Below are 115,343 nucleotides of genomic sequence, written 5' to 3' on the forward strand. Positions count from 1 at the left end.
CCGGGGCACGTCAACTCGCCCCGCTGCGCGAGGAGTACGACCGGGTGGCCCGCCTCGCCGCCCTCACCGCGGGCACCTCGGCCGACAACGAACGCCGGATGCGCCTGGAGTCGTACGTCCTCGCCGCCCGCCTGGAACAGGTGGCCGCGGCGGCGACCGTACGGTTGCAGCGCATGTCGTCCGGGCGTTACACCCTCGTGCACTCGGACGACCGGGCCGGGCGCGGCCGTAGCGGACTCGGGTTGCATGTCGTCGACGCGTGGACCGGGCGGGAACGGGACACGGCGACGCTGTCCGGCGGCGAGACGTTCTTCGCGTCCCTCGCCCTCGCGCTCGGACTCGCGGACGTGGTCACCGACGAGGCCGGCGGGGTCCGGCTCGACACCCTCTTCATCGACGAGGGCTTCGGCAGCCTCGACGAGCAGACCCTCGACGAGGTTCTCGACGTCCTCGACTCCCTGCGCGAGCGGGACCGCAGCGTCGGGATCGTCAGCCATGTCGCGGATCTGCGGCGGCGGATCCACGCGCAGCTGGAGGTCGTGAAGGGGCGGGACGGGTCGGCTGTACGGCAGCGGGGGCAGTGACGTCCTTGAGGTCGGCGGGGTCAGTGGCCCAGGGGGCGGCGGGGGAGCGGTGAGGAGTAGACGACGCTGGTGGTGACCGAGCCCAGGGCGCCGATCTTGCCCGACACCTCCTCCAGGTGGCGCATCGAACGGGCCGCGACCTTGATCATGAAGCAGTCGTCGCCCGTGATGTGATGGGCCTCCAGGATCTCCGGCGTCACCGCGACCAGGTCGTGGAAGGGTTTGTAGTTGCCGTTCGGGTAGCGCAGCCGCACGAACGCCAGGATGGGCAGCCCGAGCCGCTCGGGGTCCACGACCGCCGCGTATCCCTGGATCACCCCCGCCTCCTCCAGCCGCCGCACCCGCTCGGTCACCGCGCTCGCGGACATGGAGACGGCCCGGGCCAACTCGGCGAAACTGGCGCGCCCCTCCCGCTGGAGGACGTCGAGGATGCGCCAGTCGGTGGCGTCGGGGGCGTAAGTGGATTCCGCGGTCATGTTTGAGAAATAGCAGGGGAATCCCCGGCCGATCAAGGGGTACGGCGAGGATCGTCCCTTCAGCGGACCGGTCGGCGACCATAGATTTCTCGACGTAGAGATGTAGAGACGTTGAGACATAGAGGTGCCTGGGTGCCTCGGTGAAAGGTCGGATCATGAGCAGTACCATCGCCGTCAATCCCGTTCTGCGGGTCGCCCCCGCCGCACCTTCGGCCGCGGTCGCCCACTTCCGCGCGAGCCTCGCCTTCCACGCCGACGTCTCCGACGTGGCCGCAGCGCTCGCGGCCGACGGCAACTCCGGTTCTCCCGGGTTCGTCGTCGTCGACTCACGCTCCACCGAGTCGTGGGACCAGGGCCACGTTCCCGGAGCGGTCCACCTCCCCACAGCGCTCATCCCGGCTCAGGCCGAGGGGCTCCTCGACAAGTCCGTGCCGGTCGTGACGTATTGCTGGGGTCCGGGTTGCAACGGCGCCACCCGGGCCGCCCTCGCGCTCGCCGAACTCGGGTACCAGGTCAAGGAGATGCTCGGCGGGTTCGAGTACTGGGTGCGTGAGGGCTTCGGGTTCGAGACGTGGGAGGGAAGTGAAAGGCGTGCGGTCGATTCGTTGACGGCGCCGGTGGGGGCGGGTGACTGCGGCTGCTGATTCCTGGCAGGCGTTTCTTCAACTCGGCCGCTGGGGAGGCGAGTTCGCGCCCCTACCATCGACGCGCCGAGTCTTTTGAACCCTCAACATGTGGGATCGCTGTGCGTGTAGGTTCTGCCCATGGCGCGATACGCGGAGCCGGGAACGGCGGTGCAGTGGGTGGAGTCGGGCGGCGGACCGCTCATAGCGGTGCCGGAGACGGTGTTGCCGTTCTGGACGGGAGCCGACAGCCACGAACTGGCCTCGGACTACGACCGGGCCTGCGAGGTCGACGGATACGCGGGCCTGTTGCCGGTAGGAGACAGTGCGGCGCTGGTCCTGGGCGACGACCCCGCGTCGACCTCCTTCCTCCCGGAACACGGCACGTTCGTACGCTGGTGCGCCGCGAACTCCGAGGACGAGATCCTGTCCGTCATCCCCGCCGCACTCGCCGGCGCGACCTGGGAGAACGAGGTGCAGTGGGACGTACCCAGCCCTGTCGTCCTGTTCGACTCGGCGTGGCCTGGACGGGAGTCGGAGGGCACGGAACACCTGAAGGTCGACCTGGAGCCGGGACGGTACGCCGTCCGCGCGGGTCAGGCGCGGCCGGGTCCTGAGACGTGGCTTGGGCTTGTTCAGCTGCGGAGGCTTTCCGGCTGAGGAGTGGGGGCGGGGTTTCCGCGCCGGTGTTGGGTGTGGGCGGTGCCTGGGGCCCGAACTGACGGGTGTTCGAGGGGACTTCGGCCCGGGCGTCGGTCGTGCGGGGCGGCCGTGTCCCGAAGTCGACGGGCGGCTGAGGAATGCCAGTGCCCGGCGTCAGATGCAGACGGTGTGACCTCGTTGCGAACTCGCGGGCAGGCAAGGGGACTTCAGCCCCCGCCACCAGACACACACGGCGGCCGCGTCCCGAACTCTCGGACCCGGCCGCCGACATGTCACGCCGTGCGTCCCCGCGTCAGAGCTGGGACAGCTCGTCCACCAGGTCGTCCAGGCCCAGGGAACCCTGGGACAGCGCGGCCATGTGCCAGGCCTTCAGGTCGAAGGTCTCGCCGTGCCGCTGCTTCGCGTTCTCGCGGCCCAACAGCCAGGCCCGCTCGCCGAGTTTGTAGCCGATGGCCTGGCCCGGGATCGTGAGGTAGCGGGTCAGTTCGCTCTCCACGAAGTCCGCCGGGCGGCTGCTGTGCGCGCCGAAGAACTCCTGGGCCAGTTCCGGCGTCCACCGCTCACCGGGGTGGAACGGCGAGTCCGCCGGGATCTCCATCTCCAGGTGCATGCCGATGTCGACGATGACGCGGGTGGCCCGCATCATCTGCGCGTCGAGATAACCGATCCGCTGCTCCGCGTCCTCCAGGAAGCCCAGCTCGTCCATGAGCCGCTCCGCGTACAGCGCCCAGCCCTCGGCGTTGGCGCTGACCCCGCCGATGGTGGCCTGGTAGCGGGAGAGGTTCCCGGCGACGTGCGCCCACTGCGCGAGCTGGAGGTGATGGCCGGGGACGCCCTCGTGGTACCAGGTCGAGACGAGATCGTAGACCGGGAACCGGGTCTGGCCCATCGTCGGCAGCCAGGTCTGGCCCGGACGCGAGAAGTCCTCCGACGGCGGTGTGTAGTACGGCGCCGCCGCGCTGCCCGGAGGCGCGATGCAGGACTCCACCTTCCGTACCCGCTCGGCGAGTTCGAAGTGCGTGCCGTCCAGTTCCTCGATCGCCTTGTCCATCAGGCCCTGCAGCCAGACACGGACCTCCTCGACACCTTCGATGTGCCGGCCGTGCTCGTCGAGGTGCGCGAGCGCCACCCACGGAGTCCCGGCGCCGGGCAGGATCTTCTCGGCCTCCCGCTTCATCTCGGTGAGCAGCCGGTGGTACTCGGACCAGCCGTACGCGTACGCCTCGTCGAGATCCAGGTCCGTACCGTTGAAGAAGCGCGACAGACGTGCGTACCGCTCCCGGCCCACCGTGTTCGGCGCGCCCTCGATGGCCGGCGCGTACACGTCGCGCAGCCAGTCCCGCAGCTCCACCACGGCCGCGGTCGCCGCACCGGCGGCCTCGTCCAACTCGGCGCGCAGGGAGTCGGGGCCCGCCGAGGCGAACTCCTCGAACCAGCCGCGCCCCTGGCCGTCCGTGTCCGACCACTCGGTGAGCTGGCCGATGAAGGTGTCGGTCGGCCGCGGGCCCGCGAACAGCTTGCGGTCCAGGCCCAGTTGGAGGGACTCGCGGTAGCCGGCCAGCGCGGTCGGCACCGCGCGCAGCCGCTCGGCGATCGCCGCCCAGTCCTCGTCGGTCTGGGCCGGTGTCACCGTGAACACCTCGCGCACCGAGTGCGCGGGCGTGGCCATGTTGCCGACCGCGCGCAGGCTCTCCTCGGCGTCGTGCACGGCGAGTTCGGCGCTGAGCCGCTCGCGCAGCAGGCGCGCGCACCGGCGCTCGCTGTCACTGTCCGCGCCGGGTCGGCGCTCTGCCTCGTCGAGCTTAGCGAGGGTCGCCCGCTGAAGCGCCGCGAGTCGTTCCTGACCTGCGGGGGAGAGATCGGGCAGGCGGCTCGAACTCTCCTTCACGCCGAGATACGTACCGGTGACCGGGTCGAGGGTGATGAGGTCGTCGACATAGGCGTCGGCGACCTGCCGGGGCAGCGGAGTGTTGGTCTGCGACATGAGGACCATCCTCATACGCGGAACTCGGACCCGTCACCCCGATTCAGCTGTGGGCGTGGCAAGCGGCAGCAAAGGCCCGCAGTCCCACTGCTGGAAGATCAACCGGGTCTCCACCCGCGCCACCTCGCGCTGTGACGTGAACTCGTCCAGAACCAGCCGCTGCAGATCAGCCATGTCCGCCACGGCCACATGGACGACATAGTCGTCGGGACCGGTCAGATGGAACACGGTCCGCGACTCCGGCAACGCCCGGATCCGCTCCACGAACGGCCCCACCAACTCCCGCCGATGCGGTCGCACCTGCACCGACAGCAACGCCTCCAGCCCGCGTCCCAACTTGGCCGCGTCGACCCGCAGTTGATGCCCGAGGATCACCCCCGCCCGGCGCAGCCGCGCCACCCGGTCCAGACACGTCGACGGCGCGACCCCCACCTGCGCCGCGAGATCGCGATAGGTCGCCCGGGCATCGTTCTGCAGCAACCGCAACAGATGGAGATCCACCGGATCGAGTACGACGGATTCGGTCATTCATCGAACGTAACACGGACACTCAGCCATGGATTCCGCTCAATGTTCACCCTTGCATCCATGGACGCAACGAACCCGCACCCCTCCCCGGCTCCCCGAGCCCTGGCCACCGAAGCCGTGCACGCCGGCCGTGACGACCTCGCCCGGCAGGGCCTGCACGCCCCGCCGATCGACCTGTCGACCACCTACCCGTCGTACGACAGCCGTGGCGAGGCCGCGCGCGTCGACGCCTTCGCCGCCACCGGCGCCGAACCGGACGGCCCGCCCGTCTACGGCCGCGTCGGCAACCCGACCGTCTCCCGCTTCGAGACCGCCCTCGCCCGCCTCGAAGGCACCGAGAGCGCCGTGGCGTTCGCCAGCGGCATGGCGGCCCTGACCGCCGTGCTCCTGGCGCGGGCCGCGTCGGGGCTGCGACACGTGGTGGCGGTACGACCCCTCTACGGCAGCAGCGACCACCTGCTCACCGCCGGGCTGCTCGGCTCCGAGGTCACCTGGACCGATCCGGCCGGGATCGCCGACGCGCTGCGCTCCGACACGGGTGTGGTCGTCGTCGAGTCCCCGGCCAATCCGACCCTGGCCGAACTCGACCTGAGTGCCGTAGCCCGGTCCTGCGGCTCGGTCCCGCTCCTCGTGGACAACACCTTCGCCACCCCGGTCCTGCAACGCCCCGCCGAGCACGGCGCGCGCATCGTCCTGCACAGCGCGACCAAGTACCTCGGCGGGCACGGCGATGTGATGGCGGGCGTGGTGGCCTGCGACGAGGAGTTCGCCGGGACGCTGCGCCAGATCCGCTTCGCGACGGGCGGTGTACTGCATCCGCTCGCCGGCTACCTCCTGCTGCGCGGCCTGTCGACCCTGCCGGTACGGGTGCGGGCCGCGTCCGCCAACGCCGCCGAACTCGCCCGCCGCCTCACCGCCGACCCGCGCGTCGCCCGCGTCCACTACCCGCGCATCGGCGGCGCGATGATCGCCTTCGAGGTCCACGGAGACCCGCACGAGGTCACCGCCGCAGTCCGCCTCATCACCCCCGCCGTCAGCCTCGGCAGCGTGGACACCCTCATCCAGATCCCGGCCTCCCTCTCCCACCGCGTGGTGGGAGAGGAGGACAGGAAGGGGTCGGGCGTGAGCGACGGCTTGCTGCGGCTGTCGGTGGGACTGGAGGACGTCGAGGACCTGTGGTCGGATTTGGACAGGGCTCTTGCGCCCGTCCCGAGGGGCGCGGGGCTGTGCTCATATGCGGCTCCGCCGCGGGGCGCGACCAGCCACGACGCACCCGCGCCCGTCAACTGATCCGCAACCGCTACGGCGCTTCGGCCCTCCCGAACTCCGTGGCCTCCGCAACCCCCACAGCCGCACCCAGCCGAGCCGTGACGACCAGCGTCCCCTCCTCGATCTGATAGTCGAGCGGCAGCTCAAGCCCCCGCATCGCCGCAACCATCCCCGTGTTGGACGCCTGCGTCACCGCGTACACGCTCTCGCACCCCGCCTCGACAGCCATCCCCACCAGCCGCCCCAACAACTCACTGCCGATACCCCGCCGCTGCCAGTCGTCCTCGACCAGCAGCGCGACCTCCGTCTCGTCCCCGTCCCACATCAGATGCCCGAGCCCGACGATCCGCCCCGACGCCGTCTGCACCGCGAGCGTCCGCCCGAAGCGCGGAGAGAGCAGGTGGTTGAGATAGCGGTCGGCGTCACCGACCGGCCCGTGGTACCGCATACCGAGCGTCCGCGCCGAGCACCGCTCGTGCATCTCCCGCGCCGCGTCCAGATCACCGGTGTCCGCGCGCCGCACGGTGATCGCGTTGCCCTCGGGCAGCGTCAGTACGTCCTGGCTGCGCGGGATGCGCGGACCGAGCCGGGCGTCCAGCTCGACCAGCGCACGCGCCCGGGCGAACTCGGTGGGCGTGAACGGCAGATACGGCCGCTCCACTGTGATCACTCCGCCTTCCGGCGCCCGCAGTCGCATGACCGTGTCCTCCAACGCCCCCTCCACCGGCACCGATTCCGGCTCGCGCCCCTTGCCCGCGATGGTCGCGGGCAGCGAACGGATGGTGCACCGGCCCAACAACTGCCGTAGCGCCAGGGGAAGTTCGGCCGCGTCCAGGGCCGTCCGGGTGGCCAGGCCCAGGACGCGGGTCGGTGCGTCCACCAGGTCGTGGGCATCGGCCCGCTCGATCCAGGTGCCCGAACCGCCGGCCGATGCCACCGCCCGGGTGATCTCGGACGCCGCGACCTCGGCCGGCGCCCGCAGCAGGAACTCGTCCACCGTGCCCTCGGCCAGCGGATGCGTCTGCAGGCTCAGGATGTCGACCCGCCGGCCGGCCAGCGCCGTGCACAACACCGCCAGCGACCCCGGCGCGTCCTGCACCGTCGTCCGCATCCGCCACAGCGACGCCGCCTCGACGACCGGACCGGCCGTCGCGGACGACTGCGCGGACCCGGACACGGACGTGGACGCGACCTCTGCTCCGGTCCGCTCGGTCGGCCCGGTCTGCCGCGGTTCCGCGGTCGGCCGGGCGCCGGTATCGCCCGTCGGCGGCGCGTGACCGTGGCGGCGTGACCACCACGTGTGGAACCCCGCCGTGGCGATCAGCGCCAGCGCGGAGATCGCCAGCAGCACCGGACCGTCGGGCCCGTGCCCCACCAGATCCGCCACGACGTCCGCCACCGCGACCGCCGTGAACAGCGCGGCCAGCTCCACCAGGTCCCGCCGCCAGTGGTGCACCGGACGCCCGTGCTTCGCGCGCGTCACGTCAAACATGTCTCGACTCATGCACCCACTGTGAAGGAAGGGTGTTGCGTGATCACGAACGCTCTGTGACCTACTGGTAAAAGCGTGGTTCTGTACCTTTTGCCGTTCTTTTGGCGAGTGCGGTGCACCGGAGGTCAGCCCTGTCGCCCTACGTCATGCGGCCACCTCCGCCACCAGCGCGCTGCGCAGCCGACGTGCCTGCGTGACCAGCCGGGACGAGCCGCTCCGGGCCGCCGTCTGCGCCAGATACGGCAGTTCACCCCGCGCCCCCGACCGCTCCGCGCACTCGGCGGCCACGGCCAGGAGGTCCCCGAGCCCCCGCGCGTGGGCGGGCTTGGCATCACCGTCGAGGTCGGCGAGCAACGCGGCCAGGGTGTGCCGGAGAATCCCCCAGATGGTCGCGTTCGCCCCGGTCGCCGCCCCCGTCCGCACCGACTCGGCGAGCCGCGACGGCTTCACGGCCCCGCTCCGCACCAACTCCCCGAGATCCGCACCCAACCGGTCCACGTCCAACTGCCCCCGCGCCGCGAGCACCAGCAACGCGTCTACGGCGGCGAGCCGATCCTCGGGGTGCCGCGCGCCGAGCCCGTACGCCAGACACAGGTGCGTGGCCTGACCCGCCACCCCCTCGGACTCGGCCAGCAGCGGGAGTACGGAGGCCGCGCCGCGGGTGTCGTCCAGGGCGGCGGCCGACACGTCCCGCACCAGCCGCGCCGCCACCAGTTCACGACGCTCGGGGAGTATCGCGAGCCAGTGCCGCTGCATCTCCTGGGTCCAGTGGTAGCAGTACCAGCGGTCGCCGTAGGCGGTCACCGGCTTGCCCAGCGCGCGGAACTCCGCCGGGAAGTCCTCCTGAAGATCGAGGAGTTCACCCAACTCGACCACGACGCGCATCCCGGCCGTCCGGCGCCTGCTCAGGGGCAGGGTGGGGTTCTCGGACGTCAGCCAGCGCGCGAGCCGGGTACCCTCCGCCGTGCCGAGAGCCTCCGCCCGCTCGGCGGCAACCGTTGCCGCCCCCCGGTCCTCGCGGCGCACCCGCAGCAGCGCCTGCGCGAAGTCGGCCTCCGAGACCCGCGCGCCCAGGCGCCGGTACGCGTCCAGCCGGGCCACCAACTCGTCCGGCTCCAGCAGCCCCGTACTCCAACTCGGCGTCGACAACAGGAACGGCAGCGGCTCAGCGCGGAGCCGGTACGCCACCTCCCACAGTCGGGCGTCGAAGGCCCGCGTCAGCGCGCTGTGCCCGCACTCCTGGCCCCGCCGGCCGCGTTGCACCCCTTCGTGGAGGGTGACGGTGCGTACTTTGTCCAGCAGGGTGGCCAGCAGGAGGTCGAGCCCGTACGAACCGCTGCCGAAGCTGTGGTGCGACCTGCTGAAGTGGTCGTCCGGACGCTGGACGTGACCGGGGGCGTCACCGGCCCACCAGCGGCGCGCGACCACCGGACCCAGCGCCTCCAGGAGGACGTCCCGGTCGCGGTGGGCATGGCGGACGAGTCCGTCCAGCGCGCGCTCGAACACCGTCACATCGCCCTCGGTCGCCAGCAACACCCCCAGTTCCTCGGCGAGTTCGACCGCCGACTCGGGCGCCGGCGCGAGGCGCACCGGCGCCGGGGCGGGCGGGAGCATCTCCTCGTACACCATCGACGCCGCCGTCGCCGGCGCCGCGCCCAGCGTCTCGACCGCGCGTGTGCGCAGAGCGGGGATCAACTGGTCGGCTGCCGCGGCGAGTTCACCCCGTACCTCGGGGGAGCCGACCTTCTTGAGGTGCCGCTCGACCAACTTCAGCGCCCGCTCCTGTACGTCCGCGTCCTCGTGCCCGAAGGCCTGTGCGAGGGCGGGCAGCACCTCGTCTGCGGCGGACGCGTCCCGCGCCAACACCTTCCCCAGCAGCACGAGTTGGGCCCGGACGAGCTTCTTCTCGGGCCGGAACAGCACCGCGTCCGACATCTCCGCCAGCCGGCGCGGCGTCAACTCCCCGTCCAGAACCAGAGAACCGAGCACCGACTGGGCATGCGACGCCACCACGGACACCGCGTCCGAGGCCAGCGCCAGCCAGTCGGCGATCCGCTCCCGCTCCTCCTCACGGGTCAGGGCGAGGGCCTTCAACACGCGCAGGAACACCCGGTTGTCGAGGGTCGTACCGCCCCGCAGCAGCCGGGCCACGCACGCGTCCACCGTGCGCCTCCGGTCCAGGACACCTTCGGCGGTGAGCTGGGCGAGCGCGTCGACCCAGCTGTTCGGCCCCTCGGTCGACGACCACTCCAGCGGGCTGCCGATGTCCTCCGTCTCGAAGACCGCGTGCACCAGCTCCGCGAGATGTGGGTCCATGCGCAGGCGGTCGAGGAGGGTGTTCCCGAGCTGCCGCAGGTGGCTGATGTGCTCCACCCAGCCCCGCACATAGGCGTCCGTCGTCGGCACCGGGCAGCCGGAGAGCCGCACCAGACCGGCCATCAGCTCGTACGGCACGTCGGCGGAGGCCGGGCGTCCGGCGAGGCGGTGCGTCACGTCGGCGAGCCAGGCGGTGTCGCGGTCGCCCAGGATGTGGATCAGCAGCGCCGGGGACGACCGAGACCAACGCATGTCGGCGGCGGCGATCCAGGTCGCCACGGCTGCCGCCCCCGTCTCGCAGGCGGCCCCGGCCGCGTGCAGGGCAGGATAGGCGCGACGGGACGGCTCCTCCCACGGCGCCTTGCGCAGCTCCTTGCGGAGTTCCTTCAACTCCGGCAGGAACGAGCGCCGTTCGGCGTCCGTCAACCCGTCGAGCAGCCCCACCGCCTCGGCCGTCCGGCCTGCCCGCACCGCTTCCATCAGCGAACTCATCGCACACCCCCGTCGACCCGCACCATGTTCTGATCCGCATTCCGGTCCGCGTCCCGGACCGTGCTCTGCTCCGTCGCTTCGCCCCGCCGCACCATCCGTACCGCCAGCGCGTGCTTGCACGGTCCGCGCCCGCCCCGGTACTTCGCCCACCACACGCAGCTGCAACTCAGCACCCCTGCCTCGTCCCGCACCCTGTGCACATGACCGTCCTCGGCGGTCACCGTCCCGATCGCGCCCTCCAGGGTCACCGCCCCCGCCGCCACGAGCGCGTGGGCGGAGCGCAACCGCGGATTGTGACGCTCCACGCGCCGCGCGTCGTACGGCAGTTCACGGTGGAAGTAGGCCGCCTCCGCCGTGTCGTATCCGACGCGTCCCGAGGTGCCCAGCCGGGTCAGCGCGGCGCGGACCCGCTCGGGCGCGAGTCCCGAGGAGGCGGCCATGTCGGCGACGTCGATGCGGGGCTCCCAGGCCAGCAGTACGGAGATCAACTCCGCGTCCTCGCCCGCCTCGTCGGCCGCGAGTGCGTCCAGGACCCCGCCCTCGCCGGAGAATCCGCGCGACGCGTCCGGCGACAGTGTGAGGGTGAGCCGCATGCCCGGCAGGACGGCCTCCCACGCACCGGCCGAAGCCGAGGTGCCGACGGCGGAGGGGCCGTAGATTCGCAGGGCCGTCGCGTGGCGCAGGACGCGCTGGAGGGCGATCAGACGCTCCGGGCCCGGGAGGCACACCGCGCCCGGTACGGGGCGGGTGGTCGGGCGCAGGCCGCGTCCCGCCGGTACGACCCAGCGCGGGCCGCTCGTGGTGCCGCGCGCGCCGCTCTTCGGGAGTGAGCGCAGGAACCGGACCGCCTCCGCCGCGGGCAGCTCGGCCCGCAGGTCGAAGCCGGCCGCTATCACCTGGGCCTCCGCGAAGCCGCGCAGCCACCGGTCCGGCAGCGGCACCTTCTTCTCCACGACCGGGCCGTCCAGCGTGGTGACCGCCAACTCCTCCGGGCCGACCCGGAGATGGAGCGGATCGTCCGTGCCGATCCGGGACAGGGCCTCGCGCAGCGGGTTGTTGACGTCGACGTTCGTCGTGCCGTGTCCCACCTCGTCGCCGTCGAGGCCGGGGGCGAGGACGTCCAGCCGCGCGTACACCCCGCCGCAGCCCGAGAAGGACTCGAAGCGCAGCCGGTCGCCGCCCGCCGTCACCACCGGGTCGAGCGAGGAGGGCAGTTGGCGCTGGTAGTACCGCGTGGCCGCCACGTCGGCCACCGCGAGCAGCGCCGCCGAGGCCACCTGAGGAGCGGTCAGGAAGCCCGCGAAGAAGCGCGGATGGTCGGTGACACCCGAAGGAGTCGCACCCTGTGAGGTCTCAAGGCCGAGGCGCCGCTCACCCGCCGACGACTCCAGCACGGAGGGTCGGCGATAGGTCACGGCCTGCAAAGATCGCGTCATGCAAAAACCGTAGAGGCCACCACTGACAATCGCTCTGACCTGCGAAAACGTCCATCCCGACGGAGAGTTGGCAGGCGTCGGCGCACGCCGCGCACCGGGGGATGACGCCGGTGCGCGGCTCAGGTACGAGGGTAGTGGAGTTACTGGCCGACCCGTCCCGGCTGAAGGGTCTTGGTGAACAGCAGGGTGCCGTCCTGCTCGCGCAGACGCACCGTCAACTCCCCGCTGTGGCCGTCGATGTCGACCTCGCCGAAGAACTGGTAGCCCTCGGCGGGCGACACGTTCTGCGCGGTCGGCGCCTTCACGAACACCCGCTCCGGACCGAAGGTGTTGTCGAGGTCGCTGGCCGGGAAGGCGCCCGCGTTCAGCGGACCGGAGACGAACTCCCAGAACGGCTCGAAGTCGGTGAACGCGGCCCGCGAGGGCTGGTAGTGCTGGGCGGAGGTGTGGTGCACGTCGGCCGTCAGCCACACGGTGCCGGTGATCCGTCGGTGCTTGATGTACCGCAGCAGCTCGGCGATCTGCAGTTCACGCCCGAGCGGCGCGCCCGGGTCGCCCTGCGCGACCGCCTCGATGTTCGGCTTGCCCTCGGTCGCGTCGGGTACGACCAGACCCAGCGGCATGTCGGCGGCGATCACCTTCCACACCGCACGCGAGCGCGACAACTCCCGCTTGAGCCACTCCAGTTGCTCCCGGCCGAGGATGCCCTGCGGGTCCACGGTCTGTCTGTCGGGCGAGTTGGCGTTGCGGTAGGTCCGCATGTCCAGGACGAACACGTCGAGCAGCGGGCCGTGCCGCATCACGCGCTGGACCCGACCCTCCTTGGCACCCGGCCGCAGCGTCGAGATCGGGAAGTACTCGCTGAACGCCCGCCGGGCGCGCACCGCCATGACGTCGACGTTCTTCTCCGTGTAGCGGGTGTCGGAGGCGGCGATCACCTCACCCGGGTACCAGTTGTTGCGCACCTCGTGGTCGTCCCACTGGATGATCGACGGCACCTGTGCGTTGAACCGTTTGAGGTTCTCGTCGAGCAGGTTGTAGCGGAAGTTCCCGCGGAACTCGGCCAGGGTCTCGGCGACCTTGGACTTCTCCTCCGTGGTGACGTTCCTGTAGAGGCTGCCGTCGGGCAGCGCCTGGGTCGCCGTGATCGGACCGTCGGCATAGATGTTGTCGCCGCTGCAGAGGAAGAAGTCCGGGTCGAGCTTGCCCATGGCGTCGTAGATGCGGTAGCCGCCGAGATCGGGGTTGATGCCCCAGCCCTGCCCCGCCAGGTCGCCGGACCACAGGAAACGCACGCCGCGCCGTCCGGTCGGCACCGTGCGGAACGTGCCGGCGACCGGCTCGCCCGTACGGCGCGGGTCGTCGGGGTCGGCGAGCAGGACCCGGTAGTGGATCTGCTCCCCCGAGGGCAGCCCGCGCAGCCGGGTCGTGCCGGTGAAGTCCGTGCCGGCGCCGAGCAGCGGACCGTGCCACCGGTGCGGATTGCGGAACGACTCGGTGGCCGAGGTCTCCACGATCATCCGGGCCGGGCGGTCCGAACGCACCCACACCAGACCGGAGTCCGAGGTCACATCGCCCGCCTGCACGCCCCAGCCCGCCTTGGGACGCCCGGACAGGGCGAAGGCCGGGGCGGCGCCGAGGGCGGCGGGCACGGTCAGGGCCGCCGACGCGGCCAGGGAGCCGCGCAGAACGCTGCGGCGGGCGGGGAACGGACGAGGTGACATGGGGTTGCGCCTCCACGGACGGGATGCGGTCAGGGTGCACCGCAACAACTACTGGTGCGCCACAGCGCACACGGAAACCACAGGTGAACAACGGAACGCGGTCACATGGGGGCCCGCGCGCGACATCGGAGACTCTCTACGGGCGTACGGCGTCGGCCATCAGACCCACCCCTGCACGAATCCGCCCGGGAGACAGCTGCGCGTACCCCAGGACGAGCCGTACGACCGCGTCGTCCACGCGCGCGTGGGCGTAGGCGTAGGCGCTGAGCGGGCGCACCGCGACACCGGCGGAGTCCACGCGTTCCAGGAAGTCCTCCGGAGGGCCGTACTTCTCCGGCAGTTCGGCGATGACATGCAGCCCCGCCGCGATCCCGGTCACCCGCGCTCCGGGGAAGTGCTCCTCCAGGGCGTCGACGAGGGCGTCACGTCGCTGCCGGTAGGCGCGCTGGCAGCGCCGCAACTGCCGGTCGTAGTCGCCGCGTTCCAGGAAGCGGGCGAACAGTGCCTGGTCGAGGGTCGGGTGGCCGAGGTCCATGGTGCGCTTGCGTTCGACGACCTCGTCGGTCAGCGACTCGGGCACCAGCAACCAGCCGAGCCGCAGCCCCGGAGCAAGGGATTTGCTGACCGAGCCCGCGTAGGCCACATGCTCCGGGTCGAGTCCCTGGAGCGCGCCTACGGGAGCTCGGTCGTAGCGGAAGTCGCCGTCGTAGTCGTCCTCGAAAACCAGACCGTCCACCGACCGTGCCCAGTCGAGGAGTTGGGCCCGTCGGCGCGCGGAGTAGGCGATGCCCGTGGGGAACTGATGGGCGGGTGTGGTCACTACGGCCCGTACACCCGACGCCCGTAGCGGCCCGATCGCGATGCCCTCCTCGTCCAGGGGCAGCGGCACGGTGCCGACGCCCGCCGAGGCGTACAGGGCGCCGTGCTGGGGACTGCCCGGGTCCTCTACGCCGACGGTGCGTGTCCCGCGCGCGTGGAGCACGAATCCGAGCAGCGCCGTCGCCTGCGCCACTCCGGAGACCACGACGAGCCGCTCCGGGTCGGCGACCACACCCCGGCGGCGCGCGAGGAGTTCCGCGAGAGCCGTGCGCAACCGGGGCAGCCCGCGCGGATCGGGATAGCCGAGCATCTCGTGCGGCGACTCCGTCAGCACACCGCGCTGCGCCGCGGCCCAGGCGGCGCGCGGGAACAGCGACAGGTCCGGCGTGCCGGGCACGAAGTCGGCGCGGGCGCCGGGGGAGCGCGGCGCGCGGTCACGCGCGCGTGGCCGCGCCGCTCGTACCGCACCGCCCACCCAGGTGCCCGCGCCCCGGCCGCTGCGCAGATAGCCCTCCGCCGTCAACTGCTCGTACGCCTCTGTGACGAGCCCCCGCGACACTCCGAGGTCGGCCGCCAGATCCCGGCTCGACGGCAGCCGGGTGTCCGGTGCCAGCCGCCCCGAACGCACCGCCTCGCGCAGCGCCGCCTGAAGGGAGCGGCCACGCGCGCGTGCCGGTGCCGAGGCGGCGGGCAGCAGCAACTCCCAGGCGGCGGAACCCGTCAGCCCTTCCCGATCGGTCGGTCCCTCCGGATCGGTCAGCCCCTCCGGATTGGTCGGTCCCTCCGGATTGGTCCGCGATGACGTCATGGAAGTGGACCTTAAACCGGACCGCCGCTCTCCCTAGCGTCGCTGCCATGAACGCCACCACCGCCCGCGGCACCCCGCTCGCCGCCTTCGCCTGCGTCCTCGTGGGCGCGTCCTTCACCGCGAACAGCGTCCTGGGCCACTACCCGTACGCGGGCGGCCAGTTCCTGCGCTACGGCCTCGCCTGCCTGCTCCTCGTCCCGTTCACCGGCAAGGACGCGAGGGCACGACTTCGCGGGCTCACTCCACGCCAATGGGCCCGTCTCGCACTGCTCGCGGCCGTCGGCATGGTCGGCTTCAACCTGGCCGTCATCGCCGCCGAACGCAGCGCCGAACCGGCCGTCCCCGGCGTCTTCGTGGGCTGCGCTCCCGTAGCCGTCGCGGTCCTCGTCCCCCTCCTGGAGGGACGCCGTCCACGCCGGATCGTGCTCTACGGGGCGTCGCTCGTCGCCGTCGGCGCGTTCACGGTCCAGGGCTGGGGCCGTACCGACGGCGCCGGAATCGCCTTCTCCGGGTGCGCACTCGCGGGCGAGGTGGGCTTCGCGGTGCTCGCGGTTCCCGTACTGCGGCCCCTGGGACCGCGATTGCTGTCGGCCACCGTGTGCGGGCTCGCCGCGGTCGAGGCGGCGACGGCCGGTCTGGTCCTCGACGGGACCGCCTGGCTGCGGCGCCCCGACGGCACCGAGACCGCCGCGCTGCTGTGGCAGGCGGCGGTCGTCACGGTCGTCGGCTTCGTGTGCTGGTACATGGGCATGCAGCGGATCGGCGCGGAGCGCGCCACGCTCTTCTCCGGCCTCATCCCGGTCGCCGCCGCCGCTACCGCGCCACTCGTCGGAACGGGCTCCTACGGGGCCGCGCAGGCCGCCGGCAGCGCCCTCGTCGGCGCCGGAGTCGCCCTGGGATCGGGCGCGTTGGGGCTGCTCCCGCGCCGGTCAGCGGCTGCCGTCGAGGATGACGCGCGCGACCAGGGCCGGGTCGTCGTTCATCGGGCAGTGCCCGCAGCCGGGCAGCCGCACCAGCCGGGAGCGGGGGATCAACCGCTTGGCGCGGACGCCCTGGCGGCGCAGCAGCAGCCGGTCCTGCGTGCCCCAGGCCACGGTGACCGGGATGCCGGGGATGTCGTCGGTGAACAGGACGCTCGTACCGGCCCGGAGTGTGTCGTCGAACCCGGGGGCGTTGACCAGCGCGAGCGTCTCGGCGACCACGGCCTCGGGTGAACGGCGGCCCGGGCGGGCGTAGATGGTGCTGGTGAGCGCGGTGCGGCCGGCCGTCGTGCGCGCGAGCCTCTCGACCAGCGGGAGCGGCATGCGGCGCGCGATCTGCCGCATGGTGAGCAGCACACCGAAGGCGTAGCGACGCTCGGCCTGGGACCAGAACCCGGCGGGGGAGAGGGCGGTGACGGACCGTACGACCTTCTCGCGGCCCAGCTCCAGGGCCATCAGACCGCCGAGGGAGTTGCCCGCCGCATGCGGGCGGTCGAGCCCCAGTGCCTCGCAGAAGGCCCTGAACACGGCGGCCGTCGTGGTCAGGTCGTACGTCAGCCCCTCCGGGAGCGCGGGCGAGGCGCCGAACCCGGGCAGGTCCACGGCGATCACGTCGCGCTCGGTCGCGAGGATGTCCACCACCGGGTCCCAGGCCTGGCGGTGGTGGCCTATGCCGTGCAGCAGGAGCAGCGGTTCGCCGCGACCCACGCGCGCGTAGGACACGGTCACGGTCTTCGGGCCCCGCGGAGTGGGGACCGGGAAGGAGACGGTGGCGGACATGGGGATGCTCCTCGTCTGGGACGTACTGGCAGACGCCGTACAGGCCGTGTAGACAGCTTGTCAGCAACTGCTACTCACCGGTAGCCCCAGATGCGGGGGACCTTGGAGCCCACGGTTTTCTGCTGGACAGAGCAGCGCCCAACGCATGGGATGAGGCGGTGACCACCGACACCCCGACCGATGTCTTCGAAGCACACCGCCCCGTCCTCATGGGAGTCGCCTACCGCATGCTCGGGCGGGTGACCGACGCCGAGGACGTGGTCCAGGACGCCTGGCTGCGCTGGTCCGCCGCCGACCGCGCCGAGGTCCGCGAACCGCGCGCCTACCTGGTGCGCGTCACCACCCGCCTCGCCATCGACCGGCTCCGCCAGGTCAAGGCGCGCGGCGAGGCCTACGTGGGCCCATGGCTGCCGGAGCCGTACGTCACCGACTTCGGGGACGCCGTCCCCGACACCGCGGAACGCGCCGTGCTCGCCGACTCCGTCTCCCTCGCCGTACTCGTCGTCCTGGAGTCGCTGTCCCCGCTGGAACGCGCCGTGTTCGTCCTCAGGGAGGCGTTCGGCTACCCGTACGCAGACATCGCGGCCATGCTGGACCGCGGCGAGCCGGCCGTGCGCCAACTCGCCGGCCGGGCCCGCAAACACGTCGACGAACGGCGCCCGCGCTACGAGGTCGACCCCGCCCAACGCCGCGATCTCACCGAGCGGTTCCTCGCCGCGGCTGCCGAAGGCGACCTGGCGGGCCTCATGGAGATGCTCGCCCCGGACGTCCGCCTGATCGGCGACAGCGGCGGCAAGTCCAAGGCGCCGCTGCGGATCCTGGAGACCGCCGACAATGTGGGCCGCTTCCTGGTCGCCGTCGCCGGGAAGAGCGTCCCGGAGATGTCGTTCCGCTTCCTGGAGCTCAACGGCGGACCCGCGGTGCTGATCCTTTCGGGTGACACGCCCGACAGCGTCTTCCAGGTGGACGTATCCGCCGGACGCATCCGCTCCGTCTACATCGTCCGCAACCCCGACAAGCTTCGATCACTGGCTTCCGCTTAGCCCCAGCCCCGGCGGAGCCCCCGTTTCGAGACGGGGGCTTTGCCGTTACGTCACGAAGAACACCCTGTACGAACGCCCTGTGAACGCTCCGCGGCAGACGCTCTGTGCATCGCATATGACATGGAGGATTGGTCTTGACCAAGGGTGGGGGGCGTCCTATGGTCGCAGATAAGTGAAACAACCTTTAATAAACAAGGGCGCTAAAACGCCGCCGGAACACGGCGATTGCGGAGGACAGGGTGGGGACCACGCAGTTGGAATCGGTGCCGGAGCCGAAGTACTGGCATCTCAAGACAGTGCTGAGTGAGGCACTGGACTCCGAGTTCTCCGTGGGCGAGATCCTGCCCAACGAGCGCGACCTGGCGGCCCGCTTCGGCGTCGCCCGGGCCACGCTCCGGCAGGCTCTGGAACAACTCGAACTGGAAGGCCGGCTGCAGCGCCGTCGCGGAGTCGGTACGACCGTCGCGCCGCCACGCGTGGGTGTCGCCGTCGGCACCGAGCAGCACGCCTGGCCGGGCGCCGGGGAGGACGCCTGGCAGTCCGTCGACTGTGTGCTGGCGGCTCCGCCGGCGGCCGTAGCGGACGTCCTGGAGACCGGTTCCGAGGAACTGGTCCACACCGTGCGGCGCTCCCGGGTGAGCCACGGCCAGCCGGTCGCCGCCGAACTGCTCTACATCCCGGAGTCGTCGGTGCCCGACCTCTCCGCCATAGACACTCCCTCCGCGACGGCACGCGCGCGTGCCGTACTGCGCGAGCTGCAGCGCCTCGAACTGGAGGGCCAGGACCGCGCCGTGGAACTCGGCTCGGCCCGCGCGGACGACGCCAAGGAACTGGACCGCCTCCCCGGAGCCCCGGTCCTCGTCGTCACGACCCGCTTCTTCGCCGAGGGCCGCACCGCAGCGGTCTCCGTCGCGACCTACCGCGCAGACACCTGCCGCCTGACCTTCGCCGACTCCGGAGGCGTGGAAATCCACCACGGCCCAGAACGCCAGGCATCCTGACCGAGATCACGGTTCATCCGTCGCGCCCCGGGAACTCCACCCGGGGCGCGACGCGTTCTATGTGCCGGGCGTGGCAGCGCCTCAAAGGAGCGCGGGGAACTGCGCGCCCAGCCACAACGGACCCGCAGCCGACAATCGACCACCGCGCCCCGCCCCAACGCCGCCGCAGTCGAAAGACAACCATCAAGGCCGGCCACAACGAACCCACACCCGGCACACGACCAACGCCGCCAGCTAGCGCCGCGTCACCGTGCCCTCGACCGCGAACAGTTGCTCCTCGACATGGTCAAGAGCCAACCGCAACGCCCCAGTTGCCGCAGCGGCCTCCCCGAGCAACGACAACGCGACCTTCGGCGGCCGTAGGCAATACCGCGCCAACTCCCGCCGCAACGGCTCCAGTACACCGTCCAGCCCGGCCGCCCACCCACCCACGACGACCAACTCGGGATCGAGCGCCAGCACCAGCGCGGCGACATCGTGAACAAGGCGCTGGATGAACCGGTCGACAGCCGCCCGCGCCCGCTGGTCCCCGTCCCGCGCCAGCGCGAAGACCTGCGCCACAGCCTGCTCGTCCAACGGATGCAGCGGCTCGTCCGTGGTGGAGAGCAACGTCTCCGGAGTCACGTCCCGCCCCAGCAGATGCAGCGCGCCGATCTCACCGGCAGCCCCGCGATACCCCCGGTGCAGCCGCCCCCCGATCAGTGAACCGGCGCCCGGACTCAACCCGGCCAGCACCATCACCATGTCGTCGGACTCGGTCGCCGCACCCTTCCAGTGCTCGGCGACCGCCGCCGCGTTGGCATCGTTCTCGACCAGCACCGGGCACTTGAAGGACCGGCTCAACCGCTCGCCCAGATGCAGCCCCGTCCACTCGGGCAACGCCGTGCCCAGCCGTACGGTGCCGTCCGCCTCGACGATCCCCGGCGTGGCGACGCCCACCGCGCGCAGCGAGCCGCGTGCGACCCCGGCCCGGCGCAGCAGCTCGGCGACCGCGGTACGCAGCCGCTCCAGGCGCTCGTCCGCCGAGGCCGTCTCGTCGACGTCCTTGGCGATCGCGCCGAGCACCCGCCCGTCCAGGTCGGCGAGGAGCACGGCGACGCGATGTGCGCCGATCTCCAGGCCCAGCAGATGCCCGGCCTCGGCCCGGAACCTGAACCGCCGCGCGGGCCGCCCCTGCCGCCGTACAACGCTCTCGTCGGCCGCCTTCTCGACGACCAGCCCGGCGTCCATCAGTCCCTCGACGACGCCCTCGACGGTCGGCCGGGACAGACCGGTCACCCGGGTGATCTCCGTCAGCGTGGCGCAGTCCGTGGCACGCAACGCGTGCAACACCACCGCGGAGTTGATCCTCCGCAGCAGCGAGGGGTCCCCGCCGGTCAGCCCCGCCAAGGTCTGTCCTCCCAGCTCGTGCGCGTGTTGGGCGGATCGTACTCGGCGCGGCGGACCGCGGCGAGAGCTGGGCGCCCCCGACCCACTCGCCCCACTGATTCACCCCGGCGCCACGAACCCCGACTCGTATGCCGCGATCACCGCCTGCGTACGGTCCCGCGCCCCCAGCTTCGCCAGTACACCGCTCACATGCGACTTCACCGTCTCGGTCCCGACGACCAGCCGGGCGGCGATCTCCGCGTTCGACAGACCCCGCGCCATCAGCCGCAGCACCTCGGCCTCACGCTCGGTCAGTTGGGCCCGCTCCATGACCGCGCGAGCCGCGCGATTCCCGCCGTCGTCGCCGTACTCGGCGGCCAACTGCCGTACGGAGGCCGGGAACAGCAGCGAGTCCCCCTCGGCCACCAGCCGCACCGCGTGCACGATCTCGGCCGGCCGCGCCCGCTTCAGCAGGAACCCGTCGGCATCGGAGGCCACCCCTACGCCGCACTCAACGAGCCGCTGCGCCGCGTGGGCGCCCTGCTCGACGCGCAGGCCGCGCACGGCTCCCGTACCGCCCGCGACCATCTGCGCGCCCTGGCGGCGAGCAACCGCATCCCGGCCGCCCGGGTCGACGTGCTGCTGGAGGAGACGGGACTCGCGTCGGTCGCGCGGCACCGGGTCAAGACGTACTCCCTGGGCATGCGCCAGCGGCTGGGCATCGCCGGTGCCCTCCTTGGTGACCCCGAAGTGGTCCTTCTGGACGAGCCCTCGAACGGCCTCGACCCCGAAGGGATCGTCTGGATCCGGGAGTTGCTGCGCCGACTGGCGGGGGAGGGCCGTACGGTCCTGGTCTCCAGCCACCTGATGAACGAGACGGCGTCCTTCGCCGACCACCTCGTGGTCTTCGGTCGCGGCCGTCTCCTGGCCGACACCCCGATCAGGGACTTCATCGACGCGCGCGTGCAACCCCACGTACGCATCCGTACGACGGACGCCGGCGCCCTCAAGAGCGCGCTCGCCGGGCACGGTCTCGACGCCGTGGAGCAGGAGGACGGCCACTGGACCGTGGCGCACACACGCGTGGACGAGATCGGCACCCTGCTGTCCGCGGCCGGCGTACCGATCCTCGAACTGACCCCCACCGAGGGCACATTGGAGCAGGCCTATCTCGATCTGACCGCCACGGAGACCGAGTTCACCGCACCGTACCAGGAGGCCCGACCATGAGGTTCACGCCCGTGTTCCACTCCGAGTGGATCAAGATACGTACCCTGCGCTCACAGGTCGCGGCCCTCGCCATGATCCTCGCGGTGACGGCGATCTTCTCCGCGCTCGCCTCGTCCGACACCGGAGGCGACGACTTCGACCCGCTGTTCGCGGTCTTCTTCGGCGTGACCTTCGGCCAGATCGCGGCGATCGCCTTCGGCACGACCGCCGTGTCCTCCGAGTTCCAGGGCGGAGCGCTACGGCTGTCGCTGGCCGCGGTGCCGCACCGGGGGCGTTGGTTCGCGGCCAAGGCTACGGCGATCGCCCTGCCCGTGTTCGCCGTCGGCCTGGTCACCGGCGTGGTGACGCTGGTGGTCGGCAAGGCGGTGCTGGGCACTGAGGCCGACGGGCTCGGCCGGGCGGAACAGGTGCGCGGCGTGGTCGGCTGCGCCGTCTATCTCACGCTGATGGCACTGCTCGCGGCCGGTCTCACGGCGGTACTGCGCAGCGGAGTGGCGACGCTGAGCATCGTCATACCGTTCCTGCTCATCGTGTCCTTCGTGGTCGGCGACGCGTCGAGCGGCCTCGCGGACCTCCTGCCCGACCGGGCCGGCCAGGTGGCGCTCCACGAGACCTGGGCCGGGGCGATGGGACCGTGGACCGGGCTCGGGGTAACGGCGTCGTGGGCAGCGGCGGCGCTGGCGGCGGGGGTGTGGAGCGTGCGACGCCGGGACGCCTGACGTGCCGAAACGTTTGACCCCATGGGGGAACTGACGCCCCGCCAATTGTCAGTGGGAGCCGGTTTACTGGAGGCATGAACATCACGCACTGGCCGGCGACGATCGACCTGCTGTGCACCCGGGACTTCCCTCCGGAGCACGGCAGGACGGACGTGGGCACGGGGGGACCCGGCTATCACATCGCCGAATTACAGACGAGCGGCGACTTCTGGGAGGACGGCGGGACGGAGCGGCAGGAGACCGAGGCGCAGTACGAGATCGACCGGGACGGACTCGGCGAGCGGCTGGTCGAACGCTGGGGAGCGCCCCAAGTCATCAGCCTGGCCGGAGCGTTCGAGCGGTCGCAGGGCGGCGAGGACATACCGGAGCCCTGGGCCTCGCTCAGCGCGCACGTGCCGGACGTACACCTGTGGAAGTCGCTGGAGACCGGCCGGTGGATCGCCCTCGGCGTGTCCCAGTGGGACAAGGAACTCCCGTTCCAACTCCTGGCCGTCATAACGGAGATGGACCCCGCCGTAAGGATCTAGTCCTGCGCGGCGACCCGCAGCCGCCCGAACTCCTCGGCCATCGTCGCCGCCGTCCAGTGCGCGTTCAGCCCGCTCGGATTGGGCAGCACCCACACCCGCGTGTCCCCGAACGTGCGCTCCTGCGGGCCCACTTGGGCCTTCTTGTCGTCGAACGCGGCCCGGTATGCCGTGACCCCGAGCACGGCCAGCCACCGCGGCTTCCACCCCGTCAGCTTCGTCGCGAGGAGCTGTCCGCCCTCGCGGTACTCCTCCGGGCTCAGCTCGTCGGCCCGTGCCGTCGCGCGTGCCACCACATTCGTGATGCCGAGCCCGTAGGACAGCAACTCCCCCTGCTCCTCGGGCTTCATGAGCCTCGGGGTGAAGCCGGACAGATGCAGCACCGGCCAGAAGCGGTTGCCGGGACGGGCGAAGTGGTGGCCCGTGGCCGCCGTCATCAGACCGGGGTTGATACCGCAGAACAGCACGGCGAGGCCGTCCGCGACGACATCCGGTACGAGACGGTCGCGGGCGGCCTCCAACTCGGCCTGGGTGAAGCGGGTCAGAGGATCGCCCCCGGGGTGTAACCCGCGGCCTCCGGGTACTGCTTCGCGAGCTCTTCGACGCGGGCGACGACGACGGCGACCTGGGCCGCCGCGGCACCCGTGAAGGACAGCTTGTCGGCCATCAGCGCGTCCAACTGAGCGCGGTCGAGCGGGATGCGCTCGTCGGCGGCGAGCTTGTCCAGCAACTCGTTCCGCTCGGCGCCCTGCTCGCGCATCGCCAGCGCGGAGGCGACGGCGTTCTCCTTGATGGCCTCGTGCGCGACCTCACGGCCGACGCCCGCGCGGACCGCGGCCATCAGCACCTTGGTCGTCGCGAGAAACGGCAGATAGCGGTCCAGCTCACGCGCGACGACGGCCGGGAACGCGCCGAACTCGTCGAGCACGGTCAGGAACGTCTCCAGCAGCCCGTCGAGCGCGAAGAACGCGTCGGGGAGAGCCACCCGGCGCACCACGGAGCAGGACACGTCGCCCTCGTTCCACTGGTCGCCCGCCAGCTCACCCGTCATCGACGCGTAGCCGCGCAGGATGACCATCAGGCCGTTGACGCGCTCGCAGGAACGGGTGTTCATCTTGTGCGGCATCGCGGACGAACCGACCTGGCCCGGCTTGAAGCCCTCGGTGACCAGCTCGTGCCCGGCCATCAGCCGGATCGTCTTCGCGAGCGACGAGGGCGCCGCCGCGACCTGCACCAGCGCGGTCACGACCTCGTAGTCCAGCGAGCGCGGGTACACCTGGCCGACCGAGGTGAACGCCTGCGAGAAGCCCAGGTGGGAGGCGATCCGCTGCTCCAGCTCCGCGAGCTTCGCCGCGTCGCCGCCGAGCAGGTCCAGCATGTCCTGTGCCGTACCCACCGGCCCCTTGATGCCGCGCAATGGGTAACGACCGAGCAGCTCCTCGACCCGGCCGTAGGCCACGAGCAGCTCGTCGGCGGCGGTCGCGAAACGCTTGCCCAGGGTGGTCGCCTGCGCGGCCACGTTGTGCGAGCGACCGGCCATGACCAGCTCGCCGTACTCACCGGCCAGCTTGCCGAGACGCGCCAGAACGGCCACCGTACGGTCGCGCATCAGCTCCAGCGAGAGCCGGATCTGCAACTGCTCGACGTTCTCCGTCAGGTCCCGGGACGTCATGCCCTTGTGCACCTGCTCGTGCCCGGCGAGATCGTTGAACTCCTCGATCCGCGCCTTCACGTCATGCCGCGTGACCTTCTCACGCTCGGCGATCGAGGCCAGATCGACCTGGTCGAGCACCCGCTCGTAGTCCGCGATCGCCGCGTCCGGCACCTCGATCCCGAGGTCCTTCTGGGCCCGCAACACAGCGAGCCAGAGCTGCCGCTCCAGCTTCACTTTCTGCTCGGGAGACCAGAGCGTGGCGAGCTCGGCGGAGGCGTAACGTCCGGCGAGGACGTTCGGGATACGGGGCTTGGCGGGAGCGGGAGTCACGTGTAGGGAGTTTACCCGGCGTCCTTGAGGGGTCCGGACCGTCAGTTCGGTCCGCAGATCCCAGGTCAAGGACGCTCCGGGCAGGAGCCCCGAGACGGCGCGTCCGCCTCCGACCCGATTGGGTGATTACCCCCAGTAGGCGGCAACCGCACGCCGTCATTGCAAGTCCCACATCTCGCATTCGTCAGCGAGGACCTCAGGGGGACACATGAGCAACCAGCCGCCCTACCCGCCACAGCAGCCCGGTTGGGGTAACGGCCAACAGCCGTACGGGCAGCCCCCGTTCCAGCCGCACCCCCCGAAGAAGCGCTCCGTCGGGAAGGTCGTAGGCCTCGGCTGCCTCGGCATCGTCGGTCTGTTCGTCGTCGTCGTCATCGCCGTCGCCGCCATCGGAGGCGGCAGCAGCAACAACGACTCCAGCGGCAGCGGCAACTCGAAGGGCGCGGCGTCCGCCGGCAAGAGCTCCGACAAGGCCGCCGACACGAAGAAGAACGACACCGAGAAGGACGCCACCGACGGCAAGGTCGTCTTCAAGGTGTGGGGCACCGCACCAGCCGGTGCCCTCGGCGGTCTCGACATCGGCTACGGCTCCGACTCGGACACGAGAAAGGGCACGTTCAAGGACGGTCAGTTCGAGGCGACGCTCACCCTCGACAAGGACGCCATGTACTACAACGTGAACGCGCAGCTCCAGGGCTCCGGAGACATCAACTGCGCGGTCACCGTGGACGGAAAGACGAAGAAGGGCCACGCGTCCGGCGGCTACAACATCTGCAACGCGCAACTGAGCAGCAACTTCACCGGGGGCTGGTCGTAGCCGGTTCCGCAGGCGCGGGGGCGTTCGCGCCCGAACAGCACCGGAACGACTACGTCAGGGGGACCATGACCGAGACCAACCCGCCACCGATCCCACCGATCCCGCCCATGCCGCCGAACAATCCGCAGCCACCGGCGAAGAAGCCGCGCACCAACCTCGTCGTCATCGGCTCGGCCGTCGCCGTCATCGCGGCGATCGTGGTCACCGGAGCCGTGGTCGTGCGGTCCAGCACGGACGACGGCAAGCCGGCCGCCACCGCCGAGCCGACCGCTCACGACGAGGACGACGTTCCGGCAGATCGGCCGGACCCGGAGCCGACGTACAGCGACGTCGACGCCGACAGTTTCACGATCGGGCTGAAGACCACCGCGCGGCACTGCTTCGGGTCGGCGGGCTGCAACGTGACGGTCGAGCCGGACCTGACCTTTCTGGGCAACACGGCGGAAGTCGATCCGGACGCCGTGTACGAGATCACCTACGAGATCCACGGTGATGAGTCCGGTCCGGTCATCGAGACGGCCGAACTGTCGGATCAGACGAGCCTGAACTACAGGTCGTCGGTGATCAGTACGGCTTCCACGGGTACCGAGGTGTCCGCGGAGATCACGGACGTCTCCGTCCAAGGCGAATGAGGCGCCGCAGGTCGGGCGCGCGAGGCCCCGTTCCTGGGTGATCCCGGGGCGGGGCCGTCGTCACGACTCATGCCACGCGGGGTCTCCGGCCAGAGGGCGCACATCAAGCCCCACACTCCCCACCATCACCATCACCATCGGCAAGCTCGGCCAACACCCCCGCATGACAGGCCAATGGCGCACACCAACAAGCCAGCACCCGCCCCGCGATGCCGGCACCAGCTCCAGCAGATAAGGCCGCTCCAGCAGATACGCCCGGTACATCGCCATCACCTCCGCGCGCGTGCCGTCCCGGCGGCGTTGGGGGTGTCGTAGGCGAAGGGGTTGTAGAGCGGGTGGCGGGGGAGGTTCCAGCCGCCCAGGGTCCAGCGGCGGCCTACGTAGATGATGTCGTCCGGGGCGAGTTCCAGGCGGGGGCCGTACTCGTCGATGTGGCCCCTGATGTTGATCACCCGCGTGGTCATGGGGAGTTACGCCGCCGGGCCCTCGTAGGGGAGCAGGTCGGGGTGCTTGGGGGAGCGGCCGTCCCCCGAGGAGCGGCCCGTGAGGCGGCGGCCGATCCAGGGGAGGAGGTACTGGCGGGTGAAGCGGGCGTCGGCCACGCGGCGGGCGGTCCAGTTCGGGGGTGGGGTCGGCGGCATCGGCGTACGCCACTCCGGGTCCTCGGGCTCGTAGCCGAGGGTCTGCCAGACCGCCTCGGCGACGCGGCGGTGGCCCTCATCCGTGAGGTGGAGGCGGTCGACGTCCCAGGCGCGCTGGTCGGCGAGCGAGGGGGCGCCGTACAGGTCGACGACCAAGGCGCCGTGCCGGTCGGCGAGGTCGTCGACGCAGGCGAAGAGTTCCTCCATGCGCGGCCGGAATCGCTGCTGGACCGGGCCCTCGCGGCCGGGGCTGCGCATCAGCACCAGCTGCTTGCAGGCGGGAGTGAGCCGTTCGACGGCCTCCTCCAGCAGGGCACGCACCCGGCCCATGTCGCACTTGGGGCGCAGGGTGTCGTTCAGGCCGCCGACCAGCGTGATCACATCGGGCTGCATGGCGGCGGCCGGGCCGACCTGCTCCTCGACGATCTGCGCGATCAGCTTGCCCCGTACGGCGAGATTGGCATAGCGGAAGCCGGGCGTCCGGGCGGCCATCCGGCCGGCGAGGAGGTCGGCCCAGCCCCGGTAGGTGCCGTCCGGGAGCCGGTCCGACATGCCCTCGGTGAAGGAGTCGCCGATCGCGACCAGGCTGGTGTGTGTGGGATTCGTCTGCATGGCGACGAAGATGATATCCCGCGTCCATACCCACCGGTAGGTCGGCCTCCACCGTGACCGACGGTCGGCAGGGCCTGGGCCTCGGCGGCCCGGCGGGGCCCCGCCCCCTGTCGGACGCGGGCTCGCAAGGCCACTCGCCGAGCCAAGGATCCGCCACCGGCCACCGGCCACCAGCGACCGGCCACCGGCGACCGGCCACCGGCGACCGGCGACCGGCGACCGGCCACCAGCGACCGGCCACCAGCCACCAGCCGGGAACGACCCCGAGTCACCGGCCAGGTTTCGACCGTCTCGCGCGGGGCTCACGGTCTGCCGCCCACCCGTCGCACACCGCGCCGCCGCCTACCGCCCCGGACCAGCCACACGCTCGACCCCGGACCCCACAGCAGGCATCCGCCCCCCCGCACCGACCGCCCCTCACTCCCTCACGCCCGCTGCCCGAACAACTCCCGCAGCACGTCCTCCATGGTCACAAGACCCGTCAGTCGTCCCTCCTCGTCGAGCACCGCCGCGAGATGCGTACGGCTGCTGCGCATCGCGGTGAGGACGTCGTCCAGCGGGGTGCTCTCCTTCACGTTCGCGATGGAGCGCATGTCCTCCACCTCGAACGGCTCGTTGCGCGGCGAGGCGTCCAGCGCGTCCTTGACGTGCAGGTAGCCGATGATGCGGCGCTCGCCGTCCACCACCGGGAAGCGGGAGAAGCCGGACTCGGCCGACAGCACCTCCAACTCGGCCGGGGTGATGCCGGCGACCACGTAGTCGACGCGTTCGAGGGGGAGTACGACGTCCCGCACGGGCCGCCTGCCCAGCTCCAGCGCGTCGTTCAGACGCTCCAGCGCCCGTTCGTCGATGAGCCCCGCATCTCCGGAGTCCCGTACGATCCGGGCGAGTTCGGCGTCCGAGAAGGATGCCGTGACCTCGTCCTTGACCTCGACCCGCAGCAGCTTGAGCAGCGTGTTGGCGAACGTGTTGATCGTGAAGATCACCGGACGCAGCGCCCGCGACAATGTCACCAGCGGCGGTCCGAGGACCAGCGCGCTGCGGACCGGCTCGGCGAGGGCGATGTTCTTCGGCACCATCTCACCGAGCAGCATGTGCAGATAGGTCGCCGCGGCGAGCGCGATCACGAAGGACACCGCGTGTCCCGCGCCCTCCGGGACGCCGACCGCGTGGAACACCGGTTCCAGCAGATGGGCGATCGCCGGTTCCGCGACGATGCCGAGCACCAAGGTGCAGAGCGTGATGCCGAGTTGGGCCGCGGCCATCAGCGCCGACACGTGCTGCAGACCCCACAGCACGCTCTTGGCCCGCCGGTCGCCCTCTTCGGCGTGCGGCTCGATCTGGCTGCGGCGCACCGAGATCAGCGCGAACTCGGCGGCCACGAAGAAGGCGTTGACGACCAGCGTCGCCAACCCGATCAGCAGTTGTACGGCGGTCACAGCTCCCCCTTCGCGGAGTCGGACTCGGTGTCGGAACCGGTGTCGTCGTGCGGCGCGTGCAGCAGCAGCCGCGCCGCCCTGCGCCCGGACGCGTCCACCACGTCGACCCGCCACCCGGCGACCTCGACGAGGTCCCCGACCTCCGGAATCCGCCCCAGCTCACTGGCCACCAGACCGGCCAGCGTCTCGTACGGCCCCTCGGGCGCCCGCAGTCCCACGCGCGCGAGCTGGTCCATCCGGGCGGCACCGTCCGCCGAGTACAGCGTGCGGCCGTCGTCGTCCGCCCCGGCCGGGGCCAGGTCGGGCGTCTCGTGCGGGTCGTGCTCGTCCCGCACCTCTCCTACGACCTCCTCGACGATGTCCTCCAGGGTCGCGACCCCCGCCGTACCGCCGTACTCGTCGATGACGACCGCCATCGTGCGCTTGCCCGACAGCCGGTCCAGGAGGCGGTCGACGGTCAGGGACTCCGGGACGAGGAGGGGTTCGCGCATCACCTCGGAGAGGGGGAAGCGGGGGCGGCGGTCCGCCGGAACCGCCAGCACGTCCTTGATGTGCACCGTGCCGACGACCTCGTCCAGATTGCCGCGGAAGACCGGGAACCGGGACAGCCCGGTCGCCCGGGTCGCGTTCGCCACGTCCTCGCAGGTCGCCTGCGCGTCGAGGGCGACGACCTGCACGCGGGGCGTCATCACGTTCTCCGCGGTGAGGTCGGCGAGGTTGAGGGTCCGTACGAACAGCTCGGCCGTGTCCGGTTCCAGGGCGCCCTCCCTGGCGGAGTGCCGGGCCAGCGCGGCCAGCTCCTGCGGCCCGCGCGCGGAGGCCAGCTCCTCGGCCGGCTCCAGCCCGAAGGCCCGCACCACATGGTTGGCGGTGTTGTTCAGATGACTGATGAACGGGCGGAACGCGGCACTGAACCACCGCTGCGCGTTCCCCACCCGCTTCGCCACGCTGAGCGGCGACGAGATCGCCCAGTTCTTCGGCACCAGCTCGCCGACGACCATCAGGAACACCGTCGACAGCGCCGTACCCAGCACCAGCGCGACGGACTTCGACGCGGAGTGCGAGATGCCCAGCGATTCGAGCGGGCCCGCGATCAGCGCGGCGATCGACGGCTCGGAGAGCATGCCGACGACCAGATTGGTGACGGTGATGCCGAGCTGCGCCCCGGAGAGCTGGAACGTCAGATTCCGTACGGCCTTCAGGGCACCGGAGGCGCCCCGCTCGCCGCGCTCGACCGCGCGCTCCAGCTCACCGCGCTCGACGGTGGTCAGCGAGAACTCGGCCGCGACGAAGGCGCCGCAGAGGAGCGAGAGCAGGATCGCCACCAGCAGCAGAAGCACTTCGGTCATCGGGTCACCTCCGTCCCATGATCGGACAGGGCAGGAAGGTTCGCGCGATGTCGCGTACTGGGAGGCTCGCCCATGGGCGGACGCTCACACCTTTCGTGGAGTTCTGGAACTACGAGTCGTCCACCAATAGTAAAGGATCAGCAAAGTAGTCAGGTGGTGAGATGCTTCACCCAGCGCCGCCACTGTTCCTCGGGTGCGTACCCCGCCGCGCGCCACGCATGCCGGCCCGTCTCGTTGCGCTCCAGCACCATCGCGTCGCCGCGGCGCCCGCCCAGCGCCATGAACCGCTCCTCGGCCGCGGTGAGCAGCGCCGAGCCGATGCCCTGTCGGCGGTGTCCCGGGTGTACGGCCAACCGGTACAGGTGGCAGCGCCAGCCGTCGAAACCGGCGATCACGGACCCGACGATCCGCCCGTCGCGTTCCGCGAGGATCAGCGCGTCCGGGTCCCTGGTGATCAGTCGGGCCACGCCGTCGCGGTCGTCGCTGATGCTCGTGCCCTCGGCGGCCTCGCGCCAGAACGCCAGCACGGCGTCGATGTCGGTCGGGGCCGCGCTGCGGATATGCAGATCACTCATGGGGCGAGCCAAGCAGAGGGACGGCGGGCCCGGCGAGTGGGTTTCGGCGCAGTTCCTCGGCCACCGGCGCGAACGCCTCCACGTGCGGCTCCAGCACGGTGAGATACGAGAACCCGTATCGGTCGCGCAGGGCGCGCACCTTCGCGGTGATCCGGTCCAGCGTGCCGACCAGGAAGACGGGCAGGTCCAGCACGTACTCCAGGGACAGGTCCGGTCGGCGGTCCAGCAGCGGCCGGAGGGCACTCGCGGGGTCGTCCGTCACGGCCACCATCTGGATCAGGAGGTTGAGTTCGGCCGCTTCCTCGCGGTCGGCCGCGAACTCCCGGTACCGGGCGACCCGTTGACCGAACCCGGCGGCGTCGACCGGCGCCAGCCTGCCCGTCGTACTCCCCGGTTCGGGGCTCGCCCCCGCGAACGCCGCGATGTCCGCGTGCTCGGCGGCCAGGCGCAGCATGCGGTCGCCGTTGCCGCCGAGGAGCAGTGGTACGCGGCACTTCGCGGCGTCCAGCAGCCGCCCCAACTCCTCGACGGTGCGCCGCAGATGGTCGACGCGCTCACCCGGCGAACCGAAGGGCAGACCGGCCCTGTCGTGCTCCGCCTGTACGTACCCGGTGCCGAGGCCGAGTTCGAGGCGTCCGCCGGTCAGGTCGTCGGTCGTCGTCACCTCGCGGGCCGGCAGAGTCGGGTTCCAGAAGCCCGCGTTGAGCACGAACGTGCCCACCTGCGGCCGTTCGGTCGCGTCCGCCGCGGCTACCAGTGCCGGGAAGGGCGCGACCATGCCGAGGTGGTCGGGGACCAGGATCACGTCGTAGCCGAGCGCCTCGGCCCGACGGCATCTCGCGCGCCACTCGTCGGCAGGTGAGGACGTGAGCAGGCTGGCTCCGAAGCGGAACGGGCGCGGCATGAACTCTCCTCGCAGGCACGTGACCTGACTGGGCGTCACTTGATGTGAGTCGCTGTCGCGATTCCATCACTCGTGCGCGATAGCCGCCAGCACGTTCATGCGCGACGCGCGGAGCGCCGGCAGCAGTGCCGCCACGATGCCGACCACCGCCGAGCCGATCACCACCGCGACGATCGTGGTCCAGGGGATCGCGAGCGCCTTCATGCCCTGGAGCGCCAGGACTTGCTGCGCGCACACGCCCCACACCAGGCCCAGCCCGAGCCCGAGTACCGCGCCGAACACGGCGATCACCACCGACTCCAGCCGGATCATCCGGCGCAGTTGGCGCCGGCCGAGGCCGATCGCGCGGAGCAGGCCGATCTCGCGGGTGCGCTCCACGACCGACAGGGCAAGGGTGTTGACCACGCCGAGCACCGCGATGACGATGGCCAGCCCGAGCAGCGCGTACACGAGATAGAGCAGGACGGCGATCTGGTCGTGGACGAGCTTCTTGTAGTCGGCCTGGTCGCGGACCTGGACCTGCGGATAGGGCTTCAGCGTCGTCTCAAGGGACTTGCGGAGCCGGTCGGCACCCGTACCGGACGCGGCGTTGACGTACAACGAGGAGTCCTGGCCGTTCGGGACGTACCTCTCGACCGTGGCGATCCCGAAGAACAGCCCGCCCTGCGTCCCGAACCCGCCCGAGAAACCCTGATCGCTCAGGGCGCCCACGGTCAGCTTCGTGGTGCGGCCGCCCGGGAACTCGACGGGGAGCACACTGCCGAGCCGTACACCGTGCTTCTTCGCGAAGTCGGCCTCCATCGCGAGGTGTCCGGCCGCGAGCGCCGAACTCGTGCCGCCTTGCGCGTACTTGATGTGGGCGACGTCGTCGAGCGGGGTGTCGTAACCAGCGGCCGTCGTCTCCACCCGCCTGCCGTCCGGCAGCCGGACGGCGAGGGGCGCGAAGCGGGCCCGTACGACGAGTCCGACGCCCTCGGTGGCGCGCACCTGGTCCGTGACCTCCTTGGAGAACGGCAGGAAGTTGCCGTTCTGGATCACGAAGTCGGCGCCCAGGGTCTTGTCGATCTGCTGGTCGAAGGACTTGGACATGGACGCGCTCGCCACCGACATCCCGCCGACCAGCGCGAGCCCCACCATCAGCGCCGCCGCGGTGGCGCCCGTACGGCGCGGATTGCGCAGGGCGTTGCGCTGGCTCATCCGGCCGACCGAGCCGAACAGGGCCGGGAAGGCGCCGCCCAGCACCCGGATCATCGGGCGGACCAGGAGCGGGCCCGCGATCACGGTCGCGATCAGCGTGAGGACGATGCCGAGGCCCAGTAGGGAGGAGGACGAGGCGGTGCTCGTCGCGGCGGCGCAGCCCGCCAGCGCGGCCACGCCGAGCGCCCCGACGATCGACCCCACGACCGCACGCACCCTCAACGGCCGCCCCACGCCCGCGACTTCCGCGTCCGCGAGGGCCGCCATCGGGGAGACGGTCGCCGCGCGCCGGGCCGGGAGATACGCGGCGACGAAGGTGACACCGACACCGACGACGTACGCGGCCACGGGAGTCGGCCAACTGACCACCATCTCCGCGGTCTTGAGGTTCATCCCGAACGCGGTCATCAGCTTGATCAGCCCGGCCGCGAGCCCGATCCCGGCCGCCAGCCCGAGAGTCGAACCCACCAGCCCGAGCAGCAGCGCCTCGGTGAGCACCGACCGCCGCACCTGCTTGCGGTCGGCGCCCAGGGCACGCAACAGGCCCAGTTCACGGGTGCGTTGGGCGATCAGCATCGAGAACGTGTTGACGATCAGGAAGACACCGACCAGGACAGCGATCCCGGCGAAGCCGAGCATCACGTACTTGATCACGTCGAGGAAACCGCCCAGATCGGCGGCGGCGGACTTCGCCTGCTCACTCGCCGTCTTGATGTCGTACGTACCGGACGCGTCGATCGCGGCCGTCACCCGCCGCTTGAGTACGGCGTCGTCGACACCCTTCGCCGCGTCCACCGAGATGCTCGTGGCGCGGTCGGACGCGCCCAGCAGCTGGGACTTCGCGGTGGCGGGGTCGAGGAAGACCAGTGCGGCACCGGGGTTGGTGGTGGTGAAGGTGGCGATGCCGACGATCTTGACGTGGAAGGTGCCCGGCTGCGCCTGGACCGCCAGGGTGTCACCGATCTTCACGTGCTTGTCGTCGGCGGTGTCGGCGTCCAGGAGGGCCTCGCCGGCGCCCTGCGGGGCATGGCCCGAGGTCAGTTTCACCGGGCTGCGGTCGGTGAGGTACCAGTCGGTGGCGATGGTGGGCGCGCCGGTGGTCGGGCCGACGGACTTGTTGTTGCTGTCGACGACCACGATGTTCTCGACGGACACGTCCGCGTGGGTCGCGGCGACCCCGGCGACCTTCGCCACCTGCGCGGCGAGCGAGGCGGGCACGGTCTCGGTCGCGCCGGTCGGCACCGAGGACTTGAGGTCCTGTTTCGGCTCGACGGTCACATCGGCGGACGTGGACGCGAAGAGCCGGTCGAAGGTACGGGTCACCGTGTCGGAGAAGATCAGACTGCCGGCCACGAACGCCACCGACAGCACCACGGCCAGCGCCGAGAGCAGCAGCCGTCCCTTGTGCGCGAGGAAACTCCGGAGGGTCGCCTTCAGCACGGGGTCAGTCCTTGTCGGGGGTTACGTCGGTCGTGTCCTTCGAGGGACCGTCGAGCTGCCCCCTGGCCAGGTCGAAGCCGGGGGTCTGGGGGTCTCCCCCAGAAAAGAGGCGCATGCGCTCCAACACCCCCTCCGCCGTCGGCTGCTCCATCTCGTCCACGATCCGCCCGTCCCCGAGGAAGATCACCAGGTCGGAGTGGGCGGCGGCGCCCGGGTCGTGGGTCACCATGACGACGGTCTGACCGAGATCGTCCACGGCGTCGCGCAGGAAGCCGAGCACTTCGAGGCCCGCCCGTGAGTCGAGGTTGCCGGTCGGCTCGTCGGCGAAGATCAGCTCGGGGCGGGAGGCGAGCGCCCGCGCGCAGGCCACGCGCTGCTGCTGACCCCCGGACAGCTGGGACGGCCGGTGTTTGAGCCGGTCCCGCAGCCCGAGCGTGTCGATGACCTGGTCCAGCCACTTCTGGTCCGGCTTCTGGCCGGCGATGTCCATCGGCAGCGTGATGTTCTCGGCCGCGTTGAGGGTCGGGATGAGGTTGAACGACTGGAACATGAACCCGATCCGGTCCCGGCGCAGCCGCGTCAGCTCGCGGTCCTTCAGCCCCGTGATCTCGGTGTCGCCGAGCCACACCTGTCCGGCCGAAACGGTGTCGAGCCCCGCCAGGCAGTGCATCAACGTGGACTTCCCGGAACCCGACGGACCCATCACCGCGGTGAAACGGCCGCGCGCGATGTCCACGTCCACCGAGTCCAGGGCGAGCACGGTCGTCTCGCCCGAGCCGTACGCCTTGGTCAGACCGTGGGCGCGGGCCGCGATCCCGCCGGCCGAGGCCTGGCCTGGAGCGTGTTCCGCAGCAGATGTGGACAAGACAGCCCCCTGGGATTCCCTCGCTCGTCGACGTCCCGGGACTCTCCGAGACGTTCCGATCGCTTCTTCCGCGTTCTTCCGCCTTCGTCGCGGGCCGAGCCTAGTGTGACGCGCCACACAGCCGATATCCCCCGTGCGACCGAGACGGTCTCCACCGCAGGTCGGGCCCCCGATACCGGTGTAAGGGGCAATCTCCACCCACCGCTGTGCCCTTGCCGGTGCTAGCGATCCGGCGCTAGCGTCTAGGTATGGCGAAGACCCAGCTGAACGTACGCGTGGACGAGGGCACCGCCCGCGCGGCCCGTGAACGTGCCCTGGCGCGCGGCATGAGCGTCAACCGCTACATAGAAGAACTGGTCAGACAGGACACCGGCGAGGTCGGCCACACCTTCGTCGAGGCCGCGGCCGACTTCATGAAGCAGTACGAGTCCGTCTTCGCCGACGAGTTCGGCACCGACGGGAAGCACACCCGCGAAGGTCGCCGCTGATCCGTTGAGCAATCTCAGGATCGACCTCGCCTGGCTGCTGATGCTCGCCGAACACAACACACCCGGAGACCCCCAGGTCACCGACTGGGGCGCGCTCGTCGCCGCCGTCGCGCGCCACCAGGCCGACATATTCGACGTCCCGGTCTACGACAGCCCGCACGCCCGCGCCGCCGCCTTACTCCAACTCCTCATCCACGTCCCCGCGTTGGAGCGCTCGAACGCCCTCTTCGCCTCCGCCGTCGCGTACGCCTACCTCGTCGCCAGCGGCCTGAAGGTCGTCACCTCGCCCGAACAGGTCCGCGATCTGGCCCGGTTGGTCAAGAGTGGTGAGGCGTCGGTCGACGAGATCGCGCAGGAGCTGCGCCAGTGGAGCCTGTGATCACTCCTCTGTGTCAGGGCGCCACGCGGTGCCCAGGACGCAGTACGAGCTGGGCAGGGTCGGCCCCTTCTCCGGGATCAACACCCGCCGGTACGGCCCGAGTTCGAACCCCGCGTCGCGCAGCGCGGCGACCGGGTCGCGGGACAGATGGCAGCCGCCGTTCAGCGGCGGCCACAGCGTGCGGTCCAGGGCACGCTGGGTGAACGCCATCGCCGGTCCGCCGCCCCGACCGTGCTCGAAGAACCGTACGGCTCCACCGGGCCGCAGCACCCGCCGTACCTCTGCGAGCGCCCGCGGCACGTCGCGCACGCTGCACAGCACCAGAGACAGCACGACCGCGTCGAAGGCCTCGCTCTTGACGGGCAGCTTCTCGGCCGCGCCCGGCACCACGTCGACGGGTACCTCGGAGCGGAGCGCGGACTCCACGGCGAGCCGCCGCAGAGTCCGCTCGGGTTCGATCGCGACGACCTCCGAGACGGCGCTCGGATAGTGCGCGAAGTTCAGGCCGTTCCCGGCCCCGATCTCGATCACCCGCCCGGAGAGCCCGGCGAGCAGCCGGTCCCGCATCCCGGCGAGGCCGAACCGCGACTCGGCGCTCACGCTGAAACGGGCGTAGTAGCGGGCGAACAGCGGGTGGTGGACGGCGTCCCGCGGCACAGTGCCCACTGTGCCGGAGCCTGCGGACCGTAGCGGCATGACGACCTCCCGGACCGGACCGGGCCGAAACCGGTCCCTACCGGGATTGTCCCCCCTGCCGCCCTTGACCACCCCCGCTGCCGCCGGGGATCGGGCGGGGCCGGGATCAGGAGATGAAGTCCCGGACCTGCTCGTAGACGCCGTAGTCGTTGTTCATGTCGGTGTGCGAGATGCACCCGACGTCGACGTTGGTCGCGCCGCTCAGCTCGGCCGAGGTGTCCGGGTCGATCGCCGCGTCGCAGTCCGACCAGTAGGCCGCGTACGACACGCTGCCCGGCGTCTCGTCACCGGAGTTGAGCGCCGTGAGGAACGAACTCCCCGTCTGCATCTCCTTGCAGGAGGTGTACAGCCAGCCGCAGAGCGAGGCGATGCTCGTCCCGTGGTTCACCCCGGCGACCGACACGAAGTCGTCGACGTACGAGGTCCCGCCGAGGTTCTTGAGGTAGTAGCGGCTGTTGAGCGCACCCATGGAGTGGACCACCAGGTCGACCTTCGAGGCGCCGGTGCTGGCGAGGACGGACTTGATGTAGGTCGACAGCGTCGAGGCGGTCGTGACGTTCGACTTCGTCCAGTCGTACGAGATCGCGTACAACTCGGAGGACGAGTAGCCGTCCGCCTTGAAGTCCGCGATCCAGTCGTCCCAGCTTGTGGAGTCGCTGCTCAGACCGTGCACGAACACGATCGGGTTGTGGCTCGCCGCGTGAGCGGGCGTCGAGGCCAGGGAGAGTGACAGAAGGAGCGAGGTGGTCACGGCCGACAGGGCCGTGGCGATGCGACGCTTGCGGCGCTGCATGATGCCTCCTGATACGGGTGGGGTTGTCAGGAGTGTCAGCGCGGGTCTACGCGCGGCGCATCGGCGAAATCGCCGGTCTTTACGGGTGAATTAACTCGCCAGTAACGTCAGTTGTGTGCTGACTCCGGTGAACCCCACTTCCCTAGACCGCACTTCGCCCCCGTCGCGCACCGACACCGGGCGAACCCTCGACCCCGCGCTCCCCGAAGGGGTCCGCATCCGCGTGCTGCGCGCGGTCTACGGTGATCCACGCGCCGCCGCCGAACTCCTCTCGTGCCTGACCCCACGCCAGGCCGCGGGCCTCGACCCCCTCCCGACCGAACCGGCTTCCCTGGCACCGGAGTTGCTGACCCGGTACCGCCGGGAGAATCGCGCTCTGCCCGAGGACACACGGCTGCTGTTGCTGCTCGCGGCGGCGGACCAGTACCCGGTCGCCACGCATGCCTTCCTGCGGGCCGTCGCGGCGGGGCGGCTCGACACCCGGCCGCTCGAAGCCGCCGAGACGGCCGGGGTCGCGCACGCGACGGCCGGCGGGGTCGTCTTCCGCGACGCGTGGACGAGGATCGCCGCGTACGAGACCGGCTCCCCGGCGGACCGGCGGGACGTCCACCGGTTGCTGGCACGGGTGTTGCGCGCCGAGGGCGAGACGCCGCGACGTTCCTGGCACCGGGGCGCGGGAGCGCTCGGCCCCAGCGTGCGGCTCACCGCGGAACTCCGCACGGCCGCACAACAGGCACGCGACGCCGGCGAACACCCCCTCGCCTGCGCCCTCGTGGAACGCGCCGCCGCGCTCTCCAGCGACCCGCGTGAACAGTCCCGCCTCCTCAACCGGGCCGCCGGTGACGCCTGGCAGTCCGGAGAGGGGGACCGGGCGCGAAGACTCGCGGCCGCGACGGACAGCGATGCGTTGAACGGCGTGTTCGCGTTGCGGGCGGGTAATGCGGCCGAGGCGTTTGACGCGTTGCTGGTGGCGGTGGTGCGGGCGGGGGCCGGTGCGATGGGTGGGGCGGATGGAGTGAGTTGTGGGGGAGGGGCGAAGGCGGATGCGGCTTGGGGTGTGGCGGGGCGGGCGGGCGCGGCGCTTGCGGAGGTGGCCCGCGGGGAGGCGGGGCTTGCGGAGACGGCGCTTGCCGAAGCTGCACGCGGGGAGGCGGCACGTGCCGACGGGGCGGTTGTGGAGGCGGCGCGTTCGGGTGTGGTGCCTGCGGGAGGGGCACGTACGGGTGGGGCGTCTGCCGGCGGACCACGTGCGGACGTAGCCCCTAGGGAGGCTGCACGTGCGGCGTCGGCGTCGGCGTTTGTGGGCGCGGCGAAGTCTGTCGAGTCCCTTACCGGTGCGCCTTCAGAGACCGGAGCGTCCCGAACGGCCGCCGCACTCGGAACGGCCCCCGCACTCCGGACCATCACGGCCCCGGGAACCGCTGCCACTTCCCGAACGACCGTCGCGTCCCCCATGGGTGCCGTACCCCCATCTCCTGCCGAACCCCGGATCACCGCCCCACCTCCATCCCTCTCCGTACCTCGAACGACCCCGACACCCCGAACTCCCGCCCCCGACCACGTAGTTCACCTCCTCGCCCGGGCCACCGAAGCCGCCGTCTACACCGGGGACCTGAGACGGTGTCGGGAGGCGGCGGCCGTCGCCTCCCGCGTCGGGATCGTGCCGCACGGGACGCTCGGGGGACTGGCTGCCGCATTCGAGGGGCGGTACGAGGACGCGCGGGATCTGCTCAAGGCCGCTGCCGGGAGGTGTGGGCCCGGAGGGGACCCCACCCTCCTCATCCATGCCGGGATCGCCGCGTTGATGCTCGGGGATCACACCCGTGCCACCACCGCCACCGTGCGGGCGGTGGCCTCGGCGCGGGCACGGGGTGCGACCGTGGTCGTGGCGCAGGCGATGGAGTTTCGGGCTTACGCCGAGTTCTGGACCGGGCATCCGAAGGCCGCCGAGTCGGCTACGGCCGATGCTCTGTGGCAGGCCCACGCCACCGGGCAGGACAACGGAGCCTGTCATCTGCAGGCCGCGCTCGCCATGTTCGCGGCGCTCACCGGGGACGCCGACGTGTGCCGGGAACGTGCCGCCGCCGCTCGTTCGTACGCCCTCGGCCGTGGGCTGGGGCTGCCCGCCGCCCTCGCTCAGTGGGCGCTCGCCTATCTCGACCTGAGCAGTGGTCGGTTCGCCGCCGCCGCGGCCCGGCTGCGTGCGCTCGCCGGGTTCGGGCCCGGGCACGGGCACCGGGCGATCCGGCATCTGGCCACCCCGCACTACGTGGAGGCCGCCGTCCGTAGCGGCGACACCCGTATCGCCCGTGCCGCACACGCCGACTACGACCGCTGGGCACGTGCCGTCCGCAGCCCCGACGACCTTGCCCTGAGCGCCCGTTGCCGGGCTCTGCTGGCCCCCGGCGACGAAGCCGTCGAGCACTACCGCATCGCCCTCGACCTGCACGCGCGCGGCACCCGTGACTTCGAACGAGCCCGTACGGAGCTGCTGTTCGGCGCCGCGCTGCGTCGGCTGCGTCGGCGTACCGAGGCTCGCGACCGGCTGCACACCTCGCTGGAGGCCTTCGAGTCCTTCGGCGCCCCGCACTGCGCCGCCCAGGCCCGCGCCGAACTCCGCGCCCTCGGCACACCGGTGGCCCCGACCGCCCTCCCCACACCGGGTGCGCTCGACCCGACCACCCGCCTGACCGCCCAGCAACTCATGGTCGCCCGCATGGCAGCCGACGGCGCCACCAACCGCGAGATCGCCGTCCGCCTCGCCCTCAGCCCCCGCACGATCGACCACCATCTACGCGGCGTCTTCAGCCGGTTGGGCATCCGGTCGCGGATCGAACTGGTACGGCTGCTGGCGGAAGGAGAGGCCTCGTAGGCCGGACCCGGACCGCGTCGGACCGGCCTGGCGCCGTTTCCGCCGAGGGCGGTCCTTTGAGCGGTGCCACGTGAGAGACGCGACGGGCGAGGCGGTGCCAGCCGGAGGCTGGGCGGTGGGAGTCCGTCGAGCAGGGGTCCACGGGCCGTGCCGCGTGCGATTCGTGGCGCAGCGCGGGGCTGTGTCTGCCGTGGCGCGGTCTCTCCTGGACCGGCTCAACCGCCCTGCGTCCGACTCCAGTTGGCGGCGCCGCGCCGCCCTTGCCCGCCGCGGTCTCCTCAACCGCGCCAGGCCCGACGACAGTCGATGGTGCCATCGCCACGGTGTCTGCCGGACCGCACAGCCCCCGACCCGCTCCTCGCAACGCTGCCGCCCCGAAGCCGAAGGGCATGCCCCCAGCCCAGCGGACCGACCGACCCTCCGGCCGTCCGCCGAACAGGACGGCCCTAGACCGCGCCCCCACCCCAAGCAGCCGGAGCCTCCCGCACCCCGAACCCCTCCGCATCCCACACCCCGTCAAGCCGTTCCGCCACCCAACTCGGCGCCGCTGCACGGAAGTCCACCGGTGCCAGTGCCCCCGCCCCTTCGGGCAACGCCCCGAGCAACGGAGCCCCCGCCACCTTCGGCAGGTCGGCCACATTGCAACGTGACGCCAGATCAGGTGAGTTGGGCCAGCTGCCGATCACCAAGCCCAGCAGATCAAGCCCCTGGGAACGGAGTTCACGGGCTGTCAGTTCCGTCGTGTTCAGGGTGCCGAGGCCCGCCGACGTCACCACCAGGACCGGGGCCCCCAGCAGCCGCGCCGCGTCCGCCAGCGTGCCGCACTCCTCGTCGAACCGTACGAGCAGCCCGCCCGCGCCCTCGACCAGCACCAGGTCGTGCTCGGCGGCCAACTTCTGGGCGGCTTCCGCGATTTCGTGCGGGTGTACCGGTGCCAGACCGGCCCGGCGCGCGGCCGTGCCGGGGGCCAACGGCTCGGGGTACCGGGCGAGTTCGGTCGCCGTGACCGCGCCCGCGAGCCTCGCGACCTCGTCGGCGTCCCCGCGCTCGTCCGGCCGTAGGCCCGTCTGGGCGGCCTTCAGGACGGCTACCGTGCGGCCGGCTGCGAGCGCTGCCGCCGCGACCGCCGCCGTGGTGATCGTCTTGCCGACCTCCGTGCCCGTGCCCGTGATCACCAGTACCGACATGTCATCCCTCTCGTGCGGCCGCGCACACCGCGCGGGCGATCCGAGCCAGGTCGGCGTCGCCCGTGACGTACGGCGGCATCGTGTAGACGAGGTCGCGGAACGGCCGTAGCCACACGCCCTCGCGTACGGCCGCGTCCGTGGCGGCCTTCATGTCCACGTCGTGGTCGAGCTGGACCACGCCGATGGCGCCGAGGACGCGGACGTCCCGGACGCCGGGGAGCTGAGCGGCCGGGGCCAGGCCCTCCCACAGGCCCGTCTCGATGCGCTTGACCTCCGTCAACCAGTCCTGGTTCAGGAGGAGTTCGAGCGAGGCACAGGCCACGGCCGCCGCCAGCGGGTTGCCCATGAAGGTCGGGCCGTGGGCGAGGACCGGTACCTCGCCCCGCGAGATGCCCTCGGCGACGCGTGACGTGCACAGCGTCGCCGCCATCGTCATGTAGCCGCCGGTCAGCGCCTTGCCCACGCACATCACGTCCGGCGTCACCGCCGCGTGCTCCGCCGCGAACAGCGCGCCCGTGCGGCCGAAACCCGTCGCGATCTCGTCGAACACCAGCAGCACATCGTGCTCGTCGCACGCCTCGCGCAGCACCCGCAGATACGCGGGGGAGTGGAACCGCATCCCGCCCGCGCCCTGCACCACCGGCTCCACGATCACCGCGGCCAGTTCGTGCGCGTGCCGTCCGATCAGCTCGCGCAGGTGGTCGGCGTACGACTCCTCGTACTCGGTCGGTGGCGCGTCCGCGAACACCTGGCGCGGGAGCACCCCCGACCACAGCTCGTGCATCCCGCCCTCGGGGTCGCACACCGACATCGGCTGCCAGGTGTCGCCGTGGTAGCCGCCGCGCCAGGTCAGCAGGCGCTGTTTCGCGGGGCGGCCGAGCGAGCGCCAGTACTGGAGGCACATCTTCACCGCGACCTCGACCGACACCGAGCCCGAGTCGGCGAGGAAGACGTGTTCCAGGCCGTCGGGTGACATGTCGACAAGGAGCTTCGCCAGGCGTACGGCGGGCTCGTGGGTGAGCCCGCCGAACATGACGTGGCTCATCCGGCCGAGCTGCTCGTGCGCGGCCTCGTTGAGCACGGGGTGGTTGTAGCCGTGGATCGCCGACCACCAGGACGACATCCCGTCGACCAACTCGCCCCCGCCGCCCGCCAGTCGGAGCCGCACCCCGCTCGCCGACTCCACGACGAGCGGGTCGACCCGGCCGGGCATCGGACCGTACGGATGCCAGACGTGCCGCCGGTCCAGCTCCAGCAGCTCCGGGACGGGCAGGTGGCCGATCGGGTCAGGCATTGGGCGCGATGTCCGTTCCGGCACCTCGACGGCGTACGGAGACCAGATCCCGGCGGACCTCGTCGACCGGCGGCGCGGAGGCGGCCGTAGCCGCGGCGGCGGGAGCGGAACCGCAGACTCCGGCTTCCTCGTGCCCGCCGCAGCCGCCAGTGGCGCCCTCGTGCCCACCGCACCCGGCGTCGGCTCCGTCGTGCGAGCCGCAGCCGCCCGCCGTCACGGTCGCCCGGTGGTCCGGCAGCGTCACCTCGCCCGCGCCCTCCACCTCGAAGCCCGCGTCCGCGATCATCTCCAGGTCGGCGTGGCCGGCCTGGCCCTCACTGGTGAGGTAGTCGCCGAGGAAGATCGAGTTGGCGAGGTTCAGGGCGAGGGGCTGCATCGTGCGCAGGTGGACCTCACGGCCGCCCGCGATACGGACCTCGACGTCCGGGCAGACGAAGCGGACCATCGCGAGGATGCGCAGACAGCGCTGCGGGGTGAGGTGCCACTCGGCGGCGAGCGGGGTGCCCTCCATCGGGATCAGGAAGTTGACCGGTACCGAGTCGGGGTCCAGCTCGCGCAGGGAGAAGACGACGTCGATCAGGTCCTCGTCCGTCTCGCCCATGCCGGCGATCAGGCCGGAACAGGCGGACAGACCGGCCGCGTGCGCCTTCTGCACCGTGTCGACGCGGTCGGCGTACGTGTGGGTGGTGGTGATGTCCCCGTACGTCGACTCGGACGTGTTGAGGTTGTGGTTGTACGCGTCCGCGCCGGCCTCGCGCAGCCGGTCGGCCTGGCCGTCGGAGAGCAGACCGAGGCAGGCGCACACCTCGACGCCCTCGTTCTGGTCCTTGATCGCCTTGATGGTGCCGGCGACCCGGTCCACGTCCCGGTCGGTCGGACCCCGGCCGGAGGCGACCAGGCAGACGCGCTTGGCGCCTCCGGCCACACCGGCCGCCGCGGCCTTCGAGGCGGCGTCGGGTTTCAGCCACGTGTACTTCAGGATCTCGGCCTTGGAGCCGAGCCGCTGCGAGCAGTACGAGCAGTCCTCGGGGCACAGGCCGGACTTCAGGTTGACGAGATAGTTGAGCTTCACCCGTCGGCCGAACCAGTGCCGGCGCACCTTTCCGGCCGCGGCCACGACATCCAGCAGGTCGTCGTCCGAGGTGGCGAGGACGGCGAGAGCTTCCGCGCGGGTCGGCAGCTCGCGCCGAAGCCCCTTGTCCACGAGCGTGTTCAGCAGGTCCATGAGATCCGATCCTGTCCTACGGGACCACTTGCGGCCAAGGAGAGAATGCACAAGACATGGGGCTGGGCGTGTGGGTATCACCACACCATGGGCGGCTCGTCGTCCGATTAGTGTCTGTGCACTGCCTACAAAAGCCCGGAGGAACCATGGCGTTCGGCTGGATCGACGAGCAGGCGGAGCAGCGCCGTCGCGCCGGGCTCGTACGGACCCTGCGGCCCCGGCCCGCCGACTCGCCGCTCCTCGATCTCGCGAGCAACGACTACCTGGGTCTGGCCCATCACCCCGAGGTCGTCGAGGGCGCCGCCGACGCGGCGCGGACCTGGGGCGGTGGGTCGACCGGGTCGCGGCTCGTCACCGGTACGACCGAGCTGCATGCCCAACTGGAGCGCGAGCTGGCCGAGTTCACCGGGTTCGAGGCCGCCCTCGTCTTCTCCTCCGGCTACGCGGCCAACCTCGCCACGGTCACCACGCTCGCGCCGCACGGCTCGCTGATCGTCTCCGACGCGGGCAACCACGCCTCGCTCATCGACGGCTGCCGACTGGCCCGGGGGGCGACCCAGGTCGTAGGGCATGCCGATCCGGACGGGGTGCGCAAGACGCTGCGGACGCACGACGGGCAGGCTGTCGTCGTGTCCGACTCGGTGTTCTCCGTGGACGGCGACGCGGCGCCGGTGGGGGCGCTCGCCGAGGCGTGCCGGGAGTTCGGGGCGGGGCTGCTGCTCGACGACGCGCACGGGCTCGGGGTGCTGGGCGCGGGCGGGCGGGGGGCGCCGTACGCGGCGGGGCTCGCGGGGGCCGAGGACGTGGTCGTGACGGTGACCTTGTCCAAGTCGCTCGGCAGTCAGGGCGGGGCCGTGCTCGGGCCGGCGCGGGTCATCGACCATCTGGTCAACGCGGCGCGGACGTTCATCTTCGACACGGGGCTCGCGCCCGCCGCCGCGGGCGCGGCGCTGGCGGCACTCACCCTGCTGCGGCGCGAACCCGAGCGGGCCGCCCGGGCCCGCGCCGTGGCGAGTGAGCTGCACACGCGTCTCACCGCCGCGGGTCTGGAAGCGGTGCGTCCGGACGCCGCCGTGGTGTCGGTGCGTGCGCCGTCCCCGGAGGGGGCCGTGCAGTGGGCGGCCGACTGCCGTACGGCAGGGCTGGCCGTGGGCTGCTTCCGTCCTCCTTCCGTGCCCGACGGCATCTCACGGCTCAGGCTGACCGCCCGAGCGGACCTCTCCGGGGCCGAGATCGAACGCGCTGTACGTGTGATCGGCGAGACGCGACCATGAGTCGGCGTGACACGGTCGTGCGTCGCTGACAGGCGGATCGGTCAGTGGAACGTGGCGAGGAAGCCCGTCCAGCTCGCGGGGGAGAAGAGCAGGGCGGGTCCTTGCGGGTCCTTCGAGTCGCGTACGGCGAGCAGCCCCGCGCGGGGGCCTGAGCGCGGACGAGCCGCCTCGACGCAGTTGTTCGCTCCCGTGCTGTGGCTGCTGCGCAGCCACCGCACACCGGACAGTTCAGAACTGGAAGGTACGTTCCGAGGCAGTGCAGACATGGTGCCTCCTTACGCGCCGTCACCTATCCCGGCGATGTAATCCGACGAATCATCGGGCGAAAGGGCGTGGAACTGAAGGGTGCTGAAGGCCTCGCTGTAGGCCTCTAGGTCTTCTTTCCGTTCGAGGTAGAGGCTACTCGTCAAGTGGTCTAGAACAACCACGTCCAGATCAGAAGTGCTCGGAAAGGAGAAGATAACGAAAGGTCCGGTGATGCCGATGTGTGCTCCTGCGGCGAACGGCAGTACCTGAAGCCTCACTTGGGGCAGCCTGGCCGCCTCCACGAGCCGGTCCAGCTGACGTGCCATCACCCCCGGCCCGCCGACCTCGCGCCGCAGCACCGCCTCGTCGAGGACCACGCTCAGCTCCAGCGGCGGATCCGCGCGCAGCACGTCCTGCCGGGCCAATCGCACCTGTACCAGCGCGTCGAGCCGCTCGGGGCCGTCGTTGTCGGGGCCCCCTACGGCTGCCCGGGTCACCGCCCGGGCGTACTCGGGGGTCTGCAGCAGGCCGGGGACCACCGAGGTCTCCAGGGTGCGGAGCGTGCTGGCCTGTGACTCCAGGCTGATGAAGTCCCGGTAGGCGGGCGGCAGTACACCGCGATAGGCGTGCCACCAGTGGTGCCGGCCGCCGCCGTCGTCGGAGCCGGCCAACACGAGGAGCATGTCCCGAAGGTGTGGGTCGCCGACCTGGTAGACGTCGAGGAGTAACCGGACGTCGGGCGGTTTCACGCCACTCGCGCCGGTCTCGATGCGGCTCACCTTCGACTGGTGCCAGCCGACCAACCGGGCCGCCTCACCGCTGGTGAGCCCCGCTTCCGCACGCAACGCGCGCAGTTCCGCGCCCAGTTTCCGGCGGCGCACCGCGGGACCGTACTGCATGGGTTTCTCCTTACTCCTTCCGAGCCGCCCAAATACGGTCTGGGGTCGCAGAGTTCACCGCTTCGAGCGACAGATATATGCATATCTTGGTGGATCGCCACCGTTACCGACGAGGTAATGGCAGTCTGGCGAAGAAGCACCAGTCCGGGACCGTACTCGAACCATCCGCTCCGTGTCGGACACCGGTCCCGCGGGAAAGGGACGACCGCGCCATGGCAGACCATCTGGAAGCATCCGTCACTCTGCCGAGCGATCCCGCCTCGGTCTCCACCGCCCGCACCTATGTCGTCGGGACCCTGGTGGAATGGGGACTTCCGGCGGACACGGAGGTCGCCGACACCATCCGCCTCATCGTCTCCGAACTCGCCACCAACGCCGTACAGCACACCTTCGGGCAGTCACCCACCTTCACGGTGGACATGGAGCTGGAGCGTGACGAACGGCTGCGCATCGGGGTCACCGACAGCCATCCCCGGTTCCCGAAACGCCTGCCGGCCGCCGTCCAGCAGGACAACGGCCGAGGCATGGTGATCATCCGCTGGCTGACCGCGGAGTGCGGCGGCAAACTCAAGGTCCGGCCCACCCTGGAGGGCGGCAAGACCGTCTCCATCGAGGTGCCCTGGACGGTACCGGCCCGACCGGTGACCACGGCGGGCCAGCAGGAGCCGTAGAGCCGCCGTCTTCCGAACGCCTCCGTCCCGAACGTCCCTGGACACCCGAGGGGGGTGGCGGCCTGTCAGGTGGCCGCCACCCCCCTCGGGAGATTCGGACAGGCCCTAGCTGACCCGGCCGTACCAGACGCTCTTGGTCCAGATCTTCTGCAGCCTCACCACGTCCCCGGTCTTCGGGGCGTGCCAGATCTTTCCCTTGCCGGCGTAGATGCCGACGTGGTAGACGCTGGAGCCCGAGTGGAAGAAGACGAGGTCCCCGGCCTTGCGGCTCTTGGCCGAGATGTGGTGGGACTTGTTGTACTGCTGGGCCGCCGTACGGGGCAGTTTCTTGCCTGCCTTCTTGTACGAGTACAGCGTGAGCCCGGAGCAGTCGAAGCGGCCCGGTCCGGTGGCCCCGTACCTGTACGGGGCGCCCTTCTTGGACGCCGCGACCTGGAGTGCCTTCGTCGCGGGTGTCGCGGCCGCGGCGTCGGATGCGACGCCCGGTATCACGACGGAGCCGCCCACGGCGGCGATGGCGAAGGCCGAGGCCGTACCGGCCCTGACCATCAGCGACGGGACACGATTGAGCGCAGTCATGCGCAACCCTTCGTCAGCCGCCTGTGAAAGATGACCTGTCGGATTCGGGCTGACAAAGTTGCCCGGCCGCTGACGCGGCTTCACCCCAAGGGCTGCTCGACCCGGTCATGGCGTGACCGTCCCGGCGACCCGTCGTGCTTGGGTCCTCCACTCCTGCCGATGCACTCCTGTCGACCTGTCATCCGGGTGGCGGCAGGACTCGGCGTCCGCCCGGATCGCCCCGCCGCTGCGGCGGGGTCTTGTCGTCAGACAGGGATCTTCACCTATGAATGTCCGAAAAGCCCAACGGAACCGGGGATTTGTGGGGTTACTCACCACTCACCCGTTCGGGTGGACAGCCCCGTGTTCGAAGGGGTGTCGAGGGGTGCCAGGCCCTCGGACCAGCACCGGAACGCTTCATACGGCCCTGGGGCTACGCGTGTTGCGCAACCCGGACGGCCGTATGGACGGAGCGGCGACTACTCCGATCGGGGGTACGCCGTTCGGCTCGTTTCGCCCCCGGCCGGGACGGCTCCGGGTCCGTCAACTGTCGGAGGACGCGGGGATGGTGACGCGAGCCGTGCGGCGCTCCCCGTCCAGCACGCGCAGCGCCCGCGCGAGAGTCGGGGCGTGCAGTTCGGTCTCGCCCCGCTGGTGCATCAGCGCCAGCGCGTCCCGCAGCTCGGTGGCCTTGGCCACGAGCGCCTGAGCGGCCCTCAGGCCACGGTACGTGTCACCGTCGTGCGCCGGGTTGATACGGCCGAGCAGGTCGGCCACATCCAGATAACGGTCGATCAACTCGCCCTCGGCGCGTGTCAGTGCGGGCAGCGGAGGCAGTTCCGGCGGCAGCATCGTCGGCTCACTCCCCGCCCGGCTCGGTGAGCGAGATCCTGCGGGTCGACACGATCCGGTCCACCAACCCGTATTCCAGAGCCTGTTGGGCATCCATGATCCGGTCCCGCTCGATGTCCGCGCTCACCTGCGCCACCGTCCGTCCCGTGTGCAGGGCGAGCAGTTCCTCCAGTTGGACCCGCGTGCGTGCCAACTCCCCGGCCTGGATGGCGAGATCACTCGCCTGACCCTGGATCGGCTCGGGGAACGAGGGCTGGTGGATCACCACCCGCGCCCCCGGCAGCGCCGACCGCTTGCCCGGCGTGCCCGCCGCCAGCAGCACCGCCGCGGACGAGCCGGCTTGGCCCAGGCAGATCGTCTCCACGTCGCAACTGACGAACTGAAGGGTGTCGTAGATCGCCGACATCGCGGTGAACGAGCCGCCGGGCGAGTTGATGTACAGCGAGATGTCCCGGTCCGGTGCCTGGTATTCGAGGTGCATGAACTGGGCCATCACGTCGTTCGCCGAGATGTCGTCGATCGGCGTCCCGAGGAACACGATCCGCTCCTCCAGCAGCTTCGAGTACGGGTCGAGGGTCCGGTGGCCTGCGCTGGTGCGCTCGGTGAACTCGGGCAGGACGTGGCGGGCGGACGGTCGGGTCATGGGTACCCCTCCTTCGGCATCTGTAAGAAATGTACAGGACGTACATGACGTTATGATGGGGATATGGCCTACGAGATTCCGGTGACACAAGCCAGGGCTGAGCTCGCCGACCTGATCAACCGGGTGGTGTACGGCGGCGAGCGTGTCGTCGTGACGCGGCACGGTAAGCCCCTTGTCGCGCTGGTCTCCGCCGCCGACCTGGAGCGACTCGGCGAACTCGACAAGCTGGACCGCCTCGACGAGCCGGCCGAGGAGCAGGTGATCAGCTCCGTCTCGCGGGTCCATGAGGTCGCGTCCGCTCCCCGCGAACGCCAGCGGTTCGGTATCGCGGCCGAGCATCGGGGGCCGAAACCCTCGTAGTGAGGGTGTGCTCTACGGGCGTAGATGTGATTGTCCTGATCACAGCTCGGTTAACTTGCTTGAAACTCGGTCCAACTAGCCTGCCCATCCATGCCACCAGGGACTTTCCCTGGCGGCTGAGCGGGTCCGGCGAAGTCCGCTGCGGTTCGGCAGCGCCCCGATGGGGCGCGGGGAACCGCGCGACCGGCCACGACGGGCCTTCGGACGACGTCCCGCACTCCGAGCGGAGCGTTTAGGCGGCAGCCGGACCCCGCACGGTCCGGAGCGAGGACTGTGAGGTGGGACGTGCAACTGACCCCGCACGAGCAAGAGAGGCTGCTCATCCATGTGGCGGCCGACGTGGCCGAGAAGCGCCGGGCCCGTGGTCTGAGGCTGAACCACCCCGAGGCCGTCGCCCTCATCACGTCGCACATCCTCGAAGGCGCCCGTGACGGCCGGACCGTCGCCGAGCTGATGTCCTCCGGGCGCAAGCTGCTCACCAGGGACGACGTCATGGTGGGCATCCCCGAGATGATCCACGACGTACAGGTCGAGGCGACCTTCCCGGACGGCACCAAGCTCGTCACCGTCCACGACCCGATCGTGTAGGAGGCCTCGATGATTCCCGGCGAGATCCTGTTCGCGGACGACCCGATCGTCTACAACGCGGGCCGCGAGGTCACACGGATGACCGTCCTCAACGCCGCCGACCGGCCCGTCCAGGTCGGCTCCCACTACCACTTCGCCGAGGCCAACCCCGGGCTTGAGTTCGACCGCGCGGCTGCCCGCGGGCAGCGGCTCAACGTCGCCGCCGGTACGGCCGTGCGCTTCGAGCCGGGCATCCCCGTCGACGTCGAACTCGTCCCCCTCGCCGGCGCCCGGATCGTGCCCGGACTGCGCGGGGAGACCGGAGGTGCCCTCGATGCCTGAGATCTCCCGCGCCGCGTACGCGGACCTGTTCGGGCCGACCACCGGCGACCGCATCCGGCTCGCCGACACCGATCTGCTGATCGAGATCGAGGAGGACCGCAGCGGCGGTCCCGGACTCGCCGGTGACGAGGCCGTGTTCGGCGGCGGCAAGGTCATCCGCGAGTCCATGGGCCAGGCGCGTGCCACGCGTGCGGAGGGCACTCCCGACACCGTCATCACCGGCGCCGTGATCATCGACCACTGGGGCATCGTCAAGGCCGACGTCGGCATCCGCGACGGCCGCATCACCGGCATCGGCAAGGCCGGCAACCCCGACACCATGGACGGCATCCACCCCGACCTGGTGATCGGCCCCGAGACCGAGGTCATCGCCGGCAACGGACGCATCCTCACCGCCGGTGCCGTCGACGCGCACGTCCACTTCATCTGCCCGCAGATCGCCGACGAGGCGCTGTCCGCCGGGGTCACCACACTGGTCGGCGGCGGCACCGGACCGGCCGAGGGCTCCAAGGCGACCACCGTGACGCCCGGCCCCTGGCATCTGGCCCGGATGATGGCGGCGATGGAGCAGTACCCGCTCAACATCGGCTTCCTCGGCAAGGGCAACACCGTCTCGCACGACGCGATGATGTCCCAGATCCGCGGCGGCGCCCTCGGCCTCAAGCTGCACGAGGACTGGGGCTCGACCCCGGCCGTCATCGACGCCTCGCTGACCGTCGCCGACCGTACGGGCGTCCAAGTCGCCATCCACACCGACACGTTGAACGAGGCCGGGTTCGTCGGCGACACCCTCGCCGCGATCGCCGGACGCGGCATCCACGCCTACCACACCGAGGGCGCGGGCGGCGGGCACGCGCCGGACATCATGACCGTGGTCTCCGAGCCGCACGTGCTGCCCAGCTCCACCAACCCGACCCGGCCCTACACCGTCAACACCGCCGAGGAACACCTCGACATGCTGATGGTCTGCCACCACCTCAACCCTGCGGTGCCCGAGGACCTGGCCTTCGCCGAGTCCCGCATCCGTCCGTCGACGATCGGCGCGGAGGACATCCTCCACGACCTCGGCGCCATCTCGATCATCTCCTCCGACGCGCAGGCGATGGGGCGCGTGGGCGAGGTGATCCTGCGGACCTGGCAGACGGCGCACGTGATGAAGCGGCGGCGGGGTGCGCTGCCGGGTGACGGCCGTGCCGACAACCATCGTGTACGGCGTTATGTCGCCAAGTACACGATCAACCCCGCCCTCGCGCAGGGCCTCGCCCGCGAGATCGGCTCCGTCGAGACCGGCAAGCTCGCCGACCTCGTGCTGTGGGAACCGGCGTTCTTCGGCGTCAAGCCGCACCTCGTCATCAAGGGCGGACAGATCGCCTACGCGCAGATGGGCGACGCCAACGCGTCCATCCCCACCCCTCAACCCATCCTGCCGCGGCCGATGTTCGGGGCGATCGGACGGGCGCCGGCCGCCAACTCCTACAACTTCGTCGCCCAGTTGGCGATCGAGGACGGGCTTCCCGAACGGCTCGATCTCGGCAAGAAGTTCGTCGCCATCGAGTCCACGCGGGGGGTCACCAAGGCCGACATGCGGGAGAACGACGCCCGGCCGCGCGTCCAGGTCGATCCCGACAGCTTCGCCGTGCACATCGACGGGGAGTTGGTCGAGGCGACTCCCGCGGCCGAACTGCCCATGGCCCAGCGGTACTTCCTCTTCTGATGTCCAGGGGAGCACTGCTGGTGCTGGCCGACGGCCGCTTTCCCGCCGGGGGGCACGCGCACTCCGGCGGGGCGGAGGCCGCCGTCAAGGCCGGGCGGGTCACCGGGGCGGCGAGCCTTGGTGAGTTCTGCCGTGGGCGGTTGCACACGGCCGGGCTCGTGTCCGCCGCGTTGGCCGCTGCGGCCGTACTCGGTGCCGATCCGGAGGAGTTGGACCTCGCTGCGGATGCGCGGACTCCGTCGCCCGCGTTGCGACTGGCCTCGCGGAAGCTGGGGCGGCAGCTGATGCGGGCCGCCCGGGCGACCTGGCCGTCCGCCGAACTCGACGCCCTGGCACGGGAGTTCCCCAAGGGGGCGCACCAGCCGGTGGTGCTGGGGCTGGTGGCTCGGTCGGCCGGGCTGGGGCCGGAGGACGCGGCGTACTGCGCGGCCTACGAGAGTGTGAGTGGGCCGGCGTCCGCGACGGTGCGGTTGCTGAGCCTGAATCCCTTCGACGCCACGGCTGTACTGGCCCGGTTGGCACCGGAGTTGGACCTGGTCGTCGATCGGGCGGTGGAGGCGGCCCGGGGTGTGCTCGACGCGGGGGCCGACGCGCTGCCGTGTGCGTCCGCGCCCTTGCTGGAGATCGGGGCGGAGGCGCATGCGGCTTGGGCTGTGCGGTTGTTCGCGTCGTAGGGGGTTTCCTCGCCCCCGCCGCCCCTACCCGTCCCATCCCCAGGGGCTCCGCCCCTTCGACCCCGTCAGGGGGCTCCGCCCCCTGAACCCCCGATCGGCCTGAACGGCCTCGTCCTCAAACGCCGGACGGGCTGGAGGATGCACCCCTCGCTGACAGGGCCCGTAGAAAGACCAGAAGGAGCCGCCCCATGCACCTCGACCACACCCACGACGGCCCCGCCGCCGTCAGTGCCGACGCCCGCCGTGCCGACGGCACTCGCCGGGCCCTGCGCATCGGGCTCGGTGGGCCTGTCGGATCGGGCAAGACCGCCACCGTCGCCGCGCTCTGCCGGACCCTGCGCGACGAACTCTCGCTCGCTGTCGTCACCAACGACATCTACACCCGCGAGGACGCCGAATTCCTGCTGCGGGAGGCCGTGTTGCCGCCTGAGCGGATCACCGCCGTGGAGACCGGGGCCTGTCCGCACACCGCTATTCGGGATGACATCTCCGCCAACCTCGAAGCCGTCGAGGATCTGGAGGACGAGGTCGGGCCGCTGGACCTGATCCTGGTCGAGTCGGGTGGGGACAATCTCACCGCCACCTTCTCCAAGGGGCTGGTCGACGCGCAGATCTTTGTCATCGACGTGGCCGGCGGGGACGACATTCCGCGCAAGGGCGGCCCCGGTGTCACCACCGCCGATCTGCTCGTCGTCAACAAGACCGACCTCGCGCCCTACGTCGGGTCCGATCTGGGGCGGATGGCTGCCGACGCCAAGGCTCAGCGGGCCGAACTTCCCGTCGTCTTCCAGTCGTTGAGGAGCGAGGCCGGAGTGGTCGACGTTGCCGGCTGGGTGCGGGAGCGGCTTGCCGCGTGGGTCGCGTGATCGTGAGCGGGGTGCGGGCCACCGCGCGCATGGTGGCCCGGGAGGACGGGCGGGGCGGTACCGCGCTGCCCGTGCTGGAAGGGGACGGGCCGCTCGCGTTGCGGCGGACCCGGGGGAGCGGGGCCGAGGCTCAGGTCATGCTCGTCGGGGCCATGAGCGGTCCGCTCGGCGGGGATCACTTCGCCGTCGATTCGGGCGTCGAGCGGGGGGCCCGGTTGCGGGTCGGGTCCGCTGCCGCCACCATCGCACTGCCCGGGCAGGCGAAGGGGGAGTCTCGGTACGACGTTCGGCTCAGCGTCGCCGAGAACGGTGAACTGCACTGGTTGCCGGAGCAGTTGATCTCCGTACGCGGTAGTGATCTGCGGGTGACGACGCGCGTTGACCTTGCCGACTCCGCACGGCTCGTGCTGCGCGAGGAGCAGGTGCTCGGGCGGGTCGGGGAGGAGCCCGGACGGCTCACCAGTCGGCTCACGCTGCGCATCGCCGAACGGACCGTCCTGGACCAGGAGTTGGCCTGCGGCCCCGGAGCGCCCGGCGGTTGGGACGGGCCCGCCGTGCTCGGGGGACATCGCGCTGTGGGGCAACTCCTCGTCGTGCGGCCGGAGTTCATTCAGAAGCCGGTCGCGGCACGCATGCTGGGGGAGTGTGCGAGCCTCGTGCCGCTCGCCGGGCCCGCCGTGCTGGTGAGTGCGATCGCCTCCGACGCGCTGCGGCTGCGGCGGGTGCTGGACGAGGCAATGTCCATTCTCGGGTGAGTATCCGCTGAGCGGTACGGATGTTTCCGCTTATCGGATTGGTAAAGAAGGTCAACAGACCCTGTTCTCAGGTGGCTCACAGCCGCGAGGATCCTCCGAGACCATTTCGCAACGATGTACGGGGAGGGGCCCACTTGAGGCACAACAGACCGAAGAGCCGGGTGCTGGCGTTCGGTTCGGCCGGATTCGCGGCGGCGGCACTGATAGCCGGCGCCGTGGTGGCACCCGCGGCCAACGCGCAGACCGGCCAGACGGCAGGACACGGGCAGGACCGCGCCGCCGCCCAGGGCGCCGCGCTCACCGCCGCCCGCGCCGCCAAGGCCGGCATCGACTGGCAGGACTGCCCCACCGCCTGGGGCTTCGCGAAGCCGGTCCAGTGCGGCTGGGTGACCGTGCCGATCGACTACACGAAGCCGAACGGCAAGAAGATCAAGCTCGCTGTCGACCGCGCCGTCAGCACCGGCACCGCGGCGGAGCGCCAGGGCGCGCTCGTCTACAACCCCGGCGGTCCCGGTGGTTCCGGCATGCGCTTCCCGCTCCGGGTCACCACCAAGAACCCGCTGTGGGTCAACACGTCCAAGGCGTACGACTTCGTGGGCTTCGACCCGCGCGGTGTCGGCCACTCGGCGCCCATCTCCTGCATCGACCCGCAGGAGTTCGTGAAGGCGCCCAAGGCGGACCCGGTACCGGACAGCACCGCCGACAAGAACGCCCAGCGCAAGCTCGCCCGTGAGTACGCCGACGGCTGCGCCAAGCGCACCGGCCGCACCATGCTCGCGCAGATGACCACGCCGAACACCGCGCGCGACCTCGACGTCATCCGCGCCGCCCTCGGCGAGAAGAAGCTCAACTACCTGGGCGTCTCCTACGGCACCTACCTCGGCGCGGTCTACGGCACCCTGTTCCCGTCCCACCTCCGCCGCATGATCGTCGACAGCGTCGTCAACCCGGCGCGGGACAACATCTGGTACGAGGCCAACCTGGGCCAGGACGTCGCCTTCGAGGGCCGCTGGAAGGACTGGGAGGACTGGGTCGCCAAGAACGACGCGGCCTTCCACCTCGGCACCACCCGCGCCGCCGTCCAGGCCAAGTGGCTCGAACTGCGCGCCACCGCCAAGAAGAACCCCCTCGGCGGGGTCGTCGGTCCGGCCGAGCTGCTCGGCTTCTTCCAGAGCGCTCCGTACTACGACTCCTCGTGGGTACCGGTCGCCACCGCGTTCAGCAAGTACGTCGCCGGTGACCCCCAGCCGCTCATCGACGCGGCCTCGCCCGACCTGTCGGACACCGCGGGCAACATCTCCTCGGAGAACGGCAACGCCGTCTACACGGCCGTCGAGTGCACCGACGCCAAGTGGCCGACCAGCTGGGCGAAGTGGGACAAGGACAACACGGCGCTCAACAAGAAGTACCCGTTCCTGACCTGGTCCAACGCCTGGATGAACCTGCCGTGCGCCACCTGGCCGGTCAAGCAGCAGTCCCCGGTCGAGGTCAAGACCGGCAAGGGTCTGCCGCCCGTCCTCATCGTGCAGTCACAGCGTGACGCCGCCACGCCGTACGAAGGCGCGGTCGTCCTGCACAAGAGCTTCAAGGGCTCCCGGCTCATCACCGAGAAGGACGCCGGTTCGCACGGTGTGACCGGTCTGGTCAACCCGTGCATCAACTCCCGTGTCGACGCCTACCTGTTGACCGGCAAGCTGGACGCCGCCGACTTCACGTGCACCCCGCACGCGACGCCGGTGCCGTAAGAAGCATGTCGTAAGTAGCGAGTCGTAGGCAGCAGTTGTACGTGGTGAGGGGCGGCCGGTTCTGAACCGGCTGCCCCTCACTCACATCGACTCACGGTTCTCGGGGTCTCAACTCAGCGGCAGGCGCGGGAACTTGCGTTCCTTCGCCGCGGCCGCCTCCTCCGCCTTGGCGACCGCCGCGTACTGGTCGACGTACTCCTGCTCGGAGAGCATGAGGATCGCGTACATGATCTCGTCGGTGATGGCGCGCAGGATCGCCTTCTCGTTCTCCATGCCTTCGTAGCGGGAGAAGTCGAGGGGCTTGCCGAAGCGGATCGTCACGGGGTGGACCTTGGGGATGACCTTGCCGGGCGGCTGGGCCTCGAAGGTGCCGATCATCGCGCAGGGGATGACGGGGACCTGGGCCTTCAGTGCCATGACCGCGACGCCGACCTTGCCCTTGTAGAGGCGGCCGTCGTGGGAGCGGGTGCCCTCCGGGTAGATGCCGAGCAGCTCGTCCTTGCTCAGGACGCCGAGGCCCTCGCGGATCGCGGCCTGGCCCGCCTCCTTGCCGGAGCGGTCGACCGGGATCTGGCCCGCGCTGCGGAAGAAGGTCGCCGTCAGACGGCCTCTGATGCCGGGGCCGGTGAAGTACTCGGCCTTGGCGAGGAAGGTGATGCGGCGCTTGAGGACCGCCGGCATCAGGAAGTGGTCGGCGAAGGAGAGGTGGTTGCCCGCGATGATCGCCGCGCCCGACTCCGGGATGTTGTCCAGGCCCTCTATTCGGGGTCTGAAGACCAGTCTGAGCAACGGCCCCAGAATCACGTATTTCAGGAGGAAGTAGAACATTGACTTCCTCCACACCCTGTCTTCCCTGGTCAGAGCAATAATTCAAATCTGCCCGTACTCACGGGGTCGAATCGGGGTCGAATCGAGTGCATCGGCCGTTCCACGGACCGGTGCCCTCCCACGCCACGATGGGTAGCCTCGAACTGAAAACGAGTCTTGCACAACAGGGCCGGGTCGGGTCAAGTCCCCGTGACCTGGCGAACGTTACTCCGGCGGGCCGGCGGTCAGGGGAGCGAAGATGGACCCGAAGGTGTTGACCTTGACGCCCTGGACGGCGACCGGAGGGTGCGCGTAGGTGTCCCCTTCCATCCAGTCTCCGCAGGTACGCAGGGCCTCCAGCGCTGGTCGGTGCCAGAAGCCGGCTCCGTGGAGGAAGCGGACGAGATGACACTCGATGCGGCAAGCCGGCTGATGCCCCTGCTTCCGCGTGAACTCATCGCGGAATACCTGGAGTTGGGTCCGTACCGTGACGGCGGTGACGCTGTTTAGCTCGATGGCGGCGGGTGCGGGTCGTCCCTTCCGGGGCGACCCGCGCTTCTACACCTTGCCGGTTTCGAGCCGTTCGAGCTGCGCGATCATCGACAGGATGGCCTTCTTGCTCGACGGCCGCAGTGGGCCGCACTGCCGCGTGATCTCCAGCACGTCCTCGTCCTGGATCGCTTGGACGACATCGGCCTGGCCCAGTACGCGGGTGACTGAAGCGATCTGCTCGTCGGTGAGAGCGGACGCGGCGTTGAGAAGGCCGAGCGCCCGGGAGAGGGTGTCGAGTAGTGAGGGCTGGCCAATGAGGCTGTTGAGAGTCCCGCGTTGCTCGGCCGTCAGGTCGCTCACCTGCAGAGCGATCTCCCGGACGTCTGTGTCACGCAGAACGTCGAGCGTCTGCAGTCGCCCGAGAAGGTCTGTGACCGTCTGTGGGGTCGCGTCGCCCTCCATGTTCTGCAGCCGGATCTGCTTGGTGCCCGCGCGGCGGAGCTCCTCCAGGAGGGCCAGTTGCACCTCCGCGTCATCCTCGAAGGCCACCTCGTCGTCGACGAAGTAGGACTTGCGCCGGCCGAAGAACTCGGAGAAGGCGCTCAGGACCTTCATGTGCACGTTGGTCCCTGGCTGGCCGGTGCCCAGCTCCCACATGTAGCCACCAGAGATCGTCACTCCGGTCGCCTCGGTGATCTGCTTCGCCAGCCTGTCCCAGCCCGGCGGCCTCCGGCCTTCAGGTGCGCGGGCTTTGCGGAGATACTGCAGTTTCTCCGCGAGCGTGCGCGGCGCCTTGGTGGCGCTGTCACCACCGGTTTCCGGCATCGTCGGCCCCGCCCCCTCTCTCTGTGGCTTGATCGTTGTGCGGGGATGCGTGAACTCATTCGTCATCTACACACGTGAATATCACTTTGTGGGCCGGTCGCGTCAAGCGCTCTTGCGTTGCAGCTCTGAGCCCACGGACAGGTCTAGTCCGCCGAGGCCGGACCCGCCTTCCGGGAGGTTCTCGCACGGCGAGAAGCTCCCGGTCACCCCTGCCTTTTTCTCTACAAGTGTTGATGTGAAGCTAGCACATATGGGGCTAATGGGTGGCTCGCCCGCTTGACGCTCACGACCTCCGCCCCGTTCGGGAGTTGCGGCGCCCCGTCGCCGATTTGACGGCCGGCACCCCTCCTTCGCAGTACCAAATATCTTCGTGTGTTGATGAAATGGGGTCGACCTGTTGCGGGTCGGCGGCTATGGTCGAGGCTGTTCATCAACAAGTGATGATGAATGTAGGTACTGGGGTGCCCCCGTGCCGCCGACCGCCATGTGAGCGGAGCTGCGGCGTGCTCTCGCCCAGCCCGGATCGCCCCTGCTGCATGGACTGAAGAATCGATCAGCTCGCAAGAAGGTGATTTTTTGTGACTTCTCGTATTCGATCCCTGGCTGCAGCCCTGTCGCTGACAGTCGCGCTGTCCGGCTCCGTCGCAGCCGTTGCCTCGCCTGCACAGGCGGCGCCGAAGAAGGGCTGCTACGTCACGGCCAAGGCCGCGACGATCCGGTCCAAGCCGAAGACGTCCTCGACGGCTGTGGGTATCGCCTACCGGAACCAGACCTGCAAGGAACTGGACTGGGCCTATCCCAAGGGCAGTTACACCTGGACCAAGGTCAAGATGACCAAGACGAAGAAGGTCGGGTGGATACGGGACGACCTGCTGCACACCGCGGCCGAGGACGTGCACACCTGCATCCCCGAGTACTGCTGACCTGTCGGCCGCGCAGACCAGTCGAGGACCCACCCCCGTCCGGTCCTCGACTCCCTGGAGGGGCGCCACCGCAGGTCTGCGGTGGCGCCCCTCCGCCGTTCAGCTCAGGCCCCTGGCCCCGAAATCCCGGTGCACGCCTCCCGGGCTGAGCCCGCCCAGCCGGGTGGCGGACGACCAGACCGGACCGGCGACAGCCGGGAACCCTTTCCTCTTTGTACGGAGACATTCGTGGACCTCCTCCGACGTCGGCGTACCACCCGATTGAAGGCATTCGCGCGACTCCGGCAGCGGCGGCCCCAGCTCTTCCGTGAACCACCTGGTGCCGCCCTGGAGATGCTGACCGGTCCCGTGGAGCGAGAGCGGTCGGCGGTCAGGACGTCGGTATCCGGGCGGCTCGACTGCGCCGTGACCGGTCGCTGTGACCGTCCCGGACCAGCAGCGTGCCAGTCGCCCGTGCGCAGCCTGACCAACGCCGAGAACCGCGGTGTAGGAACGCGCTCCGCCCCAACGCCTTTGGCAGTGAGGGGAGTTCGGCCGCGCGCGGGCTCTGCCTTCGATGCGGGGAGTTGACCGGCCGGCCCATTCCGGTTTCCGGCCCGGTGCCGAGAGGCGCCGCCGCCCCGTGGCCATCTGGAGCGTTCTGTGCCCGCAACAGCCTCATCCCCCCGCCTGTTGAGCGTGTCACCCCCGTCTCCTGCGCCCACGAGGTGGCCGCCGGTCATCTGGGCGTTGCTCATCGGGACGTTCGCCGTGCGCGCGGCAGGATTCGTCTACCCGTACTTGCCGTATCGCCTGGACGAGTTGCACCTGGACACGGCGACGGTAAGTACTGTCCTGGCGTTGTGGGGCGCCGGCTGGTTCGCCGGCCAACTGCTCTGCGGCTGGCTGGCCGACCGGATCGGCCGCCGGGCCACCCTCGCGGGTGCCATGGCGGTGGCCGCAGTGGGATTCCCGCTGCTCGCCGAGGCCCGCACCCCGATGGCCCTCGGTATGGCGGCTGCCCTCTCCGGTCTCGTCTACGACGCACCGCGCCCGATCCTGACCGCGGTCGTCGCCGACACCGTCGCGGACGAATCGGGTCGCGCACGCATCACGGGCTGGAGGCACTTCGCCGTCAACCTGGGCGCCGCCACCACCGGCCTTGTCGGCGGGGCGCTCGCTGAGCCGGTCGGCATCCCGGTGCTGTTCTGGTGCAACGCACTGGTGTGTGCCGCATTCGCCGTGGTCGTACTGCGGGTCCTCCCGCCCTCAGCCCCGGCACAGGTCCTCGGGCACAGAGGGCACCGGGAGGCCTTCACCGACCCCCTGCTGTGGCTCCTGTGGCTGGCCAGCCTTCTGACCTTGGTCCCGGTCGCGGCCCTGTTCTCCGTGCTTCCGATGATGATGGCCCAGGACGGTCTGCCGCCCACGGCCTACGGGTGGACCCAGGTCGCCAGCGCCGCGGCGGTGATCGTGCTGTCCCCCCTTCTCAACCCCTGGCTCGCACGCCGAGCCAAGCGCCCCGCCCCCATGGTGGGTCTGCTCGCCATGAGCGGGATCATCCTCGGCGCGGGCATGGGCTCCGCAGGCATGGTCTCCTCGGCGGCCGGCTACAGCGCCGCCGCAGCGCTGTCGGTACCGGGCGAGATCGTTGCCTTCGTCGCCGCGACCGACATCCTCAACCGGATCACGCCGCCGACGAGCCGGGGCGTGTACGCGGGCATCTGGGGCACCACGCTCGCGTCCGCGGTTCTGTGTGCTCCCGCTCTGGGCGGATGGGCCCTGGCCCACGGCGGCCACCATCTCGTCGCCCTGACACTCCTGACGGCCGGACTGCTCGGCGCGGCCTTGTGCCTTCCGTTGGCTGCGCTTCTTCACCGCCCCTCACGAGCGTCCGCATGACGGACGCCGCGCCAGCGAAATCCAGTGGCAGCCCCCGCCACCCTGCGGCTTTGGCTGATCGTCCGCGTTTCTTGCGGCCGTCGAGGTCCGCCGCGTTCTCCTCAGCCCCTGTGCAGCGGCAGACGGCGGGCCAGCCTCGCATGCCGTGACATCACCCCTTTTGAGAGAAGGAGAACACCGCACGATGCGACACACGACCAGATTCCGGCGCCTGGACTCTCTCTCCCGGCTCGCCGGCAGCGCGACCAAGGCCGCCGCCCTCACGACATACGGCTCGGACCGCCACTCGCAGTTCACCCCCGCCGGCGCCCCCAAAGGGCCCGGCGCCCGGTGCCGGAGGGTGGACTCGCGATGAGTGCGCCCCACCGGACGAGCCCGGCCGCCGCCCGTCCTGCGGCGGGCCTTCGGCTCACCGCTGTGCTGCAGGACGGCGGCTGGGTTCGCGAACGCGATGCGCGCTTCGTGCAGTTCCTTGATCAGCGGCTCGCCGACGTCGAGGCGACGGGCTGCCTCGCCGAGCGGAAGCTCGCGGCAGGAATCCTCGATCTGTCCGCCGAGTGGCAGCGCAGACGTGAACTCGCCGCGGCCGGCGACCAGGTCCACGCCGGCGTGGAGGCCGACGCCGTGGGCTGGGCGCTGCGGTGCCTGGCCCACAGTGCCTGGCACAACACCCCCGGATGGGAGCCGGCCTTCCATCCGTCGGCCACGGCGCCTTCCGTGTCCCCGGCCAACGTCCGCGGCTGCGTCCCGCCGCGATGGCAATGACCACGTACGACGGCACGCGAACACCCGTCGGCAGGCCGGTCGTTGGGGTCGGGTACCGGGACATCTGGCGTGTTCCGTACGCGGCACGGCTGCTGGGCGGGTCCCTGGTGGGGCGCCTTCCCACCGGGATGGCGCCGCTGGCGATCCTCCTCGGCGCCGATCACGGCGGCGAGGAGAGAACGTCAGCGGGCGTGCTCGCCGCGGTGTATCTGGTGGCTACCGCCGTCGGAGGCCCCGTCAGCGCGGGCCTGGTCGACCATTACGGCCAGCGGCATGTGCTCACGGCGGGCACGGCTGTGAGCAGCACAGCCTTCCTCACCATGGCGGCCTCGCCGGGGGAAGCCTGGTCGGCCGCCGCTGTGGCGGTCGCGGGAGCTGCCCGGCCGCCGCTGGACGCCTCACTGAGAGCGCTGTGGAGCGCGGGGGGAATGATGCCCTCGCCCGCCCACCAGCGGGTGGCACTCGCCCTGGACTCCGGGACCCAGGAAGTCGTCTACGTCGTCAGTCCGCTGCTGGTGGCCACGATCGCCACGGCGGCATCCGCCTGTTGGGCGCTCGTGTTGATGGCGGCAGTCGGAGCCCTGGGCACCGCCCTGTTCGTGACCACCCCGGCCTCCCGTGTCCACGGCACCAACTCCCGCCCGGCCCCGTCCGGTTGGCTCGGCCCGGTCCGCTCGCCGCGCCTGCGCGTGCTGTACGCGGCGATGGTGTGCGCCGGCGTCACCATCGGTGCTCTCACCCCGCTGGCCGTGGACGCATCCGACCGCTTCGGCGCCCCGCAGCTCGCCGGGGCTCTGCCCGCGGCTGTGTCCTGCGGCGCCTTCCTGGGCGGCCTGCTCTACGGCGCACGGGCCTGGCGGGGCACCACCGCCGCCCACCTGGTCATCCTGTCCGCCGCCTTCGCAGCCGCCTGGATCCCCCTGACCGTCGCGGCACGTCACGCAACCGTTCTGTCCTGCGCAGTGATCCCCGGGCTGGCCATGGCCCCCCTGCTCAGCGCGGCCTTCGTCACCACCAGCACCTTCGCCCCACCCGGGCACACCACCCAGGCCCACGCCCTGCTGGTCGCCTTCCTGGACATCGGGTGCGCGATCGGCACCGCCGCGGCAGGCCTCACCCACACCCCGCTCCTCCTCCCGGCCGGAGCCGCCGCCGCAGCGCTGATCCTCACCGCCACCCGACGCCTCCTCACCCCGCCGCGTCAACACCGGCCACCCCACCCATCCGATCTCGCACCGCACAAGGAGCCGATTCTGTGAGCCCTTTCCTGATCACCACCACACTGACCGGGGAAGCGACCGACGCGGCGCTGCGCGCTGATGTGCTGCGCGGTCTGACCAAGACCCCCAAGACGCTGCCGCCGCGGTGGCTGTACGACGCGCGCGGCAGCGAGCTGTACACGCGCATCATGGAGCTGCCCGAGTACTACCCCTGCCGCACCGAGCGGGATCTGCTGACCGCTCACGCGGCTGAGATCGCGGCTATCACCGGTGCGCGGACTTTGATCGAGCTGGGTTCCGGGTCCTCGGACAAGACGCGGCACCTGCTGGACGCCCTGCCCGATCTGGACACCTACGTACCGGTCGACGTCAGCGAGAGCGCCCTCACCCAGGCCGGACATCGGCTGACCACAGAGCGGCCGGACTTGAACGTCCACGCCTTCCTCGCCGACTTCACGGCGGGCCTGGCGCTGCCCGGCTCGCCCGGGCCGCGGCTCGTGGCTTTCCTGGGCGGCACGATCGGCAACCTCCTGCCCGTCGAGCGCATCGCCCTGCTGTCCTCGATCCGTTCCCTGCTCCATCCCGGCGACGCGCTCCTGCTCGGCGTCGACCTCCTCAAGGACGAACGCGCCCTGGTGCGCGCGTATGACGATGCGACCGGCGTGACGGCCGCGTTCAACAAGAACGTCCTGCACGTGCTCAACCGGTCGCTGGATGCCGACTTCGACCCCGACGCCTTCGACCACGTGGCGCGCTTCGACGCCGCGAAAGAATGGATCGAGATGCGGCTGAGAGCCCGCACGGCCCACAGGGTCAAGATTCCGGCCCTCGACCTGGAGATCTCTTTCACTGCGGGGGAGGACCTGCGGACAGAGGTGTCCGCCAAATTCCGTGAGCAGGGCATACGCGGCGAACTGTTCATCGCTGGGATGCAGTTGCCCCACTGGTGGACCCACCACGGTCTCTACGGCCTGGCACTGGCCACCCCCACACCGGGAGGGCGCGCCGGCCCGGGCCGGCGCCCCGGCTTCCTCCTGCCCTGACCACCCGAACCACTTCCCTCACTACACCCATGGGCTCCCTCATCTCCCGCTGATAACGGAGGCACCACATGAACAGCCGCACGTCAGACGGCTCCCGCCCGATCCTGCTGATCGGCGCCGGGGCCCAGGAGCAGCGTGAATTCCTCCTGCGCCAGGTGGCCAGGGAGAGGCCGGTAGTCCTCATCGACCAGGACCCGCCGGCGTGGGCCCGCCCCTACCTGGCCGCCTGGGCGGCCGTCGACCTGCGCGACCCCCAGGCCACAGAGGCGTTCATACGCACCGCGTCCGTCGAACTGAACGCGGCCGGGGTGACGACCTACATGGAACACTTCGTCGGCCTGGCCGCCAGGCTCGCCCACCGGCTCGGCCTTCCGGGCAACTCCCCGGCATCAGCCGCCGTCTGCCGGGACAAGGCCGCCACCAGGCGTCTGCTGTCCGAGCACCATGTGCCCTCCGCGCGCTCCTACCAGGCCCAGAACGCCGACGAGGCGGTTCAGATAGCCCGCGGCCTGGGCTACCCCGTCGTCGTCAAACCGCGCGGCGGAGCCGGGAGCGCGGGAGTGCTGCGGGCCGACAGCGACGACGACGTCCGTGCAGCCTTCCGCCGGGCCCTGGTCGACAGCGTCCTGGGCCTGGAGAACTGGTCGGTGCCCGGAGTCCTGGTCGAGGAGTACCTGCGCGGCCCCGAGATCAGCGCCGAGACCGTGGTCCTCGGCCCCGACCAGGTCGAGATCGTCGCGGTCACCCGCAAAACCCTCGGCCCCGAACCACAGTTCCAGGAGGTCGCCCACAGCGTCGATGCGGCCGACCCCCTCCTCATCGACCCCGTCCTCGGCGAGGTCGTCGCCGCAGCGGTCCACGCACTCGGGCTGAGCTGGGGGGTACTCCACGTGGAGCTGCGGCTGACGGCGAGCGGCCCCCGCGTGATCGAGGTCAACGGCCGGCCGGCAGGCGACCTCATCCCCCTCCTCGTCGAACGGGCCACCGGAATCAACCTGCCCCGGGCCCTGGCCACCCTCGCCACCGGGGAAAAGCCCGACCTGGCCCCCACCCGCACGGCAGCCGCCGCGATCGGCTTTCTCTACCCCCAGCACACCGGCCACCTCCAGCGCCTCGACGTCCGCGGCTCCATCCACCACCAGCTCTGGCTGGAACGCCTCGTGTGGACACGCCGCGTCGGCGCACACGTCAGCGCCCCGCCCCACGCCAGCATCGACGACCGCCTCGCCCACTGGATCGTCACCGGCCCCACCGCCACATCGTGCGCCCGCCGCCTCGACCTGGTCGCCGACCACCTCACCGTCCACATCGCACCCCCCACCCACACCACCACCTGCACACGATGACCCCCACCGCACCCGCAGACCCGCCCCCACAGGAGGAGACGTGAGGGCCACCGGCGACACCGGCGGCGGATCACCCGGCGCGGGGGAGGCGACGACGGCGGCGGTCGCGGTCATCGCCCCGCCCGGCGGCTCCCGCTACCCGCAGGCACTGCAGCACCGCGCCCGGCCCGCCGTCGCCGTCACCCTCGGCCCCGCAACAACACCCCCCGCCCACAAGGACATCGAGGAAGGCGAGGCCTACACGCAGGTCATTACGCACACCGGCGACCTGCGCCGCACCCTGTCGCGACTGCGCGCGGCCGGCGTGGACACCGTGATGGCCGCAAGCCCCGCCGGTGTGGAACTGGCCGAGCAGATCGCCTGGCAACTCCGCCTCCCCGCCACCGGCAACCCCGCCACGGCCCGCGTGCGCACCGACCACGGCGTCCAGGCAGAAACCCTCTCCCGGGCCGGCATCACCGTGCCCCGCATCCTGCGCACTACCCGCCTCACCGACGCACTCGCCTGGGCCGACTCCCACCAGCCCGCCGCCTGCCGCATCGCCTCCGCCACGATCGGCGTCCCCGTGGCAACCATCGTCGCCCCCACCTACCGGCAGATCACGGCGCTCTGGCCGCGCATCCAGGAAGCCGCCCGCCACCACGCCGCTGACACCGCGCTCGTCATCCAGGAACCCGTGGCCGGCCGCCACTACCTCGTCGACACCATCAGCCGCCTCGCCCCAGAAGGCCCCCTCCACACCGTGACCGGCATCTGGAGCCGCACCCGCACCCAGATGCTGACCGGAGACATCGAGCGCACGGACCTCATGCACCGGCACGACCTGCTCGCCCGCCGGCTCACCCTCTACACACGACGCGTTCTGCACGCCCTGGGTGTGATGTCCGGCCCGACCCGGGCCCACATCGCCTTCGAGCCCGAACGCGGCCCCATCCTGCTCTCCGCCGCCGTCGTCACCGACCGGTCGTCTGCTGAGGAGACCGTATGGCAGATCACCGGCCACGACCCGGCCGACGCCGCCCTGGACCCAGCCGCCCGCTCCCGCCCTGCCAGTCGAGGCTTCTCCCCGTGCCGCGTGACCCGCATCCGCCTCGCCGCCCCCATCACAGCCCGAACACGCCTGGTAGAAGCGCTGACTGAACTGCCCACCACAGCCTGCGTGGACGTGACTCCCGCTGCTTTGATGCCTCAGGCTCCAGCCCCGCCCGACGGGGAGAGCTACGAGATCGTCCTTGCCCACGCAGACCCGGGCGAGATCGACAAGGATGCCCGCCGCATTGCGACCCTCACGGCCGACCTCCGCACTATCGGGCACCCCTGACACGCCCCGCCCGGAAGCGCGCCCTACCCGGTCCGCTCAAGACAAGAAAGGACGCACTGTCCCGTGCCACACCACCTCAACCGGCCACACCTCGTGTGGGGATGGAGCGGCACCCTCGCCGACGACGTCCAGCGCCAGGTCGCCGCGGTCAACGCAGCACTGGCCGCCCTGGGCGCACCACCGGTCGACCTCGACACCATCCGGCACCACTTCGCTCCCTCACCCCCCGCACTGTGCGCCGCCATACTCGGACGCCCACTGACCGACCGAGCACGGACACGAGCAAGCGTGGCCTTCGAGACCTACCACTCCCGCCGGCCGCCTCCCGATCTGCTACCCGGAGCCGAAGGCCTCCTCACTCGACTGCTCCGCAGCGGCTGCAGCCACTCCGTGCTCTCCCTCGGTGCCCACAACAGGCTGACCCAGCACATCTCTGAACTGGGCGTCGACTCCTTCTTCCTGCGAATCGACGGACGCACAGGCCCTTCCGCCAGGAGCAAGACGCAACCCCTGGCCGAACACCTTTCCGCGCTGCGCCCCGCGGTTGGAGACCGGCCGTTCATTCTCATCGGGGATGCCGTGGACGACATCCGGGCCGCGGTCGCGAATCAGGTTCAGCCTGTTCCGTACACCGGGGGCTTGACGCACCGCGACATCCTCCGGCGCAGCGGCGTCCCCGTCGCCGACAACCTTGCCGAGGCAGCCGCGTTGGCAGTGGAGTACGCCCACATGACCTGAGAGTGTGGCTCGTGCCGCGATGCCGAGTGTGGTGTCGCGCGTTGTCGAGGCTGTCGTCCTGCCGGTCCGCACGGGACAACACTGCGGATATCTCCCTGAGCCAGGCGCCAGCTCGCCGAGTCTGACGCCGTGAGCGCCGCTCCAGGTAGGCGAGCAGACCCGTGCGCTGAGTGAGGCTCCAGCAGGAAGCCTTCGACAGTCTCACTGCCTTTGGCGGCTGCGGTTTCAACGTGCGGAGAGGGCGTTCAGAGACTCACGGCGATGATGCCGCCCTCACCGCCGGCGTAAACGGTGCTGATGTCCGTGACGAGGGAACTAATGTCCTGACTGTGGGTCGGTGTTCGATAGTGCCACCTTTCCTCCCCGGTTTCGGGGTCCAGTGCGACAAGACTGGCACCGAGTCCACCAACATCGCCCGCACTGTTGGGGCCTGCGGCGAGAACAACTCCATGGCCGTCTGCTACGAGCTGTACGTGACCTGCCTTCCTGCCTTTGTACCGCCACGTCTCCTGTCCTCCGGTTGGCGCATCCCATGCGAAGACCTCACCTGAGTTGAATATCCCCCCGCAGAGCAGCGTTCCGACGCCCTGGAACACGCTGAGTCCTCCGAAGCCGCCGCCGATGTCAGCCCACTCGGAAAAGTCTCCGGTGCGCGCATCGAAATTCCACCCTGAAAATGAACCAGCGTTCAACTTGTCGTCGTTGCTGGCACCGATGACGAATGCAGTTCTCTGCCAGAGCGCGAGCCCCAGGAAGTCATTTTTCTTAAGGATGTGCCACTTCAGACGTCCAGTCTTTGTGTCAATGCCCGCCACGCCGCCAGTGCCGACCTGCTGAAGGTTGACCTGGGGGCAGGCTATGAGGGTGTCGCCGTTTACAACGAGGCGGTCGGGTGCGAATGGCAGTACGGTCTTCCAGCGGAGTGTGCCGTCAGCTGCGTTGAGAGCGTGGATGGAGGCAGTGGTGATTTCCTGTGGCTGCTGCAACAGGAGATATACGGTGTCGTCCGATGCGGTCATGGCGCTTAGTCTTCCGGTGAACGGTCGGGCTGCCCATTCGGCGTCACCATCCGCACTGCTCAGAAGTCGGACATCGACGCGTGTGTCGCTTGGAGTCTGAAGGCCATCGATTGCAGTCGCCACGCAGATGCGGCCTTGCACCGTCGCTATCCGTATCAGGTCTGGTCTTGTAACCGTCTTTCGCCAAAGGGGGACGCCCGTGCCCGGTTTCAGTGCCAGTATCGTGGCCTTCGACCCGTCTTGCTCGGAGACTGCAGCGTAAAGTCGATCCTGGCCAATCGCTAGGTCATCGCAGTACGTTCCGGGTTTGAAGTACTGCCACATCTGTTGGCCGGGATTCAGCCTCTTCACTTTCGCGCCACCGTTCGGGAAAAGTCGACCTATAGACGGCCCAGCCGTGGTGTAGCTCGTTACCGTCAGGGCCGCGATGGCCGCAGCTAGGGTGACCGCGTCTCTGCGTGACACCAGTCCGTCCGCCAAGAGCGGTGAATCACCGTCCGCCTCGGCCAAAATGTCAGGGCGGGGTTCTACTGCGACGTCTGGATGGGCTGCATTGAGAGCGAAGGGGAAGCTGTCGGCATCGTCGATATTTCTGGCGACGGGAAGGGGTTTCGCGTCAGCTCCGAGACTTTCGTGAATCGCGCGAAAAACCATACGCAGCGTCAAATGCGGAGGACCATCAACCAGTCCTGATTCGACTAGGTCAACGAGGTATTTCGTGAAATACGTCTGCGGTTTTTCGTCGTTGGGTGTGGTTTCGAACCAGGCCAGGCCATAGCCACTACTCGCGCAGATCGTGTATGCACCCGTTCCGGTCGTCAGATCGATGGGTGCTAGACGAGGCTGGCTGGAGAGTGCGCGTCTACGATCGATAGCCAAGCCGGAGAAGCAGCAGTCGAGGATGACCACCTTGGTTCTGGCCGAACTATGAGACAGAGCTTTCCTGACAACCTCAAAGGCTAGGCTCGTCGACGCCCTGCGGTTCCACTCGGCGCGAGTTTCGCCGACGCAAAGACACAAGGAATCTTCATCGTCGACCTGTCCGTGTCCAACAAAATAGAAGAGCGCCACATCCGTTGCCTGCTCGAAGATGCGTACCAGGTCGTCCACGGAGTCGCCCGGCTTCCGGGGATCTTCGATTATGTGAACGTTCTTCGCTGGCCAAGCGCACAGATCGCTGGTGAGCAGAGCGGAGAATCTAGCCAGGCTGTTCTCGGCGGCAGGGACGGAAGGGAAATTCCTGTAGTTCCAGACACCCATGAGCACGGCCCGTGAGCGGTTGAAATCCACGGTCGGGTACCTAATCTTCCATGAATTTCTCGATGATCGGCAGAACCGAGTCGACGTTACTGGCCTCCAACTCCCATTCCTTCCCGTCGATTTTTACTGTGAGAGTCAGTCCAGATCTGCGAGATCGGATGAACTCAGGAAGGACCCGCAGGACAGCCACGAGACCTCCACTGCCGCCACCCACGACGAGCAAGTGATCCCAAAAACCGAGTTCCCCGGGTGCGGGCGGTGTCGAGAGGAACTCCACCCGTGTGCCCTCAACCATCCGGCACCAGCGTCCCAGTGCCTGGACAGTCTCTTGATCGGACACGAACACTTCCGCTGATGTGCGTGTCATCAATTCCCCCGCTATGTGGACGTCACCCTGGAGCAGGGTAGTGCCTTAAGTACCCTGCGTGACAGCGCTTCGTGCGCCGCCAACTGCCGCTCGAAGATGAGGCCCTGCGCACCAGCGCGGCCGTCGTCCCCCGTCAGGCCCGGCAGCGGCGTACCTCGCCGTCGTCCTCCTGAACCCGGGACCTGTGGGGCGAAGGGCTCAGCGCGCGCAGGTGTCTCAAGGCGTAGAGGTGACGGTATGGCCCTGACACCGCCGATCCAGCCGATGCTCGCTGCGGCACGACGACAGCTGCCTCCGGCCGGGGCGCTGCAAGGGGAAATGATCATGGAGGCGAAGGCGGACGGCTTCAGGACCATCCTCTTCGCGCGGCGGGGCCTGGTCATGCTTCAGTCCCGCCAGGGCTCCGATCTCACCGGAGCCTTCCCCGACATCGCCGCCGCCGCGGCCGACCTCGGCGAGGAGGTTGTGCTCGACGGCGAACTCGTCGTCCCGCACGAAGGACGCCTGCACTTCGGCGAACTCCAGCGCCGCGCCCGCCGCCGCGGCCCGGGCGCCCTCCAGGCCGCGACCGCACACCCCGCCTACCTGATTTTCCCTGTCAATTCCAGCGTGTCGGCGTCATCTGGTGCGCTCTGGGGCTCAGTAGACGAGAAGACCGAAGCGGTCTGCGACGGCCTGGAGTGCTGCATCGTCGCGGGCGATGTTGTCCTGGCTGTGCATGGTGTAGCTCGCGTCATCGAAAACGGCCCAGCATTCCCACTGAGTGTCGTGCTTCGAGAGGTAGCGGATGCCCGCGTAGAGCCCCTTTCCTGCGGCGTCCCGCTGATCGTGTACCCACTGGGCAAGGGCGCGGGTCAGTCGCCGATCTGGACCGCGGACAGAGGCAACGTTCAGGTGGCCGATGCCCAGGTCGACAAGCACGGAGGCGAGCTCTGGGGTGAGGATCGCGTGCGTCTCGCCCGCTTCGACATCCACGAAGGGTCGGATGTCTGTGATCTCGATCTGCAGGCTCACATGGTCTTCTCGCCAGCCCTGGGGCACTGTGCCAGCCGCCTTGAACCGGCGGTCGCCCGCCGTCAGCGCGAGCACCTTCGGACTGGGTCGAAAATCCGCGAGGATTTCGCCGAAACAGCACTGAAGCCCCGTGCCGCAGTAGAGCACCCCAAAGTCAGCGACCGGACTGTCGAAGCGATTGCCGGCGTCGGCTAGGGCCAACTTGTTCGGATCTCCTCGGCTTGGCCTCAGTGGGTGATTCGTCCAAGCGACTCGCGAGAGTCGTTGGTTTGGCTGGGCCAGTTGGAGCGTCGGTTCGCTCATGGTCCACCTCGCGTGGGCGGGCGGGGCTCATCGCAAGATCAGTCTATGTACGACCGGCCCGGGGGGCGATTTGTTCCCTTTTGGTATCGGGTGGAAACTGGGGGCAGACAAGGCGGCGATTCAGGTGGCAAACTAGGGGGCCAACCTTGGGGCCAAACCCCGAGGGCTCCTGGGACCCGCCACGTAGGTCCGCGCATCCAAGGAGGGGGCGGGGTGACCGAGGAGAAGCACGCCCATGAGGTCGCTATGAAGACCGCCATAGGTGAGGTGGCCCGAGCGCTGCAGGACGCGTTCGGACAGAAGCTCACGGCCTTCATTGCCGGTGTTGCCGACCCCAAGACCGTGGGGCGTTGGTCGCGAGGTAGGAGCATGCCCCGCCAGGAGGCCGCTGCTCGACTCCGTCACGCATTCCATGTTCGCGAGATCCTCAAAGATCAAGTCAACGAGGAAACGATGTGCGCTTGGTTCATTGGGATGAATCCGCTCCTCGACGACAGCTCACCAGCCGAGGCGCTGGCCGAGAACAGGTTTCCGCAGGTCCTCGCCGCCGCCAGATCATTTGTTGACTGAGGCTGACCTCTCCTACAACATCACCGCTCCGCGTCTGGCCCGACGGCTGACCGATGGCCTCGCCCGCGAAAGGGGACGACGTCCCCTGCCGGGCCGGTAGCTCGGCCCCCCTCCAAGAGTCCCCGTCTCACAGCACCCAGCACCGCGTCCTGCCGTACCCAGAACACACACGAACCCCTGCCATCCAGCACCCCTTCAGATCGGCTTCAACAAGCCAGTTCAATAGGGAACTGATAACTGGAGTACGCACGGGTTCCCTGTTGGTCATCACGGGGGTGATGAGACCAAGTCGGCAGGTAGGAGACCCATGTTCGAAGCGTCCCTCGTGGGTGTGAGATTCCTGCAATCACTCGCAGATTCCGCGAGCGCCTTTCGTAATCTGCTGGTTCATGGGGGAATCCGGAACCCGTTCTCTGACAGCGGGACGTGACGCGGTCGGTCTGGCGGAGGTCTTCTCTCTCCACACCTACCGGAGCCGTTCGGGCCATGCGGATGAGCGGTCGTACTTCTTCGACACGCTCGCGGAGTATCAGTGGGCACGGGACGCGGCCGGGCTGATGCCCGCATCGATCGACCAGTTGGTCAAGCCGGTGATCGAGTTGTGCGAGCACTATGACGTCGTTCCGTGGCAACTCACGCCGACGGCGTTGGACCGGTACTTCGCCGGGCCAGGCAAGAGGGCCCGCTCAACGGTCCTCGCGAAGATCAACAAGATCGACGCGTACTTCGCGTTCCTGGAGCAGAGGTACGCCGGGGAGATCCATCGGCTGTACGGGGCCGTCGTGGAATCGCCGGTCGACCCGTTCAACCGGCCGCGCCACCGAGGGGACTTCGGGCTACGGGTGCCGCCCTCGCCGCGGGCGATGCGGGAGTTCTTCGCCGCCTGGCGCACCGTTTTGCCGCAGTCCCGCAAGGAAGCGGTGGCATGCCGGGACTACGTGATGGCGAAGATCGCCTACCTGTCCGGGGTACGGGCGGCGGAACTGTGCGGCGTGGCGATGGGAGACGTGCACTGGGAGTCGGGGCAGTGGGGCCGCTTCGTGGTCCAGGGCAAGGGCGCCCGCGGGTCCGGGCCCCGGCCGCGGGAAGCATTCCTGTTCGAGCAGGGCCGTGAACTGCTGTGGTGGTACGTGGAGGAGGTGCGGGGGATGTTCCGGGACGACCCGGAGCATCCGGCGGCGCCACTGTTTCCCTCCGAACGGCTGCCGAAACCCGTGGCGGCGCTGAACATGCCGATCGCGCCGGCGATCGTCCCATCGACGTTCCGCCGGGCGCTGAAGACGGCGTCGCAGCTATATCTGCCGGGGCCTGTGACCGAGTTGTTCCCGCATCTGCTGCGGCATGCGTGCGCGACCCACAACTACGAGCGCGGGATGACGTTGTGGGAGGTACAACGAATGCTCGGACATACCTGGACGACTACGACGGTCAATTACCTGAACCCTCGGGAATTGCGTCAGATGGGCGAGAAGCCGCAGGTCGCCAGGTCACGGCGAGGGCTTGAAGGACTCCGAGGCTACTACGACCTAGCGGTCTGACCAGGCATGTTGCCGAGCTGATCCCTTCTAATGCATGATCTGCCCTCCAGAAGGGATGGTCTGGAGTGGTGCATCAGCGCAAGGTGGCCCTGGCCGGGGCGGCTCATCTGGAGCTCGTCTCCGGGGTGGTCCAACTGCGTCCCGAGGACGCGATGTTCGACGCGATGCTGCGGGGCTGGCGTGCTCAGCAGAAGTCGCGGGGGCTGAAGGACGACACGATCGATCCGCGGGAACGGCTCATACGCCGGTTCCTGGAGTTCGCGAACGACTACCCGTGGCAGTGGACGCCGGCCCACATCGACGAGTGGTCGGTCTCATTGACCAGCGAGAAGCATCTGGCACCGTCGACGATCCGCAGCTACCAGGGCACCGTGCGACTGTTCAGCGAGTTCCTCATCGACGGCCGCTACGGATGGGGCCCTGCCTGCGAGGAAGCCTTCGGCACCTTCCCGGTGGCGGTCTGTCACGAGTGGAACACCATCGCCCACCTCAACGATTACGAGGGCGACCCGGAGGCGAAGCCGTTCACCCGGGAACAGCTGCAGCTCTTACTCGACTATGCCGACGACCAGGTCGAACGAGCGCTACGGGCGAAACGCAAGGGCGCCCTGGCGGCCTACCGCGACGCCACCCTCTTCAAGGTGATCTACGGGTGGGGACTTCGCCGGACCGAGACCTCCAAGCTCGATGTGGTCGACTTCGGGCGCAACCCGCAGGCCCGGCAGTTCGGCCGGTACGGCACGCTCAACGTCCGCTACGGCAAGGCCAAGAAGGGCCAGCCTCCGAGGCGCCGGAACGTCTTGTCGGTGATGGACTGGGCCGTCGAGGCAGTCGCCGACTACGTCGAGAACGTCCGTCCGCGCTTCGGATTCCCCGACCACCCCGCTCTGTGGATCACCGAACGCGGTGGACGCCTGCGGCCCGGCTCGATCAACGACCGGTTCGAGGCATACCGCGACGCCCTTGGCCTGCCGAAAGAGCTGGTCCCTCACTCCTTGAGGCACTCGTACGTCACGCACCTGACCGAGGACGGGGTGGACCGCCGCTTCATCCAGCAGCAGGTCGGCCACGAGAGCGACAGCTCCCTGGCCATCTACACGCACGTCAGCGACGACTTCATGAACACTTCCCTGCACAAGGCACTGGCCCCGGCGTTCGCCGGAGCCTGACAGGAGGGATCCGGCGATGGCCGCCAAGCTCGACTACCACTGGCACCTGCGCAAAGTCATGGCCGACCGCGGGATGTTCTCCACCACCGACCTTATCCCTCCGCTTGCCGAGCGCGGTATCGCGCTGTCCTCGAGCCAGGTCTACCGGCTCGTCGTCGAGCGACCTGAGCGACTGAGCCTGAAGATCCTCATGGCCCTGCTCGACATCCTGGACTGCACCATGGACGACCTCATCGAGCCCATCGCGGTGGTCGGGGCCGTGAAGAAGCCGAAGAAGGCAGCTGTCGGCGGCACAGCCCCCGACACGGAAGGACTCGGCGGACTGCGGCCAAAGCGGGCCCGGATCAAGGGCGTTGACCGGCCGTGACCACCACCGACTCTGTCGACCGCTCCGTCGCGGACCCGATCGGCCTGATCACGGACCTGGTCGCGGATGCCGAGAGCGAACTCGGCTCCGAGACCATCCGGACCGTGGCCACCGCGGTCGCGGGCGGCCGCGCAAAGTCACGGAACCTGGCCAAGTTCCTGGCGACGCGCCCCGCCGTCCTGACCGATGGCCGGTCCCCGGCGCCACGGGCCGTCGGCGATCTCCTCATCGCCCTCCGCAAGGCCGGCGCCTCGGCGATCTCGCCACCGGTCTGCACGGACTGCGGGAAGGGGCTGCGAAGCCTCCAGCGGCAGGGCCAGGACTGGTACTGCTCGGTCTGCATCAAGGAGACCACCGAGTGCGCCGCCTGCGGCAACACCCGGCGCGTCACGTTCCGGGATCGCAAGGGCCTGCCGCGCTGTTCGATGTGTCCCGACCACGATGACCGTGACCCGGCCACGGTCGTTCACACGGTGATCAACACGATCGCCCCGGGCGCCGACCGCGACGCGGTCACCCAGGCTCTGCGCCGGTCGGCGCCCCACCGTCCCCACTATCGCCAGCGAGTGGTCTGGGCCCTGGAGGAGAACCCTCGCCTGCTGACCGGCGAGGCCCACCTCGCCCCGCATCGCGCCATCTTGAGGTTCATCGACCTTCTGCACGAGGCCGGTGTCGCCGGGATCGTCCGACCGTCCTGCCCTCGCTGCCACCGGGTGGTTCGTATCGACAAGCCGCTCGACGGTCAGCGGGTCTGCCGCAACTGCATCGCCAAGTCCCGCGTCGAAGAATGCGTACGCTGCGGAGCCCGCCGCGAGCCGGCCACTCGCGACGACCAGGGGCGCCCGCTGTGTCCGAACTGCTTGGTCAACGACCCCGCGAACGTCGAGGTCTGCATCAACTGCGGAAAGCGGAAGCGAGTACAGAACCGCACCTCCAGCGGTCCTCTCTGCTCGAACTGTTGCCCCCTGCCCGTCCTCGTCTGCTCGATCTGCGGCCGCACCGCACCCGGCACCCACTCCCGTCTGACCGGCCTGCCCCGCTGCGGCGGCTGCGACCGACGCCAGGCTCACTGCACCGCATGCGGACGGCTTCGAGGCATCCACTCCGGGACCGACGACGCACCGGTCTGCGGCCCCTGCACCGCACCAGACACCGAGCTCTGGCGCCCATGTCCCTCCTGCGGGGAAGCGGAACGACTGCGAGCCGCCGGCCCGTGCCCTCGCTGCACTCTCAAGCAACGGCTCCACGAGCTTCTCGCCGACGACTCGGGCTCCATACCCTCGAAACTGCAGGCCCTCAACAGCGCCCTGGCCGAGACGGAACGGGCCGGCACGGCGATGCGCTGGCTCTCCGGCGGCATTGTCTCCACCGTTCTGTCCGATCTCGGATCCGGCCGTCGACCCCTGACGCACGAGGCCCTGGACGAACTCCCGGCGGGCAAGGTCGTCGAGCACATCCGAAGCGTGCTCGTTGCTACCGGCACGCTGCCCCAGCGGGACGAGCAGATGGTCCGCCTGGAACGGCACGTGAACGATCTCGTCGCCTCCCACACCACCGCCGAGGGACGCAAAATCCTGCACCGGTACGCGACCTGGCACCTCCTGCGACGGCTTCGCCGACGCAGCCGCGGCAACGACATCACGCACACTCAGCTCACCGTCGTCCGCCAGCATCTGCGGGCAGCCGTCCATCTCCTCGACTGGCTCGACGGCCACGGGCTGACACTCGCGACCTGCCGTCAGGCCGACCTTGAACGCTGGATGACCAGCGACGACGTCCGTCACCGCAGAGAGGCGGGCCACTTCGTGCGCTGGGCTCTCGCCCAGAAGATCGCACGCGATCTCAGCTTCCCGGCCGTCAGATGGAACGGCCCCTCCCAGGCGATGGACGACGAGGCCCGCTGGGCCACCGCCCGCCGTCTGCTGCACGACGACACCCTCAAGTCCGAAGACCGTCTCGCCGGCCTGCTGTTGCTCCTCTATGCCCAGTGGCCCGCGGCGATCTCCCGGCTCACCGTCGACCACATCGAGGAGACCGACGGAGCCGTCCGCCTCCACCTCGGCGCCGTCCCCGTCGACTTGCCCGGCCCGGTTGCTGAACTCGCCCTCCACCAGGTCGCGGTTCGCCGGAGCCATGCGGTCCTCGCCCGGACAGACTCACCCTGGCTCTTCCCCGGCGGCCAGCCCGGCCGCCCGATCAGCGTCTGGGCCATGGGCGAACGACTCCGCAAACTCGGCATCCGGCTTGCCGAGACCCGGTCGACCGCCCTGTTCCAGCTCGCCACCGAGCTGCCCGCCGCGGTCCTTGCCCGCACCCTCGGCATCGACATCACCGTCGCCGTCAAATGGCAGCGAGCCGCCGCCGGTGACTGGGCCGCTTACGCCGCCGACGTCAGCAATCGCATTCGAAAGGCTCCAGCCCCGTGACCTTCCAGGACCACCTCCGAACCCTTGGCGAGCGAGCGATCAGCTCGATCTCAGTGGCCGAGGCAGAGGACATCTACGTCATCTCGTTCTTCATCGACAACGAGAGGGACGACCCTCGACAGCCCACCTTGACCATCGGATACAACACCGAAGTTCAGTTCCGACGCAGCATCGCGGACGCCTCCGACGAGGCGGAAGCCCGTTGGAACTATGCCTTCTGGCTCCAGAACGAGCTCACGGTCATCGGCGACCTCAGCCGAGACCCTCACGGAGCCACAGCACGCCGTCAGTGGATCACTGAACTCGGACTTTGGTACGACGACGAGTGCACGCACCCTGAGGACTGGATGACAACCGTGGGTCCGACCGCCGCGCTGATCGAGGCCAACTTCAACCAGGCATGCGTTCAGCTCGCTCGCGACCTCCACAACGATGGCGTCATCAAGAGCGCCATCGGCAAGCCGGTGCCCGTGGTTCTCCACGAGCTGGAGTACTACGAGGGGATCGCTCGCCGGACTGAGGCCGCCAACCCGCCCGGACTCGCCGATGACTTCACGACGTGGGTCCGCACCGGCTGAGGCATTCGGGCAGTTCCAATACCCGACTCCACCATTAGCGACGGCCCAGGCCGATCCCGAGCAGGCGGACCGCTGGCGGTCGTCGGCAACGCGGGCCGGTCAGCGGCTGATCGCGGACAGGGGGAGCCTGCGGTGAAGTGGAATCTGCGCTGGGCAGCGGCCAAGCGCGACATCTGGCGGCCGGTCGATCTGCAGGCGGTGTTCGCGACGGTGGGGTTCACACCGTCGCTCAGCAAGGTCGCTGCCTTGTGGGGCGGCACTCCGGTGACGGTGCGGCTGGACGATCTGGACAAGATCTGCGCGGCGTTGCAGTGCACGGTGGCCGACCTGATGGAAGCCGAGCCGGTGGCTGCCGCCACGGGCCAGGAGGAACAGGAATGGGCGGTCGGCGGCGAGGAGGGGCCAGTACGTCCGGTACCGCGCCGGGATGGTCCGCGCCGACTGCGGCCACCGAACTGACAATGGTGGGCACGGCCGTGGTGCGGCAGTGCGCGCTGTGTCTGGACTGGGGCGTGCCCCGTCTGCGCGAGGGGCTGTGCTGGAGCTGCTTCAACTGGCTCAAGCACCGTCCGTCGGCGGCGAATTGCGCGCGGTGTCGCCGGATCGGGCACGTGGACGGCGACGGGTTGTGCCGCCCATGCGTGATCGCGACCCGCGAGGACATCCAGTCCGGCGTAGACACCGTCTTCCCGGGCGGGGCCCAACTGCACCTGTATGTGCTGGGACTGGGACGGCAGGGCGCACGTAACCTACCGCGCCCGCGCGGCGGAACCACTCCCCACTGGGGACCGCACGAGGTGAAACGCCTCATCGATGACCCGCGGATCTGTCCCAGGGTGACGTGCGGGCAGCAGACACTGTTTCCGGTCCGGCGGCGCATCGAGCGCGCCCATGCCCAGCGGATCAGCGCCCGGACATGGCCCGAGGAGGCAATCTTGAACGCGCTCGCCGAACAGCGCGCGGCGAGGGCGGGTCTCACGCCAACGTGGAGGAAGATGGTGATGCGGTTGATCCGCTGCGCGCTGGCGATCCGGGACGCCGAAGGCGAGGCCCTGGTCGCGCAGGAGATGCTTGACCAGGTGCGGTTGCCCCTGAAGGCGGCTGCGGCCGAAATCCTCGCCCAGGCCGGGATGCTGCGGGCCCGCACGGCGCCGCCGCCCCCGCCGTGGCCGGTGGGGGCGTGCTCGGACTGTGCAAGCTGGGGCATTTCCACGGCGCGATGCCGGGGCTGCAGGGAGTGGTGGCACAACCCCGATCGTTATCCGGTGAGCTGGTGTCCACGGTGCCGACGCGACGAACTGCCCGTGCACGGCGAGGAGAGCCTGTGTCGCGGCTGCCTGGCCTACGTGCGTGAATGCGGTCCCGACACGAGGGGGCTGCCCTTCACCCAGCTCGCTTTCGCCGGTCCGCTCGCGCATCAGCTCAAGCGACGAGCCGGGGAACTCGGCTTCGTCGTGCACAACCGGTCCGGCCCCGTCATGCGCTGCCTCGCACAGGCCCGAATCTTGGCCGCCGCGGATGGCCATGCTGCGGCTGAGGTACGGGCACCCGTTGGCCGGGGGCAGCTGACGCTGTTTTCGATGCCCCGCGTCTGGCGACGCGAGCAGCACGTCGCCACGACGCTGTCCTCGCTGCCACCGTCGGCACAGGAGTTACTCGACGCGTTCACTGCCGCCTATCCACGTGCCTGGCTCACCGACAAACGCAGCGTGCCGGGCAGTGCGGCCGTCGTTTTGCATGCTTTGCTGGACCGGCTGGGGCCGCATGCGGCGATCCCCGAGCGGGATGTGCGCTCCCTGGCCGGGGCGGTGCCGGCCGGCACCGCCGCGACCCGCAGGGTAATCGACTTCCTCGACGAGCGTGCCCTCCTGGAGCCGGACGCGCTCTCCGAGACTCCGGCCCAACTGCTCACCGACGTCCGGCGCCAAGTCCCTTCACCTGTCCCGGATCTGAGCATGGAGCGACGCGACCGGCACGACGACCGGGCCCTGCAGGAGCGGATCGCCCGGTTTCCCGAGCCGATGGCCGAGCAACTGCGAGCGTGGGCGACGGTCATGCGCGGGCAAGGCCGCTATCAGCATGCGGCGGCCGACTACTCCCGCATCCGCCGCTACCTGCGGACCGCCTCGCCTGCCCTCACCTCGTGGGAAGCAGCCGGAATGGACCTGCGGCAGGTCACCACCGACCACGCACAGACGGAACTCGCCAAATACCCCGGCGGTCCGGCACGCGAGCTGCTCACCGCACTGCGCAGCATCTTCCGCGCCCTGAAGCAGGAAAGGCTGATCTTCCGCAACCCCACCGCCGGACTGCAACTGCCCGCCGGTACTCACCTGCCGCTACCGCTGCCCAGCGACCGGCTGGCAGGCGCGCTCGACCGGCTCGACGGCGCCGCCGCCCGCCTCATCGTCGGACTGGTCGCCATCCATGCCGTGCGCGCTGTGGAGGTCGCTCGGCTTGGCCTTGCCGACGCCGACCTCGCCCAACGGACCCTCGCGGTTCTGCGGGGCGAGCACGTCCACACCGTCTATCTCGACGAGTTGAGCACCGGCCTTGTGGCCGACTGGCTGCGCGAACGCCGGCGGCACTGGCCGCAGGCCACCAACCCGCATCTGCTCATCACCGCCCAGACCTACCGTCACCCAGCATCCCCGCCGATCAGCTACTGCGCGCGCAGAACCGCCTTCGACCAGATCGGGCTGCTGCCCCGCCAGGTGTGGGCCGACCGCATCCTCTACGAGGCACAGCAGACCGCCGACCCGGTCCACCTCGTCCGTCTCTTCGGCATCCACCCCAGCGTCGCCGTGAAGTACGTACAGACCGCGCACCCAGACAAAGCCCTCCCCAGGGTCCGATGATCGTACGCCATCCAAGATAGACGCCTGCGCAATAAAGGTGCTATCTAAAGTGGCCTTCGTCAGCTATTACGCATGCGCTCTACATAGGTAGACTGCTGGCATGGTGAACAGTCAACCTAAAATTAGCGCTCAGACTCAAGCAGTTCTGCGCGCCTTCGTGGATGACCCGCTTGCCGATCGGTACGGCTTGGACCTTATGAATGTCACCGGCTTGGCGAGTGGGACCCTCTACCCGATTCTGGCACGCCTAGAGAAGGCCGGTTGGGTGCAACGCCACTGGGAAGACGACGTCACATGTGAAGCAGAGGGCCGCCCTCGACGACGCTACTATCATCTAACGCCAGATGGCCTCGTAAACGCCCGTCTAACTCTCGCAGAGATTCACCTGAACGAGCAAGGCGCACCTTCAAAACCGTTTGGCCGCGCCAAGCCGCAGGAGGCGTAAATGCCTCGAAAGAGGACACGTTTTGCCGAACTACTTCTTCTTAGCGGCTGGAATGCAAGCCAATTGGCCTCACAGGTCAACTGCACGACACAGCAAGTGGAGGCCTGGCAGCGGGGCAAGCGCCCGCCGTCCGACTCCCTCGGAACCGCACTCGCAAGCACCCTAGGTCAACGCTTGGGCCGCGAAGTCAGCCTGAACGAGTTGAGGCAACGCCCGCCTCACCCCTACAGGTGGCATCAAAATAGCGGCCACGATCATCGTATCGCGGCCAGGGCCCTATGTGCCCTTACCGGTGCAGATCTAATGGCTAACCGACGCGGTTCCTATTCGGGAGATGGAATTCCGCCGCTGGCCTTCGTTGCAGAATATGACAGTCTGGCGCTAGAACCCGCTACCGAGACGATCGAATACGGTGACGCTCTTGGCGAATCAGAAATATCAGAGCTTGAGCGAACCGTCGAAATATTCCGCTCATGGAATGAAGAAGTCGGCGGCCGCCTTCAAAGAAAAGCAATAGTCAGCCAGCTTAATGAAGTCGCTGGTCTTATCGGCTGCGACCTTTCACACGATGCGGAAAGCCGCGCATGGAAGGTGATGGCCGATCTCGCTGAACTCATCTGCGTGCGTACCGCAGAGGAGGGAATGGCGTCACTGGCGCAACGCTATTCGGAATTCTCGGAGCTTACCCAGCGAATAGGCGTTGCAGTCTTCGACTACGAACCCGCACGTGGCTGGCCTCCCAACGACCTGTCGCCTGCTGACACGACGCCCCGACCACTTCGTGTCGAAGGAGTGCTTCGTCTGGCGGCTTGGCTGTTGCCTGAGGACACACGTGAGACCTGGCTCGCCGAGTGGGCCGCAGAACTTCACGCCACCACGAGCGCAAGGGCGCGCCTCGCGTACGCGCTATCCATCCTGGTACATGCACCCGTTCTCGCACGGATCGAGTCAGGTCTCGACTGACTCCCCTGCCTTCTCACAGTGCTGCCCTGTCTCGACTGCGGAGGATGACTGTCATGCCCGAACCCGACGAGCCTGGTCCACACCAAGCGCCGCCCGATTGGCGCACTGTTGCCATCGTCGTAGCGTGTCTCACCTTCGGCGGAGTCTTAATCGGGCTGGGGCGCGCGGATGCTGCCACAGCAACTGGCTTCATCGTCCCGGTATTGGCTGTACTCGGGTTCACCAGCCGTCAGCGCAACCGCTGATCAGCCCTCGGTTGCACCACGTGAACCGGTTGCTGACCGTGTCCCTGAACCCATAAGCGCATGGGTTCCCTCCGGAGCGCGTTGGGGAATCCTCGAACCCGCACGGTTCTGTGTGGGACGTGCTGTCGCTGCCGTCGGGGGACGTCCGGGCGCGGCCGTACACGGAGAGGCGCGGTCTCCTTCTGGAGGTTCTGGAGTCGTTGTCGCGGCCGTCGCCGATTCAGGTGGTGTCGGCGACGGACGACCGGGAGGTCGCGCAGGCCTGGTGCGACACGCTCCAGGACACGGGGGTCGAGGGTGTGGTGGCCAAGCCGGCGGGCTCTCCGTATCGGGCGGGACGGTCGAGCTCCTGGCGGAAGGTGAGGCACGCGGAGACGGTCGATGCGGACGTCGTCGGCTTCACCGGACCGGTGGCGCGTCCGCGTGGGCTGGTGGTGCGGTTGCCGGGCGGCCGTATTGCGCTCACGCAGACGCTGACGGCTCCGCTCGCGGCCCGGGTGTCGGAGTACATCGCGGTGTCGGGGCCGTCACGGCGGGCGCGTACGGCTGGCGGCGACGCGTATGGGACGGTCGCTTCGGGGCTCGTGGCCGAGGTGCTGGCGGGTACATCGCGGCATGCCGTCGTCACAGCCACACGGCTGCGCTGACGGCCCCTCAGTGGTCCGCCTGTTCAACGAGATGACGCGTATGGCCGTTCGGTGGGCGGGAGCGGAGCGGCGGCGCTACCGTCACGGCGCATGAGCATCTCGTGGGGCAATGCGACCTCCCTTACCGCCGCTGGGCTCAGTGCGGTGGCTGCTGCCGGTGCTTGGCTGGCGGCGCACCGGTCGGCGAACACCGCGGATACGGTTGCGCGGATCGAGCAGGATCGCTGGCACGCGGACCTACTGCCCCAGTTCGTTCTCACCCTCGGGCCTCTGGAGGGCGATCGCGGCACTCTCCACGTGCACCTCGCGGGCCCACTCGCCCTGTGTCAGCTGGACGAGATCCGCATCGAGATCGTGCAGAGCGACGACATGTCCTACACGTCGACTCTCGCAGGCGGTGTGCCGCAGGAGGAGATAGATGCGCAGGTGTGGGGTCCGCTCCGGTTCACGCACGGTGCGAATGGCGCGGACATCAACGGAAAGACAGTCGAGCCGTTCGGTATGGCCGTTGGGCGAGGACATCCGTTCAGTGTTGAACTCACGCGTCCGCCACGGTGGATCGAAGGAAACGACCGGGCTGAACGGTGGCGTGAGCGGTGGGCGGGTAAGCCGGTGCGGATGGTGCTGACCTGCCGGCGCGACGGCTTCAAGGACTGGGTGGTGCCCCGCGAGTTGGAGGTTTCGCAGGGCACCTGACATCCAGTGCTACCGGTCCAGTGCCCGGAGCGTACGCGCGTGGTGTGTCAGTGGAGGGTGCAGCGAGGCGCCTCGCGGCGGATTCGTACGGCGAGTTCGCAGGCCTTAACGGCGCGCTGATGCTGTTCGCCTGTGAGGTGGGCTGGGATGCGGCGCGGGGTACCGTCGCCCTCAAGGAACAGGTCGGCCTTGAGGGTCAGCGGCAGGATGTCGGCTGCCGAGTAGCAGTCGTTCCAGCCGATGCGGTGGCCTGAGGGTGGGCACACCCAGTCCGCGTGGGCCGTGGCGAGTAGCTGGTGCGCTGGCTCTGCGCCGAGTTCCGTCTCGTGCGGTTCGGGCAGGTACCTGGAGATGAACTTGGCGGCGTTGACGCGGCCGTGGGCCATGAGTCCTCCTGGAACTCATAAGCGGTCGTTCCCCGACCGCCCTAGGCCCCGCGCCTGAGATCGAGTGTAGGGGGCTGCAGCGTCATGCGGTACGGCAGCAACCGGCTCGCACGAGCCAGCCGGTGCTTTCAGCCGGATCACGCAGCGCGGGGGCGGTCCGGGTGGGTTCCCGTATCCCGTCGGCGCCGGTCGTCACCCGGCCTTCCGGACCGCCCTGTTCAACCGCTGACGTGGATCTCGTTCGCCGCGTATCTCGACGGCACCGAGGTGTACGACATGGGTTGGGCAGGTTGAAACAAGCCCCGCCGCACCACGCCAGCGGGCTCCCGTTACCTCGTGTCGAGGATCAGGTCGTCCCCACGCGCGGCGCCATGAGCGTTACGAAAGTCCCTACTCCCAAGGTCACCTGACTCCACGGGGGTGGCGGCCGTCGTGGGGCCGTGATCACTAAAGGCCGCCGACGGGAAGCAGCTCAGGAGTTCCTGCCGTTCCGGCGGCGGAGCGGGAGTATCAGGCGTGCCGCAACGGTGCTTTCGTACCAGTTGACGATAGTGGGCTTGGTGGACCCTCTAGTCGAACGTCCGCATGAGCAGGCTTGCAGTCATGGCTGCCTCGGTTAGGTCATCGAACGACACTTCGCGGTGTCCGGACGGGTTACGGAGTACGGCGTACGCGCCTCGGAAGAGCATCGAGATGCCCTCGACCTCGCCAGAGGGAGCCGCCGGCCCTGGCGCGGCCACGAGGTTGTCAGGCGCGGCCACCTGACTGTCATGTTGCGGTCTGAGGTCCGGGCTCGGCCGGCTTCTCCCACTCCCGTGGATGCTTGCGGTTTGCTCTGGCTGCGTCGCATACCGCAATGCGGTCCTTGACCCATGGGTGGTCGGCGATGCCAGCGGGCAGTTTGGTGTCGCTGTAGATGCGCGCTCGGCAGATCTGCTCGACTGTCAGGCCAGTCGAGGTAGACAGGTCTGCCTTTTCCAGATTGGCATCCCGTAGGCGGGCGCCTGTGAAAGTCGCCCCCTCGAACGTTGCGCCGACAAGCAAGGATTCCTGCAAGTATGCCGCTGTCAGGTCAGCGCCTGTAAAATTGGCTCGGGGTGCCTTGGAAAACTCCAGATGGGCTTCGCGAAATTGTGTGCGCACGAGCTGGGCTCCGTCTAGGTTGCTATAACTCAAAGTGGCCTCTACCAGTACGGTGTCGGTGAGGTTCGCTGCTTGCAAGTTTGTTCCGTATAGCTGGCCATCGCGCAGTTGAGCCTTTTCAAGTGATGCACCGTTTAGCTGTACGCCGTTAAGGGATACTTGAAACATGTAGGCTCCTCTGAGTTGCGCCTCGCTGGCGTCCCAGTGGTACAAATTGAGGCTGCGTAGATCTGAGCCCGGGGATCCTTCGGTCCAGTTACGACTGAGAACGCTGAGGGCCGCTCGAATATCCTCTGCGAGAGGTATATGGGGGATCGATGGCTCTTCGGGATCGATCGATTCGCCGTGTTCTTCTGCGATCGCCCAGATTTCAGCTTGCTCTCTAACTTGCCGAATTTCGCTTGCGTCTCCGTTCAGTCGCTGCCGGACGAAGGCGGCTAGTACTTCGACGATGGTATTTCGGTCTCGCTCCGAGTCGTTCATGATGCGTTCGAGGCTGTAAATACCGCCCAGTTTTTCGTGAATGCCTTCACTTGCCAGGAGCTTGATGGCTTCGACGTAGCGGCCTGTGACTTGCCCCTCTCGGGTGAGGTCGGCCTGTCGTGCATCGCGCCTTTGGGCTTCGATCACGGTTGTCTCGAACTGCTTCAGGCTTTCGGTGAACTGTTTCTGGGCGTGTTTGAACTGTCGTTGTTCGAGTTGGTGTTTTTTGTGGGTGTAGTAGAGGCCTGCGCCTGCGATGAGGCCGGCGGCGAGGGCGACAAGGCCTGTGCGGAAGCCTGTGATGACGACGCCGTCGGCGGGGCCGAGCTTGGTTTTGCGGATATGGAGGCTATCGAACCACCATGGTCCCTGCCAGAAGAGGAGGACGAAGATGGTGGCGCCGGCAAGGCCCCCGAGTCCGGCGCGGAAGACTTGCCACCGGGTGGGCTTCGAACGTTGGTCATCGTCATCGGGCGTGGTCGCGCCGGAGTCCTTCAAGATGGACAGCAGGACGCCGACGAGGACGAGGGCCGCGAAGGCGAGGCCTAGAGCGGGAAGGTGCCTCTGAATATAGTCGGCGGCGAGTGCGTGGTTCATGCGTGCATGATGTCCTGGCCGGGATCACGATACGCGAGGGACGGCAAGTTCCAGAGGAAGGGGTTCTCTACACGCGGTCGGCGCCGTTGCGGCCCACGGGTCCCAGGCCAACTCCGGCACATGGTCGGCCCACTGGCGGGTCAGCGGTTGGCCGTCGGCGTACTGCTCGCCGTCGATGCCGCCCACCGCGAACAACAGGCCACCGCGCTGGCCCGACATCACCAGCGCGCCGACCGAGTTGAGGGCTTCGACGGTCCGAGGTTGAACAAGATGGTGGCGCTGAGCAAGCGGTGGCCCTCGCGGTGAGTCTCCGCGGGGACTCCAGATGGGCCGAAGTCGCTCTGGCCGCTGGTGCCGCACAGCCGGAGGTCCTCCGGAGGCCGGGGGGATCCCGGGACACGGCCGGTAGGCGCCCTCCGTTTCCGTGCCTGGCGATCCCGGGCGGGATCCGTGCCAGCTCTCCGTGCCGCTGTTGGCCGGTGCAGTTGGGGAAACCCGGTGTCCTGCCGGGGCGTTCGCCGCCTATACATAGGTGGACGGCAACTCCGCCCCGGTCGGCCGCCGGGCCAGCCCGCACCGCGCGGGCCCCGACAGAACAGCGAGTATCTGGTGCAGAGCCTCGAAGAGCGCATTGCCCGTGTCTGGCACCCGGAGGTCCGGCCGTTGGTCGACGACGCCTTCCGTTGCCATAGCACCGGCACCCCCCGGGCTGCCATCCAGGCGACCTGGACGGCCGTCTGCACCGACATCATCCACAAGCTCTACCATCTCGCCGAGGACGGCGACGGCAAGGCTGCCGAGATCGTCGCGAAGCTCAACGAGGCCCGGGGAAAGCTCGATGCCGCGGCGATCAAGATCGTGGAGGACGTGGAGAAGAAGCTCTTGGAGGACGCGCTTGATCTGGAGCTGATCGACGGGATCGAGCATCGGCAGCTGCTGCGCCTGAAGGAAGACCGCAACCTCTGCGCACACCCCTCCCTCCGTTCGCTCGGCGACGTCTTCGCCCCGACCGGCGACTACGCGCGGGCCCACCTCGTGGCCGCGCTGGACGCCCTGCTGGTGCACCCGCCCACTCAGGGGCGCAGGGCGTTCGACCGTTATATCGCGCACGTGGACGACCCTTCTTTCGTCGGCCACGCCGACTACCTGGTGCAGATGTTCGCCCAGCGGGTGAAGTCCAGCGCCTGGAAGCAGATCGTTGCCATAGCGGCCAAGCACGCCATGCTGGAACTGCCAGTGCCCGAGACCAGCAGCATCCCCGCAAGCATGGCCGCAGACCGGCACGCCGTCTGCCTGATTGCCTTCGCCCAGCACGACCGTGACGCCGTGCGGGAGGCCGTGACTAAAACCATGGCCAAGTTCAACGAGCTTCCCATCGACCGGCAGCTGAAGGGGCTTACGCGCCTGAGCGAGTTCGACGTCTTCACCGACGCCCTCGACGCGACGGTGTGCCAGCAGATCGGCACCTACGTTGACCAGGTTCAGTACCCGCCGTCCGGCATGGGGGCCCGCCGGGTGATCGACGTGATCGCGTTGGCTGGCAGCGACGCCGTACGGGCTCGCATCCCTGCCCTGGCCAGAAAGTTCGCCGAGTTCGAGCCGTACCAGCAGGCCGACGTCGTCGCGGCGAGCCCCTCCGCCTACTTCACTCCCTTCGTGGCGGAGATCCTGGCCGCGGCCGGCAACTACCGCGCCGGTGAGCACTTCGCCGAGAGTGTGGTGATCCCCCTCGCTGGCTTCATCCAGCCGGAGCAGTTGGAGGGCATCCTGACCGCCTGGGCTGAGCACCAGGACTGCCGGGCCGCAGCGAAGATGCCCGACTTCGCGGCGCTCTTCTGGGCAAAGGCCCCCCAGCTTCGCGGTCTCGCGGTGTGGACAGAGTTTGTCAAGCGGGTGCGGGAACTCGCGGAGACGGACTGGTACCGGTACGACGAGCTGGCCGCCCACATCGGCTACCCGGAAGCCGTCGCCTCGTAGGGGTTTCCAGATGGGGTCAGCTCGGGTTCGCGCGCGCCCCGTAAGGACGCGGCCCGCTAACTTCCGGCCCAGGCAGGGTTGGCTAGTTCTTGACCGGCTTGGGCAGTCCCGCACGCACCGTGCGGCGTGCTCTCCTTCCCGACTGTGAGGCCGGCCACGCCGGGCAAGCCCCCCAAACGTCCCCAGTGGCGTGTCCGAGGTGCGACCAAATTCGAACAGGCGATCTAATGCGGGTATGAACGAGACCGACTTCCCTGACGACCTGGTGCAGACGCAAGCAGCCTGGAACGCCACTTACCACGCGCTCGCCGCACCCCGATCCTGCGACACCACCGCCCTGCGCCGCCGCCTGCTGTTCCTGTCCACACGGTTGTGGTGGCACCCCTACTGGGAAACCGTCCCCGCGGTGCCGGCGGCACGCTCCGAGCTGCGTCGGGCGGCCCGTGTCCGGGGAGCCGACCGGGACACGTAAGCGGTCATCCCGGCTGACCGGAAGGACGCCGTCTGCGCCGGAGTTGCGAGCCTCCCGCCGTCCTGTGTGCAGGCAGTTCTCAGTGGCTGCTGCGGAGGGTCTCCTGCCAGTACCACTCGTTCGCGCGCTGGGGAGCGGGCAGTGCGTATCGCGTTCAGGGCTCGTTGACTGTGCGCCGCCAGCGGGTCGATCGGCGGGTCGGCTGGCGGGTCCGAGGCCGTGGCCCCGAAGGCGGTCGGCTCGGTGGACAGGGGATGGTCATCCGACGGCCGGGGCAGGGCAACCCACCGCGGCCGTGGGAGCCGGACCGGGCTTGGTGTCCTTGGTGAGTCGGCCGGTTGACTGGTCTGGTTGGTAGCCGACGGTGCCCTTGCCAGCCACGCTCATGGTCCGAAAAGGACCGATCGGCTCGGAGAACTTCTGGCCGTCGTAGGAGTAGTTGACGAGAAGGCTCCACTCGTAGTTGCCCTTGCACGCCTGCACGTCGACCCGGACCATCGCCGGGTCGGTGGCGCTCACAGTGAAACCGGGGCCTAGGGGATTGGTCGGTGCTGGTGGATCGCCGTCGTAACGCTGCCCTACCACGCCCCGGTCGATGAGATCGGGCTTGTCGAGGTTGAAGTCGAAAACCCTGCCGTATGTATCGCCGCACCCACCTTGCACAGTGGCGACCCACGCTGGTGGATCAATCTTTTTGGGATAGCGGGACGCGGGTCTGATGTCCTCGATGATCAAAGTCTTGCCCGGTTTGGCGCTGAGAGTGAGGTAGAGGTGTCCCGACCCCCACGTTCCTCCGCCTTTTGCTGCGACGGGAACCCGGAAATCCTGGTCGTCCCGGAGGAAGGCGGATAACGGATCCCCGCCGACGGGCATGGCCACGGATGTTGCTCCGTCGCAGTTCGCGATGGTGGGCCATGACGTCGTCAGGAGTAAAGGCCCCTTGGGGCCTGCGGCAGCCGACGGCACCCCGGACACCGGGGCACTGCTGTGTACCTTCTTCTCCGGGCCTTCAGTCGAGCCCTTGCCCTCCGGCCAAAATGCGATCGAGGCAGCGACCACGGCCACGACCGCTACACCACCCAACAGGACCGGTCCGCGCGGCAGGTGCCTCCGGCGCACCGCGGCAGGGACCGGAGTGGATGGCGTGAAGCGCGGCCCAGGATCACCGCCGCAGCGGCGATAGCCGGCGGCCCATTCCTCAAGGAGCTCTCCCACGGGCTGCTGATGTTGCGTCGCCCAGATATGTACGAACAGCTCGATATGCAGCCAATCCGGGGGGCGTTGCCAGGAGGAGCTGAACACCTTGTGCCACGTGCCCGCAGACGGAGACCGCTCCAGCCCCTCAACCTCGGCCACCACCTCGTCGCCGAGGGCTTGAAGTTTCGAGAACACCAGCACGGGAGGGACTTCACGGAAGGCATCTAGCGCCTCCCTGTAGAGCGTCCAATCCCCGGGCCCCACACCGCTTAGAAGCTCCCGCCATGCCCCGCGTGTACTCATGTACCGCCTGCCCTCCCCTGTTTCTGAGCACAGGATCCCGCACAGGGCACTCCTCGCGCCCAGCAAAGCGTTCAATACCGAAAAAATCATCCTGAACGCCTCGCCCCACCACGCGTTCTACCTGCATAAACGCGATGAACGCCGTTCTGAATCATTTTGGGATGATCTTGGCCTGGCGCCTCAACTCCGCGATGAGGTCTGCTCGTTCCACGCCGCTCTCGCGGTCCGGGCAGCTGCACCAGCTGCCACTGATGACGAGTCAGACCCCAGAAAAGGAAAAGGCCATGACCACTCCCCGCCGACTCCCCGTACAAGCCCGCCCCGACCAGAGCAAGAGGGTCATGGCCGTCACCATCGGACTCCTCGCCGGCATCATTGCAGCCTTGATGGCCTACATGCTGTGCCTGCACCTGGGCGGCACTCCGCTCGTCGGACTGGGCTACTCCGGCGGCTCGTTCATTGCCCTCACCTCGCTCATCGTGACGCTCGAAAAGGAGCTCGGTCTGCTGTGACCGAGGGACGGCGACCAAGCCACTTTGACCTCAACGGCCCTCAGGGGGCGGAGGCGCTCTTGGCGGGCGGCTCCGCCCCTGTACGTCTCACACGAACAGGAGCGCCTTGGGCGCTAATCCACTGGCGGCGCGAAGGCCGCGTGCACCCACACCGCAGTCACGGAATACACGGCGCGCCAAGAGGTGACCATGTCGCGGAACGAGGTGGAGCTGGCGGCGCAGAAGGTCGTACGACACCCCGGGCCGCAGACGGCCGAACGGGTCCACAGTTGGCGCGCGCCACCACGCCGTCAACGCGGCCGGGGTCCGTCGGCGCTGCCGCTTGCCCGCACTGCTGGCCGAACCTGTCGTTGGGGCTCATTGGTTGACGGCTCTGGGCAGGTGGTCGGACGCCCCGAACGATCCTGATGATGTGGTCGCACAGGCGCCTCGACGACGGGTTGCCGGCGAGTGCGGGTGGACGACGAGGTCCTCGGGCTGCGCTCGGCCTACCGGGCTGGCCGAGTTCCTGCGTCCAGATGAACCTAAGGCCGAACCAGCGCACGTCGTGGACGCTACTGGGTTCGACTGGCACGGCATCGGCCCGGCATGCCGAAGGCCGGAGTCGAACGACTGCGCCATCCACAGGTGCCGATACATCTGGTGACCTGGCCATACAAGGTGACCCTTGTGGATCACAAATGCGTTATCCACAGCCTTTCGCGCGGGCACCAGCCCTCGCTGTACGGTGCTGCTCCCTCCGATCCCGGGAGCACCTGATGATGTACCGAGTCGACCTGTCCGTCCTCGCAGAGGACGTTCTCGATGAGCTTCCGGACGATGACCGACGTGAGGTCCTGGAGACGATCGCGGCAGCCCTGACCCAGCAGCACGCGTGACCGGCGCCCGGGAGCTGGGATGCGGCCGTGCACTTCGGTGCCCGGGCCTGGATTACTTTCGCGGCGTACCCGAACGGCATCGACGTCCTCACCATCGGTTGCTGCTGAGGGGTTCAGCGACCCGACGCTCGGCACCGGGCGTCGAGCTGCCTCGGCTAACCGTGTTCCGGTCGGGGCATGGGACGCGTAGTGTCCAGGGCCGTGAGGAACGCGAGCACTGTGGGTGTGCCGGCCCGGTCTGAGCGCCGCTATCCGTGGGTGCGTCGGGTGCACGAGCATACTGCCCGGCTTCCGGTCGACCGTTTCGGCTGGCTGGCCGAGGTGCCCTGGGCGAGGGCCGGTGACTCGATGGCTGATCGGCGTGAGGACCGCGTGCTCGTAGTGGTCGGCGAGCGTGGTTGCGGCAAGAGTGACCTCCTGGCCCAGGAGGCTGCAGCGCTGAGGGCTCAGGGGCACACCGCGTTCCTGGTCGATCTGTCAGAGCGGGGCCGGTTCTTCGACACCCGTAGTGCCGGGCAGGATCTGGATGCGGTCCTGGAGCAGGCATGTCAGGGTGAGGCGGGCTTTGTGCTGCTGGACAGTCTTGACGAGGGACTGGACCGGCTCGCGGTCCTGGACGAGGTGCTCGTCGCCTGCTTGAGGCGGCTCGGGCAACAGGAACGGGCTCGGCTGCGGCTGCGCATCGCCTGTCGCGCCGGCCGGTTGCCTCGCGGACTGGCAGACGATCTGAGGTCGTTGTGGGCGCCCCGGGCGGTGAGCGTGGTCCGTGTGACGCCGCTGGGCCGCTCCGCTGTGGAGACAGCCGCTGCCTGCGAAGGCATCGATCCGCAGATGGCCGTCCGTCGGCTTCAGCAGAAGGGCACCGTTGCTCTGGCCCAGTCCCCGATCACCTTGATACCGCTGCTGGAGGCCGAACGGGAGGGGCAGAGCCTGCCCTCCACGGTAGCCGACGCCTACCGGATCGCCTGCCGGCAGTTGTGCGCGCACGGTCACCGCGATGGCAATCCACTGTCCCCTGAACACCTGATGGCCCTCGCGTGCCGAGTCGCCGCTGTCTTGGAGTTCGGCCACTACACGGCAGTGCATGACACCGCCACCCCCTCTGAAGCCGCGCCGGCAGACGTGGCCCTGAACATGCTGGACGGCGGCGGCGAGCCGGACGAGGAAGGAAACCCGTATCACTGCGGGATGCGGGAGTTGCTGGCGCTGGTGGACTCCGGGCTGATGATCGAGGTCGGAGCGAGGCGCTGGGCCTTTGCCCATGACAGCTACCAGCAGTACCTGGCCGCCCAGTTTCTGACCCGGCACGGTCTGCGGGGTGCCGCGCAGCGGCAGCTGCTGTGGATCGGCGACGGCACAGCCCGCCACATCATCAAGCGTCACCGTGACGTGGCCGCATGGCAGATTGCAGATGATCACGAGCTGTTTGACGAGATCCTGCGGGACGACCCCCAGGTTCTGCTCCTGGCCGACCTGATGCCTCTCCGAGACGACCGGCGCGAGGCGTTGGTAGCCCGGCTGCTCACCTTGGCGGGCGACGACGACACGGTGAGGCTGGACCGGTGGCAGCTGCACCGCCTCCGGCACGAAAGACTCGCCGACCAGCTCCGGCCCTACCTGTCCCCTCTTGCCTCCCGGGCAGTCCTTGGCGCCGCACTCAGCATTGCCCGGGCCTGCCAACCTCCCGGTCTCAACGACCAGTTGCTCACCGTCGCTGAGACGCACACCGTGGACGCGAACCTGCGCCGCCGTGCCGTGTACGCACTGCACGAGGACCTACGCGCCGGTGAAGTCGTCCGGCTGCGAGCGCTGGCCGAACACAACGACACCACACTGGACGACGTGCAGGAGCAGCAACTCAGTCCCGAACAGCAGGCATGGATCAGATCCCTGGCCTGGCAGGGGGATCCAGACCTGGCTGCTGTCGCGTTGGAACGACTGTGGCCGGGGCACCTGGGGCTGTCCGAGTTCCTGGACCTGATTCCACCCTCCGGTAATCCCGCAGTGGTCCGTGCGGCGTGGCTCCTTAACGAGCGGGCTCCGTCCCTGCTCCGATACCAAGACATTGATGAGGCCGTGACGTGGGCGGCACGGGTTCTCAGCGCTGGGCACCCCCGCGCCGGGCTGAGGGACGCCAGTCAGACAGAACTCTCCGTGAATCTGCCGGTGCGCGTCCTGGCCCGAGTGATCGTTCTCCTCGACGCGGAGGGCACCGAAGGCACCCTTACGAACTACCTCGACCAGATCGCCGATGCCCTGCTGAGCCTGGCGGGACGCGAGGACTTCGACGACCGCTACCAGCCAGCCCGCGCCGTGGGCGAGGCGCTGGCGCTGGCGCAACGACCCTCCCTACGCCGGGAGGTGGGTGGCCGTGTGCTGGAACGCGGCGACGAAAACCAGGTGGACCGGCTCCTGTTCCGCGCCAACAGCCCCGCCGTATTGTCCACCGGCGAATCGGTCTACTGGGCCCTGCAGTGGCCCGCGCTCAGCCAGCAGGCCCGTCGGCACGCCGCGTTGCTGGTGAGCGCCCGGCCCGACCCGGAAGACCCCGACCTGCCGGACGCCCGGGTACTGCGCGAGCAATACCCGGACCTGATGGCCGCCACCTCCCGCTGGGACACTCCGGCCGACGATGACCCCGAGCAGCCGCATGTGCGAGAGGAAGAACGCTTCCACAGAGCCTTCAGCGAAGCCCGGCTGCACCAGCTCCTGACCGTACTCACCGTGGCTGAGGGGAGAGTTGACCATCTGTGGCAGGAGATCACCCGCGAGCTGTACCGCACCACGGACGGGTCCGAAGTCCCGCAGGTCACATGGTTGGACGTCGTGTCCGCAGCTCCGGTTCTCCTGTCCGAGGGCAGCGAACTGCATAACCTGCTCGTGAACGCTGCCACCACCGTCGTCCGCCGCTCAACGACCCTGGCAGACGCCGTGGCCAGCCCAGCGAACACTGACTGGAGCCGTACCGTCACAACTCTGACTGCCCTGGCAGTGCTCGACAGCCCACCACGCCTAGCTCAAGCGCTCGATCAGGATTCCCGCCGCGCTGCCGCAGCCGTCGTGGCCCTGGCTGTACAGGACGTCCACCACCCCGCCGACATCGCACGCAAGCGTCAGCTGATCGCTCGTTGCACCAACCTTGCAGCAACGGACCTGCCCGGATTCCTCTCCCAAGCGTTGGACGGCTGCACGGAATTGGAGCTGACCAGCCTGACCGGTGCCCTCGCAGGCCCCGCGGCGCCTGAGGTAGCTGACCTGCTGCGCACCTGGGCATGCGCCCCCACGCGCACCGACGCGCAATCTGCCACCATGCTGGCCGCACTCGCCCGTGCAGGAGACCGGACCTCCGAAAACATCCTGATCTCCGCCATCGCTGACCCCAGCCTCCAGCACGACGCGGGGCAGCGCGACTCCCGCTGGGCCCGTGCAACCGCCGCCCTAATGGAATCTGCCCGGCTCCCCGAAGCGTGGCCGGCCATAAAGGCCACCGTGACAGCCTCAGGGGCGCTCGCCGCCCTCCTCGACCGCATCATCGCCATGGATCCCCACGGCAGTTGGCCGGCCGGCACCAGCCAACTGGCCGAGGCCGACCTCGCCGGCCTGTACGAACAGGTCACCGATCACATCACCGTTTCGCGCCTCACGGACAACTCCTTCGATGGCGGCTTCACCACCGACCCGCTCAGCACCCTTCACGCTGGCCTGTTGATGTTGCTGGTCTCCAAGAGGACCCCTGACGCCGCCCGTGAACTGACCCGCCTTGCAGGCCGCTACCCCCAGCTCACAGATCTGCGCTCACACGCGAAAGACCTCCCCCGCCAGGTCGCCGAACTCCAGGTCCGGCCCCTGACACCGGAGCAACTGCGCCGCCTGGCTGCCGACAGCACACTGCGCACCGTCACCGACGCGCGCCACCTCCAGGACATCGTGCTCGCCAGCCTCGCCCGCATCCAGACGATCATTCAGGGACCCAACCACCCAGTGATCGTCCTGTGGAACCGGGACGATCCAAACCTCGACCAAGCGACGTGCTGGCCCTGCTGGGAAGACGACTTCAGCGACTTCATCACCGCGCTCCTGCGCCAGGACATCGGCGGCCATCGCGTCGTGATCAACCGCGAAGTCGAAATTGCCCGCCCGCGCCTTCCCGGCCGGCGCACCGACATCCAGGTCCAGGCCACGGCCCCGCCCAGCGAGCACGGTGATGATCCCCTGACCGTGGTCATCGAGTGCAAAGGGTGCTGGAACCGGGATCTGCCCACCGCGTTGGCCGACCAGCTCGTCCGCGACTACCTGCGTACCGCTCGCACAGCAGGCATCTATCTCATCGGCTACTTCGACTGCCCCCGCTGGAACCAGGACAACGCCCGGAAACGACACCGTGCTCACACGATCGAGGCCCTGCAGCAGGAGCAGGATGCCCGAGCACAGGAACAGCGAGACCACCACGGCGCCATCGTCACGGCACGAATCCTCGATTGTCGTCTCCCCGCGACAGAACGCCCATGCGCATCCAGTCCGTCCAACGCGTCCCTCTCGCAAGAGCCTGACTCACCACACCAGTGAGGCGTGCTGTCGACCCGAGCCACCAGCAGACTTGACGCCGATACCCAGCAGTCCCGTCGGCTCGCCGATGAACTGTTCTTTCACGACCAGGGCGGGCGCCGTGTCCGGGAGATCCTCGTCAATCGGTCCGGCGTTCAACGGAATGGGGAGCCTCAGTAAGCGTCATGCGCGCTGTTGCGGCCGGCCGCTCGTGGTGTGGGCCGTGCCGGCTGGCCAAGGGCATCTCCGGCCATCCTGGACACTCCGTCCCGCTGCTGAATCTGGCTGGCTATCGGGCTGCCCCTCCCCGGGGCGGCCACAGGGAGACAAAGGGGGCGCGGCATGGTCTTGGGCCAAGCCTTCTGTGCTACGGGCTGGGTCAGCGGTCCAGGAGAGAGACGATCCGCCCGGCGGGGAAGGACAGACGAGCGACCGGGACCACCCAGTCGCCCCATGGGCCGAGCAGTTCGGGCAGCGGCAGGCCGACCCCGGCAGCCTGGCCGGTCACCTGGTGCAGGGCGGTGAGCAGAGAGGTCCACTGCTGAGCCTGAACCGGAGTCATCTTCGGGTCGGCGGGGTTGGACCACGGACCGCCTGCGGGATCGCGCTGGGGTTGGAGGTCGGTGCGGAACTGTGCCCAGGTCTGCTGCGGGTCGATGCGGCTGGTGCGGTGCAGGTGCAAGCACAGGGCCGGCCCCAGCTGGGGGTAGGCGACCAGGGCGGCCAGGAGGACCAGGCCGGCGCGGTAGGGATAGTGGGGGGCTGAGGTCGCGGTGGCGGGGGGTTGTTCGGTCAGGTCGTGGGCGCGCTGAGTGCGGCGCAGGGCGGTGAGCAGGCCATAGCTGTTGGCGAGGCGTTTGACGGCTCGGGGCGTGGAGACCAGGAGCGGGGGCCCCAAGAGGTCCATCAGGGTGATCTCGTCGGGGTCCAGGGTCAGTGGGTCGACCCGTTCGATGACGCGTGGGGCAGGGAGGAGGACGCCCTCCCCCTGTGGGTCTGCTGCGGCAGAGGTGGGCGGGACCGTGGTGGCGGCGGGGGCGCTCGGTGCGGGGCCGGGGATAGTCGGGGCGGAAGGAGGCGGGGTGCTCTGGTCGATGCGGGTGCCGACCAGGGAGCGGAGCATGGTCTGGTAGCCGGTGGTGTCCAGGGCGGGCAGGGTGAGGACGACCTGGAAGATTTTCTCCAGGTACTGGGCGGGGGTGGAGTGCCACAGTTCCTCGTCGTCGGGGTCCACCAGGCCTTCAAGCGGCCCCGGGGTGTCTGGGGCTGGGGTGTGGAGGATGTCTCGGTAGTGCGCGGCGATGGCCCGCAGCAGCCAGCGCGGGTCGATAGCGACCACGACGACGAACAGGTCCACGGCCAGGAGCAGGTGGACGGCTTCCAGCATCTCCACCACCCGGGACGGCGGGCAGCGGTCCAGGTCGTCGATGTAGACGACAATCCGGTCGATCGCCGGGAGTCTGTCACCCGCGGCGTCCCTGACTGTCTCGTCGACCATGTTGCCCGGGTCGGCCAGCAGGGCGGCCATCCGCTGGAAGTCCTCGCGGATCTGCGTCATCAGCCCCAGGTGGGTGCGGTAGTCTCCGCCGGCTGCCCGCTCCGAGACGAGCCCGGCCAGCTGGCCCGCGGCGGTCAGATCCTGTACCTCCCGCTCCAGTGCGGCCACTTCGCCCTCCGCGACGTTGGCGGCCGTCCGCAGCCGGTCCCGCCACCCATCCATAACGGCCTGCAACCGCTCCCTGGCCGACTTGCTCTTCACGTGGACCTGGCGCACCTTGTGCAGCAGGAAGCCGACGGAGGCCAGCGCCGGGAGCCCGGCCACCAGGCGTGCCCACAGCGGCGGTCCCCAGATCACCCCCACCGACATCACCGCCAGGACCAGAACCGACAGCAGGAAGCCACCGACGACACTGCGCGGATTGCTCCGCACCAGCCGCCACCCGGCGCGCACCGTGCCGCGCAGCAGCTGGCCCCCGCCCCTCATCCGCTCGTACAGCGCCCCGGGCTCCCCGCTGTCCCCGGCCACCGCCGCCCAGTCCCGGCGCTGTTCCTCGGACAGTTGGGACCAGCGCGATCCGCGGGTGGTCAGCGCCGCCTGGAGCTGGTCGCGGCGCTGGCGCGCGGCGCGCAGCCGTCGCGGGAATTCGCGTTGAGCGACCAGGTCGGCTGAGAGCCGGGAGAGCTGGCGCTGGGTGGTACCGCTGTCCTGGTCGGGGGCCGAGGACAGCTGGGTGAAGAGCTCGGCGACCAGGCTGGCCCACAGCCCGGTCTCGGCGTAATGCCAGGCGTTGAACCGCACCTGGCGCACTGCATGGTGCGCGAGTGGGTTGCCCGGCTGGGCCGTCGCGTCAACCTGCTGCTGCATGAGTTCCAGGAAGTGGCTCTTGCCCTCGCCCCAGTCGCCGAACAGCCCCACCGCCAGCGGCGGCGTGGCCGAACGAGCCGTCACCAGCTCCGCCAACGCACGGGCCTCTTCAACACGGGACAGGTCATCGCCCCTCGATGTCGCATCAGAACGATAAGGGGGCAGCCGCCCCACCGGACGGTCCTCCACCACCTCCCAAAACCGCACCGTGGCGTCACCTCTGCCGCCGCTGGTGGCCAGGACGGGCCTGCCGTCGATGACCGCCCAGGCCAACGACGCCACCCCGCCGATGTGGCTGGTCAGGGGCTGCCCGAGGGGGATCGGTGCGGCGGGGTCGCGCATATCCCACAACCGCACCGTGGCGTCACCTCTGCCGCCGCCGGTGGCCAGGACGGGCCTGCCGTCGATGACCGCCCAGGCCAACGACGCCACCCCGCCGTGGCCGGTCAGGGGCAGACCCAGCGGGGTGGGTGCGGCGGGGTCGCGCACATCCCACAACCGCACCACGTCGGCAAGGCCGCCGCTGGTGGCCAGGACGGGCCTGCTGTCGATGACCGTCCAGGCCAACGCCACCACCCCGCCGATGTGGCCGGTCAGTTGTCCCAGCGGGGTGGGTGCGGCGGGGTCGCGCATGTCCCACAACCGCACCACTTCGTCAAGGCCGCTGGTGGCCAGGACGGGCCTACCGTCTATGACCGTCCAGGCCAACGCCACCACCCCGCCGATGTGGGCGGTCAGTTGTCCCAGCGGGGTGGGTGCGGCGGGGTCGCGCACATTCCACAACCGCACCACTCTGTCAAGGCCGCTGGTGGCCAGGACGGGCCTACCGTCGAGGACCGTCCAGGCCAACGAGAACACCGCGTCGACGTGGCCGGTCAGGGGCTGACCCAGCGGGGTGGGTGCGGCATGGGCCCGCACATCCCACAACCGCACCGTGGTGTCACCTCTGTCGCCGCTGGTGGCCAGGACGGGCCTACCGTCGATGACCGCCCAGGCCAACGACACCACCGTGATGGTGTGGCCGGTCAGGGGCTGCCCCAGGGGTATCCATGCCCAGCGTTCGGCGTCAACCACGTCGGCTCACGTAGTCGCTCGTGGCGACGCGAATGGGCTCCGAGGCGGTCACATCCCGATGATGGGGCATTGACCTGCCAGCCGTACCGCCGTTCCCCAAGCTGTTATGTCCCGCCGATGCCCTCGCAGAGGGGCTGCCAGAGGTGCCGCAAGATCACACCAAGCGAAACGACCTCTCAGGATGCTCTTCCATCTGAGAGGAGGAGAAACGAATGCCTCCCCGGCTTCGACCGGAGAGGCATCTTTGTGTTTCTGAGTTCAGCCGTTGGCCTTCGCGTAGGCGTCCCGGATGTTGGCGGGAACACGGCCCCGGTCGTTGACCTCGAAGCCGTTCTCCTTGGCCCAGGCCCGGATAGCCGCAGTGTCCCCTCCACCGCTTGTGGCCCCGGCACCGTGCCTGCGGGGCGCGGTCCTTCCTCCTGTCTTGCGGCCGGCCTCGACGTAGGGCTTCAGGGCCTTGCGCAGTTTCTCGGCGTTCTTGTCGTTCAGATCGATCTCGAACGACCTGCCGTCGAGCCCGAAGGTCATAGTCTGGTCGGCTTCCCCGCCACTGATGTCATCGGTAAGGAGGAGGACCCTCTTCTGAACCATCTGTAAATTCCTGCCTTCTGTATCTGCTGTTTGGGTATGGAACCACGAATGTGAGCGGCTCGGCTCCTCGTTAAGATGATCGCGAGGGTATCAAGGAGATCTCTCCGGCATCCATGCTGAATATCCTCTCTATCTCGTCGAGCTCCTGGGCGCTTCTTCTGCTGTTCATGGAACAGGTTTCGGAGGCAGCTGGCGGTGTCCTGGTCCCCGGCTTCGGGCGCCCTCAGCCAAGACACGTGGGCAAACTCGTCGTCGTGGGGCGGCTCGGACCGCTCTGCGCTACAACGAGTCTGAGAAGGCGCCAGTGCGACGCTGATCAGTTCGCACCGCACTTTCCGGTTCGCGCTGAAGGTAGACCAGCGATGGGAAGCGGGCGCGGACTGGCCTTTGCACTCCTTGGTGGATGCAGGGCGGCTGGGCAGTCCCCGTGCCGCCGTGATCACGTTCACCAGAGAGTGAGGGGGAGGCCTGCCTTCTCGGCGGCCCGGATGCGCTTCTCTATCTCTTCTGGTGACTCACCTGCTACGAGTCCGGCTCGAATCGCGTGAGCGATGGCATGGGTCCGTCCCGCAGCTCCACGGGTATCCGCCAGCGGCCCATGGGGGTTGCGCCGCCGAAGAGTCCACTCCGCGCGGTTTTCCGCAGCGGTTCCGAGCCTGAGATGGGCCGGGTTGACGCAACCGTGGAAGTTGCATTCTCCACCGTTCGGTGCTCTCACGAGAGTCCAACCCCTTGAAGGGACCGGGTGCGGCGCCGTGTTCGTGGCTGGACTCTCCAACCCTGCTTGAGAGCGACGGAAGAGGACCAGGATTCACTCGCCAGAGGTAGCGGCCCGTCAGGCCGATGGACGCCGCGGAAGTGGGAAGCTTCGCAGGGCCTGCGGCTTGATGCTCTTCACGGAGTCGCTGGAATGAGACCGACTGACTCGTTGCTCGGCGGTGATTGCCCGCATGTTGCGCTGGAGCACACGTTCTCGCCGCCCATTGACGCGAGCGGCTTGGACATCGACGTGCCCCAGGTGGATCAGTCGAGCCACGGCCTGGGGGTGAAGCAGGTCCATCACCCGCAGGACCTTTTCGGGCGAGGTGTCGTTGCAGATGCGCGAGACGGAGTTGACCTTGTCCTTGAACGCCTTGTGCAGGGTCTGCTTTTGAGCTTTGCAGGCGTCGGCAGCCTTCTGCCAGGTTCCTCCGGTGGCCAGCAGCTCGGCAATGAGCAAGGCCTTTTCCGCGTTGACGGCCAGTTCGATGGCCCTCAGCCGCTCAAGGGCATCGAGCAGTTCCGCAGCCCCGCCGTCGCGGGGCCGGCCTGCCAGCTCCCGCAGCCGTGTCATGGCCTCGCGCAGGACTCGTGTCCCCAGGGGGAGCATCAGATCGTCGCCGTATGAATCCGGGCGGTCATCAAAGTGCGACGGCCCGAGCCATCCCCGCTTTGCCATCTGTCGAAAATAGTTGACAGCTTGCGGCTTGCGGCAGATCTGGAACCAGCCACCCCACCGCCCCCTTTGGAGCGCGGGAACTGTGAGGTTGATCGCCCAGCTCACGAGTTCTTTTGTTGGGCCCGGCGGCTGTTGGGAGGTGAATCTGTTCCAGCCAGAATTTCGCGGAAGGCTTGTCAAATCGCGTTCCGTGCGCTCTGGGGAGAGGAACTTCCCGCCGTTGTTGGCCAGTTAGCCTCTGAAGAGAGGGAGACCGGTTGTCGGCTCAAACGCCGACGGCCCCCGATGACGCGGGAGCCGTCTCCACCTTCGTCCGATTAGGGAAGGTCTGCTTGGACCCCACGATAAAGCACCTTGTGCGCCTCAGGCAACACCGAATCATGCGGGCGTCGACTCTGCGGGGGCGCCGGTGACGCTCCCAACCAGCGTATGGGCAAGGGCATTTCTGATGGTGCCCGTGACGCTCTTGGTCGCCGTGCTCGGCTTGGTGTGGCTGATCGGGATGGTGGTCCCGCCGTCCCGTCAGTATGCGCTGGACATCGGCAAACAGACGGCCAGCATGCTGCGGGCCCTGACCCGTTGAGCATCGGCCCGGGGCGGCGTCAGCCGCCCCGGGCTATGTACTGGGATCGTCTGCCGTAACTCACTGTGGACGATCACGTAATTCCCCGCGGCTTGCGTCACGTAATTCCCCAGGAGCCCGGCTGCGCCCGGGTGGCTGGGGCTAGTGTGCTGTGATGATCGAGATCCCGGAAAGGTTCGCGCAGAGCATCATCGGGCGAGAGGGGGAGCACGGCCGAGTCTGGGTCGCGTCGCTGCCGCCCCTGGTCGATGAGCTTCTGGAGCGTTGGAACTGCGGGATCGTCGAGCAAGTCGGTCATGGTGGGGTTGGGATCATCGTGTCCGTTCAGTCGGCTGACGGTGCGTCGGCGGTCTTGAAGATCTCGTTCCCGCATCCTGGCAACGTTCACGAACCAGATGCCTTCGCGGCATGGGGCGGACGGGGTGCCGTGCTCCTGCGCGAGCGTGACGACACGCACTTCGCCATGCTGTTGGAGCGAGCCGGAAACGGCACTCTAGCCGACCTCGATGACGTCGATGAGGCCGTGGCTGTCGCCGGGACGCTCGTTCGGAGGCTCTCCGTCCAGGCCCCAACAGGTCTGCCACGTCTGCGGGATCAAATCGAGGGCTGGCAGGAAGACCTTCGAAAAGACGCTGAACGGCTGCCCCATCCCTTGCCGCAGCGCGTCGTGCAGGCCGCTGTCACGGCCTTCCGAGACCTCGGCCACGACCAGCCGGAGACACTTGTCCACGGGGACCTGCACTTTGGGAACGTGCTGCAGGCGGAGCGAGAACCCTGGCTGGCCATCGACCCCAAGGGATATGTCGGGGACCCGGCATATGACGCGATCACGCTTCTTCGCAGCCGTTTCGAGGATCTGCTCGCTGCCGAAGACCTGAAGGCCGCGCTTCTGCGTCGGTTGGCCATCTTCGCCGATGCCGCCGAGATCGACCGTGAACGCGTCCGCCGCTGGGCCCAGGCCCGCGCTGTTATGGACGCTCATTGGGGTCGCGAGCATGGCGACCCTGCATGGCTCATCCGGTTCACCGACGCCATCGCTGAGCTGCTGATCTGAAATGTGTGGCCCACTTGCATGGGCGATCGAGTACTTTCCGTGGCTGGACACTCACCAAGAGCATGGACTGTCGGGGAGCGAGAACGTCGCAGTGTCCTGGCTCCCCGACAGTCCCAGGCACGGTCGGCGTACTCGTGAATGTGCTCAATCGCGCGCTCGGGGCGGCAGTTTGTCAATCCCCTCGCGCCGTGGAGATCTTTCAAGCGGCCAACTCCACGGTGGGGTCGGCCTGATGGTCTCGTTCGTAGGCGATCGGGCTCCGGTATCCGCACACGCTGTGTAGCCGACGGGTGTTGTAGAAGCCTGTGATCCAGGTGGCGATCTTCAGCCGCGCATCGGTGCGGGTGGTGAAGGTGCGCCGGTGGACGTACTCGACCTTGAGCACACTGTTGAACGCCTCGCTGACGGCATTGTCGAAACACGAGCCGACACGGCCCATGGACTGGGTCACGCCGAGCCGGCGGCAGGCGTGCCTGAAGCGCCGGGACTGGTATTCGCTGCCGCGGTCCGAGTGGAAGATCACGCCCCTGACGTCGCCGCCGCGGGTGGCCGCGGCCATATGCAGGGAGGCGACGACCAGCTCCGCGTCGTGGCGCTCGCCCATCGCGTAGCCGAGCAGACGGCGCGAGAACAGATCGATCACGGTGGCCAGGTACAGCTTGCCCTCGCTGGTGACGATCTCCGTCATATCCCCAGCCCACACCTGGTCGGGAGCGGTGGCGCTGAAGTCGCGGCGAACGAAGTCCGGGAACGCGGGCCGCTTGCCCGGCCTGGTCAGCCCTCGGCGCCTTCGGATCTTGCGTCCGGCCAGATCGAGTTCGGCCATGAGCTTGGCGACGGTGTTCACCGACACCCTCCAGCCCTGGCGCACAAGCGTGATCCAGACCTTCGGGGAACCATACGTGCCGCCCGACTCATCGAAGATCTGCCGGATAGCGTCGGCCAGCTTCCCGCGCCGCACCTCGCGAGCGGTGACGGGCTGGTTGCGCCACTTGTAGAACCAGGACTCGCTCACACCCAGCGCACGGCACGTCAGGGTGTGCGGAATGTCCTGCTCGGCCTTGCAGTCGCTGATCACCCCGGCCACCTGGGCCGGGTCCGCCGCAGCTACTTCACCCACAAGGCCATGCAGCGTTTGATGCGCGTCCCCACCATCCGCAGCGGCGACACGCGGCGAAACTGCTGCCCCACCAGCCAGTCGAACAGCGTGTTGATCACCGACGCCTCACGGTCCCAGGCAGAACCGCCCACTGGCTTGTCCTGGAGCTCGGTGCGAGAGCGCCGGTAGGCCACCAGATCGGACTCAGTAGCTGTTACCAGCTCCCGGCCCCGCTCGATCAAGAACTCCATCAGCCGCAGCACGATGTACGCGTAGTGCCGCAGCGTGTCCTCAGGGTCACGCCCCATGTACGCCAAGTGCCGAAACCACGTACACGCCGGCTCCACCGGCCGCATCACCGAATCCACGATCACCGGCAGCCGGTCCGGCAGCGCACGGAAGTCCAGCCGCCGTACAGCTTCTTCACCGACACCGCCGTACAGCTCCGGGCGGTCCTGAACCCGGGCCCGGCTGACGAAGAACAGATCCACTTACCCCTCCGGATGAGAGAACTCACAACCGTCAGAGGTAACGAACTCACTTGCTCACAGTGTCTGTTGACCTTCGGGAGGTCGCACCAAGGTGAGAGCTTCCAGAACTAACAGGAGAAATCACAGGTGTGGCACACGACAGGATCCTCGGCTGCAGCCGAGCCAGGCCGGTCTATCACCCCATGGGCGAGCTGGAACGCGAAGAGATGCGCGGGTATGTCGGCGTCGTCTGAACGGTGGCTCAGTCAAGATTTCCGTGAAGCCGATCACGCTTCCGTGCGCCGGTGACGCTCCGTCACCTGGTCCTCGACACTCGCCGAGTGTGAGGAGCTGCTGAAGACGGTGTTGCCGCACCTGGGGAGGGTGCTGGTGGAGGAAGTGAGCGCCGAGGGTGGGGTGTTACGCATTGTGGCGAGAACCCCGGGGTCGGTTCCGGCGTCGTGCCCGGACTGTGGCACGCCGTCGGTACGACGGCACAGCGGATACCAGCGCCGTCTCGCAGATGGTGCGATCGGCGGCCGGCAGGTGTCCATCGAGTTGTCCGTCCGCCGTCTGTTCTGCGATGCGCCGGAGTGCGACCGGGTGACCTTCGCCGAGCAGATCGAGGGGCTGACAGTGCGCTATGGGCGTCGAACCCCGCTACTCAGGGACCTGTTGAATGCGATTTCGGTGGCTCTGGCCGGTCGGGCCGGCGAGCGCCTCGCGGCCCGGCTGCCGGTGCCGGTCAGCCGCACTACCCTGCTGGCCCTGGTCATGGCCCTGCCTGATCCGCCCGCCGGGACGCCCCGGGTACTCGGGGTCGACGAGTTCGCCACCCGCAAGGGACACAACTACGGGACTGTGCTGGTCGATTGCGAGACACACGCCCCGATCGACCTTCTCCCGGACCGGGAGGCGGCAACCTTCGCCGCCTGGCTCACCGAGCACCCCGGAGTGGAGATCATCTGTCGCGACCGGGGCGGCGCCTTCGCCGACGGCGCCCGCTCCGGAGCGCCCGACGCCGTGCAGGTCGCAGATCTGTGGCATGTCTGGCACAACCTCGCCGAGGCCGTGAAGCTGCTGGTCAGCAAGCACAGTTCCTGCCTTCGCGAGCCGACCCCCTCCCCGGAGGCACCCCCTGAAGTCCTGCACCCGCCGCTCTCCCACGCGGGCCGGCTGGCCGAGCGGGCCCGGCAGCACCACACCGCCGTGCACGATCTCCTCGGCCAGGGCCTCACCATCCGGGCCGTCGCCCGCCGCCTGGAGCTGTCCCGGAACACCGTCCGCCGCTATGCCCGCGCCGTCACCTGGGAGGAACTGGCCACCGGCCGCTGGCAGAACCTCCCCAGCACCCTGGACCCATACAAGCCGTACCTGCACCAGCGGTGGCGTGAGGGCCACACCAGCGGTACCCAGCTCCACACCGAACTCCGCGAGCGCGGCTTCACCGGCTCCTACTCCGTCGTCCGCGACTACCTGCGGCGCTTCCGCCGCACGCCGGCCGACCAGCCATCCCCGGCCCGGCCGCCCGGAGTCCGCAAGGTAACCGGCTGGATCACCCGCAACCCTGACCGCATGAACGACGACGACCAGCAGAAACTCAAGGACATCCTGGCCCGCTGCCCCGAACTCGAAGCAGCCACCCGACATGTCCGGTCCTTCGCCGCGATGATGGCCATCCGCAGCGCGAGCCGGCTGCCCGAGTGGATCGCCACCGCCCGCGCCGACGTGAACCACGGCCTGCGCGGCTTCGCCGACGGCCTGCTGGCCGACCTCGACGCCGTCATCCTCGGGCTGAGCACGGAGTGGAGCTCGGGCTGCGTCGAGGGCAGAGTCACGGACATCAAGCTGCTCAAGCGGCAAATGGCAGGCCGAGCCGGACTCCCCTTGCTCCGCAAGCGCGTCCTACTCGTCGCCGCCGACCGCCGACAACACAGAGTCACGAACCAGATAGCTCACTGATCGGCTTCACGGAAATCTTGACTGAGCCCGCGTTCAACCGCCGCCGACAGTCAGGCTCCCCTCGGCGGTCCGGGGGCCGGTGTACGGTCGTGGCTCGACGCATTATGTCTGTCCGAGTATCCGAGTACAGGGCGACCGCACGAAATTTTTCCTGGCGACCGCCTCCGACCAGCGGGTTCAGCTCGTTGACGGCGGCCTGTCTGCTGATAGGCAGGCGAGGGTTGGTGCAGTCGGGCCATCGCTCGACGCGCTCGATGATCCAGGCGGTGGCCAGTTCACGGTGAGTTCGTCGCAGTGGTTATTCGGGTCAGCATGTCCTGCATAAGAAAGCTGTGAGCCAACTGTGTCCACACCGGACCGTCTTTGCTGTTTCTTTCACTTTTTGAAGGTCGAAAATCAGCCGCACCAAGCTGGTCGCTCCCATGGGGCTGGGCCCCGTTGACGGCACGTCTCCAGTACGTCGTATGCGAGGGGCCAGGAAGGTGTGCCTGGATTGCTGCCAGAGTCCCGAGGCTGGACCGAAGGCTGAGCTCTTCAGTTCAGTGAACCTTTCGATGGTGCTCTGGAGGTTGCAGAAAAAGAGCTTCTTGGGCGAACGGTTTGCATCTGCGGCGGATCTGCCGACGGGATTGGTCAGCAGGTGCCGAGGTCGATCCGGTGGTCCCAGGGTTTGATGGCGGCCCTCCCTCTACACGGCTCTGATTTGCCCTACTTGGTGCTGCTCGGAGGGTGGCTTGAACTCGTCTATCTTGGCTGCATACGCCATTGACCAGCTGTGATGCGTCCGGTTCTGATGAGGCGGCCGTAAGGGCGGGGTAAGAGCCGTGTGAACAGTTGGGGTGGGGGATGGGGTTTTCTTGGCGTGCGCGCTCGGCGGTCGCCGCGCGTAGACGAGTGGTCTCGCTGGCTGCAACGGCCGCTTTGATGGCTGCTGTGCCGACACTTGTCGTACCGGCGACCGCAGCACGCGCGGACGACACCACAACCACCGATCAGGCCACGCCGGAGGCGCGGGCGGACGCGGAGAAGGCTGCGGCGTCGGGGGAGCAGGTCGAGGTCGTGGGTGAACGCACGCCCTACACCACGACGTTCGCCAATCCGGACGGTGTGACCTTCACGCTGAAGGACTCTGTCGTTCCGGTGAGAACGCGCCAGGCCGATGGTTCGTGGGTGCCGCCGGACGCGACGCTGGAGAAGAGGTCGGACGGCACGGTCGGGCCGAAGGCATCAGTCGCCAAGATCTCCTTCTCCGGTGGCGGGGACGGTGCCGACCTGGTGAAGCTGTCCCTCAACGGGCGTTCGCTGAGCGTGGGTTGGCCGGGCACACTGCCGAAGCCGACGCTGGACGGGGACTCGGCGGTGTACGAGGGTGTCCTGCCGGGCGTGGATCTGCGGATGACCGCCACCACGGAGGGCTACCGCGAAGTGCTGGTCGTCACCTCGGCGTCGGCCGCCGCGAACCCGGAGCTGAAGGAACTCTCCTTCCCCGTGCGGGCCGACGGGCTCTCTCTGCAGGACGGCGGAGGCGGCGGGCTGTCCGCGGTCGACGATGATGGCAACGCTGTCTTCCGTGCTCCGGCCGCCCAGCAGTGGGATTCGTCCGGCGACACCACCAGCAGCGCATCCGCCTCGCCCAAGGTCTCTTCCCGCTCGGCGTCCCAGGCGTCGTTGACGACGACGCAGGACAGTGCTGCCGCGGCCACGACCGGCGGCGACGGTGAGACGACGCCGGACCCGACCGAGGGGCCCAGTGACGGAGACACCTCCACCCGCCTTCCGGTCACCGCCGGGCAGAGCGCGATCAAGGTGACCCCTGATGCGTCGATGCTCGCCGACGAGTCGTCCGTCTTCCCGCAGTACATCGACCCGGACGTCGGCATGACGGCCTCCGAGCGGACCCTGCTGTCCTCCGACGGTGACACCTTCTACAACTTCTCCGGCGGGGACGACGGCAAGGGCGTCGGCTACTGCGGCACTTACGTCACCGGCGGTGTCGGGTACTACTGCGGTTCCGGCTACAAGAACCGCATGTACTTCGAGTTCTCGCCGGCGAAGCTGGCGGGAAAACAGGTCCTGGACGCCACGTTCGCGATCTCGGAGAAGTGGTCGATGTCCTGCACCCCCTCCTGGGTGGATCTGGTGCGCACGGGCAACATCTCCTCATCGACGAACTGGCCGGGCCCGACGGCGAACTGGGACCTGATGGTGGACCGGAATGTGTCCGCGGGACGCGGGTCCGCCTGCGATCCCAGCCAGCCTGCTGCCCACATCGAGTTCAACGACAGTCCTACTGAGACGAACGAGAACCTCACCTCGACCGTGAAGAAGTTCGCCAACGGTGACTTCTCCCGCCTGACGTTGATGCTCAAGGCGCATGACGAGACCGACCCGAACGGTTGGAAGCGGTTCGACGACAACGCTGAAATCGATGTGAAGTACGTCGGTATCCCGGCTAAGCCCACGAAGATCGGCCTGATCGCCGGGAGCAATGTCGCGTGCGAGACCGACAAGTCGGATCCGCTGGTGGCCTCCTCGGCGACGCCGTCGCTCGCGGCGACGCCGCAGACCGCGGCGGGCGGGGAGTCGGGCGCGTCCCTGAAGGTCGTCTACAGCGTGGACAAGTACACGGCAAGCAGCGACACATGGGCCACCGTCTTCGAGACCGCACGGCCCACCAGTGGATATGTGGGCGACAACGTGTCTCCGGGCACTGTCCCGACATCGACGCTGACGGAGGGGACGCTGTACCGGTATCGAGCCTGGACCCGGTCGTATTACAACAGCGGAGGCGACTACCTGGCCGGCCCGTCGAACGCGGCGTCGGGGGCCTGGTGCTATTTCAAGGTCGATCCAACCCGTCCCAAGGCGCCAGGAATCGCCTTGTCGAGCCCGTACTCGGTGTGTGACAGCAGTTCGTGCGACGCGAAGGGCGGACCGGGCACGGACGTGACGTTCACGTTCAGTCCCGCGTCCGGGGACGCGGCCACCAACGTCGCCTACGAGTACAAGCTGTCTTCTTCGGCCGCGTGGTCGGCGTCGATTCCCGCCTGGGCACCGATAGCCACCTTCGCTCCGCCGACCTCGGGCACCTTCACCGTCATCGTCCGGGCGAAGGACTCGGTGACCTGGGGCGCCCAGAACTCGGTGGACTTCCTGGTCGCGGAGGGCACCGGCCCGACCGGTCAGTGGCACTTCGACGAAGCGAGTGGCGCCGCGCTGGATACGTCCACGACTGTTGCGGCGGAGCAGGACAACGCGACGCTCTCCTCGTCCGGTGCTTCCCGGGACGGGCGTGGCCGGAGGGGTGTGCTGACCCATGACGCCACGGGTGCGGAGCTGGCGACGCCGGTCACGGACACGGGCCTGACCGTGGACGGGTCTACAGGCTACGCGGCCACCTCCGGCCCGGTCGTGGAGTCCCGGTCGTCGTACACGGTCGAGGCGTGGGCCCGGATGGCCGCCGCCCCGGCTCACAACTACGTGGTGCTCTCCCAGACGGGCAGTGGAAGCACGCAACCCGGTTTCGCGATCTACTACTCCACTGCCTACAGCAAGTGGATCTTCAACTGGCACTGGATTGACTCGGCCGGCACCACACACTTCGTGCGCTCGCTCGCGGACACGGCCTCGCCTCCGGTGAAGGTCTGGACGCATCTGGCAGGCGTGTACGACACGAAGACGGACACAATCCAGCTGTACGTCAACGGCAAGGCCCAGGGCAGTCCGCAAGCAATCCCGAGCGGGCAGCCGGAGGCGGATAACGGTCTCCTGGAGTTCGGCCGTGGAAGTGGCGCCACCGCAGGGACGTTCACGGACTACTTCAACGGTCAGATCGACGAGGCCAGGGTCTGGCAGCGGGCCCTGTCGCTGAAGGAGTTGTCCGCCGAGGCGCAGTTGAAGACCAACGACAGTTACGCGGCAGCTGAGTTGATGGCGGCCTGGGATCCGTCCGCGGCAACCGGAACCACGGTTGCCGACACCACCTCCGGGTACGGAACGTCCCTGACTCTGTCGGGCGGGGCGTCACTGGACGGGACGGGAATCGTCCTGGACGGCATCGATGACGCCGCGTCCGCGCCGGGCCCGCTGGTGGACGACACCGGATCCTTCACCGTGACCACCGCCGTGCAACTGGACAGCACCGCGCTCGCGGCGAAAGCGGTGGGCTACATGGGGCAGGTCCTCGGCCAGCGCAGTGCGGACGGTTCCGCCTGGGGGCTGTGGTACGAGCGGACGGGCAGCAGCGATCCCGATCCTGAGACCGGTGCCACCGCTCCTGCCGGATTCTGGCACTTCGGCCGCCTCAACACCGACGGCAGCTTCACCGGAGTGGTCTCCGACCATGTTGCCGATCTGGGGAGCGCGGTGCGCCTGACGGGTGTGTTCGACGCCCAGTCCGGCGCGGTCAGTCTCTACGTGGGAGACGCGCAGAACGGGGATGCGACTGCCTATACGGCGACGCCAGGTACGGGTGACTTCGCCGTCGGCAAGACGTACGTGAAAACGGTCTGGGACCGCTATCTGCCCGCGACGGTCAGTGACATCCGGGTCTGGGCCGGTGCCATGGCCAGTCAGCAACAGATCGTCGAAACGGTCGGGGACTGATCTCTCCCCTCTCCCTTGCGAAGCGGCATTTGCTGCCGCCTCGCCCGAGCAAGTCCCGCGCTTCCTTTCTTGATGACTTCAGACGTGTGAGGGGTTGTTGTCGTGAGTGCCGCCAGTGGTGCGAGACGCCGTAGACACCGAGTGGTCACCATAGGTGTGACCCTCGCGCTGGCCGTGGCCGGTCTGACTCCCGTGGCCGCCCAAGCCGCGTCACCCACCAAGCAGTTGGTACCCGCCGTACCCCAGCAGCGGTCCGACACGGTGAAGGCGGTCGACGGCCTGGGCGCCAAGAAGGCCAGGGCCCGGGTGGCCGCGGAAAAGGCCGCCAACAAGAAACAGACTCAAGACGCCCTCGCGCAACAGAAGGCGACGTGGCCCAAAGCCGCGGCCACTTCCGCGCCCTTGCCTGCATCCGGCGTCACCCGCCTTACGGCAGGTGGACTGCCCGTGTCCCTGAGCCGCACCGCAGGAGCGACATCCGCCTCGGGCACGGCCGGCGTCCAGGTACTCAGTCACAAGGCCGCAGCCGCCGCAGGTATCAAGGGCGTGCTGCTGACCGCCAGCGCGAGCGACGACGGCAACGCCAGAATCAGCGTCGACTACAGTGCCTTCGCCTCGGCCTACGGCGGTGACTGGGCAGGCCGCCTGCACCTTGTACGACTGCCGGCCTGTGCCCTGACCACTCCGGACAAAGCCGCCTGCCGAGCCCAGACGACCTTGGACTCGCACAACAGCATCAGCGGCCAGAGCGTGTCCGCCACAGTGCCGTTGGGACAGGCCCCCGTAAAGGGCGACGCACGGGCATCTCGCTCCAACGTCCGTACGGCCGCGCTATCCCAGGCCACGGCGTCCACAGCCACGGTACTCGCGCTGACGGCCACTTCGGGGGAGTCGGCGTCCGGTTCGGGAAACAACTCCGCCTCGCCCCTGTCCTCGTCGTCGAGTTGGCAGGCCGGCGGCTCCTCCGGGGCGTTCACCTGGAGCTATCCGATGTCCGCACCGCCTGCAGCGGCAGGTCCGGCACCTTCCCTCTCCCTGGACTACAACTCCGGCAGCACCGACGGCAAGACGGCGTCCACCAACAACCAGTCCACCCAGGTCGGTGAGGGCTTCGACCTGAGCGCTTCCTCGTACATCGAGCGGTCCTACGCATCCTGTGACGACGACGGCCAGACGGACAAGCACGACGAGTGCTGGAAGTACGACAACGCCTCGCTCGTCCTCAACGGCAAGTCCACCGAACTGGTCAAGAATGATGCCGACGGGGCCTGGCACCTCAAGGACGACGACGCCTCCACCGTCACCCACTCCACCGGCGCCGACAACGACGACGACGGCGAGACCGGGATCGACGGCAAGGGCGAATACTGGACCGTCACCACAGGCGACGGCACCCAGTACAAGTTCGGGCTCAACAAACTCCCCGGCGCCGACGCCCAGCGCACCAACTCGGTGTGGACCACGCCGGTCTTCGGCGACGACTCCGGCGAGCCCGGCTACGACCAGGGATCCAGCTTCGCCGACCGTTCGTTCAACCAAGCCTGGCGCTGGAACCTCGACTACGTCGTCGACCTGCACGGCAACGCCATGTCGTACTGGTACACGGCCGAGACGAACTACTACCCCAAGAACGGGGCCTCGACCGCCAACACCAAGTACACGCGCGGCGGACACCTGGACAAGATCCTCTACGGGCAGCGTGCGAGCACCCTGTTCACCGGGACCGCCTCGGACGAAGTGACGTTCTCCTACGACGAACGCTGCACCGCCTCGGACTGCTCCTCGCTGACCGACTCGACGTCGGACAACTGGCCGGACGTGCCGTACGACAGCATCTGCGCGAGCGGGGACGACGACTGCAATACCGACAGCCCGTCGTTCTTCAGCCGCAAACGCCTGACCGGCATCGATACCCTCGCCTATTCGGCAACGACCTCGGCCTACACAGCGGTGGACTCCTGGGCGCTGACCCAGGAGTTCCAGGACGGCCAGGACATCGATGACACCTCCGACCAGACCCTGGCGCTCTCCTCGATCCAGCACACCGGCAAGAACGGCACCGATATAAAGCTGGATCCGGTCACCTTCACCTACCAGCTGCGGCCCAACCGGGTGGACTCCACCTCCGACGACATCCTGAAACTCAGCATGCCGCGGATGTCGACCATCACCTCCGAAACCGGCGCCATCACCACGGTGACCCTCTCCGACCCGGAGTGCGTACGCGGCTCGAACATGCCCTCGTCCCAGGACAACGACACCCTGAGCTGCTACCCCCAGTACTGGCACATCAACGGAGCCGTCGAGGCTTCACTGGACTGGTTCCACAAGTACCGGGTCACCGCCGTGCTCACTACTGACCCGACCGGCCTGGGCCAGGGCGTCGAGAACTCCTACACCTACGCCGACCCCGCCTGGCACTACAACTACGACCCGCTGATCCCCTCCGACGAGCGGACCTGGTCGCAGTGGCGCGGCTACGGCAAGGTCACCGCCGTCACCGGTGCCGCAGGCACCACCCAGTCCAAAACCATCAGCCTGTACATGCAGGGCATGGACGGCGACAAGCAGTCCGACGGCACCACCACCTCCGCCATCCGCACCGGCCTCGATGTATCCGGCCTCGACGTCGCCGACCTCACCGACAGCGACCAAGACGCCGGCTCCCTCCGTGAGCAGATCACCTACAACGGAACCGTCCCCGTCTCGGTGACGGTCAACACGCCCTGGACATCACAGACCGCCAGCCAGCAGAAGTCCTACGCCAGCATCAAGGCGTACTACGTCCGCACCGGCACGACCACCACCTCCACCTACCTCACCGCATCAGCAACCTGGCGCACCCGCCAGATCTCCAACACCTACGACGCCTACGGCATGGTCGTCAAAAGCGCCGACTACGGCCAGACCGCCGTCGCCGACAACACCTGCACCCGCACCTGGTACGCCCGCAACACGGCCATCGGCCTCACCAACTTGGTCTCCCGCACCCGCAAGGTGGCCGAAGACAACTGCTCCGTCGCCGAGACCAGCGTGAACCTGCCGGCCTCCTCCACCTCCCGCGGCGACGTCCTCTCCGACACCGCGACGGTCTACGACAACACCGCCGCGACCGCCTGGTCAGCCACCCAGACCCCCACGCTCGGCGAGGCGACCTGGACCGGACGCGCCGCCGCCTACCCCGCCGCAGCCACCAACGGCGAGCGCTACCCGACCACCTGGCAGACAGTAGCGAAGACCACCTACGACGACAGCGGCGGCACGGCAGGTCTGGGGCGCCGGCTGACGGTCGCCGACGCGGCGGGCAACACCACCACGACCGCCTACACACCCACCGACTCCGGCCCGCTGACCAAGACCAAGGTCACC

General features: G+C 69.0%; 95 protein-coding genes, 6 pseudogenes and 1 riboswitch (2 of these 102 cut by a window edge). Of the genes and pseudogenes, 57 read left to right on the plus strand and 44 right to left on the minus strand.

Annotated features, from left to right (window positions below):
- Positions 1-584 carry the end of an SMC family ATPase gene (locus OG226_RS40860; RefSeq protein ID WP_329351788.1) on the plus strand. The gene continues 2,407 nt to the left of window position 1, outside the view, so the window shows 584 of its 2,991 coding nt (coding positions 2,408-2,991); its start codon lies off the left edge, out of view; the stop codon is at positions 582-584.
- Positions 585-604: 20 nt separating this feature from the next.
- On the opposite strand, the gene OG226_RS40865 is transcribed toward OG226_RS40860, so the two are convergent.
- Complete coding sequence (locus tag OG226_RS40865) at positions 605-1,060, minus strand: Lrp/AsnC family transcriptional regulator (RefSeq protein ID WP_328684741.1); 456 nt, start codon at positions 1,058-1,060, stop codon at positions 605-607.
- A gap of 155 nt (positions 1,061-1,215) precedes the next feature.
- On the opposite strand from OG226_RS40865, the gene OG226_RS40870 reads away from it, so the two are divergent.
- Complete coding sequence (locus OG226_RS40870; RefSeq protein WP_329351789.1) at positions 1,216-1,704, plus strand: rhodanese-like domain-containing protein; 489 nt, start codon at positions 1,216-1,218, stop codon at positions 1,702-1,704.
- A 120-nt stretch (positions 1,705-1,824) separates the two neighbouring features.
- Positions 1,825-2,343: an immunity 21 family protein gene (locus OG226_RS40875; RefSeq protein ID WP_328684743.1), complete on the plus strand. Its 519-nt coding sequence runs from the start codon at positions 1,825-1,827 to the stop codon at positions 2,341-2,343.
- A 295-nt stretch (positions 2,344-2,638) separates the two neighbouring features.
- Here OG226_RS40875 and OG226_RS40880 read toward each other — a convergent pair whose 3' ends face one another.
- On the minus strand, positions 2,639-4,330 hold the full coding sequence (locus OG226_RS40880; protein WP_329351790.1) for a DUF885 domain-containing protein: 1,692 nt from the start codon (positions 4,328-4,330) through the stop codon (positions 2,639-2,641).
- A 33-nt stretch (positions 4,331-4,363) separates the two neighbouring features.
- Positions 4,364-4,858: an Lrp/AsnC family transcriptional regulator gene (locus tag OG226_RS40885; protein ID WP_328684745.1), complete on the minus strand. Its 495-nt coding sequence runs from the start codon at positions 4,856-4,858 to the stop codon at positions 4,364-4,366.
- 60 nt (positions 4,859-4,918) lie between these two features.
- Here OG226_RS40885 and OG226_RS40890 point away from each other — a divergent pair, with 60 nt between their 5' ends.
- The gene (locus OG226_RS40890; protein WP_328684746.1) at positions 4,919-6,148 is read left to right on the plus strand and encodes a trans-sulfuration enzyme family protein; all 1,230 of its coding nucleotides are present in this window, start codon (positions 4,919-4,921) and stop codon (positions 6,146-6,148) included.
- 10 nt (positions 6,149-6,158) lie between these two features.
- Here OG226_RS40890 and OG226_RS40895 read toward each other — a convergent pair whose 3' ends face one another.
- The 5 genes from OG226_RS40895 to pdxR form a co-directional block, all read right to left on the minus strand.
- Positions 6,159-7,619 carry a GNAT family N-acetyltransferase gene (locus OG226_RS40895; protein ID WP_443066950.1) on the minus strand — a complete coding sequence of 487 codons (1,461 nt, stop codon included), beginning with the start codon at positions 7,617-7,619 and terminating at the stop codon, positions 6,159-6,161.
- Between the two features lie 144 nt (positions 7,620-7,763).
- Positions 7,764-10,427 carry a DUF7824 domain-containing protein gene (locus OG226_RS40900; RefSeq protein WP_329351793.1) on the minus strand — a complete coding sequence of 888 codons (2,664 nt, stop codon included), beginning with the start codon at positions 10,425-10,427 and terminating at the stop codon, positions 7,764-7,766.
- Entirely contained in the window at positions 10,424-11,863 is a 1,440-nt protein-coding gene (locus OG226_RS40905; protein WP_329351795.1) for an SWIM zinc finger family protein, read from the minus strand. Before OG226_RS40905 ends, OG226_RS40900 begins: the two co-directional genes overlap by 4 nt.
- A 140-nt stretch (positions 11,864-12,003) precedes the next feature.
- Positions 12,004-13,587 carry an alkaline phosphatase D family protein gene (locus tag OG226_RS40910; protein WP_329351797.1) on the minus strand — a complete coding sequence of 528 codons (1,584 nt, stop codon included), beginning with the start codon at positions 13,585-13,587 and terminating at the stop codon, positions 12,004-12,006.
- A 136-nt stretch (positions 13,588-13,723) separates the two neighbouring features.
- Entirely contained in the window at positions 13,724-15,214 is a 1,491-nt protein-coding gene (pdxR, locus tag OG226_RS40915) for a MocR-like pyridoxine biosynthesis transcription factor PdxR (RefSeq protein WP_329351798.1), read from the minus strand.
- Positions 15,215-15,261: 47 nt separating this feature from the next.
- Between pdxR and OG226_RS40920 the strand changes: the two are divergent.
- Positions 15,262-16,098: pseudogene (locus tag OG226_RS40920) on the plus strand (DMT family transporter); the annotation flags it as partial.
- Between the two features lie 45 nt (positions 16,099-16,143).
- Here the strand turns inward: OG226_RS40920 and OG226_RS40925 are convergent.
- Entirely contained in the window at positions 16,144-16,974 is an 831-nt protein-coding gene (locus OG226_RS40925) for an alpha/beta fold hydrolase (protein WP_328684752.1), read from the minus strand.
- 158 nt (positions 16,975-17,132) lie between these two features.
- Here OG226_RS40925 and OG226_RS40930 point away from each other — a divergent pair, with 158 nt between their 5' ends.
- On the plus strand, positions 17,133-18,017 hold the full coding sequence (locus OG226_RS40930; protein ID WP_329351799.1) for an RNA polymerase sigma-70 factor: 885 nt from the start codon (positions 17,133-17,135) through the stop codon (positions 18,015-18,017).
- A gap of 239 nt (positions 18,018-18,256) precedes the next feature.
- Entirely contained in the window at positions 18,257-19,018 is a 762-nt protein-coding gene (locus OG226_RS40935; protein WP_033283475.1) for a GntR family transcriptional regulator, read from the plus strand.
- 234 nt (positions 19,019-19,252) lie between these two features.
- On the opposite strand, the gene OG226_RS40940 is transcribed toward OG226_RS40935, so the two are convergent.
- Together OG226_RS40940 and OG226_RS40945 are read right to left on the minus strand one after the other, a co-directional pair.
- The gene (locus tag OG226_RS40940) at positions 19,253-20,407 is read right to left on the minus strand and encodes an ROK family transcriptional regulator (protein ID WP_328684755.1); all 1,155 of its coding nucleotides are present in this window, start codon (positions 20,405-20,407) and stop codon (positions 19,253-19,255) included.
- 99 nt (positions 20,408-20,506) lie between these two features.
- A pseudogene (locus tag OG226_RS40945) lies at positions 20,507-20,872 on the minus strand (response regulator transcription factor); the annotation flags it as partial.
- Between OG226_RS40945 and OG226_RS40950 the strand changes: the two are divergent.
- From OG226_RS40950 to OG226_RS40960, 3 genes and pseudogenes are all read left to right on the plus strand, one after another.
- A pseudogene (locus tag OG226_RS40950) lies at positions 20,834-21,616 on the plus strand (ATP-binding cassette domain-containing protein); the annotation flags it as partial. The pseudogenes OG226_RS40945 and OG226_RS40950 sit on opposite strands and share 39 nt — an antisense overlap.
- The gene (locus tag OG226_RS40955; protein WP_329351801.1) at positions 21,613-22,335 is read left to right on the plus strand and encodes an ABC transporter permease; all 723 of its coding nucleotides are present in this window, start codon (positions 21,613-21,615) and stop codon (positions 22,333-22,335) included. The pseudogene OG226_RS40950 and the gene OG226_RS40955, both read left to right, overlap by 4 nt.
- Before the next feature lie 74 nt (positions 22,336-22,409).
- Entirely contained in the window at positions 22,410-22,862 is a 453-nt protein-coding gene (locus OG226_RS40960; RefSeq protein ID WP_328684757.1) for a hypothetical protein, read from the plus strand.
- Here OG226_RS40960 and mug read toward each other — a convergent pair.
- Positions 22,859-23,404, minus strand: coding sequence for a G/U mismatch-specific DNA glycosylase (gene mug, locus OG226_RS40965; protein ID WP_328686578.1), 546 nt, complete (start codon positions 23,402-23,404; stop codon positions 22,859-22,861). The genes OG226_RS40960 and mug overlap by 4 nt on opposite strands.
- A complete protein-coding gene (gene purB / locus OG226_RS40970) occupies positions 23,401-24,843 on the minus strand; it encodes an adenylosuccinate lyase (protein WP_328684758.1) in 1,443 nt (480 codons plus the stop codon). The genes mug and purB overlap by 4 nt, the downstream gene beginning before the upstream one ends.
- Positions 24,844-25,051: 208 nt before the next feature.
- Between purB and OG226_RS40975 the strand changes: the two genes are divergently transcribed.
- Together OG226_RS40975 and OG226_RS40980 are read left to right on the plus strand one after the other, a co-directional pair.
- Positions 25,052-25,660: a hypothetical protein gene (locus OG226_RS40975; protein ID WP_328684759.1), complete on the plus strand. Its 609-nt coding sequence runs from the start codon at positions 25,052-25,054 to the stop codon at positions 25,658-25,660.
- Positions 25,661-25,725: 65 nt separating this feature from the next.
- Positions 25,726-26,292 carry a hypothetical protein gene (locus tag OG226_RS40980; RefSeq protein WP_328684760.1) on the plus strand — a complete coding sequence of 189 codons (567 nt, stop codon included), beginning with the start codon at positions 25,726-25,728 and terminating at the stop codon, positions 26,290-26,292.
- A 103-nt stretch (positions 26,293-26,395) separates the two neighbouring features.
- Here the strand turns inward: OG226_RS40980 and OG226_RS40985 are convergent.
- The 8 genes and pseudogenes from OG226_RS40985 to OG226_RS41020 all read right to left on the minus strand — a co-directional run bounded on the left by OG226_RS40985 (position 26,396) and on the right by OG226_RS41020 (position 35,314).
- Positions 26,396-26,756, minus strand: a pseudogene (locus tag OG226_RS40985) (DUF4326 domain-containing protein).
- Between the two features lie 6 nt (positions 26,757-26,762).
- On the minus strand, positions 26,763-27,545 hold the full coding sequence (locus OG226_RS40990; protein WP_328684761.1) for an SGNH/GDSL hydrolase family protein: 783 nt from the start codon (positions 27,543-27,545) through the stop codon (positions 26,763-26,765).
- Positions 27,546-27,970: 425 nt separating this feature from the next.
- Positions 27,971-28,984 (minus strand): hemolysin family protein, encoded by a 1,014-nt coding sequence (locus OG226_RS40995; protein WP_328684762.1) that lies wholly within the window; start codon positions 28,982-28,984, stop codon positions 27,971-27,973.
- On the minus strand, positions 28,981-30,333 hold the full coding sequence (locus OG226_RS41000) for a hemolysin family protein (RefSeq protein ID WP_328684763.1): 1,353 nt from the start codon (positions 30,331-30,333) through the stop codon (positions 28,981-28,983). The genes OG226_RS40995 and OG226_RS41000 overlap by 4 nt, the downstream gene beginning before the upstream one ends.
- Positions 30,334-30,482: 149 nt before the next feature.
- Complete coding sequence (locus tag OG226_RS41005; RefSeq protein WP_328684764.1) at positions 30,483-30,908, minus strand: GNAT family N-acetyltransferase; 426 nt, start codon at positions 30,906-30,908, stop codon at positions 30,483-30,485.
- Positions 30,901-31,812 carry an LLM class F420-dependent oxidoreductase gene (locus OG226_RS41010; RefSeq protein ID WP_329351805.1) on the minus strand — a complete coding sequence of 304 codons (912 nt, stop codon included), beginning with the start codon at positions 31,810-31,812 and terminating at the stop codon, positions 30,901-30,903. Before OG226_RS41010 ends, OG226_RS41005 begins: the two co-directional genes overlap by 8 nt.
- 66 nt (positions 31,813-31,878) lie before the next feature.
- Positions 31,879-34,449, minus strand: coding sequence for an ABC transporter permease (locus tag OG226_RS41015; protein WP_329351807.1), 2,571 nt, complete (start codon positions 34,447-34,449; stop codon positions 31,879-31,881).
- Positions 34,450-34,453: 4 nt separating this feature from the next.
- Positions 34,454-35,314, minus strand: coding sequence for an ABC transporter ATP-binding protein (locus OG226_RS41020; protein ID WP_329351809.1), 861 nt, complete (start codon positions 35,312-35,314; stop codon positions 34,454-34,456).
- A gap of 248 nt (positions 35,315-35,562) precedes the next feature.
- Here OG226_RS41020 and OG226_RS41025 point away from each other — a divergent pair, with 248 nt between their 5' ends.
- Positions 35,563-35,802 (plus strand): toxin-antitoxin system HicB family antitoxin, encoded by a 240-nt coding sequence (locus OG226_RS41025; RefSeq protein WP_328684767.1) that lies wholly within the window; start codon positions 35,563-35,565, stop codon positions 35,800-35,802.
- A 4-nt stretch (positions 35,803-35,806) separates the two neighbouring features.
- Positions 35,807-36,181 carry a fic family toxin-antitoxin system, toxin component gene (locus OG226_RS41030; protein WP_328684768.1) on the plus strand — a complete coding sequence of 125 codons (375 nt, stop codon included), beginning with the start codon at positions 35,807-35,809 and terminating at the stop codon, positions 36,179-36,181.
- Here the strand turns inward: OG226_RS41030 and OG226_RS41035 are convergent, their stop codons facing one another.
- Positions 36,182-36,877: a class I SAM-dependent methyltransferase gene (locus OG226_RS41035; protein ID WP_328684769.1), complete on the minus strand. Its 696-nt coding sequence runs from the start codon at positions 36,875-36,877 to the stop codon at positions 36,182-36,184. It abuts the gene before it with no gap.
- A gap of 106 nt (positions 36,878-36,983) precedes the next feature.
- Entirely contained in the window at positions 36,984-37,670 is a 687-nt protein-coding gene (locus OG226_RS41040) for an esterase/lipase family protein (RefSeq protein WP_328684770.1), read from the minus strand.
- A 115-nt stretch (positions 37,671-37,785) separates the two neighbouring features.
- Between OG226_RS41040 and OG226_RS41045 the strand changes: the two genes are divergently transcribed.
- The gene (locus OG226_RS41045) at positions 37,786-40,542 is read left to right on the plus strand and encodes a LuxR C-terminal-related transcriptional regulator (protein WP_443066951.1); all 2,757 of its coding nucleotides are present in this window, start codon (positions 37,786-37,788) and stop codon (positions 40,540-40,542) included.
- 446 nt (positions 40,543-40,988) lie between these two features.
- On the opposite strand, the gene bioD is transcribed toward OG226_RS41045, so the two are convergent.
- From bioD to bioB, 3 genes are read right to left on the minus strand one after another with little or no spacing between them, the layout of a single operon-like run.
- Positions 40,989-41,729, minus strand: a complete 741-nt coding sequence (gene bioD / locus OG226_RS41050) for a dethiobiotin synthase (protein ID WP_329351812.1) — start codon at positions 41,727-41,729, stop codon at positions 40,989-40,991.
- 1 nt (position 41,730) lies between these two features.
- On the minus strand, positions 41,731-43,023 hold the full coding sequence (locus OG226_RS41055) for an adenosylmethionine--8-amino-7-oxononanoate transaminase (protein WP_329351813.1): 1,293 nt from the start codon (positions 43,021-43,023) through the stop codon (positions 41,731-41,733).
- Positions 43,016-44,248: a biotin synthase BioB gene (bioB, locus tag OG226_RS41060; RefSeq protein WP_328684774.1), complete on the minus strand. Its 1,233-nt coding sequence runs from the start codon at positions 44,246-44,248 to the stop codon at positions 43,016-43,018. The genes OG226_RS41055 and bioB overlap by 8 nt, the downstream gene beginning before the upstream one ends.
- 146 nt (positions 44,249-44,394) lie before the next feature.
- On the opposite strand from bioB, the gene OG226_RS41065 reads away from it, so the two are divergent.
- Positions 44,395-45,522 (plus strand): 8-amino-7-oxononanoate synthase, encoded by a 1,128-nt coding sequence (locus OG226_RS41065; protein WP_329351814.1) that lies wholly within the window; start codon positions 44,395-44,397, stop codon positions 45,520-45,522.
- Positions 45,523-45,563: 41 nt separating this feature from the next.
- Here the strand turns inward: OG226_RS41065 and OG226_RS41070 are convergent, their stop codons facing one another.
- Both OG226_RS41070 and OG226_RS41075 read right to left on the minus strand, forming a co-directional pair.
- The gene (locus OG226_RS41070) at positions 45,564-45,788 is read right to left on the minus strand and encodes a DUF397 domain-containing protein (protein ID WP_328684776.1); all 225 of its coding nucleotides are present in this window, start codon (positions 45,786-45,788) and stop codon (positions 45,564-45,566) included.
- A 9-nt stretch (positions 45,789-45,797) separates the two neighbouring features.
- Complete coding sequence (locus OG226_RS41075) at positions 45,798-46,667, minus strand: helix-turn-helix domain-containing protein (protein ID WP_328684777.1); 870 nt, start codon at positions 46,665-46,667, stop codon at positions 45,798-45,800.
- 212 nt (positions 46,668-46,879) lie between these two features.
- Between OG226_RS41075 and OG226_RS41080 the strand changes: the two genes are divergently transcribed.
- Positions 46,880-47,338, plus strand: coding sequence for an ATP-binding protein (locus tag OG226_RS41080; protein ID WP_327405691.1), 459 nt, complete (start codon positions 46,880-46,882; stop codon positions 47,336-47,338).
- A gap of 105 nt (positions 47,339-47,443) precedes the next feature.
- Here OG226_RS41080 and OG226_RS41085 read toward each other — a convergent pair whose 3' ends face one another.
- The 3 genes from OG226_RS41085 to OG226_RS41095 all read right to left on the minus strand — a co-directional run bounded on the left by OG226_RS41085 (position 47,444) and on the right by OG226_RS41095 (position 49,391).
- Complete coding sequence (locus OG226_RS41085) at positions 47,444-47,917, minus strand: C40 family peptidase (RefSeq protein WP_019059527.1); 474 nt, start codon at positions 47,915-47,917, stop codon at positions 47,444-47,446.
- 3 nt (positions 47,918-47,920) lie between these two features.
- A riboswitch (cyclic di-AMP (ydaO/yuaA leader) is annotated at positions 47,921-48,100 on the minus strand.
- Between the two features lie 339 nt (positions 48,101-48,439).
- Positions 48,440-48,748 carry a hypothetical protein gene (locus OG226_RS41090; RefSeq protein WP_328684778.1) on the minus strand — a complete coding sequence of 103 codons (309 nt, stop codon included), beginning with the start codon at positions 48,746-48,748 and terminating at the stop codon, positions 48,440-48,442.
- Between the two features lie 7 nt (positions 48,749-48,755).
- Entirely contained in the window at positions 48,756-49,391 is a 636-nt protein-coding gene (locus tag OG226_RS41095; protein ID WP_328684779.1) for an ATP-dependent Clp protease proteolytic subunit, read from the minus strand.
- Between the two features lie 63 nt (positions 49,392-49,454).
- On the opposite strand from OG226_RS41095, the gene OG226_RS41100 reads away from it, so the two are divergent.
- The 8 genes from OG226_RS41100 (at position 49,455) to OG226_RS41135 (ending at position 56,414) form a co-directional block, all read left to right on the plus strand.
- Positions 49,455-49,751, plus strand: coding sequence for a type II toxin-antitoxin system Phd/YefM family antitoxin (locus tag OG226_RS41100; RefSeq protein WP_328684780.1), 297 nt, complete (start codon positions 49,455-49,457; stop codon positions 49,749-49,751).
- A gap of 285 nt (positions 49,752-50,036) precedes the next feature.
- Positions 50,037-50,339, plus strand: coding sequence for an urease subunit gamma (locus OG226_RS41105; RefSeq protein WP_328686580.1), 303 nt, complete (start codon positions 50,037-50,039; stop codon positions 50,337-50,339).
- 9 nt (positions 50,340-50,348) lie between these two features.
- A complete protein-coding gene (locus tag OG226_RS41110; RefSeq protein ID WP_328684781.1) occupies positions 50,349-50,660 on the plus strand; it encodes an urease subunit beta in 312 nt (103 codons plus the stop codon).
- Positions 50,653-52,374, plus strand: coding sequence for an urease subunit alpha (locus OG226_RS41115; protein ID WP_328684782.1), 1,722 nt, complete (start codon positions 50,653-50,655; stop codon positions 52,372-52,374). The genes OG226_RS41110 and OG226_RS41115 overlap by 8 nt, the downstream gene beginning before the upstream one ends.
- Entirely contained in the window at positions 52,374-53,048 is a 675-nt protein-coding gene (locus OG226_RS41120; RefSeq protein ID WP_328684783.1) for an urease accessory protein UreF, read from the plus strand. The genes OG226_RS41115 and OG226_RS41120 overlap by 1 nt, the downstream gene beginning before the upstream one ends.
- 188 nt (positions 53,049-53,236) lie before the next feature.
- Positions 53,237-53,914 carry an urease accessory protein UreG gene (ureG, locus tag OG226_RS41125; RefSeq protein ID WP_328684784.1) on the plus strand — a complete coding sequence of 226 codons (678 nt, stop codon included), beginning with the start codon at positions 53,237-53,239 and terminating at the stop codon, positions 53,912-53,914.
- Between the two features lie 29 nt (positions 53,915-53,943).
- The gene (locus OG226_RS41130) at positions 53,944-54,669 is read left to right on the plus strand and encodes an urease accessory protein UreD (RefSeq protein WP_328686581.1); all 726 of its coding nucleotides are present in this window, start codon (positions 53,944-53,946) and stop codon (positions 54,667-54,669) included.
- A gap of 134 nt (positions 54,670-54,803) precedes the next feature.
- Entirely contained in the window at positions 54,804-56,414 is a 1,611-nt protein-coding gene (locus OG226_RS41135; RefSeq protein ID WP_328684785.1) for an alpha/beta hydrolase, read from the plus strand.
- A 108-nt stretch (positions 56,415-56,522) separates the two neighbouring features.
- Here OG226_RS41135 and OG226_RS41140 read toward each other — a convergent pair whose 3' ends face one another.
- Both OG226_RS41140 and OG226_RS41145 read right to left on the minus strand, forming a co-directional pair.
- Entirely contained in the window at positions 56,523-57,242 is a 720-nt protein-coding gene (locus OG226_RS41140) for a lysophospholipid acyltransferase family protein (RefSeq protein ID WP_329351820.1), read from the minus strand.
- Positions 57,243-57,779: 537 nt separating this feature from the next.
- A complete protein-coding gene (locus OG226_RS41145; RefSeq protein WP_329351822.1) occupies positions 57,780-58,604 on the minus strand; it encodes a hypothetical protein in 825 nt (274 codons plus the stop codon).
- Positions 58,605-59,116: 512 nt separating this feature from the next.
- Between OG226_RS41145 and OG226_RS41150 the strand changes: the two genes are divergently transcribed.
- From OG226_RS41150 to OG226_RS41190, 9 genes are all read left to right on the plus strand, one after another.
- Positions 59,117-59,461: a hypothetical protein gene (locus OG226_RS41150; RefSeq protein WP_329351824.1), complete on the plus strand. Its 345-nt coding sequence runs from the start codon at positions 59,117-59,119 to the stop codon at positions 59,459-59,461.
- 678 nt (positions 59,462-60,139) lie between these two features.
- Positions 60,140-61,342 (plus strand): MFS transporter, encoded by a 1,203-nt coding sequence (locus OG226_RS41155; RefSeq protein WP_329351826.1) that lies wholly within the window; start codon positions 60,140-60,142, stop codon positions 61,340-61,342.
- Positions 61,343-61,526: 184 nt separating this feature from the next.
- Complete coding sequence (locus OG226_RS41160; protein ID WP_329351827.1) at positions 61,527-61,697, plus strand: hypothetical protein; 171 nt, start codon at positions 61,527-61,529, stop codon at positions 61,695-61,697.
- A complete protein-coding gene (locus tag OG226_RS41165) occupies positions 61,694-62,107 on the plus strand; it encodes a hypothetical protein (protein WP_329351828.1) in 414 nt (137 codons plus the stop codon). The genes OG226_RS41160 and OG226_RS41165 overlap by 4 nt, the downstream gene beginning before the upstream one ends.
- Positions 62,098-63,366, plus strand: coding sequence for an MFS transporter (locus OG226_RS41170; RefSeq protein ID WP_329351830.1), 1,269 nt, complete (start codon positions 62,098-62,100; stop codon positions 63,364-63,366). The genes OG226_RS41165 and OG226_RS41170 overlap by 10 nt, the downstream gene beginning before the upstream one ends.
- Complete coding sequence (egtD, locus tag OG226_RS41175; RefSeq protein ID WP_329351831.1) at positions 63,363-64,370, plus strand: L-histidine N(alpha)-methyltransferase; 1,008 nt, start codon at positions 63,363-63,365, stop codon at positions 64,368-64,370. Before OG226_RS41170 ends, egtD begins: the two co-directional genes overlap by 4 nt.
- A 68-nt stretch (positions 64,371-64,438) precedes the next feature.
- Positions 64,439-65,716 (plus strand): ATP-grasp domain-containing protein, encoded by a 1,278-nt coding sequence (locus OG226_RS41180; RefSeq protein WP_329351832.1) that lies wholly within the window; start codon positions 64,439-64,441, stop codon positions 65,714-65,716.
- A gap of 40 nt (positions 65,717-65,756) precedes the next feature.
- The gene (locus tag OG226_RS41185) at positions 65,757-67,037 is read left to right on the plus strand and encodes a hypothetical protein (RefSeq protein ID WP_329351833.1); all 1,281 of its coding nucleotides are present in this window, start codon (positions 65,757-65,759) and stop codon (positions 67,035-67,037) included.
- A 63-nt stretch (positions 67,038-67,100) separates the two neighbouring features.
- A complete protein-coding gene (locus OG226_RS41190) occupies positions 67,101-67,775 on the plus strand; it encodes an HAD family hydrolase (RefSeq protein ID WP_329351834.1) in 675 nt (224 codons plus the stop codon).
- A 245-nt stretch (positions 67,776-68,020) separates the two neighbouring features.
- Here the strand turns inward: OG226_RS41190 and OG226_RS41195 are convergent, their stop codons facing one another.
- Positions 68,021-70,084: a caspase, EACC1-associated type gene (locus tag OG226_RS41195; RefSeq protein ID WP_329351836.1), complete on the minus strand. Its 2,064-nt coding sequence runs from the start codon at positions 70,082-70,084 to the stop codon at positions 68,021-68,023.
- A 10-nt stretch (positions 70,085-70,094) separates the two neighbouring features.
- Positions 70,095-70,421, minus strand: coding sequence for an effector-associated constant component EACC1 (locus OG226_RS51700; RefSeq protein ID WP_443066952.1), 327 nt, complete (start codon positions 70,419-70,421; stop codon positions 70,095-70,097).
- Between the two features lie 264 nt (positions 70,422-70,685).
- On the opposite strand from OG226_RS51700, the pseudogene OG226_RS51705 reads away from it, so the two are divergent.
- Positions 70,686-71,003, plus strand: a pseudogene (locus OG226_RS51705) (ATP-dependent DNA ligase); the annotation flags it as partial.
- 57 nt (positions 71,004-71,060) lie between these two features.
- Here OG226_RS51705 and OG226_RS51710 read toward each other — a convergent pair.
- Positions 71,061-71,738, minus strand: coding sequence for an RES family NAD+ phosphorylase (locus OG226_RS51710; RefSeq protein WP_443067024.1), 678 nt, complete (start codon positions 71,736-71,738; stop codon positions 71,061-71,063).
- Between the two features lie 213 nt (positions 71,739-71,951).
- Between OG226_RS51710 and OG226_RS41205 the strand changes: the two genes are divergently transcribed.
- The 12 genes and pseudogenes from OG226_RS41205 (at position 71,952) to OG226_RS41260 (ending at position 84,240) form a co-directional block, all read left to right on the plus strand.
- Positions 71,952-72,308, plus strand: a complete 357-nt coding sequence (locus OG226_RS41205) for an XRE family transcriptional regulator (protein WP_329351839.1) — start codon at positions 71,952-71,954, stop codon at positions 72,306-72,308.
- A 389-nt stretch (positions 72,309-72,697) separates the two neighbouring features.
- Positions 72,698-73,846 carry a tyrosine-type recombinase/integrase gene (locus OG226_RS41210; protein WP_329351841.1) on the plus strand — a complete coding sequence of 383 codons (1,149 nt, stop codon included), beginning with the start codon at positions 72,698-72,700 and terminating at the stop codon, positions 73,844-73,846.
- A gap of 65 nt (positions 73,847-73,911) precedes the next feature.
- Complete coding sequence (locus OG226_RS41215) at positions 73,912-75,015, plus strand: tyrosine-type recombinase/integrase (RefSeq protein WP_329351843.1); 1,104 nt, start codon at positions 73,912-73,914, stop codon at positions 75,013-75,015.
- A 16-nt stretch (positions 75,016-75,031) separates the two neighbouring features.
- A complete protein-coding gene (locus OG226_RS41220; RefSeq protein WP_329351844.1) occupies positions 75,032-75,382 on the plus strand; it encodes a helix-turn-helix domain-containing protein in 351 nt (116 codons plus the stop codon).
- Positions 75,379-77,808, plus strand: coding sequence for a site-specific integrase (locus tag OG226_RS41225; protein WP_329351845.1), 2,430 nt, complete (start codon positions 75,379-75,381; stop codon positions 77,806-77,808). Before OG226_RS41220 ends, OG226_RS41225 begins: the two co-directional genes overlap by 4 nt.
- Positions 77,805-78,386 (plus strand): hypothetical protein, encoded by a 582-nt coding sequence (locus tag OG226_RS41230; RefSeq protein ID WP_329351846.1) that lies wholly within the window; start codon positions 77,805-77,807, stop codon positions 78,384-78,386. Before OG226_RS41225 ends, OG226_RS41230 begins: the two co-directional genes overlap by 4 nt.
- A 132-nt stretch (positions 78,387-78,518) precedes the next feature.
- Positions 78,519-78,845, plus strand: coding sequence for a helix-turn-helix domain-containing protein (locus OG226_RS41235; RefSeq protein ID WP_329351848.1), 327 nt, complete (start codon positions 78,519-78,521; stop codon positions 78,843-78,845).
- A gap of 2 nt (positions 78,846-78,847) precedes the next feature.
- Positions 78,848-81,244 (plus strand): hypothetical protein, encoded by a 2,397-nt coding sequence (locus tag OG226_RS41240; protein WP_329351850.1) that lies wholly within the window; start codon positions 78,848-78,850, stop codon positions 81,242-81,244.
- Positions 81,245-81,440: 196 nt separating this feature from the next.
- The gene (locus tag OG226_RS41245) at positions 81,441-81,689 is read left to right on the plus strand and encodes a PadR family transcriptional regulator (protein WP_329353662.1); all 249 of its coding nucleotides are present in this window, start codon (positions 81,441-81,443) and stop codon (positions 81,687-81,689) included.
- Between the two features lie 303 nt (positions 81,690-81,992).
- Complete coding sequence (locus OG226_RS41250) at positions 81,993-82,652, plus strand: hypothetical protein (protein ID WP_329351852.1); 660 nt, start codon at positions 81,993-81,995, stop codon at positions 82,650-82,652.
- 343 nt (positions 82,653-82,995) lie between these two features.
- A pseudogene (locus OG226_RS41255) lies at positions 82,996-83,544 on the plus strand (ATP-dependent DNA ligase); the annotation flags it as partial.
- A gap of 90 nt (positions 83,545-83,634) precedes the next feature.
- Complete coding sequence (locus OG226_RS41260) at positions 83,635-84,240, plus strand: hypothetical protein (RefSeq protein WP_329351853.1); 606 nt, start codon at positions 83,635-83,637, stop codon at positions 84,238-84,240.
- A 47-nt stretch (positions 84,241-84,287) separates the two neighbouring features.
- Here OG226_RS41260 and OG226_RS41265 read toward each other — a convergent pair whose 3' ends face one another.
- Entirely contained in the window at positions 84,288-84,626 is a 339-nt protein-coding gene (locus OG226_RS41265; RefSeq protein WP_329351854.1) for a hypothetical protein, read from the minus strand.
- Between the two features lie 768 nt (positions 84,627-85,394).
- Positions 85,395-86,849 (minus strand): pentapeptide repeat-containing protein, encoded by a 1,455-nt coding sequence (locus OG226_RS41270; RefSeq protein ID WP_329351856.1) that lies wholly within the window; start codon positions 86,847-86,849, stop codon positions 85,395-85,397.
- Positions 86,850-86,969: 120 nt separating this feature from the next.
- Between OG226_RS41270 and OG226_RS41275 the strand changes: the two genes are divergently transcribed.
- The 3 genes from OG226_RS41275 (at position 86,970) to OG226_RS41285 (ending at position 89,298) form a co-directional block, all read left to right on the plus strand.
- Complete coding sequence (locus tag OG226_RS41275) at positions 86,970-87,155, plus strand: hypothetical protein (protein ID WP_329351858.1); 186 nt, start codon at positions 86,970-86,972, stop codon at positions 87,153-87,155.
- Between the two features lie 357 nt (positions 87,156-87,512).
- Positions 87,513-88,826 carry a hypothetical protein gene (locus OG226_RS41280; RefSeq protein WP_329351860.1) on the plus strand — a complete coding sequence of 438 codons (1,314 nt, stop codon included), beginning with the start codon at positions 87,513-87,515 and terminating at the stop codon, positions 88,824-88,826.
- Positions 88,827-89,061: 235 nt separating this feature from the next.
- On the plus strand, positions 89,062-89,298 hold the full coding sequence (locus OG226_RS41285) for a hypothetical protein (RefSeq protein WP_329351862.1): 237 nt from the start codon (positions 89,062-89,064) through the stop codon (positions 89,296-89,298).
- Positions 89,299-89,556: 258 nt separating this feature from the next.
- On the opposite strand, the gene OG226_RS41290 is transcribed toward OG226_RS41285, so the two are convergent.
- Complete coding sequence (locus tag OG226_RS41290) at positions 89,557-90,696, minus strand: hypothetical protein (protein WP_329351863.1); 1,140 nt, start codon at positions 90,694-90,696, stop codon at positions 89,557-89,559.
- A 386-nt stretch (positions 90,697-91,082) separates the two neighbouring features.
- Here OG226_RS41290 and OG226_RS41295 point away from each other — a divergent pair, with 386 nt between their 5' ends.
- Both OG226_RS41295 and OG226_RS41300 read left to right on the plus strand, forming a co-directional pair.
- Positions 91,083-91,310, plus strand: a complete 228-nt coding sequence (locus OG226_RS41295; RefSeq protein WP_329351865.1) for a hypothetical protein — start codon at positions 91,083-91,085, stop codon at positions 91,308-91,310.
- Between the two features lie 1,145 nt (positions 91,311-92,455).
- On the plus strand, positions 92,456-96,754 hold the full coding sequence (locus OG226_RS41300; RefSeq protein ID WP_329351867.1) for an NACHT domain-containing protein: 4,299 nt from the start codon (positions 92,456-92,458) through the stop codon (positions 96,752-96,754).
- A gap of 358 nt (positions 96,755-97,112) precedes the next feature.
- On the opposite strand, the gene OG226_RS41305 is transcribed toward OG226_RS41300, so the two are convergent.
- From OG226_RS41305 to OG226_RS41315, 3 genes are all read right to left on the minus strand, one after another.
- Entirely contained in the window at positions 97,113-100,172 is a 3,060-nt protein-coding gene (locus tag OG226_RS41305) for a P-loop NTPase fold protein (RefSeq protein WP_329351869.1), read from the minus strand.
- Positions 100,173-100,430: 258 nt separating this feature from the next.
- Positions 100,431-100,763 (minus strand): histone-like nucleoid-structuring protein Lsr2, encoded by a 333-nt coding sequence (locus OG226_RS41310; protein WP_329351871.1) that lies wholly within the window; start codon positions 100,761-100,763, stop codon positions 100,431-100,433.
- A gap of 835 nt (positions 100,764-101,598) precedes the next feature.
- Entirely contained in the window at positions 101,599-102,306 is a 708-nt protein-coding gene (locus OG226_RS41315; RefSeq protein ID WP_329351872.1) for a hypothetical protein, read from the minus strand.
- A gap of 352 nt (positions 102,307-102,658) precedes the next feature.
- On the opposite strand from OG226_RS41315, the gene OG226_RS41320 reads away from it, so the two are divergent.
- The gene (locus tag OG226_RS41320; protein ID WP_329351873.1) at positions 102,659-102,784 is read left to right on the plus strand and encodes a hypothetical protein; all 126 of its coding nucleotides are present in this window, start codon (positions 102,659-102,661) and stop codon (positions 102,782-102,784) included.
- Between the two features lie 154 nt (positions 102,785-102,938).
- Entirely contained in the window at positions 102,939-103,838 is a 900-nt protein-coding gene (locus OG226_RS41325; RefSeq protein WP_329351875.1) for an aminoglycoside phosphotransferase family protein, read from the plus strand.
- A 199-nt stretch (positions 103,839-104,037) separates the two neighbouring features.
- Here OG226_RS41325 and OG226_RS41330 read toward each other — a convergent pair whose 3' ends face one another.
- Together OG226_RS41330 and OG226_RS41335 are read right to left on the minus strand one after the other, a co-directional pair.
- Positions 104,038-104,925 (minus strand): IS3 family transposase, encoded by an 888-nt coding sequence (locus tag OG226_RS41330; RefSeq protein ID WP_329351876.1) that lies wholly within the window; start codon positions 104,923-104,925, stop codon positions 104,038-104,040.
- A gap of 20 nt (positions 104,926-104,945) precedes the next feature.
- Positions 104,946-105,428, minus strand: a complete 483-nt coding sequence (locus OG226_RS41335; protein WP_329351878.1) for a site-specific integrase — start codon at positions 105,426-105,428, stop codon at positions 104,946-104,948.
- Between the two features lie 408 nt (positions 105,429-105,836).
- Between OG226_RS41335 and OG226_RS41340 the strand changes: the two genes are divergently transcribed.
- From OG226_RS41340 to OG226_RS41350, 3 genes are all read left to right on the plus strand, one after another.
- Positions 105,837-107,369, plus strand: a complete 1,533-nt coding sequence (locus tag OG226_RS41340) for an ISL3 family transposase (protein WP_329351879.1) — start codon at positions 105,837-105,839, stop codon at positions 107,367-107,369.
- Positions 107,370-108,293: 924 nt separating this feature from the next.
- Complete coding sequence (locus OG226_RS41345) at positions 108,294-111,974, plus strand: LamG domain-containing protein (protein ID WP_329351880.1); 3,681 nt, start codon at positions 108,294-108,296, stop codon at positions 111,972-111,974.
- Positions 111,975-112,076: 102 nt separating this feature from the next.
- On the plus strand, positions 112,077-115,343 hold the beginning of the coding sequence (locus tag OG226_RS41350; RefSeq protein WP_329351882.1) for a polymorphic toxin-type HINT domain-containing protein. It continues 3,741 nt past the right edge of the window; the window shows 3,267 of its 7,008 coding nt (coding positions 1-3,267); its start codon is at positions 112,077-112,079; the stop codon falls past the right edge of the window.

Source organism: Streptomyces sp. NBC_01261 (assembly GCF_036226385.1).
GTDB lineage: Bacteria > Actinomycetota > Actinomycetes > Streptomycetales > Streptomycetaceae > Streptomyces.

What these genes read in the sequence shown, in the direction of transcription:
- OG226_RS40925 (WP_328684752.1), bottom strand. Translation starts at nt 16,974, where the DNA reads ATGTCCGCCACCGTCTCCTTCCCGGTCCCCACTCCGCGGGGCCCGAAG.
- OG226_RS40880 (WP_329351790.1), bottom strand. Translation starts at nt 4,330, where the DNA reads ATGTCGCAGACCAACACTCCGCTGCCCCGGCAGGTCGCCGACGCCTAT.
- OG226_RS41165 (WP_329351828.1), top strand. Translation starts at nt 61,694, where the DNA reads ATGAGTGCGCCCCACCGGACGAGCCCGGCCGCCGCCCGTCCTGCGGCG.
- OG226_RS41240 (WP_329351850.1), top strand. Translation starts at nt 78,848, where the DNA reads ATGGTGGGCACGGCCGTGGTGCGGCAGTGCGCGCTGTGTCTGGACTGG.
- OG226_RS40960 (WP_328684757.1), top strand. Translation starts at nt 22,410, where the DNA reads ATGAACATCACGCACTGGCCGGCGACGATCGACCTGCTGTGCACCCGG.
- OG226_RS41250 (WP_329351852.1), top strand. Translation starts at nt 81,993, where the DNA reads ATGGCTAACCGACGCGGTTCCTATTCGGGAGATGGAATTCCGCCGCTG.
- OG226_RS41005 (WP_328684764.1), bottom strand. Translation starts at nt 30,908, where the DNA reads ATGAGTGATCTGCATATCCGCAGCGCGGCCCCGACCGACATCGACGCC.
- OG226_RS40990 (WP_328684761.1), bottom strand. Translation starts at nt 27,545, where the DNA reads ATGCAGACGAATCCCACACACACCAGCCTGGTCGCGATCGGCGACTCC.
- OG226_RS41100 (WP_328684780.1), top strand. Translation starts at nt 49,455, where the DNA reads ATGGCCTACGAGATTCCGGTGACACAAGCCAGGGCTGAGCTCGCCGAC.
- OG226_RS41345 (WP_329351880.1), top strand. Translation starts at nt 108,294, where the DNA reads ATGGCTGCTGTGCCGACACTTGTCGTACCGGCGACCGCAGCACGCGCG.
- OG226_RS41070 (WP_328684776.1), bottom strand. Translation starts at nt 45,788, where the DNA reads ATGTCTGCACTGCCTCGGAACGTACCTTCCAGTTCTGAACTGTCCGGT.
- OG226_RS40980 (WP_328684760.1), top strand. Translation starts at nt 25,726, where the DNA reads ATGACCGAGACCAACCCGCCACCGATCCCACCGATCCCGCCCATGCCG.
- OG226_RS41065 (WP_329351814.1), top strand. Translation starts at nt 44,395, where the DNA reads ATGGCGTTCGGCTGGATCGACGAGCAGGCGGAGCAGCGCCGTCGCGCC.
- OG226_RS40885 (WP_328684745.1), bottom strand. Translation starts at nt 4,858, where the DNA reads ATGACCGAATCCGTCGTACTCGATCCGGTGGATCTCCATCTGTTGCGG.
- OG226_RS41085 (WP_019059527.1), bottom strand. Translation starts at nt 47,917, where the DNA reads ATGACTGCGCTCAATCGTGTCCCGTCGCTGATGGTCAGGGCCGGTACG.
- OG226_RS40975 (WP_328684759.1), top strand. Translation starts at nt 25,052, where the DNA reads ATGAGCAACCAGCCGCCCTACCCGCCACAGCAGCCCGGTTGGGGTAAC.
- OG226_RS41245 (WP_329353662.1), top strand. Translation starts at nt 81,441, where the DNA reads ATGAATGTCACCGGCTTGGCGAGTGGGACCCTCTACCCGATTCTGGCA.
- OG226_RS41325 (WP_329351875.1), top strand. Translation starts at nt 102,939, where the DNA reads ATGATCGAGATCCCGGAAAGGTTCGCGCAGAGCATCATCGGGCGAGAG.
- OG226_RS40890 (WP_328684746.1), top strand. Translation starts at nt 4,919, where the DNA reads ATGGACGCAACGAACCCGCACCCCTCCCCGGCTCCCCGAGCCCTGGCC.
- OG226_RS40955 (WP_329351801.1), top strand. Translation starts at nt 21,613, where the DNA reads ATGAGGTTCACGCCCGTGTTCCACTCCGAGTGGATCAAGATACGTACC.
- OG226_RS51710 (WP_443067024.1), bottom strand. Translation starts at nt 71,738, where the DNA reads ATGAGCGAACCGACGCTCCAACTGGCCCAGCCAAACCAACGACTCTCG.
- OG226_RS41010 (WP_329351805.1), bottom strand. Translation starts at nt 31,812, where the DNA reads ATGCCGCGCCCGTTCCGCTTCGGAGCCAGCCTGCTCACGTCCTCACCT.
- OG226_RS41310 (WP_329351871.1), bottom strand. Translation starts at nt 100,763, where the DNA reads ATGGTTCAGAAGAGGGTCCTCCTCCTTACCGATGACATCAGTGGCGGG.
- OG226_RS40870 (WP_329351789.1), top strand. Translation starts at nt 1,216, where the DNA reads ATGAGCAGTACCATCGCCGTCAATCCCGTTCTGCGGGTCGCCCCCGCC.
- OG226_RS41035 (WP_328684769.1), bottom strand. Translation starts at nt 36,877, where the DNA reads ATGCCGCTACGGTCCGCAGGCTCCGGCACAGTGGGCACTGTGCCGCGG.
- OG226_RS41295 (WP_329351865.1), top strand. Translation starts at nt 91,083, where the DNA reads ATGACCACTCCCCGCCGACTCCCCGTACAAGCCCGCCCCGACCAGAGC.
- OG226_RS41210 (WP_329351841.1), top strand. Translation starts at nt 72,698, where the DNA reads ATGGGGGAATCCGGAACCCGTTCTCTGACAGCGGGACGTGACGCGGTC.
- OG226_RS40910 (WP_329351797.1), bottom strand. Translation starts at nt 13,587, where the DNA reads ATGTCACCTCGTCCGTTCCCCGCCCGCCGCAGCGTTCTGCGCGGCTCC.
- OG226_RS41075 (WP_328684777.1), bottom strand. Translation starts at nt 46,667, where the DNA reads ATGCAGTACGGTCCCGCGGTGCGCCGCCGGAAACTGGGCGCGGAACTG.
- OG226_RS41025 (WP_328684767.1), top strand. Translation starts at nt 35,563, where the DNA reads ATGGCGAAGACCCAGCTGAACGTACGCGTGGACGAGGGCACCGCCCGC.
- OG226_RS51700 (WP_443066952.1), bottom strand. Translation starts at nt 70,421, where the DNA reads ATGACACGCACATCAGCGGAAGTGTTCGTGTCCGATCAAGAGACTGTC.
- OG226_RS41170 (WP_329351830.1), top strand. Translation starts at nt 62,098, where the DNA reads ATGGCAATGACCACGTACGACGGCACGCGAACACCCGTCGGCAGGCCG.
- OG226_RS41040 (WP_328684770.1), bottom strand. Translation starts at nt 37,670, where the DNA reads ATGCAGCGCCGCAAGCGTCGCATCGCCACGGCCCTGTCGGCCGTGACC.
- OG226_RS41080 (WP_327405691.1), top strand. Translation starts at nt 46,880, where the DNA reads ATGGCAGACCATCTGGAAGCATCCGTCACTCTGCCGAGCGATCCCGCC.
- OG226_RS41160 (WP_329351827.1), top strand. Translation starts at nt 61,527, where the DNA reads ATGCGACACACGACCAGATTCCGGCGCCTGGACTCTCTCTCCCGGCTC.
- OG226_RS40905 (WP_329351795.1), bottom strand. Translation starts at nt 11,863, where the DNA reads ATGACGCGATCTTTGCAGGCCGTGACCTATCGCCGACCCTCCGTGCTG.
- OG226_RS41220 (WP_329351844.1), top strand. Translation starts at nt 75,032, where the DNA reads ATGGCCGCCAAGCTCGACTACCACTGGCACCTGCGCAAAGTCATGGCC.
- OG226_RS41090 (WP_328684778.1), bottom strand. Translation starts at nt 48,748, where the DNA reads ATGCTGCCGCCGGAACTGCCTCCGCTGCCCGCACTGACACGCGCCGAG.
- OG226_RS40900 (WP_329351793.1), bottom strand. Translation starts at nt 10,427, where the DNA reads ATGAGTTCGCTGATGGAAGCGGTGCGGGCAGGCCGGACGGCCGAGGCG.
- OG226_RS40865 (WP_328684741.1), bottom strand. Translation starts at nt 1,060, where the DNA reads ATGACCGCGGAATCCACTTACGCCCCCGACGCCACCGACTGGCGCATC.
- OG226_RS41055 (WP_329351813.1), bottom strand. Translation starts at nt 43,023, where the DNA reads ATGCCTGACCCGATCGGCCACCTGCCCGTCCCGGAGCTGCTGGAGCTG.
- OG226_RS41180 (WP_329351832.1), top strand. Translation starts at nt 64,439, where the DNA reads ATGAACAGCCGCACGTCAGACGGCTCCCGCCCGATCCTGCTGATCGGC.
- bioB (WP_328684774.1), bottom strand. Translation starts at nt 44,248, where the DNA reads ATGGACCTGCTGAACACGCTCGTGGACAAGGGGCTTCGGCGCGAGCTG.
- OG226_RS41120 (WP_328684783.1), top strand. Translation starts at nt 52,374, where the DNA reads ATGTCCAGGGGAGCACTGCTGGTGCTGGCCGACGGCCGCTTTCCCGCC.
- OG226_RS41270 (WP_329351856.1), bottom strand. Translation starts at nt 86,849, where the DNA reads ATGAACCACGCACTCGCCGCCGACTATATTCAGAGGCACCTTCCCGCT.
- OG226_RS41115 (WP_328684782.1), top strand. Translation starts at nt 50,653, where the DNA reads ATGCCTGAGATCTCCCGCGCCGCGTACGCGGACCTGTTCGGGCCGACC.
- OG226_RS41000 (WP_328684763.1), bottom strand. Translation starts at nt 30,333, where the DNA reads ATGACCGAAGTGCTTCTGCTGCTGGTGGCGATCCTGCTCTCGCTCCTC.
- bioD (WP_329351812.1), bottom strand. Translation starts at nt 41,729, where the DNA reads ATGTCGGTACTGGTGATCACGGGCACGGGCACGGAGGTCGGCAAGACG.
- OG226_RS41260 (WP_329351853.1), top strand. Translation starts at nt 83,635, where the DNA reads ATGAGCATCTCGTGGGGCAATGCGACCTCCCTTACCGCCGCTGGGCTC.
- OG226_RS41130 (WP_328686581.1), top strand. Translation starts at nt 53,944, where the DNA reads ATGGTGGCCCGGGAGGACGGGCGGGGCGGTACCGCGCTGCCCGTGCTG.
- OG226_RS41110 (WP_328684781.1), top strand. Translation starts at nt 50,349, where the DNA reads ATGATTCCCGGCGAGATCCTGTTCGCGGACGACCCGATCGTCTACAAC.
- pdxR (WP_329351798.1), bottom strand. Translation starts at nt 15,214, where the DNA reads ATGACGTCATCGCGGACCAATCCGGAGGGACCGACCAATCCGGAGGGG.
- OG226_RS40895 (WP_443066950.1), bottom strand. Translation starts at nt 7,619, where the DNA reads ATGTTTGACGTGACGCGCGCGAAGCACGGGCGTCCGGTGCACCACTGG.
- OG226_RS41265 (WP_329351854.1), bottom strand. Translation starts at nt 84,626, where the DNA reads ATGGCCCACGGCCGCGTCAACGCCGCCAAGTTCATCTCCAGGTACCTG.
- OG226_RS40875 (WP_328684743.1), top strand. Translation starts at nt 1,825, where the DNA reads ATGGCGCGATACGCGGAGCCGGGAACGGCGGTGCAGTGGGTGGAGTCG.
- OG226_RS41285 (WP_329351862.1), top strand. Translation starts at nt 89,062, where the DNA reads ATGAACGAGACCGACTTCCCTGACGACCTGGTGCAGACGCAAGCAGCC.
- OG226_RS41095 (WP_328684779.1), bottom strand. Translation starts at nt 49,391, where the DNA reads ATGACCCGACCGTCCGCCCGCCACGTCCTGCCCGAGTTCACCGAGCGC.
- OG226_RS41140 (WP_329351820.1), bottom strand. Translation starts at nt 57,242, where the DNA reads ATGTTCTACTTCCTCCTGAAATACGTGATTCTGGGGCCGTTGCTCAGA.
- OG226_RS41275 (WP_329351858.1), top strand. Translation starts at nt 86,970, where the DNA reads ATGGTCGGCCCACTGGCGGGTCAGCGGTTGGCCGTCGGCGTACTGCTC.
- OG226_RS41145 (WP_329351822.1), bottom strand. Translation starts at nt 58,604, where the DNA reads ATGACGAATGAGTTCACGCATCCCCGCACAACGATCAAGCCACAGAGA.
- ureG (WP_328684784.1), top strand. Translation starts at nt 53,237, where the DNA reads ATGCACCTCGACCACACCCACGACGGCCCCGCCGCCGTCAGTGCCGAC.